This is a genomic window from Cellulomonas sp. Root137 (assembly GCF_001426725.1).
Lineage (GTDB): Bacteria > Actinomycetota > Actinomycetes > Actinomycetales > Cellulomonadaceae > Cellulomonas.
The window spans coordinates 113993-229335 of record NZ_LMFG01000001.1 but is presented as its reverse complement, the minus strand read 5'-3'; the positions used below and the strand labels follow the sequence as shown (position 1 = coordinate 229335).

Here is a 115343-nt window from a genome sequence, read left to right as displayed (position 1 = left end):
CAGGCGTTCACGTTCGACCCGACCAGCCGGCTCTTCGACCCGGCGCTGGCCGGCGGCGCCCTGCTCGACCTGGGCGTGTACCCGGTCTCGTTCGCCCACGACTTCCTCGGTGTCCCCGATGCCGTGCAGGCGGTCGGCCAGCTGACCACGACGGGCGTCGACGGCCAGATCTCGATGGTCCTGTCCTACGGCGACCGTGCGCAGGCGACCCTGTCGACGACGATGTGGGCCAAGACCCCGACGATGGCGCTCATCTCGGGCACCGAGGGCAACATCGTGGTCAAGGGCAGCTTCTACGCCCCGACCTCGTTCCACGTGCAGCGCCTCGACGGCCGGGTATGGGAGTTCAACCAGCCGGGCACCAAGGGCCTGCAGTACGAGGCCGCGGAGGTCGCCCGCCGGGTGGCCGAGGGCGCCACGGAGAGCCCGCGGATGACCTGGGACAACACCCTCGAGGTGCTGCGGACCATGGACACCATCCGCGCGCAGATCGGTGTCAGCTACCCCGGGGAGTGAGGCCCCGGGCTGTCACCGGTGGCGGCTACCCTGACGCAGTGACCTCGCCTCCTGCTGGCCTCTTCCTCTCCTTCGAGGGCGGCGACGGCGCCGGCAAGTCGACCCAGGCGCGCCTCCTGGGCGACTGGCTCACGGGTCTCGGCCGCGAGGTCGTCCTCACGCGGGAGCCCGGCGGCACCGAGCTCGGCGTCCTGCTGCGCGACGCGGTCCTGCACGGCGACCACGTCGACGCCCGCACCGAGGCGCTCCTGTACGCCACCGACCGCGCCCACCACGTCGCGTCGCTGGTCCGCCCGGCGCTGGCCCGCGGCGCGGTCGTCGTGACCGACCGGTACCTCGACTCGTCGGTGGCCTACCAGGGCAGCGGCCGGGACCTGGGGGCCGACGAGGTGGAGCGCCTCTCCCTCTGGGCCGTCGACGGGCTGCTCCCGGCACTGACCGTGCTGCTCGACCTCGACCCCGTGGCCGGCAAGGCGCGGCTGACGGGCGACCCGGACCGCCTCGAGCGCGCGGGCGACGAGTTCCACCGCCGCACGCGCGAGGCGTTCCTCGGACGGGCCGCGGCGGAGCCCGGCCGGTGGCTCGTGCTGGACGCGACGAGGCCGGTCGACGAGCTGGCTGCCGCGGTGCGCGAGCGCGTGGCGCCGCTGCTCGGGGTCGCGCCGTGACCAGCGTCTGGGACGACGTCGTCGGCCAGGAGCCCGCGGTGGAGGTGCTCCGGCACGCCGTCGAGGACCCGGCGGCGATGACCCACGCGTGGCTGCTGACCGGGCCTCCGGGCTCGGGACGGTCCAACGCGGCGCGGGCGTTCGCCGCGGCGCTGCAGTGCGCGACCGGCGGCTGCGGCGTCTGCCACGACTGCACCACCACCCTGCGCGGGCTGCACCCGGACGTCACGGTCGTCGCCACCGAGGGCGTGTTCATCCGTGCCGAGACCGCGCGCCCGCTGGTGGAGCTCGCCCAGCGGTCGCCGTCGCAGGGGCGGCACCGGGTCATCATCATCGAGGACGCCGACCGGCTCAACGACACCAGCGGCAACTCGCTGCTCAAGGCCATCGAGGAGCCGGCCGGTCGCACGGTCTGGGTGCTCTGCGCGCCGAGCCCGCAGGACGTCCTGGTCACCATCCGGTCCCGCAGCCGGTCCGTGGCGCTCCGCGTTCCGCCGGTCGACGCGGTCGCGGCCCTGCTGGTGTCGCGCGACGGGATCGACCCGCAGGTGGCCATGATCGCGGCGCGTGCGGCGCAGAGCCACGTCGGGATCGCCCGGCGACTGGCCCGGGACCCCGAGTCTCGTGCGCGCCGGTCGGCGGTGCTGGGCATCGCCGCGAAGATCCGCGGGGTCGGCGACGCGGTCATGGCGGCCGGCGAGCTCGTCGAGACCGCGCAGGCCGACGCCAAGGCCGCCACGGAACAGCGGGACGCCGAGGAGAAGGCGGAGCTGCTCCGGTCCATGGGCGCCGAGGGCGCGGCCACCCTGCCGCCCGCGCTGCGCACCCAGGTGCGCCAGCTGGAGGAGGACCAGAAGCGCCGGGCCACCCGCGCGCAGCGGGACGTGCTGGACCGCGCGATGGTCGACCTGCTGTCGCTCTACCGGGACGTGCTCGTGGTGCAGCTGGGCGCGGGCGTCGAGCTGGTGAACGTCGAGCACGAGGCGTCGGTCCGCGCCCTGGCGGAGGCGAGCACCTCCGTCCAGACGCTGCGCCGGATGGACGCCGTCGGACAGGCGCGCACTCGCCTGGCAGGGAACGTCGCCCCGCTGCTCGCCGTCGAGGCGATGGCCGTGGCACTGCGCCCCCAAGGGTGATTCCCCGCGCCGATTGTGCAGATCGAGTGACGGCTGCGTCCCCTGGGCGGACCGGGCGCCGATGGCTCAGGATCGGCGGCTACCGTGTGCGCATGCCGCTCTCCGCCCGCCTCGTCGCGCCCGCGGGCGTCGGACGCGACCGGCGGCCACGCCTCGCCGCTGCCCTTGTCAGCGCCGCGCTCGTCGTCGTCGTCCTGCTCGCCGGGTGCGTGGCACCCAAGAACCAGGCGTCGGCCCCCGCGGCGGGCACGAGCACGCCGGCGCCGTCCGACGAGGCGACAGGCGACCTCGCGCAGTTCTACGGGCAGCAGCTCGACTGGACGACGTGCGCGGAGGGTGAGTGCGCGACGGCGCAGGTGCCGACGGACTACGCGAACCCGTCCGGTCCGTCGATCGGGATCGCGCTGGCGCGGCTCCGGGCGACCGGTGGCGAGCCGCTCGGCTCCCTGCTGGTCAACCCCGGCGGCCCGGGTGTGTCGGGCGTCGACTTCCTCGCCTCGGTCGCGTCCACCGTCAGCCCGGACGTGCGGCTGCAGTACGACCTCGTCGCGTTCGACCCGCGCGGCGTCCAGCGGTCCAGCCCCGTGGACTGCGTCGACGGCCCCGCCCTGGACGAGCTCCTCGCCTACGACGCGGACTACTCCACCGACGCGGGCATCCAGACGGTCATCGACATGTACGGCGAGCTCGGGGCCGGCTGCGCGGAGCGGACGGGCGATTCGCTCGCCCACGTCGACACGGTCAGTGCAACCCGCGACCTCGACATCCTGCGCGGCGCGCTCGGTGACGAGAAGCTCTCCTACCTCGGCTACTCCTACGGGACGGTGCTCGGCTCCACGTACGCGGCACTGTTCCCCGCGAAGGTCGGCCGCCTGGTGCTGGACGGCGCGAAGCCGCCCACGCTGACCACGACCGAGGTGTCGCAGGGGCAGGCCGTCGGCTTCGAGAACGCCCTGCGCGCCTACATCGCCGACTGCCAGGCGGGGCCCGGTTGCCCGATGGACGGATCTGTCGACGACGGCCTCGAGCAGATCGCAGGACTGCTGGACCGTGCGCGCAGCAACCCGCTGTCCACGGGCACGGCTCGTGACCTGACCGCCTCGCTGGCCTTCTACGGGATCGCGATGCCGCTGTACTCGCAGTCGTACTGGCCCTACCTGACGCAGGCGCTGACGGGCGCACTCGAGAACAACGACGGCTCGATGCTCCTCCAGCTGGCCGACCAGTACTTCGACCGGGAGCCGGACGGCACCTACAGCACGAACGCGATGGTCGCGTTCTTCGCGATCAACTGCCTGGACAGCCGCGACCCGGCCGACTTCGAGGCGATGCGCGCCGAGGCCGCCCAGATCGAGGCGGCGGCGCCGACCGTCGGGGTCTACTTCGGCTACGGCGCCACGGTGTGCGCCCAGTGGCCCGTCCCCGAGGTCGGCGGGCTCCCCTCGTACACGGCGGAGGGAGCGGCACCCATCCTCGTCGTCGGCACCACGGGCGACCCCGCGACGCCGTACGCGTGGGCCGAGGAGATGGCCGACCTCCTGTCGTCGGGCGTGCTCCTGACCTACGAGGGGGAGGGCCACACCGCCTACGGCTCGTCGAACGAGTGCATCGCGGCCGCCGTCGACGGGTACCTGCTGTCCGGCACGGTCCCGGCCGACGGCACGCGCTGCTGACGATCGCGCTCACTTTGGAGCGGCGGGGGTCCGCCGGGTACAGTAAGCGGGCTCGCCGGGGACCACGGTCCACGACGACGCCGCCTTAGCTCAGTCGGCAGAGCGTCTCACTCGTAATGAGAAGGTCAAGAGTTCGATTCTCTTAGGCGGCTCCGACACGAAGGCCCCGTGACCAGCGGTAACGCTGGCGCGGGGCCTTCGTCGTTCCGACTCGGCAGCGGTGCCGGACTGCTGCAGTGAACGAGTGACGAAGCCCGCCTTCGTGATACCTAGAGCAGCTAGGGTTAGATACCTAGCACATCAAGGTAGAGGAGACGTCGTGCGCATCGACAAGGACCTGGTCGCTGCCTCGGCAACGCCGCTCGTGCTCGGGATCCTCGCGGACGGGGACCTCTACGGCTACGCGATCCTCAAACGCGTCGGCGAGCTCTCCGGCGGCAGGATGCAGTGGACGGACGGCATGCTCTACCCGCTCCTGCACCGGCTCGAACGGCTCGGCCACGTCTCGTCGTCCTGGAGCACGTCCGAGTCGGGCCGACGCCGCAAGCACTACGCGATCACCCCGACCGGCCGGGCGGCGCTCGCCGAACGGCAGGCGCAGTGGAGCGTCGTCGCGGATGCGCTCCGACAGGTCTGGGAGTCGGCGCCGCGGCCCGCCACCGTCGTGGAGGGGTGGGCGTGATGGCGCACGACGACGAGCTCGAGGCCCAGATCGACAGGTGGCGCGGCTACGTGCACCGGCGGCAGGTCATCTCGTCGGCCGACGTCGACGAGCTCGAGGACCACCTGCGGGGCCAGGTGAGCGACCTGCGCGCGACCGGGCTCGACGACGACGAGGCGTTCCTCGTCGCGATCAAGCGCCTGGGCAACCTGGATGCCGTCTCCCGCGAGTACGCCCGCGAGCACTCCGACCGGCTGTGGAAGCAGCTTGCGCTCGTCCCCGACGACTCCTCCGGGTCGCCGGCACCGCGGTGGCGTGAGCTCGCGGTCGTGCTCGCGCTCGCGGTCGGTGCGGGCGTCGCGGTCCGGGCCGGGATCGCCTGGTTCGGGGACGACGAGCTCGCGCTCGCGCGCAACATCGGGCTGCTCGTGGTGCCGTTCCTCGCCGCGTACCTCGGGTGGAAGCGCCAGGCCGGCCTGCGGACGGTGGCGGCGATCGCCGTGCCGTTCGTCGCTCTCTCCGTCGTGCTCAACGTGTACCCGTTCGTCCCCGAGGGGTCGACCGAGGTGCTGGCGATCATCCACACGCCCGTCGTCCTGTGGCTGCTGGTGGGGCTCGCGTACGTCGCCGGCTCCTGGCGCTCCGACGGCCGACGCATGGACTTCGTGCGGTTCACGGGCGAGCTCGCGATCTACTACACGCTGCTCGCGCTCGGTGGCGGGGTCCTCCTCGGCCTCACCGCCGGGGTGCTGCAGCTCGTGGGCGTCGACCCCGAGCCGGTGATCACGGGCTGGGTGATGCCGTTCGCGGTCCCGGGTGCCCTCGTCGTCGCCGCCTGGCTCGTCGAGGCCAAGCAGGACGTCGTCGAGAACATCGCGCCCGTGCTGACCCGGATCTTCACGCCGCTGACCATCGTCATGCTCGTGGCCGTCCTCGCGGCGCTGATCGCCTCCGGGGGCCTCGTCGAGGTGGACCGCGACCTGCTCATCCTGATGGACGCGATCCTCGTGCTGGTCCTGGCGCTGCTCCTCTACTCGATCTCGGCCCGCGACCCGCTCGCGCCGCCCGCGCTCGCCGACTGGCTCCAGCTCGTCATGGTGGGGGCGGCCCTCGCGGTCGACGCCGTGATGCTGACCGCGATGCTCACGCGGATCGCGGAGTTCGGCACGAGCCCCAACAAGGTCGCCGCGCTCGGTCTCAACCTGCTGCTGCTCGTGCACCTCGGGGTCTCGGCGTGGCGGACTGCCCGGTTCCTGCGCGGTCGCGGCGTGTTCTCGGAGCTCGAGCGCTGGCAGACGCGGTACCTGCCGGTCTACGCCGCGTGGGCCGCGGTCGTCGTGATCGTGTTCCCGCCGCTGTTCGACTTCGCCTGACGCGTCGTCCGCAGCTCCCCGTGCCAGCACCGACGCGAAGGTCGGTCGGGTCTTCGTCGACCCATGTCCGGCCGCCCGACGGTGCCGGCATCCGCTGAGCTCACCGAGGTTGACAAGCGTTCTGAGGCCACTCAGAATTGAGGTCACTCGGTATTGCCCCCGATGCACGAAGGAAAGCCACCATGCGAGCGTTCGTCGTCAGCACGTACAAGGGACCGCTGCACGAAGCGGATGTCCCCGAGCCCCTGGTGGGGGAGCGCGACGTGCTCGTCCAGGTGCAGGCCGCCGGGGTGAACGTGCTCGACGAGAAGGTCCGCTCGGGGGAGTTCAGGTCGTTCCTCCGGTACGAGCTGCCGCAGGTCATGGGCAACGACGTCGCCGGGACGGTGATCGGCGTCGGCGCCCAGGTCCGGGGGTTCGTGCTCGGCGACCAGGTGTATGCCCGGCCGGACCAGGACCGCATCGGAACGTTCGCGGAGCGCATCGCGGTCGCCGAGGCGGACCTGGCGCTCACGCCGGCGACGGTCACCGTCGAGGAGGCGGGCTCGCTGCCGCTGGTGGCCCTGACCGCCTGGCAGGCGCTCGTCGAGAAGGGCAACGTGCAGCCCGGCCAGCGAGTCCTGATCCATGCGGGCGCCGGTGGCGTCGGGAGCATCGCGATCCAGCTCGCCAAGAACCTCGGCGCCACCGTGGCGACCACGGCCGGCGCCGGCAACCTCGACTTCGTCCGCGAGCTCGGCGCCGACATCGTCATCGACTACCGGGACGAGGACTTCGTCGAGCTCCTGGACGGGTACGACCTGGTGCTGGACAGCCTCGGCGGCGAGAACCTCGAGAAGTCGCTGCGCGTGCTGCGGCCGGGCGGCCGGGCGATCGGCATCGCCGGACCGCCCGACCCCGCGTTCGCACGGCGGGTCGGGATGAACCCGGTGCTGAGGCTCGCGATCGCGGCGCTCAGCCGCAAGATCCGCCGGCAGGCAGAGCGGCTCGGTGTGACGTACGAGTTCCTCTTCATGCGCGCCAGCGGGGACCAGCTCCGCCAGATCACGGCGCTCGTCGACGGCGGTGTGGTCCGCCCCGTCGTCGGACGGGTCTACGACTTCGACCAGACCGCGGAAGCAGTCGAGTCGCTCGGCAAGGGCGGCATCCGCGGCAAGGCCGTCATCAGCCGGCGTGACAGGCCCTCCGCACCCGTCGAACGGAAGAACCGGTGAGCACCGTGAGCGACAACCGCACCTCGTACGCGCTGGCTCCGACCCGCACGCTCACCGTCAACGGCGTGACCTACGCCTACCGGGAGCTGGGACCGCAGGGCGGGATCCCGGTCGTCCTGTTCGTGCACCTCGGTGCGACCCTGGACAACTGGGACCCGCGGATAGTCGACCCGATCGCGGCCGGGCGCCACGTCATCGCGTTCGACAACCGCGGCGTCGGAGCCTCCACCGGCGACGTCCCGGACAACGTCGAGGCCATGGCCGACGACGCGTACACCTTCCTCAGGGCTCTCGGCTTCGACACGATCGACATCTTCGCCTTCTCGCTGGGCGGGTTCATCGCGCAGGACCTCGTGGTCAAGCACCCCGAGCTGGTGCGCAAGCTCGTCCTGACCGGCACCGGGCCCCGGGGCGGCGCAGGCATCGACAAGGTCGTCGGCGTCACCTACCGGGACATCCTGCGGGCCACGCTGACCCGGTCTGACCCCAAGGAGTTCCTCTTCTTCAACCGCAACGCCACCGGCAAGCCCGCTGCTCGCGCCTTCGTGCAGCGACTGAAGGAGCGCACCGTCGATCGGGACGCGGACATCTCCGTGCGCGCGTTCCGGACCCAGCTCAAGGCGATCCAGAAGTTCGGGCGCTCAGCCCCGGCCGACCTGTCGGCGCTCACGCAACCCACCCTGATCGCCAACGGTGACAACGACAGGATGGTGCCGTCGGGCCTGTCCGAGGACCTGCACCGCCGCATCGCGGGCTCGGAGCTGGTCATCTATCCGGACTCCGGGCACGGCGGCATCTTCCAGTTCCACCAGACGTTCGCTCCCGTCGTTGCCGAGTTCCTCGCCGGCTGACGGCCCCGACCGGATCGAGTGAAGGTAACGAGCATGGCGACGAACCCTCCCTACGTGAAGAAGCCCTTCGTCTCGTCGATCCCGCTCTGGATGCGCACCGACCAACCACGGCAGACAGGCATGGACTACTGGAAGGGTCCCCACTCCACGATCATCACCGCCACGCCCGGCTTCGAGGAGTACCGCCAGATCCATCTGGCGGAGCACAACCCCGGGCTGTGGCCGGCCACCCGTGGCGTCGAGACCGCGATCCCGGCAGACCGGCGGATCGACGGGGTCGCCGAGGTGACGTTCGGGTCCGTCCTGTCGCCGCTGCGGGGCCGCAAGCAGACCCGCCTGGCGTACAAGGACGAGGTGAACGTCTTCCGGCGCACCCTGCTCTACGCCGGACCTCCGTACTCGGCGCGCTGGTACGACGTCGGCGTGCAGGGCGAGAAGGCGGGTGCCCGAGTCCTGGTCTACCTGAGGCGAAGGGACGGAGTCCGCACGCATGCGTTCCGCAGGCACCTCGACGTGCTTGCCAGCACGGTCGCCGGCATGGGCGTGCTGAGGGAGCTGCGTACCCAGGTCTTCATGCCCTGGAACGAGAAGCTCTGGGACACCCCGAACGTCGCCCACGACAATCCGGCGGACCAGCGGTTCCACGCCTCCCTCATCCTGGGCTTCGCGGATCCGGAGGCGCGCGCGGCCTTCTTCGAGGCCCCCGAGGTCGTGAGCCTGTCGGACGCGTTGGCGCCGTTCGCCTCCGCCGTCCACGCCTACGACGTCACCGACGCGCTGACCTACGTGAAGGGCGGCCAGCGGCTCTCGCACTACCTGCCATAACCACCTCGGCCGACCCGCGGCCGGTGATCGACCGACAGAAGGAACGCAAGCATGCCCACCCTCAATGGAGCAGTCGTCCTGGTCACCGGGGCGAACGGCGGCATCGGAACCCACTTCGTGCACCGGGCGCTCGCCCGCGGCGCCGTGAAGGTGTACGCCACCGCCCGCACACCCCGCACCTGGGACGACGACCGGATCGTCCCGCTCACCCTCGACGTCACCGACGCGGCGTCCGTCGCCGCCGCCGTGGCCGCCGCACCCGACGTCACCGCGCTCATCAACAACGCGGGGGCGAACCCGCCGAGTGCGAGCCTCTTGCAGGTCACCGAGGCGGACATCCGGGCCAACATGGAGGTCAACTTCTTCGGGCCTGTCTTCCTCGCCCGGGCCTTCGCGCCGGTCCTCGCGGGCAACCGACGGTCGATCCTCGTCGACGTGCACTCCGTCGCCAGCTGGTTCGGGGGTTCGGCGGCGTCTACAGCGCCGCCAAGGCCGCCCTCTGGTCGGCCACCAACTCTCTGCGTCTGGAGCTCGCGCCCAGGGGCGTCCACGTGACGGGGGTGCACATGGGCTACGTCGAGACCCGGATGGCAGCGCACGCGGACGGGCCCAAGATGGCGCCGGCCGACCTCGTCGCCAAGGTCTACGACGCCGTCGAAGCCGATGAGTTCGAGGTCATCGGCGATGAGCTGACCGCCCAGGTCAAGGCGGCTCTGAGTGGTCCGGTCGAGGCGCTCTACCCGGAGCTCCGTGCCATGAGGGTGCCACTGGCTGCCATGGAAGAATGAGTGTCGGCAGATCCGAGCCCACTCAGCAACGAAGGGCGGCAACCATGCCCCTCGCTTCCACGTCGCCCGGTCGGCGCGAGCGGAACAAGCAGGAGAAGCTCGACCGCATCACCGCCGCCGCCAGTGAGCTCTTCACCGAGCGAGGCGTCGACGAGGTCACTACTCAGGAGATCGCCGACAAAGCCGATATCGGGGCAGGAACGCTGTTCCTCTATGCCAAGTCCAAGGCGGAGCTGCTCCTGCTCGTGCAGAACTCCACCTACGCCGACGCGCTCGCACGGGGCAGGTCAGCGGCCGAGGGCATCACGGGCACGCTCGACGCCGTGATGGCGATCGTCCGCCCGGTCGTGGAGTGCAACCGCAAGCACGTCGGCAACGGGCGGACCTACCTGCGGGAGATCGTCTTCGGCGACCCCGCCGAACCCCACCACCGCGACGCTCTCGACCTGACCGTGCAGACCGAGGACGCGATAGCCGCCGTGCTGCGGCGGGACGGGCTCGCCGGTGCGAAGGACGCCGCGGCACGCGCGCACATCGTCTCCGCCATCATGTTCATCAGCATGGCCGCGACGATCAACTCCGCCCACCCGGTCGACGACGTCGTGCAGGAGATCCGGGATCAGGTGCGGGTGCTCCTGCCGGAGTGACGCCGGCTCGGCTGTGGCGAACACCGGACGCCGCTGTGACTCGCCCGGGCCGCGGCTCAGCGGGGCGGGGGCCCGGTGCTCGCCCGGACGATGAGCTCCGTGGGCACGACGGTCAGGGCCGGCGGTGGGACAGACCGCAAGCGGAGCTGACCGACGACGAGGGTGATGAGCGCGCGGCCGATGGCGTGGAAGTCCTGCCGGACGGTCGTCAGGGGCGGTGAGGTCCAGCCGGCGACGGCGATGTCGTCGAAGCCCACCACGGACACGTCGTCAGGCACGCGGCGGCCGGCCTCGTGCAGCGCCCGCACGAGGCCGAGCGCCATCTCGTCGTTCGCGCAGAACACGGCGGTGACCTCAGGGTCGGCCGCGAGCCGCTTTCCCGCCTCGTAACCGTCGTGCGCGCTCCAGTCTCCGTACACCGGCTCGGGCGGACGGATCCCGGCTTCCAGGAGGCAGCGGCGCCACGTGCCGCTGCGCACCAGGGCGTGCTCCGAGTCCAGCGGCCCAGCGAGGTGGTGCACGGTGCGATGTCCCAGGCCGAGCAGGTGGCGCATCGCGTCCTCGCTGCCCTGGACCTGGTCGGCGGTGACGGTGGGGTAGTGGCCCGCGAACTTGGAGAAGGACACCGCCACAGGCATGCCCGCGGGGAGCGCCAGCGTCGCCGGGGACGCCTGCTCGGCCCGCATGATGACGAGGCCGTCGATGGCCTGGTGCGAGATGCGGTGCGCTGCGCTGTCCCAGCTCTCCCGGGCGGGGTTGCGCACGTGCAGGAGCGTGACCGAGTAGTCCTCGAGCGCGGCGGCCTCGACCAGGGCCTCGGCGGTGAGGGCCTCGCCCGTGCGCTGGAAGCCGGTCGAGAGCACTCCGATGGCGCCGAACGTGCCGTTCCGCAGCGCCTGGGCAGCCCGGTTCGGTGAGTAGCCGAGCTGGTCCATGGCGAGGACGACCCGTGCGCGGGTGCTCGGCCGGACCGAGTCAGCGCCGGTCGAGACGCGCGAGACCGTCTGGGGTGAGACGCCGGCAAGACGGGCGACGTCGCCGATCGAGGGACCTGAGCGGCGGCGGCCAGGTGCTGACGCGGTTGTCATGGCCAGATGGTAGTGGTGACGAGCATGATGACGTAACCATTGGGGCCCTCCAGCACGAAAACGTGGTCGCTAGCGTTACCAAAGCGTTGCAGAGCAGGCCGTCGAGCGCTGCTATGGTGACGTCACCAATCGCCAGAAAGGGTCGAGGGACACCGTTGTCGCTCGAGGTCGGTGTGGACGAGACCCCATTGGCGTGGAGCTGGAAACGCCTCATCTACGGCACGGCGCACGACCTCCAAACAGCACAGTCGACCTGTCCCGCTCACCCGCCGCGATGTCGCGGTGAGGCGCGGGAGCCGGCGGCTCGGCGCGAGCCGGCGGCGGTCCACGGACGACCAACAGCACGAAGGGATCACCCGATGAAGAAGACACGCACGCTCGGGGCGCTGGGCGCCGTCTTGTCGCTGAGCCTCGCTCTCGCCGCCTGCAGCGGCGGAGACGGGGGCTCGGGCTCGGACGAGACGACGGGCGCGGACGGCGGCTCCGGCGACAACACCTTGACGGTCTGGGCGTGGGACCCGGCCTTCAACATCTTTGCCCTCGAGGAGGCCGAGAAGGTCTTCCAGGCCGACAACCCGGACTTCAAGCTCGAGATCGTCGAGACGCCGTGGGAGGACGTGCAGACCAAGCTGACCACGCTCGCCCAGTCCGGCGAGACCGACCAGCTGCCCGACATCTTCCTCATGCAGAACAACGCGTTCCAGAAGAATGTCATCAACTACCCGGACATCTTCGCCGACTTCGCGGACTCCGACGTGGACTTCAGCGAGTTCCCCGAGTCCGTCGTGGCCTACTCCACGTACGACGACGTCAACTACGGGGTGCCGTTCGACAACGGGACCGCGATCGGCGCGTACCGGACGGACCTCCTCGAGCAGGCCGGCTACACGGTCGACGACTTCACCGACATCACGTGGGACCAGTTCCTCACCCTCGGCAAGGACGTGCTGGCCAAGACGGGCAAGCCGCTGCTCACGGGCCAGGCCGGCTCGGCCGACACGATCATGATGATGCTGCAGAGCGCCGGCGCGAGCCTGTTCGACGACGAGGGCATGCCGACCATCACCGACAACGAGGCGCTGCTGGCAGCCATCGACATGTACGGGCAGCTCGTCGACGCCGGCGTCTTCGTCGAGGTCAACTCGTGGGACGAGTACATCAACACGATCGTCAACTCGAACACGGCCGGCATCGTCAACGGCGTGTGGATCTCCGGCTCCATCCAGTCCGCCGCTGACCAGTCCGGCAAGTGGGCCGTCACCAACGTCCCGAAGCTCGACGGCGTCGACGGCGCGACCAACTACACCGCGAACGGTGGCTCGTCCTGGGCGATCACCCCGAACGGCAACGAGGCGCTCGCCAGCGACTTCCTGGACGCGACGTTCGCGGGCTCGACCGAGTTCTACGACACGATCCTCCCGGCCTCCGGCGCGCTCGCCAACTGGCTGCCGGCGGGTGAGTCGGACGTCTACAGCGAGCCGCAGGAGTTCTTCGGCGGACAGCCGATCTACGCCGACGTCCTGAAGTTCGCCGCAGAGGTGCCCAGCAACAACACGGGCGCGTACTACTACGAGGGGCGCGACGCCGTGAGCGTCGCCATCACGAACATCTTCAACGGCGCCGACCCGGAGGCCGCGCTCGAGGAGGCGCAGCAGACCGTCGAGTTCGCCATGGGGTGACCTCAGGGCGGGCGGCGGAGGCCGGTCCCCGGCTCCGCCGCCCGCCTCCCCGCCCTGTCCGTCACCGCGAAGAAGAGGTGAGCCGCTCGTGTCCGTTCCCACTGCACCGACCGAGGGCCGCGCACCGAGCGCGCCCCCGCCCGGGACGACGACGTCCCGAGAGCGTCAGCCCAAGTCGGCACCCCTGTCCGCGATAGCGCGCCGCCGCAGCCTGACCGGCTGGACGTTCATCATTCCCGCCGCAGCCCTCATCGTGCTGGTCAACTTCTGGCCGATGATCCAGGCGCTGTTCCTGTCGCTGCAGACGGGACGTGGGACCCGACTGAGCTGGGCCGAGCCGCTGTGGCTGAACTACCAGCGGCTGTTCGAGGACGAGACGTTCCGGCTGACGATGAGCACGACGTTCATCTACCTGATCATCCAGGTGCCGATCATGCTCGTGCTCGCGATGGTGCTGGCGAACCTGCTCAACGCACCGTGGCTGAAGTTCAAGGGATTCTGGCGGACGGCGATCTTCCTGCCGTGCGCCGTCGGCCTCGTGTCGTACTCGCTGGTGTTCCGGCAGATCTTCGCGACGGACGGCCTGGCCAACGACCTGCTCATCAAGTTCGGACTGCTGGACGACAACGTCAACTGGCTCGGCCAGACGGGCACCGCACGGATGGTGATCATCCTCGGCCTGCTGTGGCGTTGGACCGGCTACAACATGATCTTCTTCCTGGCCGCCCTGCAGAACATCGACCGGTCGACGCTGGAGGCTGCCCGCGTCGACGGTGCGAACGGGTTCAAGACCTTCTGGTACGTGACCATGCCGCAGCTCAAGCCGATCATCCTGCTCTGCGCGATCCTGTCGACCAACGGAACGCTGCAGATGTTCGACGAGTCGTTCAACCTGACCAACGGTGGCCCGGGAAACACGACGATGACGGTGTCGCACTACCTGTACAACGTGTCGTTCCGCAACAGCCCGAACTTCGGGTACGCGGCTGCCATCTCCTACGCGATCCTCATCATCGTGGCCATCCTGGCCGCCATTCAAATGAAGGTGGGCGACAAGCGTGACTAAGACTCAGCTCCGCCGGATCCCCGCATACGCGTTCTTGTCTCTCGCCGTCATCCTGTCGGTCTTCCCGCTCTACTTCATGGCCGTCTCGGCGACGAACACGAGCAACGAGGTCGTGGCGTCGAAGCTGCTGCCGGGTAGCCACCTCATGGAGAACTTCCAGACGCTCGTCGACTCGCAGCCCCTGGGGTCGGCCCTCTACCACTCGTCGGTCAATGCCATCGCGACGACCGTGCTCGCCCTGATCCTGTGCTCGATCGCCGGGTATGCGTTCGAGATCTACCACTCGCGGGCGAAGGACGCCGTCATGGCGTTCCTGCTCCTGGCGATCATGATCCCGTTCGCGGCGACGATGATCCCGTTGTTCCGCCTCTTCGCGCAGCTGGGAATGGTGAACTCGACGTTCGCGGTCATCGTGCCCCTGGTCGCGACGCCGTTCCTGATCCTGCTGTTCCGGCAGGCCTCCCGGTCGTTCCCGCACGAGATCATCGAGGCGGCGCGCCTGGACGGCCTGGGCGAGGTGAGCATCTTCGCGCGCATCTACCTGCCGACGATGAAGCCGACCCTTGCGGCAGCGGGTGTCATCACCTTCCTGTTCTCGTGGAACAACTTCCTGTGGCCGAAGGTGATCCTCGTCGACAACGCGTACCAGACCTTGCCGATGCTGCTCTCGAACATGCGCGCCGGGTACGTCACCGACTACGGGAGCCTCATGCTCGCTGTGTTCATCGTGTCGGTGCCGACGATGGTCGTCTTCCTGGCGCTGCAGCGGCACTTTGCCGAGGGCGTCACGGGGGCCATCAAGTGACATTCGACCTGCACCGCATCGCCGACCCCGAGTACGTCAAGGAGAACCGGCTCGACCCGCACTCCGACCACCGGTGGTTCGCCTCCGCGCAGGAGGCGGCGACCGGGACGAGCTCCTTCGAGCAGTCGCTCAACGGGCTGTGGAAGCTGCACTACGCGAAGAGCCCCGCGCTCGTCGTCCCCGGCTTCGAGCGCGTGGACGTCGACGACTCCGGCTGGGACGACGTGCCGGTGCCGGCCCACGTGCAGCTGCTCGGCTACGACCGACCGCAGTACACCAACGTGCAGTACCCGTGGGACGGGTACGAGCAGCTCGAGCCGGGGGAGGTTCCCCAGCGGTACAACCCGGTGGCGACGTACCGGCGGACGTTCACGCTCGAGCACCCGCTCGGGCCCGGTGAGCGGCTGAGCGTGAGCTTCCACGGCGCGGAGAGCGCCGTCGCCCTGTGGCTGAACGGCACCTACGTGGGCTACGGGACGGACTCGTTCACTCCGTCGGAGTTCGACCTCACCGACGCCCTGGTCGAGGGCGAGAACCTCGTCGTGGCGCAGGTGGTCCGGTGGAGCGCCGGGTCGTGGATCGAGGACCAGGACTTCTTCAGGTTCTCGGGCCTGTTCCGGGACGTGGTCCTGTACCGCCGGCCCGCCGTGCACGTCGAGGACGTCCGGGTGGTGACCGACGTCGCCGACGACCTCTCCGAGGCGACGGTGCGCGTGCGCGTGGTCCTGTCCGGCGACGGCAGGGTGGACGCCCGGATCGCCGGTGCCGGACAGCTCACCGGTGACGACGAGCTCGTGGTCCGCATCGAGAGCCCGCGGCTGTGGAGCGCCGAGGACCCTCACCTGTACGACCTCGCGCTCGACGTGGTCGACGCGTCGGGCCGCCTGACCGAGCACGTCCCTGTGCGGGTGGGTGTGCGCCGGTTCGGCATCGAGGACGGCCTGCTCAAGGTCAACGGGTCGCGCGTGGTCTTCAACGGCGTGAACCGGCACGACTTCGGCCTCCAGGGTCGCGTGATGACCCGCGAGCAGACGGAGGCCGACGTCCGGCTGATGAAGCGGCTGAACATCAACGCGGTGCGGACCAGCCACTACCCGAACAACTCGTACTTCTACGAGCTGTGCGACGAGTACGGCCTCTACGTCATCGACGAGATGAACCTCGAGTCGCACGCGATGTGGGACCGGGTGAGGCTCGGTGGGGAAGGGATCGAGGAGGCGCTGCCCGGGGACCGCCCGGAGTGGCTGCCCACCCTGCTCGACCGCGCCGCGAGCATGCTGGAGCGGGACAAGAACCACCCGAGCGTCGTCCTGTGGTCCTGCGGCAACGAGTCGTTCGGCGGGACGGGCATCCTGGAGGTCGCGGAGTACTTCCGTCGCCTCGACTCCCGGCCGGTGCACTACGAGGGCGTCCACTGGGACCCGCGGCACCCGCAGACGACCGACGTCGTCTCGCGGATGTACGCGCCGGCCGCCGAGATCGAGGAGTTCCTCACCACGCACCGCGACAAGCCCTACCTGCTGTGCGAGTACGCCCACTCGATGGGCAACTCGTTCGGGGCGGTCCACAAGTACGTCGACCTGGCCTACCGTGAGCCGCTGTTCCAAGGTGGCTTCATCTGGGACTTCGCGGACCAGGCGCTCCGGCGCACGGACGCCGGTGGCCGCGAGTACTTCGGCTACGGCGGTGACTTCGGTGACGCGCCGCACGACTCGGACTTCAGCGGCAACGGCATCGTCTTCGCCGATCGCACCCTCAAGCCGATCGCCCAGGAGGTGCACTACCTCTACCAGGGCTACCGGCTCTCGGTGGGCGACGACAAGGTCACGGTCGAGAACCGGCACCTGGCCACCCCGTCGTCGGCGCACGAGTGCGTGGTCACCCTCGCCCGGGAGGGCCGGGTGCTGCAGCAGGAGGTGCTCGAGACCGCCGTGGCCCCTGGGGGGTCGCAGGTCTACGCGCTCCCCGTCACGGTGCCGACCGCACCCGGGGAGTACACCGTCGACGTGTCCTTCCGGCTGCGTCGTACGACGCGCTGGGCGTCGGCCGGGCACGAGCTGGCGCACGAGCAGACGGTCGTGGTCGTCCGGGGCTCCACGCCGGTTCGCCGGGCCGCCGTGCCGGAGGTCGTCCACGGCATCCACAACGTGGGCGTGCGGGGGCGGCACTTCACCGCCCTGTTCTCACGTCTGCACGGGGGGCTGGTCTCGTACCGCTACGGGCTGACGCACGACGGCGGCCGCGAGCTCCTGCGCTCGGTGCCCCAGCCGAGCTTCTGGCACGCACCCACCTCCAACGAGCTGGGGTGGGGCGCCCCCGCGCACGACGGGGCGTGGCTTCTCGCCAGCCGGTATGCGACGGCCGTCCGCGGCCCCGACGAGCCCGCGGTCGAGCAGACCGACGACGGCGTGCGCGTCCGGTTCCGGTACGAGCTGCCCACCGCACCGGCGGGGGAGTGCGAGCTCTCCTACCTCGTGGATGGTGACGGTCGCGTCGAGGTGACCCTCACGGTGCGACCCGGGGCGGGGCTGCCGGACATGCCGGAGCTCGGCCTCCTCCTGGCGACCGACAGCACGTTCCACCGCCTGCGCTGGTACGGGGACGGGCCCGAGGAGTCCTACGTCGACCGCCGAGCCGGCGCTCGACTGGGTGTGTGGGAGGCCGACGTGCGTACCGCGCTCACGCCCTACCTGCGTCCGCAGGAGGCGGGCAGCCGGACCGGCGTGCGCTGGGCGACCGTGACCGACGAGCAAGGGGCGGGCCTGCGGTTGGAGTCGGAGCAGGGCATGGAGCTGTCGGCTCTGCCGTGGACGCCGTTCGAGGTGGAGAACGCGGCGCACCACACCGAGCTGCCGCCGATCTATCAGACGGTCCTGCGGCCGGCGCTCCAGCGCCGCGGGGTCGGCGGCGACGACTCGTGGGGGGCGCAGACCCATCCCGAGTACCGACTGCCGACGGATACCGAGCTGACGTTCCAGTTCGCCTTCCGCGGGCTCCTGTAGGCGGCTCCACCACGAAGGCCCCGTGACCAGCGCTCGCGCCGGCGCGGGGCCTTCGTCATGCCGTGGCGCGCGCACGCTGTGCGGTCGTCGCGACGGATGTCCGTGTTGTCCCACCGATCGAGGTCGGTGAGCCCTACATTGCAGACATGGCAGACATCCTGTTGGGCATCCTCGCCATCGTCGCCGGGGGCGCCATGCTCTTCGCGGGGCAGTTCGTGCTGCGGCTCGTTCTCCCGATCTGGGGCTTCTTCGCCGGGTTCGCCTTCGGCGCAGGACTCTTCGCCGAGCTCGCGGACGAGAGCTTTCTGGGCACGGCATTCGGCTGGGTCTCGGGGTTCGTCTTCGCCGTGATCTTCGCCGTGCTCGCCTACCTCTACTTCGCGGTGGCCGTGATCCTCGCGATGGCTGCGTTCGGCTACGCGATCGGTGCGGGCATTGTCGTCGCCCTGGGGATCGACTGGAGCTGGGTCGCGGTTCTCGTGGGCGTGGCCATCGGCGCGGTCTTCGGACTGCTGGCGGTCGTCGGGAACATGCCGATGGTCGTGCTGGCGGTGGCGAGCTCCCTCGCGGGCGCCGTCAGCGTGGTCGCCGGCCTGATGCTGCTGCTGGGCACCCTGAACTCCGCCGACTTCACGGAGGGCAGCTTCAGCAGCGCGGTCGACGCCGGCTGGGGCTGGTTCGTGCTCGTGCTCGTGCTGGCGGTGATCGGCTTCATCGTCCAGACCCGGCAGCGTGTCGAGGTGCGCCGCAGCATCAACGAGGCCTGGGACGCGCAGAGCCGCACCGCCTGACAGGGTGCGTGGCTCGCTGGGGTCGTGTCGCGTCCGGGGGTGAGTCAGCTCGGCGGACCGAACGGGTTGTGCCCGGGCGGGAGCGGCTGCTGGGCCGGGGGAGGGTAGTACGCCGGGACCGGAGGTGCGGGGAACATCCCGCGCTGGTGCCACTTCCGCGTGAAATGGAGGGCGACCAGTCCCAGTCCGAAGACCACCGGCGCGAGCACGAGGAGCAGAGCACCGGTGCCGAAGCGGAACCCGTCGGTCAAGACCCCGTCCGTGGAACTGATCGCGAAGGACTCGACACCTTCCCCGGTGCAGGTCAGAAGGTCCGGCTCCATCCACTCGGTGTTCCGGGTCGCGGCAAGGGGCACGAAGCTGCGCGGCGTCGAGTCGTAGGTGGTCAGGGTCTCGGCGACGCCGTCGGGACGGGCGATGTCCAGGCGACCTTCTCTCTGCTCGCCGGTGCTGTACACCCGGCTCTTCCAGGCGCACTCGACCGTGCCGGGGTCCACGGTGGCGGGGGTGGCCAGCACCATGAAGTTGCCGGGGCCGACGCCGTCGTCGACCGCCACCTCCTGGCCGGGGGAGAACTCCAGGCCGAGGTCGACGACCGCCTTGTCGGCGAACATGCCGGTACCCGTGACGAGCATGAGGCCGAAGGAGCCGAAGAGCAGGGCGCCGCCGAAGCCGACGACGATCCACATCGCGACGACGACCCGGAATCGGTCGGCGTTGTTGCGGACGTAGCCGGTGATGCTCATGGGGCGATTGTCCACGGTCGCGCCCAGCAGGTGGACATGCACCGCACGCGACTACGATCAAGCATGAGTAAAACGATTGCCAAGCCCGGGTTGTTGCGCCTGGGTGTGATGGCCACGTCGCGCAAGCCCGACGAGCGGCGGCTCCCGATCCACCCCGGTCACCTCGAGCGCATCGACGCGGACCTGCGGGCGCAGATGATCCTCGAACGGGGCTACGGCGCCCGTTTCGGCATCGCCGACGACCAGATCGCGCCCCTGGTCGGGCAGATGTCCGACCGCGACGAGGTCATCGCCCAGGCGGACATCGTGCTGCTGCCCAAGCCGCAGGCGTCGGACCTGGAGGATCTCCGCGACGGTCAGGTGCTGTGGGGGTGGCCGCACTGCGTGCAGGACCGCCGGATCACCCAGCTGGCGATCGACAAGCGGCTCACCCTGATCGCCTGGGAGGCCATGAACCACTGGCAGGCGGACGGCGGTTTCGGCCTGCACGTGTTCCACAAGAACAACGAGCTGGCGGGCTACTGCTCGGTGCTGCACGCGCTGCAGCTGTGCGGGTCGACCGGTGACTACGGGCGCAGGCTCACGGCGGTGGTGATCGGGTTCGGGGCGACGGCGCGCGGCGCCGTCACGGCGCTCAACGCACACGGGATCCACGACGTGCGGGTGCTGACCAACCGGGAGATCGCCGCCGTCGGCTCCCCGATCCCGTCGGTGGACATCATCCACTTCGACCACAACCCCGAGGACCCGTTCGAGAGCACGGTCACCACCGAGGGCGGTCCGGTGCGGCTCCCGGGGTACCTGGCCGAGAACGACATCGTCGTCAACTGCACGCTGCAGGACCCGAACGCGCCGCTGACGTACCTGCGCACCTCGGACCTGGGTGAGTTCCGGCCGGGCAGCCTCATCGTCGACGTGTCCGTCGACGAGGGGATGGGCTTCGGCTGGGCGCGGCCGACGTCGTTCGCGGACCCGATGTTCACGGTGGGGGACACGACGAACTACTACGCGGTGGACCACAGCCCGTCGCTGCTGTGGAACTCGACGACGTGGGAGATCAGCGAGGCGCTGATGCCGTTCCTGCGCACGGTGATGTCGGGCCCGGAGTCGTGGGCCGCGTCGGACACGATCCAGCGGGCGGTGGAGATCGAGGACGGTCGGATCCGGAACGAGGCGATCCTCACGTTCCAGGGCCGGTCCGCCGAGTACCCGCACCCGGCGGCGTAGGGCCACGGAGGTGATGCCTCCGTGCAGCGTTGCCTTCTCCGGTGACACGTGTCAATGTATGGGAGCGCACCCACGGCCGCACCGGAGCGGCCCACCCTGGGCCCACGCGCGTACGAACGAAGGACATCGGCAATGGCGTCGCAGACTTTCTCGCCCGCACCTACGGACGAACCGGGCATGATGCCGGATGTGCCTGACGCCCCCGAGTCCGGGCTCGTCGACCTCGACGGACGACGCTTCTACCGCATCACGTCCTACGACGACCTGCCGCCGTTCTTCATGACGCTCGTCGGCGCGAGCGACCTGTGGCTGTTCATCTCCAGCACCGGCGGCGTGACCGCCGGACGCGAGGAGGCCGACCGCGCCCTGTTCACCTACACCACCGAGGACAAGGTCGCCGCGGGCGCCGGCCGGACCGGCGGGCTCACGCTCCTGCGCGTCGCCACGGCCGACGGGATCCTGTTCTGGCAGCCGTTCGCGCCGCGCCGGCCGGGCGACCCGGACGCCGAGCGCCACCTGTACAAGGACCCGCTCGGCACCACCCTCGTGTTCGAGGAGACCCGCCCTGACCTCGGCCTCCGTGTGCGCGTCACGTGGCGGACCGCCGCCCGGTACGGCGTCGTGCGCGAGGTCGAGGTGGCCTCGGCGACCGACCGGCACGTCCGGGTCGAGGTCCTGGACGGCTTCGTCGACCTGCTGCCCGCGGGCGTCACCGTGCAGACGCAGGGCGAGCTCAGCAGCCTGCTCGACGCGTACAAGCGGGCCGAGGTCGACGCCGCGACGGGCCTCGGGCTCGTGTACCTGAACTCGACACTCACCGACAAGGCCGACCCGAGCGAGTCGCTCTCCACGACCGTCGCCTGGCAGGTGGGCCTCGACGACGTCGACCACCTGCTCTCCGCGCGCCAGGTCGGCGCGTTCGCGGCGGGCCGCCCCGTCGTCGCGGAGCACGAGGTCCGCGGCGAGAAGGGTGCGTACCTGGTCCGCGCACGCCTCACGATCGCCCCCGGCGAGCACCGCCGCTGGAGCGTCGTCGCCGACGTCGACCAGAGCGCGGCCGACATCGTCCGGCTCCAGACCCAGCTCGCCGACCCCGCCGCGGCCGCTGCGGCGCTCGCAGCGGACGTCGAGGGCACGCGCGCGCACCTCGACCGGCTCGTCGGCACCGCCGACGCCGCGCAGGTCACCGGCGACGAGCTCGCCACCGCCCACCACCGCGCCAACGTGCTGTTCAACGTCATGCGCGGCGGCGTCCTCGTCGACGGGTACACCGTGCGGACGGCCGACCTGCGCGCCTTCGTCGGCCAGCGCAGCCCGCGCACCGCGGACCGCAGCGGCGCGTGGTTCGACGCGCTCGCCGCGACCGAGCAGCTGGACGACCTCGTCGAACGGGCCGACGCGTCCGGCGACCCGGACCTGCTGCGGCTCGTGCGCGAGTACCTGCCGCTGACGTTCAGCCGCCGGCACGGCGACCCGAGCCGGCCCTGGAACAAGTTCAAGATCGCCCTGACGGACGCTCACGGCGAGACGCGCGTCGACTTCCAGGGCAACTGGCGGGACATCTTCCAGAACTGGGAGGCGCTGGCCTGGTCGTTCCCCGAGTACGTGGAGTCGATGGTCGCGGTGTTCCTCGACGCGACGACGGCCGACGGGTACAACCCGTACCGCATCTCGCGCTCCGGCATCGACTGGGAGGTGCCCGAGCCGTCGAACCCCTGGGCGAACATCGGCTACTGGAGCGACCACCAGGTCATCTACCTGGTCAAGCTGCTGGAGGCGTCGCACCGGTTCCACCCGGGTCGCCTGGAGGCACTCGTCGACCGGGCCGTCTTCACGCACGCCGACGTGCCGTACCGCATCGCGACCTACGACGAGACGGTCACCGAGCCGATCGCGACGATCGCGTTCGACACGGAGACCGAGGAGCGGGTCGCACGGCGCGTCGTCACCGAGGGCGCGGACGGGCGGCTCGTGCACGGACCCGACGGCGAGCTCGTGCGCGTCTCGCTCGGCGAGAAGCTGCTGCTCACGATCCTCGCGAAGGTCGTCAACCTGGTGCCCGACGGCGGCATCTGGATGAACACGCAGCGCCCCGAGTGGAACGACGCCAACAACGCACTCGTCGGCAAGGGCCTGTCGGTGGTCACCCTCGCCTACCTGCGCCGCGCCCTGACCCTCGCCCGGGACCTGCTCGCGGACGACCTCACGGTGACGAGCGAGCTCGCCAACCTGCTGACGGACGTGCACGCGGCGCTCGACGAGCACCGCGAGCAGGCGGGCACCGGGTTCGACGACCGGGGCCGGCGCGCCGTCATGGACGCGCTCGGCGCGGCCGGCACCGCGTACCGCACCCGCGTGTACGCCGGGTACGGCGGCGAGCGCACGGGGGTGTCCGCCGCGGACGTCCAGGCGTTCCTCGCGGACGCCCAGCTCTACGTCGACGCCGCGCTGCGGGCGAACCGTCGCGCGGACGGCCTGTTCCACGCGTACAACCTGCTCGACCTGCGCGACGGGGCGACCGTCGGTCATCTGCAGGAGATGCTCGAGGGTCAGGTCGCGGTGCTGTCGTCCGGGCTGCTGACCCCCGCGGAGGCGCTGGAGCTCGTCCGGTCGCTGCGGCGGAGCGCGCTCTACCGGGCGGACCAGCACTCCTACCAGCTCTACCCGGACCGCGAGCTGCCGACGTTCCTGGCGCGCAACCTGGTCACCGCCGAGCAGGCCGCGTCCGCGCCCTTGCTCGCTGCGCTGGTCGAGGCGGGCGACACGTCGATCGTGCTGCGCGACGTGCTCGGCGACCACCGGTTCGCGCCCGGCCTCCACAATGCGCGTGACCTCGACGCCGCCCTCGACGCACTGAGCCGCACGGTCCCGGGCGTGGGCGACGGCCGCCAGGCCGTGCTCGACGTGTTCGAGCAGGTGTTCCGGCACGCCCAGTTCACCGGACGGTCGGGGTCGTTCTTCGCGTACGAGGGGCTCGGCAGCATCTACTGGCACATGGTGTCCAAGCTGCTGCTCGCCGTGCAGGAGAACCACGAGCGCGCGGTCGCCGAGGGTGCCGACGCGGTCGTGGTGGCGGGCCTCGCGGACGCGTACGAGGACGTCCGGCACGGCCTCGGCTACTGCAAGACCCCGGACGTGTACGGCGCGTTCCCCGTCGACCCGTACTCGCACACCCCGGCCGGCAAGGGTGCCCGGCAGCCCGGCATGACGGGCCAGGTCAAGGAGGAGATCCTCGCGCGGCTCGGCGAGCTGGGGCTGCGGGTCGAGGGCGGGCGCGTCGTCGTGCGGCCCGTGCTGCTGCGCGCCGACGAGTGGACCACCACCCAGACGACGTTCACGTACCACGACGTCACCCAGCAGGAGCGCGGCCTCGCGCTCCCCGCGGGGTCGCTCGCGTTCACGTTCTGCCAGGTGCCGGTGGTCTACCGCCGCGTCGACGGACCCGGTGCGGTGCTGACCGTGGTCGCGCACCTCGCCGACGGCACCCGCGTGGAGGGCAGTGACGGCGCGCTCGACGCCGACGTGAGCGAGCGGGTGTTCCGACGCACTGGCGACGTGGTCCGCGTGGAGGTCGAGGTGCCGGTCCGCTGACGCGCGGACGCGCGGCCGGTTCCCCGGCCGCGCGCCCGTCGGTCAGTCGCCCTTCACGTTCACGATCTGGTGCAGCACGTGGCGGACCTCGACCAGGTCGGCGGCGTCGGCCATGACCTGGTCGATGTCCTTGTACGCCGCCGGGATCTCGTCGATGAACGCGTCCGTGTCGCGGTACTCGATGCCGGTCATCGCCTCGCGCAGCTGGTCGTGGGTGAACAGCCTGCGCGCCGCGGACCGCGAGTGGCTGCGGCCCGCACCGTGCGGCGACGAGTTCAGCGAGAGCGCGTCGCCCTTGCCGGTCACCACGTAGGACGCGGTGCCCATCGACCCCGGGATCAGCCCGGCGTCACCGACGCCGGCCTTGATCGCCCCCTTGCGGGACACCCAGACGCGCTTGCCGAAGTGCGTCTCCTGCTCCGTGAAGTTGTGGTGGCAGTTGACGCGCTCGGCCTCGACGACCGCCTCGCCCATGTGCTCGGAGATGGCGTCCACGACGCGGTCCATCATCTCCTCGCGGTTGAGCAGGGCGTAGTCCTGGGCCCACCGCAGCTCGCGGACGTACGCCCAGAACTCGTCGGTGTCCTCGACCAGGTACGCCAGGTCGCGGTCGGGCAGCGTGATCCACCACTTCTGGCAGAGCGCGGCCGCGACCTTGATATGCCGCTGCGCGATCCGGTTGCCGACGCCGCGGCTCCCCGAGTGCAGGAACAGCCACACCGTGTCGGCCTCGTCGACCGTGACCTCGATGAAGTGGTTCCCGGACCCGAGCGAGCCCAGCTGCAGGCGCCACTTCCCGGCATCGGCACCGGGGTCGAACCCGGCGGCCGCCGCCGTGTCCTCCAGCGTGACGACGCGCGCCTCCGCCGTCGTCGTGAGGCGCTGGTTCGCGCCACCCGCCGACAGCGGGACCGCCTTCTCGATGGCCTGCCGCAGCGTCGCGAGCGACCTCCGACCGCGCACCTGCTCCGACGTCCACTGCGTGCGGACGGCGATCATGCCGCAGCCGATGTCCACGCCGACCGCGGCGGGGATGATCGCGCCCAGCGTCGGGATGACGCTGCCGACCGTCGCGCCCTTGCCCAGGTGGGCGTCGGGCATGAGGGCCAGGTGCGGGTAGATGAAGGGGAGGGTCGAGGTGGCGACTGCCTGGGCCCGGGTGTTCTCCTCGAGGATCGATGCCCAGCTGATCAGTCGCGGGCTGAGGTGCTCGCGTGTCATGGGGCGGGAGCCTGGCACGATCCGGGTGCCCGCGTCGCCGTCATTCTCCGGACGCGCACCGCCCTGACCTGCCACGATCTGTGCGTGACCGACACGGTGGCGCTGTCCACGGACCTCGCGACGCCCGTCGATGCGCCTCTGGTGGCCTCCTGGTCGCGGCGTGTGGTCGCGGCCCTCCTCGATGGGGCGATCCTGTCCGGCGCGACGTGGCTCGTGCTCGGGTCGGGCGGTGTCGCGCCGTCGCTGCAGCCTACGTTCGGGGGTCCGTCGTCCGGCGCTGCCGACCCGGTCGCGTGGTACACCAGCGGCTGGCTCGTCGGGCTCGTCGTCGCGATGCTCGTGCTCCAGGGCTGGACGGGCGCGACCCCGGGCAAGCGCGTGGCGGGGGTCGCCGTGGTGCGGGTGTCCGACGGGCGGCCGGCGGGGATCGTCGCCGCCGGTCTGCGGGTGGTGGCGCACGTGCTCGACTCGATCCTCCTCATCGGCTACCTGCGTCCGCTGTGGAACGCGCGGAGGCAGACGTTCGCCGACTCGATGATCGGGACGCTCGTGATCCAGACGCGCGAGCCCGCGGCGCACCCGTGGTTCGCCCGGTTTCGGCGCGAGCAGTCGGCGGTCGGCTCGACGGTGGTGAGCGTCGCGGCGTTCGCGGTGTGCGTGGTCGGCGTCGGGTTCTCGACGTCGTCGAGCTCGTGGGGCGGGGAGTGGGAGTCCCCGGTGTCGTGCGTCGACGACGGGACGGTCGCCGCCCCGACGGCCACCGCGACGGCGTCGCGCGTCGGCGGCGCCATGCACGAGGGGCGGTTGTGGATCGACCGGGAGGTCGACGACCACGTGGAGAAGGGTCTGCGGATCACGTGGTCCATGGCCTCCCCGGACGGGCAGCTGGACGGCGCGCGGGTGGACACCGACCTCCGACGGGCGGACGGGTCGGTGATCGGGATCGAGCAGGAGGTGGCGGTCGCGAGCGGGGACGGCTATGAGGTGTACCTGGACGGGGCCGAGGTCTCGGCGGGCGACCTGGAGGAGGCCGGACCGGGGTGGACCGCGCAGACCAGGCTCGTGGTGGAGGGGCACGTCGTCGGTGCCTGCTCGATCGACGCCGCCGACTGGGAGGCCGCCGACCAGCCCGACTACTGACCTCCCTGGTCAGACGGCTGACCAGCACCACGGCAGCCCGCTAGCGTGACGCCCATGGATCGTCGCCCTCCCCTGCAGGTGTTCCTCGGCAGCCTCATCGTCGCGGTCGGGGTGATCGCCCTCCTGACCCAGCTCGACGTCATCACCGTGGACTTCGGGCAGCTCGTCGCCGACTGGTGGCCGCTGGCCGTGATCGGTGTCGGGCTCGTGGCGCTGGTGACCGTCCCGCGGGCGTGGCTCGGTCCGAGCGTGATCATCGCGGTCGGGGTGTTCTTCCTGCTCCAGACGCTCGACATCCTCGACGTGCACCTGTGGGAGATCCTCTGGCCGGTCGCGATCATCCTGGTCGGGCTGTCCCTGATCACGAGCATCGGCAGCCGCTCGATGGACGACGACACGATCAACTCGACGGTGTTCTGGTGGGGGACCCAGCGCAAGACGCGGTCGCGGCAGTTCAAGGGCGGCAGCCTGACGGCGATCATGGGCGGCATCGAGGTGGACCTGCGCGAGGCGGACATCGTCGACAGGGCGGAGATCGCGATCTTCGCGCTCTGGGGCGGCGTCGAGGTCAAGGTGCCACCCACGTGGCGCGTGCGCACCAGCGGGCTGCCGCTGCTGGGCGGCTGGGACGACAAGACGACGCTCCCGCTCGAGGACGGGGCCCCGGAGCTCGTCGTGCACGTGACCGCCATCATGGGCGGGGCCGAGATCAAGAGCTGACGTGCCGTCCTACCGCGTGACCGCCGCCATCGGTCTGCTGCAACCCGGGGTGTCCGCGCCGGACGTGCTCCCGCAGGCCGTCGCGACCGCCGAGGCGATGACCACGGTCGAGGCCCACGACGTCGCGGTCGTGCGGGGCCAGGCCCGGGTGACCGTGCGGTTCCAGGCCGACGACGACCAGACCGCCCGCCGCGTCGGTTGGGCCGTGCTCGCCCGCCTCGACGAGCTCGCGGACATCAGCGGCCGCAGCGTGACCCGGCGGTTCGGGTCGCGGTGGTACCCGGTACGCGCTCAGTCCTAGCCGACGCCCAGCTCGTCGACCGCCTTCGCGATCCGGCGCTCGCGCGTCTCCGGGGTCTTGGCCGCCTCGATCGGGTCGACGATCGCGCGCTGCCTGCTGACCGAGAGCGCGTCGAACGCGGCGCGGGCAGGCCCGCCGAGGGCCGCCGCGAGGTCGTCGGGAACCTCGACCGTGCGCGGGGCGTCGTCGTGCTCGATGTCGACGTCGATCTCCTGGCCGGCCTCGACACCGGCCCCCGAGCGGTTCTCGGAGCTGAGCGGGAGCATCGTCTTCCCGCGGTACGGCGTCACGGTGCTCCGGTACGAGAAGCCGTTGATCGTCACGACGACGGGGAACCGTGCTCCCCGGTCCATCGCCGCGACCACCTCGTCGGGCACGGGCAGGCCGGTCGCGGACTTCCCGCTGAGCTCCACCGTGGTGCGAAAACGCATGGGTTCCTCCTCGGACTGCGGTCGCTCCCGGTCAGGGGAGCGCACGTCGCAGACTAACCACGCCTCAGAGCAGGGGCGCGGCTTGCCCGAGGACGAGCGGGCCGCCGACGGCTCGTGCCCGCCCGTCGTCTCCCGCCGTGGCGGCGACGTAGCGGTGCGCGACGACGAGGCTGGGGGCACCGGCGTCGGAGGCCTCGACCAGGACCGCAGGCTCGGAGGAGCCGGCCGTCGGGAGCTGCCCGAACCAGGCGACCGCGGCCCGCGCAGCGCCCGAGCCGCGGACCCACGCGCGGGCGTCGGCCTCGCCGTCGAAGGAACGCACGGCGGGGTCCTGTGCCGGGCCTCCGTCGACGACCGCGAACGGCACGGCGGCACGCCCCGGGGTCAGGGCGGCCTCGAGCACCTGGTCGAGCACCCCGAGGGCGATGTCCTGCGCCGCGGGCGACGGGGGGAAGGGGAGGTCGGCGGGGGTGCGGAAGGCGTTCGGGGACGGCCTTCGCGGGTTCGGCACCTCGTGACCCGCGTCGGCCGCGAGGTGGGCGGCGGCCGCGGCGACGTACTCGGCGACCCACTCCGGTCCGCACCCGGTCTGCCAGCGCGCGGCGACGTCCGCCAGCGGCAGGGCCGCGTCCGTGCCCGACGCGGAGACGACCGTCGGAGTCGGGGCCGGCCCCTTGGTGCGGAGGGCCCAGCGCGCGCCCGGCACCCGGTGGACGATCAGGTCCCCGACGCCGACGCCGAGCGCCATGACCGTCGCCTGCGGGACTCCTGCTGCCGGTCCGACGGCCCACCGCGACCGCATGGTGTGCAGCAGGGCACCGACCGCCCGGGCGTCGGCCAGGTCGACCCCGCTGGCCCGCAGGTGGGTGCGCGCGCGGTCGAGGTGGCCCGTCTCCTCGGCGGTCAGGGGCCGCACGCCGGGGACGATCTCGTGGGCGTCCGACGCGGGAAGGGACAGCGTCTGGCGCACCTCGGTCATGGGTGCGGGATCGGCCCGCGGGCGGGGGTTCTTGAGGGCGCCGACGGCGGTTCCACCGGATGGCGGCGGCACTCGGACGGGCGGCTGCGGGGAGCGGGAGGCTACCCTGGCTGCCGGTCCTGACCGCCCGACGCCCAGGAGAACCCCATCCGCCGACCCTCGCGCAGCATCGTCGCCGCCGTCACCGCCGTCCTGCTGGTCGGTGGTGCGGGGAGCGCGTGGGCGTGGACGGAGCACGAGGACCGCGTGGCCGCCGAGCAGGCGTCCGCGCAGGAGCGCTCGGCCGACGCCCTCGCGGCCCAGGTGCTCGACGCCGACGCGCTGCAGGCGCGGGAGTCCGAGGCCGCGAGCACCCGGGCAGCCGCGGTCCGCACCGACGCCAGCGCCGCGCTCGCGGTCGCCGCCGAGCACGCCCGCGCCACGCTCACGACCAGCGACGGGAAGATCGGCGACGACGCGCTCCGCCAGGCGCTCGCGGGGGAGCTCGCCGCGGCCGACACGGCGCTCGCGGCCACCGGCGAGAGCGCGACGTCCCTGCGCGCGCTCGCCGCGCGGCTCGCCGCCTCCGACGCCGTGGTCGTCGCGGCGCACGACACGTGGGTGCAGGAGCAGGCCGCTGCTGCTGCTGCGGCGGCCGCCCGACCTACCGTCCCGAAGGCGACCCCGGGCAAGCCGGCCACGTCCACCCCCTCGTGCGGGACCACCTACTCCGGCCCGCCGTTCTACACGTCTCCCGCGACCGCCGGCGGCGACGGGTCCAACGGCAAGCTGCCCCCCGAGGCGCTCTCGGCGATCAGCTGGGACGTCGACCCGCACGGCACGCCGTACTACCTGAAGAACTCGGCCGCGGCCGCGCTCGAGCGGCTGAACACGGCCTTCCGGGCGGCCTTCGGGCACAACCTCGACCTCGACCTCACCTACCGCGACTACGACACCCAGGTGGCCATGCGCGCGGCGCTCGGCTCGGTCGCCGCGACCCCGGGGACCTCGACGCACGGGACCGGCCTCGCGCTGGACGTGCCGGAGCTCCCGTGCGAGTACGGCTGGGACACCCCGCAGCGCAGCTGGCTGGTCAGCAACGGGCCGTCGTACGGGTGGGTCTCCCCGTCGTGGGCCGGGCGGAACGGCTCCAACCCGGAGTACTGGCACTTCGAGTACCGGGGCTGACCTCAGACCACGTCCACCGGCCGCACCGCGTCGGCGCTCGACGGGACCGTGAGCAGCGCGATCACCCCGCCGCCGGCCAACAGGCCGGCGCACACGAGCATCGCGATCCGGTGGGCCGGTTCCAGGGTGGTCGGGTCGGTGAGCGACGAGCCGACGCCCGCCGCCAGCGGCAGGACCGCGATCGCCAGCAGGCCGGCCACCCGGGCGACCGCGTTGTTGACGCCGCTGGCCACGCCGGCCAGGTGGTCGGGTGCGGCCGCCAGCGCGGTCGTCGTCAGCGGCGCCACGGTGGCCGAGAGCCCGAGCCCGAACACGAGGATCCCGGGCAGGACGTGTGTGAGGTACGGCTCGTCAGGTCCGATACCGGAGAGCATCACCGCGCCGACCGCGCACACCAGCGGGCCGACCGTCATCGGGATCTTCGGGCCCATGATCGTGCTCAGCGCACCCGCCCGCGGGGACAGCAGGAGCATGAGCACGGTGACGGGGAGCGGTGCCAGACCGGCCGCCAGCGGCGAGTAGCCGGCCACCACCTGCAGGGTCACGACGAGGAAGAAGAACAGCCCCGAGATCGCGGCGTAGATGAGCAGCGTGGCGGCGTTGGTGCCCGAGAACGGCCGCCACCGGAACAGGGCAGGCGGCAGCAGCGGCGCGCTCGCGCGGGACTCGACGACGACGAACGCCACCATCGCGACGACGCCGAACGCCAGCGTGCCGACGACCAGCGCGTCGGGGGTCCCGCTCTCCGTCCATGCCGTGAACCCGTAGGTGAGACCGGCCAGCCCCAGGGCGCCGAGCACCGTGCCGGCGACGTCGAGCTTCTTGACCGCGCTCGCGTCCGCGCTCTCCGGCACGTGCCGCATCGTCACCGCGACGACCGCCGCGGCCAGGGGCAGGTTGATGCCGAAGATCCACCGCCAGGTGGTGACCTCGACGATCCAGCCGCCGAGGAACGGGGCGACCGCCCCCGCGATGCCGCCGAGCCCGGACCAGGCACCGATCGCGCGCCCGCGGTCCGGACCGCTGAACGTCGACTGGAGGATGGCCAGCGAGCCCGGGGTGAGCAGGGCGCCGCCGACCCCCTGCAGAGCGCGTGCCGCGTTCAAGGCCCCGATGGTCGGTGCCACCGCGCAGAGCAGGGACGCGACCGCGAACCAGACGACCCCGACGAGGAACACCCTGCGCCGGCCGAACCGGTCCCCGAGCGAGCCACCCAGCAGCAGGAACGCCGCGAGCGTCAGGGCGTACGCGTTGACCGTCCACTGCAGGTCGGCCGTGGTGGCGTCGAGGTCGTCGGCGATGGTCGGCAGGGCGATCGTGACCACGGTGGCGTCGATGAACGCGATCGCGGAGCCGAGGACGGTCGCGAACAGCACCCATCGGCCGCGCGCGGACGCATAGACGATGCCGTCCGTGGGCTCAGCGGGGGCGGTCACGGTCCTTGCTCGGCTGCACGCGCTTGGGCTCGCCCGGCATCTTCGGGTACTCCGGCGGGTAGGGCAGGTCGCCCTCGCCGTGGTCGGTCTCCTGGCGGTCGGCCAGCTCCAGGAGCGACTCGATGGTGTACCGCGGTGCCGCGTGCGCGACCAGCGGGGCGAACAGGTCCCCGACCTCGGCGAACCGGGCCGGCATCGTCGTCACGTCGAAGTCGTTCGGGTGCACGTCCGCGACCTCGTCCCAGCGCAGCGGGGCGGAGACCGTGGCGCGCGGGTTGGTGCGGATCGAGTAGGCGGACGCGATGGTGCGGTCGCGGGCCATCTGGTTGTAGTCGACGAAGATCTTGGCGCCGCGCTCCTCCTTCCACCACTTCATGGTGACCGCCTCGGGCAGGCGCCGCTCCAGCTCGCGACCGAACGCGATGGTGGCCCGGCGCGCGTCGACGAACGACCAGCGTGGCTCGATCGGCACGAAGACGTGGATGCCCCGGCCGCCCGACGTCTTGGGCGTCCCCTCCAGCCCGTGCTCGGACAGCAGCTCCCGCACGTGGGGCGCGACGCGGGCGGCGTCGGAGAAGTCGGTGCCGGGCTGCGGGTCCAGGTCGATCCGGATCTGGTCGGGGGAGTCGACGTCCTCGCCGAGCACCGGCCACGGGTGGAACGTCAGCGTGCCCAGGTTGGCGGCCCACGCGACGACGGCCAGCTCGCTCGGCGCCACCTCGTCGGCGGTCCGTCCGCTCGGGAACGTGATGCGGGCGGTCTTCACGTACTCGGGGGCGCCCTGCGGGACACGCTTCTGGTAGAACGCGTCGCCGGTCGAGTCCATCCGGGTGGCCAGCTTGGCGCCCTCGAACACGCCCTTGGGCCAGCGCTCCAGCGTGGTCGGCCGGTCCAGCAGGGCGCCGAGGATGCCGTCGCCCACGGACACGAAGTACTGGACGACGTCGAGCTTGGTGAGCCCGCGCTCCGGGAAGTAGGGCTTGTCCGGGCTGCTGACCCGCACGGTCCGACCGCGCACCTCGAGCTCGACCGCGGGGGTCTTCGACGGCGACATGGTCCTCAACCTAAGGGGAGGCGTCGGTCCGTGCCCAGGTCAGCCCGCACCGATCAGCCCTCGCTGGTGGGCGACCGACACGGCCTCGGCGCGGCCCGAGACCCCGAGCTTCGCCAGCAGGTTGGAGATGTGCACCGACACGGTCTTGCCGGAGATGAAGAGCTTCTCCCCGATCTGCCGGTTGGACAGCCCCTGCGCGACGAGCGCGAGCACCTCGGCCTCCCGTGCTGTCAGCACGTCGACGCCGCCCACCCGGACGCCGGGCAGGTCGAGCCGGCCGCGCCGCGCGAGCCCCCGGACGGCCGTCGCCAGCGGCACCGCTCCCATCGCGTCCGCCTCGGCCAGCGCGATCCCGGCCTCGTCGCGCGCGGCCTCCCGGTCGCCGTTCTCCAGCAGCGCCTCCGCCAGCCGGAACCGGCTGCGCGCCACCTCGTAGCGGTAGCCGTAGTCGAACTCGGCGACGGTCGCGCGCCACAGGTCCACGTCGTTGGTGCCCGCCAGCCGCGAGTGCTCGGCGTGCGCGCGTGCCAACCATGCCCGTCCCTCGGGGCCGAGGCGCCCCCCGCGCGGCCGGCCGCGTTCCGCCGTCGTCCGGGCGCGCTCCAGCAGGCGGTCGCCGAGGGCCAGCCGCTCCGAGACGTCCCGACCGAGCAGGCGTTCCTGCTGGGCGGCGTCGGCCAGCGCGCTCAAGGCCAGCGCCACCAGCCAGATGCCGCCCAGGAAGTAGTCCGACCACGCGCGCCACAGGTGCTCGAGCAGGCGCAGCGCCAGCGCGATCGCGTCCTCGAGCTCCCCGCGCCACGTGTGCGCGTCGATCGTGCAGCCACCGGCCACCAGGGCGATCAGCCCGTCCTTGGACCAGCTGGGCTCCAGGGCGTGCCCGCGCTCGGCGGCGTCGGCGTCCCCGCGGGCCGCCGCCGCGTACAGGTTTACGGCGATGAGCGTGTCGGCCAGCTCGTCGGGGACGGCGCCGATCGACGCGGCGCGCAGGTCACCCGACACGTACCGGATGAGCTGCGTGAACATGTGCAGCTCGACGCCGTAGACGCTCCACGTCATCCCGAGGGACCGGGCGCGTTCCACCCCGTCGGCCGTGACCTGTGTGGCGCCGGGCAGGTCCCCCGCGTAGTAGCGGTTGCTCGCGAGGTTGTACATGGTGCGCAGCTCGGTCGCGTAGTCGCACGCCTCCCGTGCCCGGGCGAGCGCGCTGGTCAGCAGCTCGGCCGCGCGGTCCTCGTCGTCGACCACCAGCACGGCCAGCGTGGTCAGCGCGTCCGACTCGGCGTCCGCCGCGCCGGCCTCCCGCGCCAGCTCCACCGCGCGGGTGGCGCTGGCCACGGCCTCGTCGTCCAGGTCCGCGTTCAGCGCGCTGCGGGCGTACGTGGCCAGGGCCCAGGCGCGTTCCGGTGTCGGGGCGTCCGGGAGGTCGGCGAGCGCGCGCGACGACTGCTCGAGGGCGTCGTGCACGCTCTCCATCCCCAGCAGGTACCGCGCGAGGCCGGTGCGCAGGTGCGCCTGCCGCGGAACGTCCGACGCCGTCTCCTCGACGGCCGCGCGGGCCAGCTGCACCGAGCGGTCCACCTGTCCGGCGCGGCTCGCGGCCGCGGCAGCAGCGACGAGCACGTCGATGTGGTCGGTGCCGAGCGAGACCGTGACCTCCGGGACGGCCTCCCAGAGCCGGAGGACCACCTCCAGGTGTCGCAGCTCCTCCGCGGGTGCGAGCACCTCGCGTGCCTGGTCGGCCGCGTCGAGGGAGGCGCGCAGGGCGGTGGGCAGGTCCGGTGCGCGCAGCGCGTGCGAGGCCAGCTGCGAGGACGGTCCGAGCGTGGGGTCGTCGCGCAGCACCCGCAGGTACGCCCGGTGCAGGGACGACTGCTCGCCGGGGAGCAGGTCGGTGTAGACGGCCTCCGCCAGCAGGGCGTGCCGGAACGCGATGAGCTCGTCCTCGCCGACCAGCACGTGGTGGGCGACGGCCTCGCGGAGCGCGGTGTCGAACGCGCCGGGCGCGGTCAGCTGCCGGTCCGCGTCCGCGGCGACCGCCGCCCGCAGGAGCGGCTCCGACACGCGACGGCCGGCGGCGGACGCGATGCGGGCCAGGCGCTGCACCGACGGGTCGAGCAGCTCCAGCCGGGCGCGCAGCACGTCGGCGAGGGACCACGGCAGCTCGTCTGCCTCCGCCCCGGCCTCCAGCAGCTCCTCGGCGAAGTACGCGTTGCCCTCCGAGCGGTCGATGACCCGGCGCAGCGTGGACTCGGTCAGCGGGGCACCGGACAGCGCGGTGGTGAACTCGCGGAGCTCGTCGTCGGTGAACGGGGACAGGTCGAGCCGCTCCACCCGGGGATGGCGACTGAGCTCCGTGGCGACCGGCCGCCACGGGTGGCGTCGGTGCAGGTCGTCCGTGCGGTAGCTGGCGACCACGAGCAGGTGCTGGTCGCGCAGCCGCGAGACGAGGAACCGCAGCACGTCGCGGCTCGAGGCGTCCGCCCAGTGCAGGTCCTCGAGGACGAGCAGGAGCGGGTGCCCCGGACTGCCGACCGCGCTGAGCGCCTCCACCAGGCCGTCGAACAGCTGGAGCCGGTTCGCCTGGTCGTCGGGGGCGGTCGCCGAGCCCGACGGGCCGGGCAGCAGCCGGGTGAGCGCCGGACGGTTGGCGACGACCGCGTCCACCGCCTCGGGGTCCAGCGCGTGCAGCTGCGACAGCGCCTCCGCGAACGGGAGGTACGGCAGGCCGATCTCGCCGAGGTCCACGCAGTGCGCCACGACGACCCGCGCTCCGGCGGCGTCGGCCAGCTCGGCGACGTGCCGCAGCAGGCGGGTCTTTCCGACGCCGGCGTCCGCCCCGATCAGGACGGTCGACGGCTCGCCGACGCCCGCGCGCTGCAGCGCCAGCGTGAGCTGGTCGACCTGCAGCGCGCGGGCGACGAAGGGTGTGCTCATCGAGCCGCGTGCCATGTCTCCGATCCTCGCAGCAGCCACCCACGCGCCGCACTCACCAACGGGTGCGTGGGCTGCACGGGCCGCAGCGAGCCGTCGGGCCGGGCGGTGGCGGCGAGCGCGTCAGCCGCGTCGGCACCGTCCTCCCGCTCCGGGATTCCGCGCAGCGCCGTGAACAGGCGCTCGTGGCGGTAGGCGAGCTCGGCGTCGAGGGCGGGTCCCCAGAAGTCAGCCATGGTGTCCTCCTCATGAACGCCGGACGATCTGCCCGGCTCTCGTTGACAACCACGACTCTGGTCGTGAGGGGTGGGTCGCCGGATCGGTCGGTCGACGGGTCCTGAGGGGGTGATCGGGCCGAGGTCCGTCTGAGGCGGGGCCCGGGGGGACTGAGGTGGGGGCGTCCTCGTCTGAGGTACCTCAGAAGGGGCAGGATGGACGCATGGGACTCGTCCAGGTGGCGCAGCACGCGGAGGACCTCGACCGCGCCGCCGCCTTCTACACGGACCTGCTCGGTGCCCCGCCGACGGCCCGGTTCGACCCTCCCGGGCTCCTCTTCTTCGACCTCGACGGGGTCCGGCTGCTGCTCGACGTGGGCGCCCCCTCCGCGCTGCTCTACCTGCGCGTGGACGACGTCGCCGGGACGATCGAGCGGCTCCGCGCCCGCGGTGTGGCGGTCGAGTCGGAGCCGCACGTGATCTTCCGGCACGACGACGACACCCTGGGCCCGGCGGGCACCGACGAGTGGCACGCGTTCGTCCGCGACTCCGAGGGCAATCTGGTGGGTCTGGTCAGCCAGAGACCCTGAGCGCGCGGCGCCGTTCACCCGGACGCGTCGGTGGTCCCCCCAGGCAGGAACGGACCGCGTCGGGCACTCTGGGCGGGTGGGTGATGTGCGAGATCTCCGGAGCGCTGCGAGCGTGCGCCGTCGAGACGCCCAGACCCTCGCGGGTGAGCTGGTCGTCCAGGCGGAGCGGTCGGCCCCCAGGGCCGTCCGGCACTGGGTCATGCGGACCATCGCCGACGCCGGCGTCGGCGGGGCCTCCAACCAGGTCGTCGAGCTGCTCACGGCCGAGCTCGTCTCCAACGCGGTCGTGCACGGTCCCGAGGCCGGCGACGTGCGCGTCGAGGTGCGGATCGACGGCGCGACCGTCCGCGTGGGGGTCCGGGACACGGGCGGAGGCACACCCACCGTGGGCCACCCGGAACCGACCGCCGCGAGCGGCCGCGGGCTGGCGCTCGTCGAGGCACTGTCGTCCGACTGGGGCATCCAGACCCACGCGGACGGCAAGACGGTGTGGTTCGAGGTCCGTACGGACGACGACTGAACGGTCGACACGCCCGGCATGTCCGGCAGTGCCGGATCTCACGCGGAGGTCCCTGACCGCTGCTCACGGGGTCTCCCGCGGGCGTTCGCAGTGCCCTGGCCTGCGCCTCGACAGTGCGCGCGGGGCCCGTGCAGCGTAGTTTCGGGGGCGGACGACCAGAAGCGAGGGGCAACCAGACCATGAGTGAGCGCACCGACGGGCAGAACTCGTCGACGACGACGACGCGACTGCCGGACATCCGCGCCGAGGTGCGCGAGGACGGCACGGGGGAGATCTCTGTCGACGGGGTCATCGAGCGGGTGCGCATGGCGACCCTCGCCGAGGCGGGCGCCGCGATCACGAGCCGCATCGCCGGGCTCGCGGAGTCCCTCGGGCAGCCCGTGCCGGTGCAGGTGCGGGACCCCGACGGCGTCTGGTCGCTGCTGATCCACCCGGACGGCCTGGTGGACGAGGCGCCGGGGGACACGGCGGATGGCGCGCCCGACTCCGCCCCGACCGAGGTGGTCGACGCGAAGCCCGCTCCGGGACGGCCGGCGACCTCGGCCACCGTCACCTCCAGCCCCGAGGCGGCGCCCGCCGGCTCCGTCCCGTCCACCCCGTCGGGCGGCCCGCCGGTCACCCCGCCCCCCGCGAGCTCCACGGTCACCCCGCCGACACCCGCCCGCGGACCTGCGGCGACGCGCGGCGCGTCCGCCCGACCGCAGGACGAGAACCCGGCGACCCCGGACAACGACCTCCCCGGCACCGCTGGACCGACCGGAGCGCGCCCGACCACGCCCTCGGCCGGCTCGTCGCTCCCGACGCTCGACGACCTCCTCGCCGCACGGCACCCCGCCGCCACCGGTGGCCCCGCGGAGCACGGCTGGCAGGCGGGCATCCGGCGGCTGACGTTCGGTGGCATCTCGCCCGGTCCCGGCCGCGTGGAGCGGCGTCGGCGGATCGCGGCGACCTCGGTGCGGCGCACGCTCGACGGACCCAAGACGATCGTCGTCATCAACCCCAAGGGCGGCGCCCACAAGACGACCGCCACGATGATGCTCGCGGCGACGTTCGGGCTGCAGCGTGGCGGGTACACGCTCGCGTGGGACAACAACGAGACCCGCGGCACCCTCGGCTGGCGCTCGTCGCACGCCGACCACACGCGCACGGCCGTGGACCTGCTCAACGCCCTGCCCGCGCTCGGCACCGAGGGCACGGTCCGGATCGGCGACCTCGACGGGTTCGTCCGCACGCAGCCGAGCGAGCAGTTCGACGTGCTGGCCTCGGACGAGAACTCGGCGTCCGCGTCGTCGGTCGACGCCGACTCCTTCAGCTCGCTGCACCAGGTGCTCTCGCGCTTCTACCGGGTGCTCGTGATCGACACCGGCAACAACATGCGGGCCTCGAACTGGCAGGCGGCCGTGGGTGCGGCCGACCAGATCGTCGTCGTCTCGACCGTCCGCGAGGACACCGCGCAGTCGGCCGCCTGGGCCCTGGACGCCCTGCGGGCCACCGGTCACGACGAGGCGGTCCGCCGCGCGGTCACGGTCCTGTCGGCGCCGGAGCCCAAGGTCGACAAGGACCTGCAGAAGCGCCTCCGGTCCCACTTCGGCGCCCTGACGCGGGCCGTCCTGGACGTGCCGCACGACAAGGCGCTCGTCGCCGGCGGACCCATCGACTACGACGCCCTGAGCACCACCACCCGCGACGCCTGGCTGCGCGTCACCGCCGTGGTGGCCGACGGCCTCTGAGAACTCGCCCGCGGGGGCGTGCAAGATCTGGTGCGCTCGCGACAGAGTGCAGGTGTAGGCCTACGTCCGACCACCACCAGGGGAGCACCGTGCCGTCGCGGACATCGAGCACGCCGGACAGCGAGACCGGCGACGTGCCGACCGACCTCGGGGACGCCGGAGACACCGCGCACGATGCCGCCTGGTTCGAGGCGCTGGTCCGCGAGCACGCGACCGCGGTCCACCGCTTCGTCGTCCGTCGCGCGGGGCGCGACGAGGCCGAGGACCTCGCCGCCGACGTGCTGACGGTCGCGTGGCGCCGGCGCGCGGACGTCCCCGACGGCGCCGAGCTGCCCTGGCTGTACCGCACCGCGGGGTTCGTCGTCGCCAACCACCGCCGCAAGGGACGCCCGATCCCGGTCGCGGACGTGCCGGACGAGATCGACTCCGACGACCCCGCCGTGCGTGCGGTCCAGGAGGAGCGCGTGCGCGAGGTGCTCGGCGCCCTCAGCGCCCGCGACCGCGAGGTCCTGCTCCTGAACGCGTGGGAGGGGCTCACCGGCGACGCACTGGCCCAGGTGCTCGGCATCGGTCGCGGCGGGGCGGACGCCGCGCTCAGCCGTGCGCGGGCCCGGTTGCGCGAGGTCTGGGCGGCTGCGGAGTCCTGAGGTGCAAGGTGCGGGCCCCTCGGCACACATGAGGGGTAGAGGAGCACCGCACCCCGGACCAGGAGGCAGCACCGTGGACGACCGAACCACCAACGAGCCCACCGACGACGTCGCGTTCGCCCGCCTCCAGGCGGCCGACCCCGCCGCGGGCAGCGAGCCGAACCTGCCGGCGCTGTACGCGGCCGTGGCGGAGGGCACGGGTGTCACCGTCGCGGCTCCGCAGGACGAGCTCGCGGCACGCCGCAACCGTCGTGCACCGCGCTGGCTCTCCATCGCCGCCGCGGTCGCCGGCGTCGCGGTCATCGGCGGGGGCAGCTACGCGTACGGCGTGAACAACGCTCCGGAGACGGTGGCGTCGGCTCCGGCGATCACGCTCGGCCAGGCGCCCGGGCCCGAGGTCGCCCGGGACGAGGCCGCGACGTCGATGGCCGCGGGGAGCCCGGACGCCGCGAAGCTGATGTACCCCTGGTACGGCGGCCGGACCGTGTTCACCGCGGACGGGCTGTCCACCGAGGGCGGCTCCGGCGGCGCCTGGGGCTTCGACGCGGCGGGCGTGTACTCGGAGGCGACGGTCGTCGCGGCGGCGGCAGCGCTCGGCGTGGCCGGCGAGCCCCGGCTCGAGTACGGCACCTGGACGGTGGGCCCGAACGACGGCTCCGGTCCGTCGGTCTCCCTGTCCCCGGACGGGCTCGCGAGCCTGTCGTACTACGACCCGACGCGGGACCCGTGGAACTGCGCGGTCTCGGCGCCGGACAGCGGCGAGTCGGTGGAGGGCGGTGCCGCCGACGGCGGGGTCGCGCTCCCGGAGCCGGTGATCGACGGGGGGCAGTCCAAGTGCCCGACCCCCGTGAACGCGCCGACGGGGGACGCCGCGGTGCAGCAGGCGAAGGACGTGCTCGCCTCGCTGGGCATCGACACCGCCGGCTACGAGTTCGCGGTCTCGACGGAACCGTCCAGCCCGCAGGTCACCTACGTCACCGCCAGCCAGTCGCTCGACGGGCAGCTGACGGGGGTCACGGCGAGCGTCACGGTCGTCGCCGACGGCGTGCAGTCCGTGTACGCGCCGCTCGCGCCGATGGTCGCGCTGGGCACCTACGACGTCGTCAGCCCGACCGAGGCCGTCGAACGCCTGGGCGACCCGCGGTTCGGCGTCACGGGCGGCGGCGTGATGCCGCTGGCCGCCGAGGGCATGCGCGTGGCCGACGACTCCGTCGTCTCCCCGGAGATGACCGAGCCGACCGTCCCCGCGACGCCGGAGGCCGGGAGCCCGCTGGCGTGGCCGGTGCAGGAGGTCACGCTGGTCTCCGCCCGACTGGGGGTCGCGCTGACGACGCTGCCGACCGGGGCGTCGGTGCTGGTGCCCACCTACGAGCTCGCGGACGCCGACGGCGTCACGTGGAGCGTCATCGCGGTCGTCGACGACCAGCTGGACTTCTCCGCGGCGGGCTGACTCCCCCCGGAAGCCCTGCGGAGAGAGCACGAAGGCCGGCCGGCGTCGGAGGGGACGCCGACCGGCCTTCGTCATGCCCCCGAGCATGTGATCAGAGTCGGTATCGGGCCTCGTCGCGCGGTCAACGACATGGTCGGCGGTTGCTGACAGACTCGCGGGCATGGGTGAGCGGACCGAGAAGCTGTTGTTGCTGGACACCGCGTCGTTGTACTTCCGGGCGTACTTCGGGGTGCCCGACTCCGTGAAGGCGCCGGACGGGACGCCGGTGAACGCGGTGCGTGGGCTGCTCGACATGATCGCGCGGCTGGTCACCGACCACCGGCCCACGCGGCTGGTCATGTGCTGGGACGACGACTGGCGGCCGCAGTTCCGGGTCGACGCGATCCCGTCGTACAAGGCCCACCGCGTGGCGGTCGAGGTGCCTGGCACCACGGGCGTCGAGGAGGTGCCGGACACGCTCTCGCCGCAGGTGCCGATCATCGTGGAGGTGCTCAAGGCGCTCGGCATCGCGCGCGTCGGGGTGCCCGGCTACGAGGCCGACGACGTGATCGGCACCCTGGTCGCGCGGGAGGTGGCCAAGAAGGACCGCGCGCCCGTGGACGTCATCACGGGGGACAGGGACCTGTTCCAGCTGGTCGACGACAGCGTGCCCGTGCGGGTGCTCTACACGATCCGGGGCATCAAGGACCTGATGGCCATCGACCAGGCGGTGCTCCAGGAGAAGTACGCGGTCTCGTCGGGACCCGGCTACGCGGACATGGCCGTGCTGCGCGGGGACCCGAGCGACGGGCTGCCGGGCGTGCCGGGGATCGGCGAGAAGACGGCCGCGCAGCTGGTGCACCGGTACGGGTCGCTTGACGGGATCCTCGCCGCGCGCGACGCGGGGGACGCCGGGCTGACGGCGACGCAGCGGAAGCGCCTCGTGGAGGCCGCGGACTACCTGGCGGTCGCGCCTGCCGTGGTCCGCGTGGCGCCGGACGCGCCCGTGGGGGAGCTCGACGACAGGCTGCCGAGCGTCGTCGCGGACGCCGCGGCGCTCGTCGCGCTGGCCGAGACGTGGGGCCTGTCGTCGAGCGTCAAGAGGGTGGTGGACGCCCTCAGCGGGTGAAAGACAGGGGCCGTTCAGGAATCGGACGTATCAGACATGGACGTCCGTCCTCCTGCTGGGACGTGCGTTACCGACCGGTAGCCACGCCCCCGCCGGAGATCCCCGGCACCCTGCGCCCCGACCCCGGGGTCTCGACCGGAAAGGCACGTCCCATGTCCTCTGCCCGCACCCTGACGTCCGCAGCGCGACCCGCGGCACGGACGTCGGCCCCCGTGCCGAGCAACACGTTCGCCCCCTCCGTCCCGCCGGCCTCGATGGTCGACCGCGCGGTCGGTGGACTGGCGACCGTGCTGACCCGCTACTCCATCACCGCGCTGCGGATCAGCCTCGGGCTGGTGTTCCTCGGCTTCGGCGTCCTGAAGTTCTTCCCCGGCATGAGCCCGGCGGCGGAGCTGGCCGAGCGGACGATCGGCACGCTGACGTTCGGCCTCGTCGGCCCCACGGCGGCGCTGCTGCTCACCGCGATCATGGAGACCGTCATCGGGCTCACGCTGGTCACGGGACTGTTCCTGCGCACCGGCCTGGTCATCCTCGCCGCGGCACTGGTCGGCATCATGTCGCCGGTGGTGCTCTTCTACGGCGAGCTGTTCCCCGCCGGCGGACCGACCCTCACGGGTCAGTACGTGCTCAAGGACATCGTGCTCGCCTGCGCGGGTGCGGTCATCGGCGCCGCGGCGCTCGGTGCGCGGCTGCGCCTGCCGCAGGAGTGAGCGGCGTCAGTCCTTCAGGAACACCTGGGGGCCCGCCTCGTGCCAGCCGTCCGCGGCGGCCGGGGCGGGTCCTCCTGCGTTCACGAGCATGAGCTCGTCGCCGATGCCGAAGCGCACGACGCCGCCGTCGGTCGACGTGCACCCGGTGGTCGGCAGCTCGCCCTCCGTGAGGGTCAGCACGCAGAGCAGCCTGCTCTGCGAGACGCCGGCGTAGTAGCGAGTGTCGGACGTCGTGGCCAGCAGGCGGGTGCTGTCGGGGTCGATCTGGCTGCCGGAGAGGTCGTCGGCACCGACGACGTCCGCGGAGCGCTGGGGCCGCTCGAAGACGGCGAGCGTGGTCGCCGGGTCCACGGGGTCCACGTCGACCGTGATCTGCCCGAGCCGGACCCAGAGCATGCCGCCCGCGACGAGCGCCGCGGCAGCGACCAGGACGAGCGCGGTGAGCAGGCTCGACCGACGCCGGGGCGCTTCGTCGGCACCGAACCCGGTGAACGCGTCGGTGAAGAAGTCCGTGTCGTCGAACGTCGTCATGCCGTCCACATCGGACGGATCGGCGCCCGACGTGAGCCCTCGTGCACTGAATGCCCCCGTTCGGGTGCAGGGACCCTCCGCCGGCAGGGCAGAATCCCTCCCGTGATCACGGTCAGCACGGACGGCTCCTGCCTGCGCAACCCCGGCGGGGCGATCGGCTGGGCGTGGGCGAACCACGACGGCAGCAGCGCCAGCGGCGGTCACGCGTCCGGCACCAACCAGGTCGCCGAGCTCATGGCGGTCCTCGAAGCCATCCGGTCGCACCCGGGCGACGAGCCGCTGGTGATCCAGGCCGACTCGCAGTACGCGATCAAGTGCTCGTCGGAGTGGGTGCACAGCTGGAAGCGCAAGGGCTGGCGCACGGCCGCCGGCGGACCGGTGCAGAACCTCGCCCTGATCCAGTCGATCGACTCCGAGATCGCGCAGCGGCCCGGTGCGGTCAGCTTCGTGTGGGTCCGCGGTCACCGCGGCGACGAGTTCAACGAGCGGGCCGACGAGCTCGCCGGGGTCGCGGCGCGGAGCGTGCGTGACGACGGTCCGGCACCGGCGAGAGCCGCGGAGCCCGACGTCCTGTTCTAGGGGCGGTCAGCGGGGCTGGCGGTCCCGCGCGAGGATCGCGAGGGCGCCCTCGGACGCCTCGGACACGTACTCGGCCACCCAGCCGGCTGGCGCGCTGCCCCAGGACTGCCCCACGGCGGCCACGGGGAAGACCACGAGGTCGTGCTCCGCGTGCGTCAGGACCAGCTCGGGGGAGCCGTCACCGCGCGCGGAACCCCACACCAGCCCGGGCACCCGCTGCGCGACGAGGTCGCCCAGGGTGACGCCGAACGCGTGCACCAGCGACTCCGGGTCCGTCCGGTCGCGCTCCTCGGACTGCAACCAGATGGCCTGGACGCGGTCGAACAGGTCGCCGAGGGTCTGCGTGTCCACCGTCCCCGAGCACAGGCCCGTGATGATCTCGCGGTGCTGCGCCGCCCACACCAGCTCGGCGGGGTTGAGCGGCTCCACCTGCACGGAGCGGGTGTCGTCGCCGGGGGTGTGCGGGTGCGGCACCGTCGACCCGTCGGTCGGCAGCTCTGCGCGTCGGAACAGTCCCATGTGCCGAGTATCGACGGCACCGGCCCCCGGCTTGACCGTGACACCCCGAGATCGCCCGGTCGGCGTGTCAGTGCGCACGGGCAACTGACCCCCGGACGCGCGAAGGCCGCGCCGACCCGGAGGTCGACGCGGCCTTCGTCACCGAGCCGGGAGGCTCAGCGCCTGACGGTCAGCGCGTGCGAGGTGGCCGTCGGCCAGTAGCCGCCGTCCCCGCTGTAGGTCGCGATGACCAGGGTCGAGCGCTGCACGGCCGGCAGGGTCACGGTGGCGACCCCGTCGGTCACGGGCACGGTGGCCACGCGGTGCAGGCCGAGCAGGACGGTGACCGAGCCGGTGGGTGCGGGTGCGCCCTTCGCGCCGGTCACCGTGATGGTCACCACGGGCTTCGCGCCCTTGGAGACCGTCCACGACTTCGTGGTCAGCGACGCCTTGACGGGCGCCTTGGTCACCGTGAACCGCTTCTCCGCCTGCGACCCGGACACGTCCGCGTTGCCGGAGTAGACGGCCACCAGGCGGTGGTTGCCGGCCGAGAGCGTGCCGGGGACCACCAGCTCGGCGACGCCCCGCAGGCCGGTCACGGTGAGCGTGCCGGTCGCGACGGTGACGCCGCCGTCCTTGATCTCGACGGTGCCGGTCGGCGGTGCGGTCGCGCCCGTGACCACGATCGTCGCCTTCGTCGTCTGCCCGTACTGGGCCGACGACTTCGACAGGGTGAACGTGGTGGACGAGGTGGACTTGGCGATCTCGACCGGGACGGCCGCCGACGTCGACGGGGCGAACCCGCTGCCGGCGGTGGGTGCGAAGCTCGCGGTCAGCGAGTGCGACCCGGCGCCGAGCTTCACCTTCACGGTCGCCTTGCCGGCCGTGACGGCCGACGAACCGATCGGGGTCTGCCCGTCGAGGAACGTCACGGTGCCGGTGGCCTCGGCGGGGACGACGGTGGCCGTGAGCGTGAGCTCCTGGCCGGCCTTCTTCCCGCCGGTGACCGCGAGCGTCGTGGTCGTCGGTGTCGCCGGCTCGCCGGTGGCCACCTGCACGACCGTGAACTCACCGGTGTCGCCGTAGCTCACGAGACCGAGGTAGGTGGTCCGCGGCGTGAGGTCGGCCCACGACGCGGTGTACGTCACCGGGACGCCCTGCACGCCGGGGAGGACCGGCGGGTCGAGCGTCAGCGGCGCCCCACCCTCGACCACCGACGTGACCGTGGCGTCCCAGGTGACGCCGTTCGGCGCGCTGTAGACGTCGACGAGGACCGCGTAGGTCCCGGCGTCGGGGGCGAGCAGGTTGACCCGCTCGTCGGCCGAGCCGGTCGCCGACTGCCAGCCCGCGACCGGGTTCCCGGCCGCGTCGAGCAGGTAGACGATCAGGTCGAGGTCGGCGGTGTCGTCGAGCGCGTCGAGGTCGAACCGCGCGTACTGCGCACCCTCGGGGACGTCGACGAGGTACTCCGCGGTGTCGCCCGTCGTCCCGGACCCGCTGTGCTCGGTCTCGGTACCCGTCGGGTCGGCGAGCAGCTCACCGGCCGACAGGCCGGTGGTCGCCAGCGGGATGTCGCCGTCGCCACCGGGGGTCACCTCGACGGCGACCGATCCGGTCACGCCCTCACCCTCGACCGACGCCGGGGCGACGATCGTGACGGGCTGCACGGCGATCGGGCTGCGCACGGCCGTGTCGCCCGAGGTCCAGGTGAGCGAGCCGGTCGCGTACTCGTCGAGAGGCGCGTCCGTCCGGCTGAACGTCACCGTGTACGACTTCGTCTCGCCCGCGGCGCCGAACTCCAGCGTCGCCGGCTCCACGACCGTGTCGATGCCTGCGAGCCCCAGCACCGAGGAGGTGAAGGTGCCGGCCTGCGTCGAGGTGACCGTGCGGGTGATGGTCTCCGGTGCCGTGAGGCTGCCGATGCCGATCGACGCGATGTTGAGGTCGCTCGGGTCGATCGGGTCGACCGGGACGTTGTAGCCGACACCGCCCAGGTACGCGTACCAGTCCTCCAGGCCGTTGAGGTAGAGCAGGCCCGGCTCGAAGAACTTGGTCGGGTCCACGTGACCGGCACCCTGCGCGAACGGGTCGGTCGCCGGGGCGCCCACCGTGTCGACGGTGTCGTAGGCGGTCGTCATCATCGCGGACTTGATCTCGGCGGGCGTCGCGTTCGGACGCTCGCCGAGATACAAGGCCGCGAGGCCGGCGATGTGCGGCGACGCCATCGAGGTGCCGCTGAGGAACTGGAACGTCGGGTCCCCGCCCTCGGCGTTGGCTCCGGCCGCCAGGATGGAGACGCCGGGTGCCGCGATGTCCGGCTTGATGATGTCGCTGCCGCCGGCGAGCACCGGGCCGCGCGAGGAGAAGCCCGCCACCTGCGGGGTCGGCGGGGTGGTGCCCAGCGAGTTGCCCGTGGTGAAGGTCGCCGTGGCACCCGGGGTGGCCGCGTAGGCGACGACCGCGCTGCGGTAGACGTGGCTGAGGTGGACGGTCGGGACCGAGTGGAAGTCGGTGTCGATCGAGCCCGGCGTCACGTTGACCAGCACCATGCCGATGCCGCCGACGCGGGCCACCTCGGCGGACTTGGCGACGCGGTCGTAGACCCCGCGGTCGCAGACGATGATCGTGCCCGGCTGGACGAGCGCGGGATCGAGCGACCCGGGTGCGCACAGTCGCGCATCGGTCCCGCCCGCGAGGGCGACTGCGGTCGAGTTCACCAGCGCACCGGTGAGCGGCTCCGCGGCCGGGTCCATGTCCACCGTGATCGACGCACCGGCGAAGGCCTGGCCGTCACCGAACGTGACCGTGGCCTCGTAGCTGGGGATCGTCGAGGCGGCCACCGAGGTGTACCAGGGGGACGCGTGGTCCGTCGTCGAGGCACCCGGGCCGTCGTTGCCCGCGGAGACCGCGACGAAGATGCCGGCCGCGGCCGCACCGAGGAACGCCTGGTCCTCGGGCGCGGCGACGCTCGTGGCGGCACCGCCGCCGATGGAGAAGTTGATGACGTCGACGCCGTCGGCGACCGCCTGGTCGATGGCGGACAGGATGTCGGTCGTGGTGCAGCCGTCGTCGGTGGTCACGGCCGGGTCGGGGCCGGTCCAGCAGACCTTGTACGCCGCGATGCGTGCCGCGGGGGCCACGCCGGTGAAGGTGCCGAAGTCGATGCCGCCGATCGCGGTCGGGGTCGCGACGTTGCCCGCCGCGGTGCTCGCGGTGTGCGACCCGTGCCCGTCGCCGTCCCGCGGGGAGATGTACTCACCCACGGAGGCGTCGCCGAGGTTGTCCACGCCGAAGCCCTCGACGTAGTAGCGCGCGCCGACCACCTTGGTGGAGCAGTCGTCGGCGGTGAACTGCTCGCCCGTCTGGCACACGCCCCGGAAGACGCTCCCGTCACCCTTCTGGAAGGTGATGGCGGCGCCGTCGAGGTAGGGCTCGGCGCCCGCGGTGGTGCCGAGGGGGTCCCCGGCGAACGCCGGGTTCTCCGGGGCGATGCCGGTGTCCAGCACGCCGACGACCACGCCGGCTCCGGCCTCGTCGACCCCGCCGACGGCCTCCCAGACGCCGCCCGGGCCCTCGAGCCCGAGGAACGACGTCGACGGCTCCGCGGTGATGTGGCGGAGCTCGTCCGGCACCACGGAGACCACCTCGCGGTCGGCCAGGAGCTCCGCCGCCTGACCGGCGGTGAGGTCCGCCGAGAACCCGTTGAGGGCCAGCGTGTAGGACGCGTCGATGGAGACGCCGGCCGCCTCGGCCACCGCCTCCTGCTTCTCGGTCAGGTGCTCGCGGTAGCTCTTCACCGGTGCCTTGCGGGCGTTGAGCTGGTCGCCCTCCTCGGGCGCGGTGGCCGCGAAGCCGCTCACGCCGCCGTCGTAGGTGGCGACCGCGTCGTCGGCGAGCGTGACGATGTACCTGCCCGCCTTGAGCTCCGTCTGACCGCCCGGCTTGGTGATGTCGAAGCCGGTTCCTGTCGGCGGGGGCGCCGCCGACGCACCGGTGGCGCCGAGTAACGCGGTGCTGACCGCGACGGACAGCGCGGTGAGGGCGGCGAGGACGGGTCGACGTGGCATGTGCGCATCCCTGGCTTCGAGGAGTATCGACGTGCGTGCGCCGCAACGTGACGGTAGTCACACGCAGGCGCACGCCCGGTGCACGTTACTGGCAGGTACGGCATTCGTCACCTTCTGGCGAAATGATCGTTTCCTGTTCGTGACCTGCGTCCTCAGCGCAGCGGGACGAACACGAACGACCCGTGCGTGGTGATCTCGGTCCGGCCGTCCTGCCGCTCGACCAGGTGCATCGTCGAGCGCACCGGGATCACCATGCGCCCGTCGTCGCCGAGCTGGTCCACCAGGGTGGTCGGCAGCCGGCGTGGGGACGCCGAGACGAGGATCCGGTCCCACCCGCCGTCGACGGGCCGGCCGAGCGCACCGGGGGTCGCCCGCTCGATGCGGGCCCAGGGCAGGTCGCACGCGTCGAGGTTGGCCGCACCCCACTCGGCCAGCTCGGGGTCCAGCTCCAGTCCCAGCACCCCGCCGCGGGGGCCGACGAGCCACGCGAGCAGCGCGGTGGTCCAGCCGGAACCGGACCCGACGTCCAGCACCCGTGCCCCGACGGGCACCTGCAGGAGCCGGAGCATGAACGACACGGTGCTCGGCTGCGAGCTGGTCTGGCCGTGCCACAGCGGCAGCGGGTGGTCCTCGGCCGCGCGGGCGCGCTGCTCCGGGGGCAGGAACCGCGCACGGGCGAGCTCGCGCATCGCGTCGGCCACGTCGGCGGCGCGTGTCGGGTCGGCGCCCTCGCGCATGGGACGAGCCTACGATCGGGCTCCCGATCCCGAGGAGCTGCACATGGCCGAGTACGACGTCGTGGTCGTCGGCTCCGGGTTCGGCGGGTCGGTGGCCGCCCTGCGGCTCGTCGAGAAGGGGTATCGCGTCCTCGTGCTCGAGGCCGGCCGGCGGTTCACCGACGAGACGCTGCCGCGCACCTCGTGGGACGTCAGCCGGTTCCTCTGGGCGCCGCGGCTCGGCTGGCTCGGCATCCAGCGGATCCACGTGCTGCCCGACGTGGTGGTGCTCGCCGGGGCGGGCGTCGGCGGCGGCTCGCTCGTGTACGCGAACACCCTCTACCGGCCCACGTCCGACGCGTTCTACGCGGACCCCCAGTGGGCGGGCATCACCGACTGGCGCGCCGAGCTGGCGCCGCACTACGACCAGGCGAGCCGCATGCTCGGCGTCGTCGACAACCCCACCTGCACGCCGTCGGACGAGATCGTGCGCAAGGCCGCGGTCGACCTCGGCGTCGGCGACTCGTTCCGCCTGGCGCCCGTCGGCGTGGTGTTCGGGACGCCGGGCGCCCGGGTGCCCGACCCGTTCTTCGGCGGAGCCGGTCCGGAGCGGCGCGGCTGCCTCGAGTGCGGCGAGTGCATGACGGGCTGCCGCCACGGCGCCAAGAACACGCTGCCCACCAACTACCTGTACCTGGCGGAGCGCGCGGGCGCCCGGGTGGTCGCCGAGACGACCGTGACCTCGGTGCGCCCTCGCGGTCACGAGTGGGAGGTCCGCACCAGGCGCACCGGCCGGCGGGGCGGAGCCAGGACCGTGACCACCGACCAGGTCGTCGTCGCCGCCGGCACGTGGGGCACCCAGGAGCTCCTGCACCGGATGAAGGCGGACGGCACGCTGCCGGGGCTGTCCGACCGGCTCGGCGCGCTGACCCGAACCAACAGCGAGCAGCTCGGTGGGGCGGCGACGCGGTGGCGCGGCTGGCGACGCCGGCCGGACCTCTCGCGCGGAGTGGCCATCACGTCCTCGGTGCACCTCGACGACCACACCCACCTCGAGCCGGTCCGGTACGGCCGCGGGTCCAACCTCATGGGCCTGCTGAGCACCGTCCTCACCGACGGCGGCGGGCGCGTCCCCCGACCGGTGCGCTGGCTCGGCAACGTCCTGCGGCACCCCGGTCAGGTGGCGTCGCTGCTGCTCGGCCTGGGCAGCTGGTCGCAGCGCACGGTCATCGGGCTGGTCATGCAGACCGGCGGCGCGTCGATCACCGTGCGACCGCGACGGACCTGGCGCGGCACCACGCGGCTGACGTCGAGCCCGGGGGAGGGCGAGCCCAACCCGACCTGGATCCCGGCCGCGAACGCCGCCTACCGCCGGATGGCCGCGCACCTCGGCGGCTTTGCCGCGAGCAGCCTCGGCGAGGTGGTCGACGTGCCCATGACCGCGCACTTCCTGGGCGGCTGCACGATCGGGCGGTCCCCGGACGAGGGTGTGGTCGACGCGTACCACCGGGTGTTCGGCCACCCCGGCCTGCACGTGGTGGACGGGTCGACCATCTCCGCGAACCTCGGGGTGAACCCGTCCCTCACCATCACCGCGCAGGCGGAGCGGGCGTTCTCGCTGTGGCCCAACGCGGGGGACCCTGATCCACGGCCCGCGCTCGGAGAGCCCTATGCGCGGGTGAGTCCGGTCCGACCGGCACGGCCGGCGGTGCCGGCGTCGGCCCCGGGCGCGCTGCGCCTGACCGTGCTCTAGACGGTCTCCTTCACGGGGACGATCGGGATCATCCCCGTGCGCGGGACGTCGGCCGCCGACGGGGGCGGGACGAACTTCGGCTTGCGGCCCGGGCGACCCCGCTCGCGGCGCATCTCGATGCCCTCGAGCGTCGTGGCGCGCCAGACCGCACCGCCGTTCAGGCGGCCGTCGGGCTGCGGCAGCCACGGCACCTTGCGGGACAGCCAGACCCGGATGGTGGCGTGCTCGACCCCGAGCCGGTCGGCCAGCCGGGCGATGTCGTAGAGGTCGTCGAGACCCTGCACCGGGGTGGCCGATGGGGGCGGGGTGGCGGGTGGTTCGGGGGGCACGGCGAAAGCGTAGCGGCCCGTCCCTGTGAATTGTGTGACGGAGACGTGACGAGATCCACACGAGATCTCCCCCGCCCTGAGGCCTCAAGTGTCAAGGGCGACCGGCCGAAGAACTTAACGTGTTACGCGTGAGTAACAAGATTCCGTTCCGAGGTCGGCCAGCGAGTGGCCGGCACGCTGCGGCGCGCCCTGCGCCTGCGCGTGCTGTCGCCCACCCTGCCCGCCTCGCCCAGGGTGCCGTGGTCACGGCGCTCGCCCTCAGCATGTGCGCGATGGTGGCCGTGTCGGCCAATGCCCGTGACGGTGGGAGCGCGCTCATCGGCGCACTCCCGGCCCCCAGCTCGAGCGCCCAGGTCGAGCAGGCGCGGGCCGGTGCGGTCGAGGTCGCCACCGACGCGATGCAGGTCGCGCAGTCGGTCCAGGCGGAGGCGGCGCAGGTCGCGATCGACGCTTCGCAGCTCCAGGCCCTCGAGGCCGCGACCGCGCACCTCGACGAGCTGCTCGCCGTCGCGACCGCCGAGGTCGACCGCGGGGCCGCGACGTCCCGCTCGGCCGACCGCGACGAGGTCACGGGCATGGAGGGCACCTCCGTCGCCGCGGAGGAGCCCGCCGCCGCCGCGACGAGCACCCCGACCCCGGCCGCCGATCCCGACCCCGCGTCCGTGTTCGAGCAGACGCCGGCCGCCGTGCCGACGATCCCGCCGACCACCGGCGAGGAGGACGCGACGACCGCGGAGCTGCGGGAGGCCGTCGCCGCCGTCGCCACCGCCACCGCCACCGCGAAGGAGAGCGCCGAGGCGAAGAAGGCTGCCGACGTCGCCGCTGCGGCTGCCGCCGCCCAGGCTGCTGCCGACGCCGCCGCCGCCGCGCAGGCCGCCGCCGAGGCAGAGGCGGCCACCCGTGCCGCGTGGAAGCAGTCGCTCCTCGGCTACTCCAACGGCAAGATCCCGGACTCCGCCCTCTGCGGCGTGAGCTTCGACTCCTCCGTGCGGCTCCGCTGCGACGCCGCCGAGCAGCTCGACATCCTCAATGCCGCCTTCCGTGCCAAGTTCGGCACGAACCTCACGATCAGCGACTCCTACCGCTCCTACGCCGGCCAGGTCCTGTGCAAGCGCACCAAGGGCTACCTGTGCGCGACGCCCGGGACGTCCAACCACGGCACGGGTGTGGCGGTGGACCTCGGCGGCGGTATCGAGACCTTCGGCACCAAGCAGTACCGGTGGATGACGGCCAACGCTCCGGCCCTGAACTGGACGCACCCGTCGTGGGCGGAGAGCGGCGGCAGCAAGCCCGAGGCGTGGCACTGGGAGTACACGGACTGATCGTCCGGCCCGGATCGGGTACCGCGGCCCTACGATCGGGCGCATGAGCACCGCGGCCGAGCCGGGGCGGACGTGGCCCCTGGTCGGCCGGGCCGCCGAGCTCGACGACCTCGACGACCTGTTGTCGACGGCCGCCGACGGGGTCGGCATGACGGTGCTGCTCGAGGGTGAGGCGGGCGTCGGCAAGACGAGCCTGGTCGATGCCCTGCGCGGTTCGGCCCGGCTCCTGGACGTCGAGCTGCTCACCGCCCGCGCGAGCGAGCTGCGCAACTGGCCGTTCGCCCTGCTCTCCGACGCCCTGCTGGTGCGCTCGGGCCGAGCCGGCCGCGGTCCCGTCGAGGCGGAGCTGACCGACCTGCTCGACGCGATCTACGCCGACCCCGTCCGGTCCGTCGCCCGCCACGACCGCGCGGCCGAGCTGTTCGCCGCCCTGCTGCGCCGCCACGGCGACAGCCGCCCGTGGGCCCTGGTGCTCGAGGACGTGCACGAGGCGGACGCCCCCTCGCTCGAGGTGCTCCTGCAGCTGGCGCACGAGGGCGCGGTGCCCCGGGCGCTCGTCGTGCTCACGATGCGTCCGGTGCCCTACCGCCCCGAGCTCGCGGCGGCGGTCGCCGCCTGGACGCGAGCGGGGGCCCGCTACCTCGAGCTGCGGCCGCTGAACGCGCGCGCCACGGTGGAGCTCGCCGAGAACCTGGTCGGCAGCCCGGTGGGGCCGTCGCTGCGCGGCACGCTCGCGACGACGGGCGGCAATCCCCGGCTCGTGGCGGACGTGGTGCGGACCGCTCGCGCCGCGGGTGCCCTGGTCGTCACCGACGGGGTCCTCGACTCGACGGGCGTCGCCTGGCTGACGCCCCTGGACGAGGTGGTCCGGCGGCGCATCGAGTACCTCGGGCCTGAGGTTCTCGCGCTGCTCGGGCAGGCGTCCGTGCTCGGCACGTCGTTCGTGATCGCCGACCTGGCGTCCCTCGTCGGAGACCCGGTCGGCGACTGCTGGCGCACCCTGCGGCACGGCCTGGCCGCGGGCGTCGTCCGCGCGCGCGGCGACCGGCTGGTGTTCGGGCACGACCTCGTGCGCGGCGCCCTGTACAACGGGCTCGAGCCCGACCAGCGTCGCGCCCTGCACGCACGCGCGGCGTGGGCGCTGCGGCAGGCCGGCGCTCCGCCGCAGATCGTCACCGCCCACCTCGAGCGCGCGCGCTGAGCCGCCCGGCTGTCTAGCGTGGAGGTCCCGGGCATCCGCCCGGCCGATCGAGCACGAAGGAGCACCATGTCCACGCGCACCGCTCGCACCGCCTGGAACGGGACCCTGATGGAGGGCGCCGGGCAGGTCGAGCTCACGAGCTCCGGGGCCGGCACGTTCGACGTCTCGTTCCCCAAGCGGACGTCCGAGGAGGCCGGGGGCACCACGAGCCCGGAGGAGCTCATCGCAGCAGCGCACACGTCCTGCTACGCCATGCAGCTGTCCGGAGTCATCGCCGCGGCCGGGGGCACCCCGGTCGCCCTCGAGGTCAGCGCCGACGTCACGCTGCGCCCGGACCCGGCCGGGGGGCTGCACATCACCACGATCGCGCTGACGGTCCGCGGTGAGGTCGAGGGCCTGGACGCCGCGGGCTTCCAGGCCGCCGCCGAGAACGCCAAGGCGACGTGCCCGGTGAGCAAGGCCCTGACCGGCACGGAGATCACCCTGGACGCCTCGCTCGCCTGACCCGACCCATTCCGTAGCGTCCGAGGAACTGGTCGCCCTGGCGCTCACTTCCTCGGACGCTGCACCGCGTGGACCCAGGACGTCCGAGCACGTGGTCGCCCTGGCGCTCACTTCCTCGGACGTCCCTGTCTCGTGACCATCCCTCGGTGACGTGTGCGGGGGAGCGGGTCCCCGGTGCGAGACTGCCCCCGTGGTGGCCGTGACCGAGACCGTGGCAGGGGATCCGAGCCGATCCGACAGCGCCGACGTGGTGCAGGCGCTGCGGGCCGCCCTGCGCGGGGCGGTCGACGACAGCACGCGCCGCCGCGCCGAGTACTCCACCGACGCGTCGAACTACCGCGTGGTCCCGCAGGTCGTCGCGTTCCCGCGGGACACCGACGATGTGCTCGCGGCCCTCGCGGTGACCAGGGAGCTCGGCGTCCCCCTGACGGCGCGCGGCGGCGGGACCTCGGTGGCCGGGAACGCGGTGGGCACCGGGGTGGTGCTCGACTTCTCGACGCACGTCAACCGGATCCTCGAGATCGACCCGGAGGCGCAGACCGCCCGCGTCGAGCCGGGCGTCATCATGGCCAGCCTGCAGAAGGCGGCGGCCCCGCACGGGCTGCGGTTCGGGCCGGACCCGTCCACGCAGGCGCGCGCGACGCTCGGCGGGATGATCGGCAACAACGCCTGCGGCCCCCGCGCGGTGGCGTACGGGCGCACGGCGGACAACGTGCTCGCGCTCGACGTGGTGGACGGGACCGGACGACGGTTCGAGGCGCGGTCGGGTGCGGGTGCGCTCGACGTCGTGCCGGGTCTCGACGCCCTCGTCCGCGGGAACCTCGACGTCATCCGGACCGAGCTGGGCCGCTTCGGCCGGCAGGTATCCGGCTACTCCCTCGAGCACCTGCTGCCCGAGAAGGGCACCGACCTGGCCAAGGCGCTGGTCGGCACGGAGGGCACGGTGGCGACGCTCCTGGGCGCGACGGTCCGCCTGGTGCCGATCGCCGCGGCGCCCGTGCTGGTGGTGCTCGGCTACCCGGACATGCCGACGGCCGCCGACGCCGTGCCCGCGCTGCTCGCGCACGCACCGCTGGCCATCGAGGGCATGGACTCCCGGCTGGTCGACGTGGTCCGCCGCGTGCGCGGTGCCGCCGCGGTGCCGCCCCTGCCCGAGGGCGGCGGGTGGCTGATGGTCGAGGTCGGCGGCTCGGACCTGACCGAGGCGCTGGACCGGGCCCACGCGCTCGCGGCCTCCGCCGGGACGAGCGCGGTGGGCCTCTTCCCGCCCGGACCCGAGGCGGCCGCGATGTGGCGGATCCGGGAGGACGGCGCCGGCCTGGGTGGTCGGACCCCGTCCGGCGAGCAGGCCTGGCCCGGGTTCGAGGACTCGGCCGTGCCGCCCGAACGGCTCGGCGCGTACCTGCGAGAGCTCGAGGCGCTCATGGCGTCGCACGCCGTGGACGGCCTGGCGTACGGGCACTTCGGCGACGGCTGCGTGCACCTGCGGCTCGACATCCCGCTCGAGCGGTCGGGCAACCCGCTGCGCGCGTTCATGACGGAGGCCGCGGCCCTCGTCGCGAGCCACGGCGGATCGCTCTCCGGGGAGCACGGGGACGGCCGCGCCCGCTCGGAGCTGCTGCCGGTCATGTACTCCGCGCAGACGATCGACCTGTTCGGCGCCTTCAAGGACCTCCTCGACCCGCGCGACCTGCTCAACCCCGGCGTGCTGGTCCGGCCGCGCCCGCTCGACGCCGACCTGCGCCGGCCGCACGCCCGACCGCTGCTGGCCGACCACGGGTTCTCGTTCGCGCACGACGCGGGCGACCTGACCACCGCGCTGCACCGCTGCGTCGGCGTCGGCAAGTGCCGCGCGGACAGCACCGCGACCGGCGGCTTCATGTGCCCCTCCTACCTGGCGACGAAGGACGAGAAGGACTCGACCCGCGGCCGCGCGCGCGTGCTGCAGGAGATGGCGAACGGCACGCTCGTCAGCGGCGGCTGGTCGTCGCCCGAGGTGCACGAGTCGCTCGACCTCTGCCTGTCCTGCAAGGCGTGCTCGTCGGACTGCCCGGCCGGCGTCGACATGGCGCAGTACAAGTCGGAGGTCCTGCACCGGACGTACCGCGGCAAGCTGCGTCCGGCGTCGCACTACGCCCTCGGCTGGCTGCCCCGCTGGGCGCGGCTGATCACCGGCGTCCCAGGGCTGTCCTCGCTGGTCAACGCGGTGCTCGGCGCCCGGCCGGTCGCCAAGGTGATCCTGGCCGGCGGCGGCATGGACACCCGGCGGCAGATGGTCACGTTCGCGCGCCGGCCGTTCCGTTCCTGGGTGCGCGGCACGGGGAGCGAGAGCGTGACGCTGGTCCGCTCCGGCGGCGGGAGCGAGCGCCGGCACCACCCCGAGCGCAAGGTCCGCGCAGGTGCGCGTCCCGGCGACCGGTTCCTCGGGCGTCCCGGCAAGGGCACCCAGCACGGCGGGACGACCGGTCCGCGCAAGCCGCAGGTGGTGCTCTGGACCGACTCGTTCTCCGACACCCTCGCGCCGTCCGTGGCGCAGGCCGCCGTCGCGGTGCTCGTCGACGCCGGGTACGAGGTGCTGGTCCCCGAGGACAACGCCTGCTGCGGTCTCACCTGGATCAGCACGGGGCAGCTGGACGGAGCGAAGAAGCAGCTGACCCACCTGCTCGGCGTGCTCGGTCCGTTCGCCGTCAACGGCATCCCGATCGTCGGCCTCGAGCCGTCCTGCACGGCGGTCCTGCGCTCCGACCTGCGCGACCTGCTCCCGGACGACCCGCGCGCGGTCGCGGTGGCCCGCGAGACCCGCACGCTGGCGGAGCTGCTCACCGCGCCCGCCCCCATCGGCCCCGGCGACCGCTGGCGGGTGCCGGACCTGTCGGACGTCACAGCCGTCGTGCAGCCGCACTGCCACCACCACTCGGTGATGACGTGGACGCCCGACCGCCGGCTGCTCACCGACGCCGGAGCGCAGTTCTCGGCGCTCGCGGGCTGCTGCGGGCTGGCCGGGAACTTCGGCATGGAGAAGGGGCACTACGACGTGTCGGTCGCGGTGGCGGAGAACGCGCTCCTGCCCGCACTGCGCGACGCCGCCGCGGGGGACGTCTTCCTGGCCGACGGCTTCTCGTGCCGCACGCAGGCGGACCAGCTGGCCGGGGTGCAGGGCGTGCACCTCGCGGAGCTCCTGGCCGCGCACCTGCCGGCCCGCCGCGCGGTGGACAACCTCGCCTGAGCGCACCACGCTGGGCCGCATGCTCGTCGCCTTCTCCGTCGCCCCGCTCGGTGCGGGCGAGTCCGTGACCGCCGCCGTCGCCGATGCCGTCCGCATCGTCCGCGAGTCCGGGCTGCCGAACCGCACCGACGCCATGTTCACCACGCTCGAGGGCGAGTGGGACGAGGTGATGGACGTGGTCAAGCGCGCCACGGAGGCGGTCGGCCGGCACGGTCACCGGGTCAGCCTGGTGCTCAAGGCGGACATCCGGCCGGGGCACGTGGGGGAGCTCACGGGCAAGGTCGACCGGGTCGAGGCCGCGCTCACCAACGGGTGACGAACGCGACCGATCGGACGATCCGGACGGTGGAAACCGGGCGCATCCGGGTGATGTGACCGATCTCCGACGACGACGTCGGACGGACGGGCTGACGTGCAAAGCGCGCTGTGGGACAGTGTGGTCGCGAGCGCGCCGGCCGGGGTGCGCGGGCGCACGACGGGACGCGGAAGGCCAGACAGATGCCGATCTTCGAGCTCGACGAGGGCCGACCGCGCCTTGTCCAGCCGATGCAGCCCCTGACCGGTTCCTTCGCGCAGGAGTGTGCCTCGCTCCTCACGCACCACCTCGCCGCCATCGCCGGTGAACCCCTCTTCGCGGTCCGTTCCCGCACGGGTGCCCCCGACCACGCGGACCTCCCGGAGCTGCTCGCCCTGGACGCCACCGGCCGTCCCGTGGTGGTCGACGTGGTGCAGGTCGTCGACGACGACGCCGTCATCTCCGCCCTGCGGCACGCCGGTGCGGCCTCCCGCATGACCACCACCGACCTCGCGCGGGCCTACCACCCCGACCCGAGCCGGTTCGCCGTCGACTTCGCCGCGTTCCGTGAGCAGGCGGCGTTCGGCGTCCAGACGAACCGTCGCGAGGGCGTCCGGCTGGTGCTGCTGTGCTCCGAGGTGGCCGCCGAGGCCGGTGACACCCTCGGCTTCCTGCGCGGTCCGGGCCGGCACGTCGACGTGCTCCAGGTGGGCGTGGTGCGCGGCGTCGACGACCGCCGTCTGCTGGACGTCTCCCCGCTGGCCACGCACGAGGGCGCCCGGCGCTCCGTCGAGCCCACGGCGCTGCGCCTGGTGCGGTCGAGCGAGGGCTTCACGTCGGGCACGCCGTACGAGCCCTACGTCCCCCAGGTGGGGCCGGTCCGCACGCCGGCGACGGGGGAGCTGCGCGCGGTCACCCCGCCCCCGGCCACCCCGGCGCCGCCGGCTCCGACCCCGCTGCGGGTGCCGCCCCCCGAGCCGGCGCGGCCCACCGCGGACCAGAAGCCGCGGCCGACCGTGCACGAGGCGCCGACCACGCTGACCCCGGTGGTGGGCCTGCGCTCCGCCGCCGACCAGGTGGTGCCGCGGACGCCGCCGCGCGACCGCACGGACGAGGTGGCCGGCCCCCGCCCGTTCGTCCCGGTGTCCGCCCCGCTGCCGATCTCGTCCAGCTTCCCGTCGACCCCGGCCACGCCGGCGGTCCCGATGATCCCGATGCCCGCGCCGCCCACGTCCCCGACGCCGCCCGCTCCACCGGCCCCGACCGAGGAGATCGCCCCCGTCCGGGACGCGGTCCCCGACGACGACCTGAACGCGATGCCGGAGCTCGCCACGCTCGCGAAGAGCCGCCGCGCGATCACCACCCTCGTCTGGGTCCGGGCGCGCCGCGGTCAGCGGCTCGTCGCCATGCTCCGCACAGACGGCCTCATCGAGCTGCCGACCGGCGAGCTGTTCGCGGACCCGGACAAGGCGGCGTCCGCGGCCGTGGCTGCGGAGAACCTGGTCGACGGCTGGCGCGCGTGGCGCCTGGGCGAGGGCGGCCCGACGCTCGCCGAGGCCACCGGCATCCTGCGTCCCTGACTCCCGGTCAGCTCCACCCGTAGGCAGCGGACCAGCGGTCGATCTCGGCGTAGAGGCGCCTGCGCACGGGCGACGGCGACAGGGTCAGGTCGTGCAGCCCGTCCCGGATCCGGACGACGGTCACGTGCGTGCCCAGCTGCACCGCCCGGCGGACCACCAGCTCCACGTCGAGCACCACGTCGGCGTGGCGCATCTCCTCGCTCCAGCGCGGGTTGATCACGGTCCGGCTGGACGCGAGGACGAGGATCGGCTGCTCGACGGCCAGGCCCCGGGCCACCCGCGCGTGGCCGGCCATGATCGCCTGGAGCCAGCCGGCGCGGACGGGGAACGAGGGCGTCGGCCGCCAGACCGTGTCGTACGTCCACTCGCCGCCGCTCGCGCTGCTGAGCGTCCGGGCGTAGTAGCCGGGGTCGATGTTCGGCAGGGGAGCCTTCGGCTGGAACCGGGCGATGCGCGCGATCGCCGGGGTGCTGACGTGCCGGAGCACCGACGACCCCTGCAGCTCCAGCCAGGGGCTGTTGAGCACGAGCCCGCTGAGCTCGCCGGGGTGGCGGTGCGCCCAGAGCGCCGCGACCAGTCCGCCCGTGGAGTGGCCCATGACCATCACGCGGGCGCGCGCGCCGAGATCGGTGGTGATCACGCCGAGCGCCGCCTCGAGCTCCTCGTCGTAGGTCTCCAGGTCGTCGACGTACCCCGGTGTCTGGCCGGGACGCAGGCTGCGGCCGTACTTGCGCAGGTCGAGGGCGTAGAACGCGGCGCCGCGCGCGTGCCAGTACTCGGCGAGCCCGGTCTGGAAGAAGTAGTCGGACCAGCCGTGCACGTAGAGGATCGCCCTCGACGGGCGCAGCGGTTCGGTGGTCGGCGGCGCGTAGCGGACCAGGCTGGCCACCACGTCCCCCTCGTCGTCAGGGCGCAGGGCGAGCGTGCGGACGTGGTAGTCGGGACCGAGGACGTCCTCGACCCACTCGCCGCCCGGTGCGCTCATGGCTCGAGGACGATCTTCCCGAACTGGTCGCCGTCCGACAGGCGCCGGACGGCGTCCCGCGCGTCGGCGAGCGCGAACGTCGAGTCGACCAGCGGGCGGACGCCGGTGCGCGCCAGGAACGCGAGCAGGTGCTGGAGGTCGTCGCGGGATCCCATCGTCGTGCCCACCACGCTGATCTCCTGGAAGAAGATCCGGGTCAGCTCGGCGGGCTCGGCGTCGCCGCTGGTGGCACCCGCGACGACGATCGTCCCGCCCGGCCGCACCGAGCGGACCGAGTGCGACCAGGTGGCCTTGCCGACGCTCTCCAGCACGATGTCGACGCGGGGCACCCGGGCACCGGGTTCGACGGCCGCGGCCGCGCCGAGCGACAGTGCCCGCTCGCGGCGGTCCTCGGACCGGCTCGTCACGATCATCTCGAGCCCCGCGGCGGCGCCGAGCAGGATCGCCGCCGAGGCCAGCCCGCCGCCGGCACCCTGCACGAGCACCCGCTGCCCGGGCGTCGCGCCGCCCGCCCGGAAGAGCATCCGGTACGCGGTGAGCCAGGCGGTCGGCAGGCACGCGGCCTCGACGAACGACAGCGCGGCCGGCTTGTCGACGAGGTTCCACGTGGGCACGGCGACCTGCTCGGCGAGGGTGCCGGGGTAGCGCTCGGACAGCAGGCTGCGCGGCTCGTCGGCCCCCACGCCGTGCCCGCTGGCCCCTCCGATCACGCCGTGCACCACGACCTCGCGCCCGTCGGCGGTGACCCCGGCGGCGTCGGTGCCCAGGATCATCGGGAGCTGCTCGGCGCGGATGCCGACGCCCCGGAGCGTCCAGACGTCGTGGTGGTTGAGCGCGGCGGCGCGGACGTCGACCACCGACCAGTTCTCGCGGGGCTCCGGGGCGGGCCGGTCGCCCACCTCGAGGCCACTGACGGGGTCGTCGGACGAGAAGCGGGCGGCGTAGGCGGCGATCACGGGCCCAACGTATCCGGCGTCGTCAGAGGATCGGCAGCATCCGCCCGAGATCGGGGACCCCGTCCGACGTGTAGCGCGGGTGCAGGGCGTCGGCCAGCGCGTCGACGTCGTACGGCTCACGGCCGGCGGCGAGGCGGACCCATCTCCGGGCGTCGGCGACCTCCAGGCTCCACCCCCCGCGCGCGACGACGATCTCCAGGAGCGCGTCGGCGACGAGCCGCAGGGCGCCGGGGTCCACGGGGTCCGACCCCCTCGGGACCGACCGCGCGAGGTCGTCCGCGTGCACGACCAGCTCGATCACGCGCGACATCGCCATCGTGCTGAGCAGCACCGGTCCCCGCCGTGCCTGCACCACGCAGTCGTCCGGACCGAGCGCGTCCAGCTGCGCGAAGGCCGCCCGCGCCCGAACGTCCACCTCGGTCAGCGGGTCGTGCGAGATCTCGGCGGCGAGCTTGCGGGTGGTCTCCGCGATGTCGGCGGCCCGGTCGGCGTACGTGCCGAGGTACTCGCCGAGCGTCAGGGGGACGGTGCCCTCCGGCAGCGGGGCGCACACCGCGAGGGCCTCCATGGCGCGTCCGAGGTGCGCGACCAGCTCGGCGACCGTCCAGCCGGCCAGGACCGAGGGGGCGTCGGCGACGTCGTCGTCGACCACGTCCGTGACCCACGACCGCAGGCGGTCCCACTGGTCGTGCAGGGCGGTGCGGACGTCGGTGAGCTCTCCGGAGGGCATGGTGCCCATCGTGCCGCCCACGGGTCCGGCGCACATCCCCGTCCTGGAACTCACCCGTTCCGCCCCGCCGCCGGTGAGCGTTCCGGCAGGATGGGCCGATGCCCGAGCCGGTCGACTTCGCTCCGTGGGACTCCGTAGGTCATCCCCCGGCTCCACCCTGTCGACGACGCCCGCGACCTCCCGCCGGAGCTCCGTCGAGGTCGTCGGGCCGCAGGGACTGGTGGCGCGGATCGCCCCCGGCCCGCCGAAGCGCACGGACGAGGTGCGCAGTGCCGGGGCGCCGTGGACCCTCACTCGTGACCGGCGAGGAGCGATGGAGGCGCGCGACGGGGTGACCGGTCACACCGTGGCCGAGGTCGGCCGGGCGGGGTGGACCGGTCGGCGGTCCGGTGTCGTGGACGGGCGCGCGGTCCGCTGGGAGTCCGCCGGGCTGCTGAGCAGGTCGTTCCGGTGGGTCGACGCGGACGGCGCGGTCCTGCTCGAGGTCCACCCGCGCGGCTTCCTGCGCCGGCACCTGGAGATGACCGTCGGTGCCGAGCGGCTGCCGGGCCCGACCGTGATCCTCCTCGCGGTGCTCTCGCGGCACCTCGTGGCGGACAGCGACGAAGCGGCCGCCTCGAGCGGGGCCTGACGCCGGCTACCGCCGTTCGGCGCCCTGCTCCAGGAACTCGCGCACGTACGCGCCCACCAGGTCCTCCTCGATGAGGAAGCCGTCGTGGCCGTAGTCGGAGTGGATCGTCTCCAGCGAGGCGCCGGGGATGCCCGCCGCGATCCGCTCGGACTGCGCGGGCGGGAACAGGCGGTCGGAGTCGACGGCGATGACCAGCGCCCGCGCGGTGACCGAGCCGAGCGCGGCGCTGACCCCGCCCCGGTCGCGACCGAGGTCGTGCGTGATCATCGTGCGCGTGAGCACCACGTAGGTGTTGGCGTCGAACCGCCGGCTGAGCTTGTCGCCGTGGTGGTCCAGGTAGGACTGGACGGCGAACCGGCCGCCCTCCAAGGGCTCCTCGCCGCCCTGCGGGATGCGGCCGAACCGGGTGTCCAGCTCGAGCGGGCTGCGGTACGTCTGGTGCGCGATCTGCCGGGCCAGCCCGAGGCCCACGTGCGGCCCCTCGCCGTCGGCGGCGTCGTAGTAGTCGCCGTCGCGGTAGTGCGGGTCCGCGCGGATGGCGGCGAGCTGGGTGTGGAAGCCGGCGATCTGGTCTCCGGACGTCTGCGCCGCCGTCGCGATCGCGGCGATCGACTCGACGCGCTCGGGCGCGCTCGCCGCCCACTCGAGCACCCGCAGGCCGCCGAGCGACGCGCCGATGACCAGCGCCCACGAGTCGATGCCGAGCAGGTCGGCGAGCCGGATCTCGGCGGCCACCTGGTCGCGCACGGTCAGCAGGGGGAACCGGCTGCCCCACGGCAGGCCGTCCGGCCCCGGGGAGGCCGGGCCCGTCGAGCCCTGGCAGCCGCCCAGGACGTTGGGCGCGACGACGAACCAGCGGTCCGTGTCGATCGGCGCACCCGGTCCCACCATCGACGACCACCAGCCGGGCGTCGGGTGCCCGTCGCCCGCCTCGCCGGTGACGTGCGAGTCGCCGGTCAGCGCGTGCAGCACCAGCACCGCGTTGCTGCCGTCCTCGTTCAGCTCGCCCCACGTCTCGTACGCCAGCCGCACGGCCGGCAGGCGCCCGCCGGACTCGAGCTTGAGCGGGCCGAGGTCGGCGAACTGCCGACGCCCGACGGGGTCGCCGTCGCGCCAGGCCGCGCTCACGGGCACCGGGGGTCGCCCCGTCTCGGGCGCGCGTGTCCCGAGGGTGCGCGGTCGGGCGGGGGACAGGGTCAGGTCGGGCACGTGCTTCCCTTCGGGGTGCGCCGCCGGACCGCCGGTGCGCGTGCTGCGCTCCGGCGGTCCCGGCGGCGTCGTGCTCATGCGCGGTCAGGCACCCTTCGCGGCGCGGAAGCCGGCGTCCAGGTCCGCCAGGATGTCATCGATGTGCTCGATGCCGACCGCGAGTCGGACGAGTCCGGGCGTGACACCGGAGAGGGCCTGCTCCTCCGGGGTCAGCTGGCTGTGGGTGGTCGACGCCGGGTGGATGACCAGCGAGCGCACGTCCCCGATGTTCGCCACGTTGGAGTGCAGCTCCAGCGCGGAGACGAACGCCTGGCCGGCGTCGGTCCCGCCCTCGAGCTCGAACGCGAGCACCGCGCCCGCGCCGCGCGGCGAGTACTTCAGCTGCGCGGCGTGCCACGGGCTCGACTCGAGACCCGCGTAGTGGACCGAGAGGACGTCGTCGCGCGCCTCCAGCCAGGCGGCCACCTTCTCGGCGTTCTGCACGTGCCGCTCGATCCGCAGCGACAGCGTCTCGATGCCCTGCGCGATGAGGAACGCGTTGAACGGCGAGATCGCCGGGCCGAGGTCACGCAGCAGCTGCACGCGCGCCTTGAGGATGAACGCCAGGTTGACGCCGAACGCCCCGCCGACGCCGAGGTCCCGCGCGAACACCAGGCCGTTGTACGACGGGTCGGGGGTGTTGTAGTTGGGGAACCGCTCCGGGTGCTGCGCGAAGTCGAACGAGCCGCCGTCGACGATCACGCCGCCGATCGCCGAGCCGTGGCCGCCCAGGTACTTGGTCGCGGAGTGCACGACGATGTCCGCGCCCCACTGCAGCGGGTTGATCAGGTAGGGCGTCGCGACCGTGTTGTCGACGATCAGCGGGACACCCGACTCGTGCGCGACCCCGGCGACGAGCTCGATGTCGAGGATGTCGGCCTTCGGGTTGGGGATCGTCTCCGCGAAGAACAGCTTGGTGTTCGGGCGGACCGCGTCCTTCCACGCCTGCGCGTCATGCGGGTCCGTGACGAACGTCGTCTCGATGCCGAGCTTGGGCAGCGTGTAGTGCAGCAGGTTGTACGTGCCGCCGTACAGGGACGGGCTGGCGACGATGTGGTCGCCGGCCTCGGCGATGTTGAGGATCGCGAGCGTCTCGGCCGCCTGGCCCGAGGAGACGAGCAGCGCGCCGACGCCGCCCTCGAGCGACGCGATCCGGTTCTCGACGACCTCCTGCGTGGGGTTGTTGATGCGCGTGTAGATGGGGCCGAGCTCGGCGAGCGCGAACCGCTTGGCGGCCGTCTGAGCGTCCGGGAAGACGAACGACGTCGTCTGGTAGATCGGCAGCGCGCGGGCGCCCGTCGTCGGGTCGGGCTCCTGGCCGGCGTGGATCTGGCGGGTCTCGAAGTTCCAGTTCTCGTTGCTCATGGTGCTGCGCTCCGTTGTCGATGGACTGTCGATGGATCTGCTGTGGTGCACGGATCCGCGGAGGGCCTCGGGCAGCCGACATCCGTCCCGCGGAGGGGGGAGTGGCGCACGGATCGAGCCATGGCTCGGGCGGGGTCAGGGCCGTCGTCTGGTGACGGTGACCTGCCCGCGGGCACAGCCGAGCGTGCGCTGGGTCAGCGACACATTCGGCGGGACATGGGCCGAGGGTAGGCGGATCCGTCCGGTCGTTGGAACAGCCGTCTCAGGATGTGGATCTTTGGGTGTCCGTTGCTGCGAACGGGTGATGTCGCACGGATCGCGTCCGGTTCGTCCCAAAGCACATGGATGTGACTCGTGGGACTGGTGTGACAGGTGTTCTCTCCTGAGGTTTTCGCAGGTAGCGTCCTTCGAGGAACGGCTGCCAGAGCCGTTCGTCCACGTCGGGGAGTGCACACGGTGAGCCACAGCAGGAGCACACGCAGGGCCCTCGTCGCGGGAGCCCTCGTCGCCGCTCTGCTCGCGGCCGGCGCGTCCAGCGCCCTGGCCGACCCGACGCCGCCGTCCGCGCAGGACGTCCAGCAGGCACTGGGCGCGGTGAAGTCCGCGGAACGCTCGGTCGCCTCGATGGAGGTCCGGCTCGCGCAGCTGAGCGCCGAGACCGACGCCGCCGAGCTCAAGGTCCAGCAGGCCGGCGAGGCCTACAACCGGGCCGTCGTCGACGCCGACGCCGCACAGCAGGCGTCGCTGGACGCCGTCGCGCAGGCCGAGGACGCGTCCAGCAAGGCCGAGGACGCCCGCCGCCAGCTCGTCGCGATCGCCCGCGAGCTCGCCCGCTCCGGCGGCTCCACCGACCTGCTCCAGGCGCTCCTGTCGTCCGACGGGTTCCAGGACGTCGCGCGCCGGACCACCGCGCTCGACCGCATCAGCGGCAAGGCCGACGAGGCCGTCCAGCAGTACAAGGCGACGCAGCTGGTCGCCACCACCCTCGCCGCCCGCGCCACCGAGGCCGCCGACGAGGCCAAGGCCGCGAAGTCCGCCGCCGCCGACGCCCTGGCCGGCGCCGAGCAGGCCAAGGACGACGCCGCGGCGGCCCTGACCGCCGCAGCCACCGAGCGCGACAGCCTCATCACCGCCCTCGCCGCCGCCCGCCAGACCAGCGCCGAGGTCGAGCGCGCCCGCCAGGACTTCGTCGACCAGCAGCGCCGCGACCGCGAGGACGCCGCCGCCCGCGCCGCCGCGATGCGTCCCGTGGCCACGGCTCCGGCCGCGACGGCACCCACCACCACGACCCCGGTCGCGACGAGGCCGGGCACCACGACACCGCCTGCCACCACGACGCCGCCCGCCACGACGACCCCTCCGGCGACGACGACCCCGCCCGCGGCGAACAACCCCGCTCCGGCGCCAGCGCCGGCTCCCGCCCCGGCCCCGGCGCCCGCGCCCGCCCCGACGCCCGCCAAGTACGGCCTCGGCACGGGCACGTCGCGCGGCTCGGCGGCCGGCGGTGCCGCAGCGCTGGCCTGGGCGCAGACGAAGACCGGCCTCCCCTACATCTGGGGCGGCGTCGGCCCCGACGGCTACGACTGCTCCGGCCTGTCGATGAGCGCCTGGCGCACCGCGGGGGTCAATCTCGCCCGCACCACGCGCGACCAGTACAAGCAGGTCCTCAAGATCAGCTACAACGACCTGCGCCCCGGCGACCTGGTCTTCTGGTCCACCGACGCCAACAACCCGGACGCGATCTACCACGTGGCCATCTGGGCCGGCGGCGGCCAGATCATGGAGGCCTCGAAGCCGGGCGACCCCCTGCGCACCACCAAGATGCGCTGGGGCAACACGATGCCCTTCGCGGGCCGCCCGTAACCCGCCCTCCTCTTCCGCAACGTCCGCACTCGATAGGGCTGGAGCCCTCCCGAGTGCGGACGTTCTGCTTCCCCCCAGGGGATGTCCTCACTCGTGCCTGCTCGGGGGCGTTCGAGTGCGGACGTTGTCACACCCTGGGCCGCGCCGGGGACGGAACCCATCCCGCTTGGCGGAGTGCGCGCTCCACGGCATCCAGGTGGCGATGAGGATCGAGGCGGAGGCCGAGGCTGGGGATCCGCAGCACGGTGTCGCCCCCGAGTGCGATCTCGTTGTGCCGGAGGCTGTCGTCGATCCACCGGTCTGGCTGGAGGTGACCGACGCCGTCCACCTCGACGACCACTCGCCACCGCCGCCAGCGCACGTCGAGGTAGGAGTCGCCGCGCGCTGAGGAGACCACGACCTGGCGGTCAGGTTCCGGCAGGCCACGTGCTCGGCAGTGCGCGGCGAAGTCGAGCTCGTTGAGCGAGTGGGCTCCGCCTGCGACGTCGACCAGCACGCTCCGGAGCAGTGAGCGTCTCCGATCCCGCTTCACCCGCTCGAGCACCGAGACAAGAGGGTCGATCGCCGTCAGTCGTTGCTGCACGGTCGCGACGAGCAGGAGGGTCGCCTCCCGATCCGTCCTCGCCCACAGCGCCGCCTGGATGGTCGCGACCTCGGGCCTCGCTCGCGGGACTCCCACGGTCACGATGTCCTCGTCGCGCCAGCGTCGCGTCTCGTGGACGCGGAAGCCCGGTGACGGTGGGACCGGGTGCGACGACTTCGGGGCGGCGATGTGCACGAGGCCGTCGTCGGCGATTCCCGAGAGCCCGGCCGCGATCAATGCCGTGAGCCCGGCGACGGCGGCTCGGGGGCGCGAACCCGTGGCAGCCCGTGGAGCGCACTCGAGAATGCCGAGCCACCAGTCGACCCGGTCGCTCGGCTGCGGCGACGCGACCACGACGGTGTTCCTGCCGACGCATCGCCATCTGCCGGCGGCGAGCTCCGCCTCGAGCTGGGCGGCAGTGACTCCGAGGCTGCGGATCTGCGGGCGAGTGAGCAGTCCGGCTTGCTCAGCAGCGTGAGCCGCGATGCGCTCACGGCGTTCCACCCGCGGCTGACGACCCGTTGCCATCCGCCCAGGTTCCCGGCGCGCGCCAGCCAGGTCGTGGAGCGCGACGAAAGCTGTGGACGAAGGAGCCCTGAGCAGCGTCCGGAGGGCGGCTCGACAACGTCCGCACTCGCGCGGGTTGGAGCCCACACGAGTGCGGACGTGACGAGGGGGAGAACAACAACGTCCGCACTCCCGCGGGTTGGAACCTGCAGGAGTGCGGACGTTGCGGGTGGGGCGGTGGCAGCCCTCAGTGGCTGTAGTAGTTGGTGTCGATGGCGCGCTGGCGGCTGCGCTCGATCTCCGCCTCTGCCTCCGAGCGGCCTACCCAGTGGGCCCCCTCGACCGACTTGCCCGGCTCCAGGTCCTTGTAGACCTCGAAGAAGTGCTGGATCTCCAGGCGGTGGAAGTCGGACACGTCGTCGATGTCTTGCCTCCACGCGGCGCGCTGGTCGCCCGTCGGCACGCACAGGACCTTGTCGTCGCCGCCGGCCTCGTCGCGCATGCGGAACATCCCGAGCGCGCGGGCGCGGATCAGGCAGCCGGGGAACGTCGGCTCCTCGAGCAGCACCAGGGCGTCGAGCGGGTCGCCGTCCTCGCCGAGGGTGCCCTCGATGAAGCCGTAGTCGTCGGGGTACCGGGTCGAGGTGAACAGCATCCGGTCGAGGCGGATGCGCCCTGTGGCGTGGTCCACCTCGTACTTGTTGCGCTGACCCTTGGGGATCTCGATCGTGACGTCGAACTCCACAGTGCTCCTCCGCCCCACGTCCGCGGCCGGCGGTCGCGACACTTGTCGTCATGCGGCGCGCCGGAGTGTCAGGGGCGCCCTTGTCTCGGACAGTAGTCTGACGCACCGCGGGACGGGGCGTCCCACCGGGGAGCGAGCGGGGCGGGGTGACGATGACCACAGCGGCGAGAGTCGTCGGCACGGGCTTCCTCGTCCTGGTGCTGGCCGGCGGGGCGTACGCGACGGCGGACGCGTACGACGTGGTCCCGGGCATGGTCACGCTGGAGGACCCGCCGCCGGACCCCCTTCCGTTCCCCACCGCCCCGGGCGCGGTCGAGCCGGTCGACACCGGCTCCGCGCTCGCGGACCTGGACCCGCAGGCGCCGGTACCCGTGGCGGCGAACGTGCAGGCGCTGGTCGACGGGCTGGTCAAGGACCCGCGCATGGGCACGAGCGTCGGGGTGGTCGTCGCGGACCAGCTGACCGGGGACGTCCTCGGCGCGCACCTGCCGGACGCCGGCCGCACGCCGGCATCGACGGCCAAGCTGGTGACGGCCATCGCGGCGCTGAGCACCCTCGGGCCGGACGTGACCTTGCCGACGAGGGTCGTGCGGGGCGCGGGCAGCAGCATCGTGCTCGTCGGCGGCGGGGACATGATGCTCGCCGCCGGTGCAGGCGACCCGGCGGCGGTCGAGGGGCACGCCGGGCTGGCCGACCTGGCCGCCCAGGTGGCCAAGGCGCTGCAGCTCGAGGGCGTCACCACGGTGAGCCTCGGGTTCGACGACTTCCTGTTCTCCGGTCCGACGCTGAGCCCCACGTGGAACCCGGCGGACATCGCCGCGGGCTTCGTCGCGCCGGTCACCCCGCTGGCCGTCGACACCGCCAAGATCACGCCCGGTGAGTACCCCCCGCGCTACGCGGACCCGTCGCTCGCCGCGGCCAAGACGTTCGCGCAGCGACTGGCCGAGGTGGGGATCACGGTCGACGGGACGCCGCGGCGGTCGGAGATGCCGGAGAACGCCCGCGAGCTCGGCATCGTGCAGTCGGCCCCGCTGGACGGGATCGTGCACCACTTCCTCGACACGTCCGACAACGCGATCACCGAGGTCGTCTCGCGGCTGGTCGCCATCGACGCGGGCCTGCCCGCCACGTTCGAGGGCGGCACCACCGCCGTCCTGCACGCGGTCGCCGTGGCCGGGGTCGACACCACGGGCGCCAGCCTCTCCGACGCCTCGGGCCTCGGCGCGGGGTCGGTGCTCCCGCCCGACCTGCTCGTCGGCCTGCTGCGGCTGGCCACCGACCCCGCGCACGGGGTGCTGCGAGACGTCGCGACGGGCATGCCGATCGCCGGGCTCACCGGCACCCTGAGCGACCGCTACACCCAGTCGACGGCCCGCGGGCTGGTCCGCGCGAAGACCGGGAGCCTCCCGCACGTCACGTCGCTGGCGGGCACGGTGCTCGACGCCGACGGGCGCCAGCTGGTGTTCGTCGTCATGGCGGACGCGACGCCCGACGGCGGCCAGTGGGGCCCGCGCGCGGCCATCGACTCGTTCGTCACCACGTTGTCCGGGTGCGGCTGCGGTTAGTTTGACCCGGTGGACAACGCCGAAGGACCGGTCGACTGGGAGCTCGCCGCCCGCATCGCCGGGCGGCTGGCCGCGCCGGGGCCTGTGGCGGACCGCGCGGAGCTGATCGCGCTCGTGGACGACCTGCGCGACGCCGCCGGCCGCGCGGCCGCGCACGCGAGCGCGATCACGGGACTGACGGCGGCGGACGGGACCCCGCCGGAGCTGGTGTCGACGGTGCTCGTCGTCGACCGTCCGCGCTGGGCCCTGGCCAACGCCGAGGTGTTCGCCGCGATGACCGGCCCGCTCGCCGCCACGACGCCGTCGTCGGCCACCCGCTCGGCGGCCGCGCTGCAGGTCGGCGGCGTGCTGGCGCTCCTGTCCGGGAAGGTGCTCGGCCAGTTCGACCCCTTCACGTCCCACGACGGCCGCGGCCGGCTGCTCCTCGTCGCGCCGAACGTGCTGCACCACGAGCGCCGGCTCAAGGTGGACCCGTCCGACTTCCGGCTCTGGGTGGCCCTGCACGAGCAGACCCACGCGCTGCAGTTCGCCGCGGCACCGTGGCTCGCGGACCACCTGCGCAGCCGCGCGGCCGAGCTGATGACCGACCTGGCGGGCGACAAGTCCCTGGTCCCGCGCGTCGGCGAGCTGCTCCAGGCCGTCGGGCGGGCGGTGACCGGCGGTGCCGACGACGGCGCCGGGGTCCTCGACCTGCTGTCCGCGCGCCAGCGGGAGGTGTTCGAGGAGGTCGGCGCGGTGATGGCCCTGCTCGAGGGGCACGCGGACGTCGCGATGGACGAGGTCGGCCCGCGGGTGGTGCCCAGCGTGCGCAAGATCCGCAAGGCGTTCGAGGCCCGGCGCGACGAGGCGGCGAAGGCCCGCGGCGTCGACCGCGTGCTGCGCCGGCTGCTCGGCCTGGACACCAAGCTGGCGCAGTACCGCGACGGTGCCGCGTTCGTCCGGGCGGTGCGCAAGGACGTCGGGATCGAGGGGCTGAACGCGGTCTGGACGTCGCCGGAGCGCCTGCCGCTGCCGCAGGAGATCTCCGACCCGCGCGCGTGGGTGAGGCGGGTGCACGGGTGAGCGGTCCCGCCCGGGAGGTGGCCGCGGTGCGGTCGGCGGTCGTCGCCTCGCTGGCCGACCTGCCCCCGGACGCGCTGGTCCTTGTCGCGTGCTCCGGCGGACCGGACTCACTCGCGCTCGCGGCGGGGGTCGCGTTCCTCGCCGGGCGCACCACCACGACGTGGCGCGCGCAGGCCGTCGTCGTCGACCACGGGCTCCAGGACGGCTCGGCGCAGGTGGCCGACGAGGCGGCGCAGGCGTGCCGCGGGCTCGGGCTCGACGCCGTCGTGGTCCGAGTCGCGGTGGACGGCCACGGAGAGGCGCCCGCGCGGGCCGCCCGGTACGCGGCGCTCGAGCGTGCCGCCGACGACCTCGGTGCCGCGGCCGTCCTGCTCGGGCACACGCTCGACGACCAGGCCGAGACCGTGCTGCTGGGACTGGCCCGCGGGTCCGGAGCACGGACGCTCGCGGGGATGCCGCCGACGCGCGGACGGTTCCGCCGCCCGCTGCTGGGACTGCGCCGCACCGACACCCTGGCCGCCTGCGCCGCGCAGCACCTGGCGCCCTGGCACGACCCCACCAACGACGGCACCCACGCCGACGCCTCGCTGCGCAGCCGCGTCCGCAGCGATGCGCTCCCGACGCTCGAGCGGGTGCTCGGCCCGGGCGTGGCGGAGGCGCTCGCCCGCACCGCGGCCCAGCTGCGCGACGACGCGGACCTGCTGGACGCGCTGGCCGCCGACCTGCTGAACGCGGCGTCGGTGGACGGGGGTCTCGACGTCGACGTGCTCGCGGCCGCGGCGCCGGCCCTGCGCACCCGCGCGCTGCGGACCGCCGTGATCGCCGCCGGGAGCCCCGCCGGCGCGCTCCTGCGGGTGCACGTGCTGGCGGTCGACGCGCTGGTCACGGACTGGCACGGGCAGGGCGCGGTGGCCCTCCCGGGCGGGGTCGCGGCCCGTCGGTCGTGTGGCAGGCTTGCCCTGGGTCCGGCCCCCGCCCCGCGGGAAGCGCCGGTACGGGCGGTGGATCAAGAGGAGTGACTTCGGTGGACCCTGCGGACATGGGCGACGACCTCGAGCGGGTTCTCCTCTCGGAGGAGCAGCTGCATCAGAGGCTCGACGAGATCGCGGCGCAGATCGACGCCGACTACGCGGGCAAGGACCTGCTCCTCGTGGGCGTCCTCAAGGGTGCGGTCATGGTGATGGCGGACCTCGCCCGCCGGTTGCACTCGACCGTGCAGATGGACTGGATGGCGGTCTCGTCGTACGGCTCCGGCACCAAGTCGTCGGGCGTCGTGCGGATCCTCAAGGACCTCGACGCCGACCTCACCGGCCGGCACGTGCTCATCGTCGAGGACATCATCGACTCGGGCCTGACGCTCTCCTGGCTGCTGTCCAACCTGCGCTCGCGCGGGCCGGCCACCGTCGAGATCGCGACGATGCTGCGCAAGCCCGAGGCGTCCAAGGTCGACGTCGACGTGCGCTACGTCGGCTTCGACATCCCGAACGAGTTCGTCGTCGGCTACGGCCTGGACTACGCGGAGAAGTACCGGAACCTGCCGTTCGTCGGCACGCTCGCTCCGCACGTCTACGGCGCCTGAGGTCGAGTGCGCCCTCGGTGAACACGGTCGGTCCCGCCCAGGTTCCCCGTGTAACTTCGAGGCCACCTGTCCCGCGAGCGGAGGTTGAGGGGCTCTGCCCCGATCGCCCATGAACGTCAAGCGACTAGCCCGTGGCCCCATCCTGTGGGTCGTCATCGCCGTGATCCTGCTGTACATCGGCGCGTCCACGCTCGCGGCCCCGAAGATCAGCAAGATCGACACGTCGGACGGCCTCACGCTCATCGCGGACGGCAAGGTCGAGCAGGCGAAGATCACCGAGGGCGTCCAGCGCGTCGACCTGACCCTCACGGAGGACTTCACCAAGGGCGACGACAACCTGGGCAAGCTGGTCCAGTTCAACTACGTGGTCCCGCAGGGCGAGTCCGTCGTCACCGCCATCGCGGAGGCGGACATGGAGAAGGGCTACACCTCGGTCGTCCCGCAGACGTCGTGGTGGGCCAGCATCCTCAGCTTCATCCTGCCGCTGATCATCATCCTGGGGATCTTCTGGTTCCTGATGTCGAACATGCAGGGCGGCGGCTCGCGCGTCATGAGCTTCGGCAAGTCGAAGGCCAAGCTGGTCAACAAGGAGTCCCCGCAGGTCACGTTCTCGGACGTCGCGGGTGTCGACGAGGCGGTCGAGGAGCTCCAGGAGATCAAGGAGTTCCTCGCGGAGCCGGCCAAGTTCCAGGCCGTCGGCGCCAAGATCCCCAAGGGCGTGCTGCTGTACGGCCCGCCCGGGACCGGCAAGACCCTGCTCGCCCGCGCGGTCGCCGGCGAGGCCGGTGTGCCGTTCTACTCGATCTCCGGCTCGGACTTCGTCGAGATGTTCGTCGGCGTCGGCGCCAGCCGTGTCCGTGACCTGTTCAACCAGGCCAAGGAGAACGCCCCGGCGATCATCTTCATCGACGAGATCGACGCCGTCGGCCGTCACCGTGGCGCCGGCATGGGTGGCGGGCACGACGAGCGCGAGCAGACGCTCAACCAGATGCTCGTCGAGATGGACGGGTTCGACGTCAACGCGAACGTCATCCTCATCGCGGCCACCAACCGGCCCGACATCCTCGACCCCGCCCTGCTGCGTCCCGGCCGCTTCGACCGTCAGGTCGCCGTGGACCCGCCGGACCTCAAGGGCCGCGAGCGGATCCTCGCGGTGCACTCCCAGGGCAAGCCGATGGCGCCGCACGTCGACCTGAACGTCGTCGCGCGCCGGACCCCCGGGTTCACGGGCGCCGACCTGGCCAACGTGCTCAACGAGGCCGCGCTGCTCACCGCTCGCACGGGCCAGCAGACGATCACCGACCACACGCTGGACGAGGCGATCGACCGCGTCATCGCGGGGCCGCAGAAGCGCACGCGGATCATGAACTCCAAGGAGATCAAGATCACCGCGTACCACGAGGGTGGCCACGCCATCGTCGCGGCGGCGCTGCGGTACACCGACCCGGTCACCAAGGTGACGATCCTGCCGCGCGGTCGCGCGCTCGGGTACACGATGGTCATGCCCACCGAGGACAAGTACTCGACCACCCGCAACGAGCTGCTGGACACCCTGGCCTATGCCATGGGTGGTCGCGTCGCCGAGGAGCTGGTGTTCCACGACCCGACCACCGGGGCCAGCAACGACATCGAGAAGGCGTCGGCGACGGCCCGCAAGATGGTCACGCAGTTCGGGATGAGCGCCAGGCTCGGCGCGATCCAGCTCGGCCAGGCCTCCGGCGAGGTGTTCATGGGTCGCGACATGGGTCACGGGCGGGACTACTCGGAGGACATCGCGGCGTCGATCGACATCGAGGTGCGTTCCCTGATCGAGCGGGCGCACGACGAGGCCTGGGAGATCCTGGTCGAGTACCGCGACGTGCTCGACGCCCTGGTGCTGGAGCTCCTCGAGAAGGAGACGCTCAACCAGGAGCAGCTGGCGACGGTCTTCGCGCCGATCACCAAGCGCCCGCCGCGCCAGGTCTGGTTGTCCAGCGAGCAGCGCGCGGTGTCCGACCGGCCCCCGGTCATGACCGCCTCCGAGAAGGCCGCCCAGAACGGGCACCCGGTCATCCCCGAGGACGAGGCCGCCGCGGCCTTCGGTCACCCGACGGAGCAGGTCATCGAGGTCCCGCCGTCGCAGACGCCGGACGCGTAGGTCGCGACGATGGCCCAGGAGCAGGTGTCCGACATCGGCCCGGTGACGTTCACGGGCGCGGCAGTGGGCGAGTACGACCAGGACCGCGTCGAGGCCGCCATCCGCGAGCTGCTCGTGGCGGTGGGGGAGAACCCCGACCGCGAGGGGCTGCGGGAGACCCCGGCGCGGGTCGCGCGGGCGTACCGGGAGATCTTCGCGGGCCTCTACCAGGAGCCCGGTGACGTCCTGACCACCACCTTCGACATCGGTCACGAGGAGATGGTGCTGGTCAAGGACATCGAGGTGTACTCCACCTGCGAGCACCACCTCGTGCCGTTCCACGGCGTCGCGCACGTCGGCTACATCCCGGGCACCGACGGCCGCATCACCGGGCTGAGCAAGCTCGCGCGCCTGGTCGACGTGTACGCGCGGCGCCCCCAGGTGCAGGAGCGGCTCACCTCGCAGATCGCCGACGCGCTCGTCGCCGAGCTGCAGCCGCGCGGCGTGCTCGTCGTGGTCGAGTGCGAGCACCTGTGCATGTCGATGCGCGGCGTCCGCAAGCCCGGGTCGCGCACGGTCACGTCGGCGGTGCGCGGGCAGATGCGTGACGTCGCCACTCGCGCGGAGGCCATGAGCCTCGTGCTCGGCCGCTGACGCCCGGCAGACCCTAGGCTCGCACCGTGACAGGCCCAGGCTCCTCCCGTCCGGCACCGCTGCCGGCACGGTTGCACGACCTCGGACGGACGCTCGTGATGGGTGTCGTCAACGTCACCCCGGACTCCTTCTCCGACGGCGGCCGGTGGTTCACCCCGGGTGCCGCGGTGGCCCACGGTCTCGAGCTGCTGGAGCAGGGCGCGGACCTGCTGGACGTCGGCGGCGAGTCGACCCGGCCGGGGTCGCGCCGCGTCGCGGTCGAGGACGAGCTGGCCCGGGTGCTGCCGGTGGTCGAGGAGCTGGTGGACCGCGGTGCGACGGTGAGCGTGGACACCACCCGCGCGGTGGTCGCCCGCGCGGCCGTCGGTCGCGGTGCCGCGATCGTCAACGACGTCTCGGGCGGCCTGGCCGACGACGCGATGTACTCCGCGGTCGCCGACACCGGCGTGGTCTACGTGGCGATGCACTGGCGCGGCCACGCCGACGTGATGGACGACCTCGACGACTACGACGACGTGGTGACCGACGTGCGCCGCGAGCTCGCCGCCCGCGTGGACGCGCTGCGCGCCGCGGGGGTGCACGACGACCAGGTGGTGCTCGACCCCGGCCTCGGGTTCGCGAAGGCGGGGAGCAGCAACTGGCCCCTGCTGGCGCGGCTGCCCGAGCTGGTGGCCGACGGCTTCCCTGTGCTGGTCGGCGCGAGCCGCAAGCGCTTCCTCGGCCACCTGCTGGCGGGTAGGGACGAGGAGCCGGCGCCGCCGCTCGCGCGGGACCGTGCGACGGCGGCGGTGACCGCGCTGGCCGCGGCCGCGGGGGCCTGGTGCGTGCGGGTGCACGAGGTGGCAGGCTCGGCCGACGCGGTGCGGGTGGCGGCGGCGTGGCAGGGTGCGACCGGCACGGGTGCCGGTGCGGGACCCGGCGACGACGACGAGCTGGCCGTCGACGAGGACGCGAGAACCGGAGGGAGCACGCGGTGACCACGAACGACGAGAGCCGACCGGACGCGCTGGACGCCAGCGGGCGTCGGCTCGACCAGATCAGGCTCACGGGCATCACCGCCCTCGGGTACCACGGCGTGTTCGAGCACGAGCGGCGCGAGGGGCAGACGTTCGTCGCGGACGTCGTCGTGCACCTCGACACCCGGCGTGCCGCGGCGCGCGACGACCTCGCGCACACGCTCGACTACGGCGCGCTGGCCGAGCAGGTGGCGGCCGTGCTGTCCGGGGAGCCGGTCGACCTCATCGAGACCGTGGCCGAGCGGATCGCCGCGACCGTCCTCGCCTCCGGGGTGGTGCACGCCGTCGACGTCGCCGTGCACAAGCCCCACGCGCCCATCCAGGTGCCGTTCGGGGACGTGGTCGTCGCCATCCACCGCGACCGCACCAAGCTCCCGGCCGCCGAGCCCTACGTCCCGCGCCCGACGGCGGCGGAGCCGGTCTCCCGGCCCGTCCCCACGTCCACCGCCGCCTTCCCGGTCACCCCGGCGCCCGGTGCCCCCGCGGTCGCGGCGGCACTCCCCGCCGGCGCGTGGGCCGACGCCGTCGTCGCCCCTGCTCCCGGGGAGCTCTCGGTGGGCGGGCCCGACACGAGGTCGACGGAGCTGGAGACGATCCCCGACGCCGTCGTGGACGGCGAGCTCGTCACGGACGCTCTGGACCAGGCGCCCGACGGGCCGGTGGAGATCGTGCTGGCGCTCGGCGCGAACCTCGGTCCGGCGCAGGAGACCCTGCGCGAGGCCGTGAGCGACCTGGCCGGCACCCCCGGCGTGGAGGTCGTCGAGGTCTCGGCCCTCGCGCGCACCTCGGCCGTGGGCGGACCCGAGCAGGCCGACTACCTCAACGCCGTCGTGCTGGCCACGACCACCCTCGCGCCGCGCGAGCTGCTGCGGGCGACCCAGGCGATCGAGCACGCGCACGGACGCGAGCGGCACGAGCGCTGGGGGCCGCGCACCCTGGACATCGACATCGTGGTGTACGGCTCGGTGCTCGCCGTGACCGACGACCTCGAGCTCCCGCACCCGCGCGCGCACGAGCGTGCTTTCGTGCTGCAGCCGTGGGCGCAGGTGGCCCCGCACGCGGTGCTGCCGGGTCTGGGCGGCGGACCGGTCGGCGCGCTGGCCGCGACCGCACCGGACCGCGACGGCGTCCGCTGGCTGGCGCTGGACTGGCTGACCGCCCCGATCCCCGCGGTGGGCAACGACACCGCCGCCGTCCCGTCCGGCCCCCGACCGGGCCCGGAGGTCCTGGACGCGTGATGCACCGCACCCGCTGGCAGACCCTCCTGCTCATCGCCGTCGCCGGGGCCGCCGTCACGTGGATCGTGCTGCGCGCGGTCGCCGGGCGCGGCGGCATGCTCCCGTCCGTGCCGGGTCTGGTGGTGGCCGTCGAGCTGCTCATCGCCGCGGTCGTGTTCTCCATGGGCTGGGCCGTGCGGCAGTTCCTGCGCGGCAAGCGGCCGACGCTGGACCCCATCCGGGCCGCCCGCACGGCCGTGCTCGCCAAGGCGTCCTGCTACACGGGCGCGCTGCTCGCCGGCTGGTACGGCGGCCAGGTCCTCACGCTGGTCAGCGACCTGGGCGTGCCCGGCAACGGCGGCCGGGCCGTCGCGGCCGGGATCGCGGCGGGCGGTGCCGTGGTGCTCGCGGTGGTCGGCCTCGTCGTCGAGTGGTTCTGCCGGGTGCCGCCGCCCGAGGAGGGGACCGAGGCCGCGCGCGAGCGCCCCGCACCGGACCCGACCGCCACCTGACCAGGTGGAATGATGACCCCATGACCTCCGACGCCGTCCCGGCTGACCCGCGCAGCACCCGCGAGCCGTTCGACCCCGCCGACGTCACGTGGACGCCGGTGTCGCGGCGGCTCATCGGCGCGCGGCTGACCGTCACGGCGATCGTGCTGACCCCGATCCTCGCCCTGCTCGTCCTCATGGCGGTGCTCGTCGGCGAGGCCTGGTTGTGGGTGTTCCCCGCGGTGGTCGCGCTGCTGGCGCTGTGGATCGTGTGGTTGGTGCCGCGCCAGGTGAACGCGATGGCCTACGCGGAGCGCGCGGACGACCTGCTGGTGCGCCGCGGCATCATGTTCCGCTCGCTCGTCGTGGTGCCGTACGGGCGCATGCAGTACGTGGACGTCAACGCGGGCCCGCTCGCGCGCAAGTTCGGGATCGCCTCCGTCCAGCTGCACACGGCGTCCCCGGCCACGAGCGCGTCGATCGAGGGGCTGCCGCCGCACGAGGCCGCGCGCCTGCGCGACCGGATGGCCTCCCGCGGCGAGGCGCGGCTGGCGGGGCTGTGACCAGCGCACCCGGCACGCCCAACGCACCCGGCACGCCCAACGCACCCGGCACGCCCAACGCACCCGGCACGCCGGACGTCGAGAGCGTCGAGGACGTCGCCGGCTGGCGCCGGATGCACCCCGTCACCCCGGCGCTCAAGGGCTGGAAGGTCCTGGTCGCGGTGCTGGCCATCGGCTGGTTCCAGGTGGGCGAGAACATCGAGCAGGCGATCGACCTCCTGCACGGCAGGGCGTTCCTGCTGCTGCTCGGCGGCATCCTGCTGATCGGTCTGATCGGCTTCGGCTACTCCGCGGTCGCGTGGCGCGTGACCCGGTTCGCGGTCACCGACGAGGCCGTCCACCTGCGCACCGGCATCCTGTTCCGGCAGCAGCGCCAGGCGCGGCTCGACCGGCTGCAGGCGGTCGACGTGGTGCAGCCGCTGCTCGCCCGGCTGGTCGGGCTGGCCGAGCTGAAGCTCGAGGTGGCCGGCGGCAGCGGGTCCGCGGTGTCGCTCGCGTTCCTGCGGGAGGCCGAGGCGGAGGCCCTGCGTGCCGAGCTGCTCGCGCTCGCCGCGGGGCTGCAGCGTCCAGGGGCGGTGCAGGTGGCCGACGCCGAGCAGCCGACCGCGGGCGCGGCGGCGCCGCAGCCGTTCGACGTGGCCCCAGAGCGCCAGGTGTACGAGCTGCCGATGGGCCGGCTGGTCAAGGCCACGCTGCGGTCCGGCACGGTGCCGACGCTGCTGCTGATCGTCGCCGGCGCGATCGCGCTGAGCATCGCGTCGCGGGACATCAGCGCCGCGTTCGTGCTCGTCGCGCCCCTGTTCGGCGCGGTCACGTACGTGTGGAGCCGCATCAACCAGGGCGCCAACTTCCGCGCCGCGATCTCGCCCGACGGCATCCGCCTGCGGCACGGGCTGACCGAGGCACGCGCGCAGACGGTGCCGCCCGGTCGCGTGCAGGCCATCCGCCTGCGGCAGGGGCCGCTGTGGCGCGGACCCGACTGGTGGCGCGTCGAGATCAACGTGGCGGGCTACGGCCAGAGCGACCAGCAGCAGCGGGACACCGTGCTGCACCCGGTGGCCACGCGCGGCGAGGCGATGACCGCGCTCTGGCTCGTCCTGCCGGACCTGGGGGTCGACGACCCGACGGCGCTCGTCGAGGCCGCGATGACGGGCAAGGACACCGACGGCGGGTTCACGGCCGCGCCGCGCCGCGCGCGCTGGGTGGACCCCGTCGGCTGGCGGCGGCACGGTGTGCGCGTCACCGACCGCGCGCTGGTGACGCGGTCCGGCCGCATCTGGCGCAGCGTCGACGTGGTGCCGCACGAGCGCACGCAGTCGCTCGGGCTCGCGCAGGGTCCGCTCCAGCGGCGGCTCGGGCTCGCGTCGTTCGTCCTGCACTCCACGCCGGGACCGGTGGCCCCGAGCGTCCAGCACCTCGACGCGGGAGTCGCGGCAGCGCTGCTCGACGAGCAGGCCGAGCGCGCGCGGACCGCTCGCGCGTCCGCCACGCCGGAGCAGTGGATGCGCGCCGTCGGTGCGCCGACACCGGCGGACCCGGACCCGGAGCCGACGACGACGCCCCCGATCGAGGCGCAGACCGATGCACCCTCGACGGCCGGTCCGGCAGGAGCGGGCGCGTGACCCCACCGGACCCGGCGGACCGCCCGGGCCGGCTCGGCGTCGGGGTCGTCGGGACCGGCCGTGTCGGCGCGGTGCTGGGCAGCGCGCTGCGTGCTGCCGGTCATCCGGTGGTGGCGGTCTCCGCGATCTCGGAGGCGTCCCGCGAGCGCGCGTCGACCCTCCTGCCGGGCATCCCGGTGCTCGACATCCCCGAGGTCGTCCGCCGCTCCGAGCTGGTGCTCCTCACGGTCCCCGACGACGCGCTCCCGGACCTGGTGCGCGGGCTGGCGGACCTGGGTGCGTGGCAGGTGGGCCAGATCGTCGTGCACACGTCGGGGCGGTTCGGCGTCGACGTGCTCGCCCCGGCGCGCGCGGCGGGGGTCATCCCGCTCGCGCTGCACCCGGCGATGACGTTCACGGGCACCTCCCTCGACCTGTCCCGGCTGGTCGGGTGCTCGTTCGCCGTGACCGCACCGGGCCCGGTCCTGCCGATCGGCCAGGCGCTCGTCGTGGAGATCGGCGGCGAGCCCGTCGTGCTCGCCGAGGAGGCCCGCGGGCTCTACCACGCGGCCCTCGCGCACGGGGCGAACCACCTCGTCGTGCTCGTCGCGCAGGCCGCCCAGGCGCTGGCGGCGGCAGGCGTCGCGGACCCGGGACGCATGCTCACACCGCTGCTCGAGGCCGCGCTGGACGGCGCCCTGCGCGCGGAGTCGACCGACGGGCCCGGCGCCATCACCGCGCTCACCGGTCCGGTGCGGCGCGGGGACGCGGGGACGGTCCGCGAGCACGGTGTGGCCCTGACCACGTTCGCCGCCTCCACGGGAGCGGTCGACGTCGTCGCGGGATACCGTGCCCTGGCGCGCTCGGCGACCGGTCGCGCGCTGGCGGCCGGCCTGATCTCGTCGGCCGCGGCACAGGAGCTGCTGGACGGCATCAACGAGGACGCCGGGACGTTGCAGGTGGACGACGGGCCGGACCCGCAGGAGGACGTATGACCACGCAGACCACGACGCCCACCCTCGTGCACACGCGCGAGGAGCTGGCGGCGGCGCTCGCCGTGCAGGACGTGCAGGCCGTGCCCCGCACCGAGGGGCACGCGGGCACCGCGCACACCGCCCGGCCCTACCGCCGGGCGGTCGTCATGACCATGGGCGCCCTGCACGCCGGCCACCTCTCGCTGGTGTCCCGCGCACGCGAGCTCGCGGACGCCGTCGTCGTGACGATCTTCGTCAACCCGCTGCAGTTCTCGCCGTCGGAGGACCTCTCCCGGTACCCGCGTGACCTGCACCGCGACCTCGCGCTGCTGTCCGGGCCCGGCCTGCTCGGCCCCGACGACATCGTCTTCGCGCCCGGCCCCTCCGTCGTGTACCCGGACGGCGACCCGATCGTGCGCGTGAGCGCCGGGTCGATCGGGGACGTGCTGGAGGGCGTGAGCCGGCCCGGCCACCTCGACGGCGTGCTCACGGTGGTGCTCAAGCTCCTGCACCTGACGCGCCCGGAGGTCGCGCTGTTCGGTGCCAAGGACGCGCAGCAGCTGGCCGCGGTGCGCCGGATGGTCCGGGACCTCGACGTGCCGGTCACGGTGGTCGGGGCGCCGATCGTGCGCGACGAGGACGGCATCGCCCTGTCCAGCCGCAACGCCTACCTGAGCGACGACGAGCGCCGTCGCGCCCTCGGCCTGTCCCGAGCGCTGCGCGCCCGGGGGTCCGCCGACGAGATCCGCGCGGGTGCCCGGCTGGCCCTGAAGCAGACCGACGTCGACTACGTCGCCCTCGTCGATCCGGTGACCTTCGCCGAGGTGCCCACGGACTTCGCCGGCGAGGCCCTGCTGCTCGTCGCGGCGACGGTCGGGACGACGCGGCTCATCGACAACGCGGTCGTGCAGGTGGGCGCGTGACCTCCCTGGTGCGCACGATGATGACCGGCAAGATCCACCGCGCCACCGTCACGCAGGCCGACCTGCACTACGTCGGGTCGATCACGGTCGACGCGGACCTGCTCGCGGCGGCGGACGTGCTGCCCGGCCAGCAGGTGGACGTCGTGGACGTCACCAGCGGCGCGCGGCTGACCACCTACGCCATCGCGGGGGAGCCGGGCTCCGGGCAGGTCTGCATCAACGGCGCGGCCGCCCACCTGGTGCACCCGGGGGACGTCGTCATCCTCATCGCGTACGGGCAGCTGTCCGACGCCGAGGCCCGCACCTACGAGCCGCACGTGGTGCTCGTGGACGCCCAGAACCGGGTCGTCGAGGTCGGGGACGACCCCGGCCAGGTCCCGGACGGCTGGTCCGGGCTGGCACCGAGCGGTGTGCCGTTCGCGCAGGGACGTGCGATGGTCGGGCGGTGACCCGCCTCGCCACCCGCCTCGCCGCGCCCGAACCCGGCTGGACGGTGGAGGCCGACGCTGTCGTCGTCGGCTCCGGCATCGCCGGCCTGACCGCCGCGCTCGAGCTGCGCACCCGCGTGCCCCGCGTCCTGCTGGTCACCAAGGACATTCTCGCGTCGGGGTCCACCGTGTGGGCGCAGGGCGGCATCGCCGCCGCTCTGGACCCCTCGGACTCGCCGTCGGCGCACCTGCAGGACACGCTCGTCGCCGGTGCGGGCCTGTGCGACCCGCGCGCGGTCGAGGTGCTGGTCACCGAGGGCCCTGCGCGGGTCCGCGAGCTCGTCGCGCGCGGCGCGGTGTTCGACACCACCTCCGACGGCAGCATCTCGCTCACGCGCGAGGGCGGGCACCACGCCGACCGGATCGCGCACGCGGGCGGCGACGCCACGGGGGCGGAGATCTCCCGCGCGCTGGTCGCGCAGATCGAGGCTGTGCGCGAGGACCCGGGCATCGAGGTCATCGAGCACGCGCTCGTGCTCGACGTGCTCACGGGTCCGCCGGGACCGGACGGCACCCCCGGGCGCGCGTGCGGCGTGACCCTGCACGTGATCGGGGAGGGGCAGCGCGACGGCGTCGGCGCCGCCCTGGGCCGCGCGGTCGTGCTGGCGACCGGCGGCATCGGCCAGGTCTACCGCTCCTCGACCAACCCCGCGCAGGCGACCGGCGACGGGATCGCCGCGGCGCTGCGCGCGGGTGCCGTGCTGGGCGACGTCGAGTTCGTGCAGTTCCACCCCACGGTGCTCTGGCTCGGCTCGGGCGTGAAGGGTCAGCTGACGCTCGTCTCCGAGGCCGTGCGCGGCGAGGGCGCGCTGCTCCTGGACACCGACGGCGTGCGGTTCATGCCCGACGTGCACCCGATGGCCGAGCTCGCCCCTCGGGACGTCGTCGCGCACGCGATCGTGCGACGGATGACGGAGACCGGGTCCGACCACGTCTGGCTCGACGCCCGGCACCTCGGCGACGCCTTCCTGCGTTCGCGGTTCCCGACGATCAACGAGCGCCTGCTCGAGCACGGCATCGACATGACCACCGACCTGGTCCCCGTCGCCCCCGCCCAGCACTATCACTCGGGGGGCGTCGTCACGGACCTGGTGGGGCGGACCAGCCTGCCCGGCCTGTACGCGGTCGGCGAGGTGGCCTGCACCGGGGTGCACGGCGCCAACCGGCTCGCGTCGAACTCGCTGCTCGAGGGCCTGGTGTTCGCCACGCGCGCCGCCCGGCACATCGCCGCCCAGGTGCACCAGGGCGCGCTCCCGCCGCTCACCCCGGTTCCCCGCCCTGGTGCGGAGGCGCTCGTCGCCGCGGCGTCCCGCGCGCGGGTGCAGCGGATCGCGTCGGACGGGCCGGGCCCGCTCCGCTCGGGCGACGGGCTGCGGCGCGCGGTCGCCCAGCTCGCGGCGGTGCCCACGGACGCGCACCTCCGGACCGACGAGGGCCGGCGGCTGGCGGCGCCGCAGGTGGCCGAGTGGGAGACGACCAACGTGCACCAGGTGGCCACCGTGCTGACCGCGGCCGCGCTCGAGCGCGAGGAGAGCCGCGGCGGCCACGCGCGCAGCGACTTCCCCGACACGGCGCAGGCCTGGCAGGTCCGGCTGGAGCTGTCGCTCGACGCCGACGGCGACCTGGTCTCCCGACGCGCACAGATCGGCTGACGCCATGACCGCACTCGACCCCGCCTGGCTCGCCCGGACCGTGGCGATCGCCCTCGACGAGGACCTCGGCCCGGAACCCGGCCGGGACGTCACCACGCAGTCGACGATCCCGCCGGACCTGGTGGGCGCCGCGGACCTCGTGGCCCGGCAGGACGGCGTCGTCGCCGGGCTGGTGGTGGTGCCCGAGGTGGTCGGTCAGGTCGCCGCCCGGCTCGGCCTGGCGGTGCCGTCGGTGGACCAGCGCGTGCCGGACGGCACCCGGGTGGCACGCGGTGACGTGCTCGCCGTCCTGCGCGGCCCCGTGCAGGTGCTCCTCGTCGCCGAGCGCACCCTGCTGAACCTCGCCTCGCGCGCGTCCGGCGTCGCCACCCACACCCGTCGCTGGGCCGACGCCCTCGACGGCACGGGAGCCCAGGTGCTCGACACCCGCAAGACGACCCCCGGCCTGCGCGCGCTGGAGAAGTACGCGGTGCGCTGCGGCGGCGGCACCAACAAGCGCATGGGTCTGTACGACGTCGCGATGGTCAAGGACAACCACGTGGTCGCCGCCGGCTCCGTCGCAGCGGCGGTCGCGGCCGTCCGGGAACGCTTCCCCGACGTGACCATCCAGGTGGAGGCGGACACCCTCGCGCAGGCCCTGGAGGCGGTCGACGCCGGCGCGCGGTTCCTGCTGCTCGACAACATGCCCACGCAGCTGCTGGCGGAGGTCGTGTCGGCGGTGCGCGGGGGCGAGCTGGCGACCGGCCGCGTGGAGCTCGAGGCCACCGGCAACCTTACGCTCGACCGCGCGCGGGAGGTGGCGGCGACGGGGGTCGACTACCTGTCGGTGGGCGGGCTCACGCACTCGTCGCCGATCCTCGACCTGGCGCTGGACCTGGAGCCGCTCCGGACGGCGTGATGCGCGCGGGGCGGTCGGACGTGCGCCGGTAAGATCGCCCGGTGAGCGCGACGCCCCAGAGCACCCCTGCACCCGACGACGCCCCCGAGCAGCTCCGGGTGCGGCGCGAGAAGCGGGACCGGCTGCTCGCCGCCGGCGACGAGGCGTACCCGGTCGGCGTGCCGCGCACGCACACGATCGCGCAGGTCCGCGCGGAGCACCCGGACCTCGAGCCGGGCCAGGAGACGGACGACGAGGTCGGCGTCGCCGGTCGCGTCGTGTTCATCCGGATCGGCGGGAAGCTCTGCTTCGCCACGCTGCAGGACGGCGAGGGCAACCGGCTGCAGGCCATGTTCAGCCTGGCGGCCGTCGGGGAGGAGCGGCTCGCGGCGTTCAAGACCGACGTCGACCTGGGCGACCACCTGTTCGTGCACGGTCGCGTGATCGCGTCCCGCCGCGGCGAGCTGTCGGTGTTCGCCGACGAATGGCAGATGGCGGCCAAGTCGCTGCGCCCGCTGCCCAACCTCTACGAGGGTGTGGAGCTGTCCGAGGAGGCGCGGGTCCGGCAGCGGTACGTCGACCTCATCGTGCGACCGGCGGCGCGCGTGACCGCCCGCCAGCGCCCGGCGCTCATGCGCTCGCTGCGCGACAACTTCCACCGCCGCGACTTCATCGAGATCGAGACGCCGATGCTGCAGACGCAGCCCGGCGGCGCGTCCGCCCGGCCGTTCATCACGCACATGAACGCGTTCGACATGGACCTGTACATGCGGATCGCACCCGAGCTCTTCCTCAAGCGGGCGCTCGTGGGCGGCATCGAGCGGGTCTTCGAGATCAACCGGAACTTCCGCAACGAGGGTGCCGACTCCACGCACTCCCCGGAGTTCGCCATGCTCGAGGCGTACGAGTCCTACGGCGACTACGACACGATGGCCGCCCTGACGCGCGACCTCGTGCAGACCGCGGCGCAGGACGTGCTCGGCACCACGGTGGTCGTCCTGCCGGACGGCGAGGAGTACGAGCTCGGCGGCGAGTGGGCCGAGCTGACCATGTACGGGTCGCTGTCGGAGTCGCTGGGCGAACAGATCACGCCGCAGACCGGGCTGGACGCGCTGCAGGTGTACGCCGACAAGCTCGGCATCGAGACCGACCCGAAGCGGCTCAGCCACGGCAAGCTGGTGGAACAGCTGTGGGAGCACCAGGTGGGCGACCACCTCTTTGCGCCCACATTCGTGCGTGATTTCCCGGTGGAGACCAGCCCGCTGGTGCGTGATCACCGCAGCATCACCGGTGTCGTCGAGAAGTGGGACCTCTATGTGCGCGGGTTCGAGCTGGCGACCGGCTATTCCGAGCTCGTCGACCCGGTGATCCAGCGCAACCGGTTCGAGGCGCAGGCGTTGCTGGCGGCGGCGGGCGACGACGAGGCGATGCGCGTGGATGAGGACTTTCTCATGGCCGTGGAGTACGCCTTGCCGCCGGCGGGGGGTATCGGGCTCGGGATCGACCGGTTGCTCATGGCGCTCACCGGCCTGGGTATTCGCGAGACCATCCTGTTCCCGCTGGTGAAGCCGTTGCAGTCATGAACCCGCTGCTCACCGCCCTGGCGGCGCTCCTGCCGTCGATCGGCGTCGGTCTGTTGTTCTGGTTCGCCATCCGCGCGCTCGTCAATGCGGACCGAACGGAACGGCAGGCAATGGCCAGAATGGATGCCGCGGAGCGTGACGCAGAATTGGCCGCGATGAAGAAGGAATCCCCGCCGACCGTTTGACGCCATAATGCGCCGATGCGATAGTGAACGCGACAGCATTCCCCGCATCTGTCAGATGGAGCACGCAATGGCGCAGAAGGTTCAGGTCCTGCTGGTCGATGACATCGACGGCGGAACTGCAGACGAGACCGTGACGTTCGGGCTCGACGGCGTCACCTATGAGATCGACCTGACCTCCGGTCACGCGAGCGAGCTGCGTGACGCATTCGCCCAGTGGGTCGGGCACGCACGCAAGGTCGGCGGTCGTTCCGCCACGAGATCGACGCCTGCACGCGGGCGGCGTTCCTCGTCGGGCGACGCGCAGGCGATCCGCGAGTGGGCCAAGGAGCACGGGCACCACGTGTCCGAGCGCGGCCGCATCTCGGCGGAGGTCAAGGCCGCGTACGACGCGGCCCACTGACACCACGCACGTACGACGAGAGCCCGGTACCCCCGTACCGGGCTCTCGTCATGTCCGGGTCAGACCGGTCGCGTCCCCGTGAGCTCGCGCACCGCGGCGTACTGCTCGCGGATCCGCGGGACCGGGTCGCCGCGGTACGCCGTCGCCTCGGAGGCCGAGGTCCACGCCGGCGGGGTCGCGCCGCCGGAGAGCACCCAGGCGGCCTGGCGGGCCGCGCCGTCCGCCACGTACTCGCCGGGCGTCGGGACCAGCACGTCGAGGCCGAGCACCGACGGGGCGATCTCACGCACGGCGGCCGACTGCGCGCCGCCGCCGATGAGGAACAGCCGCTCGACGGCCACCCCCTGGGCGCGCAGCGCGTCGATGCCGTCGGCGAGCGCGCAGAGCATGCCCTCGACGGCCGCGCGAGCCAGGTGCGCGGGCGTGGTGTTGGCCAGCCGCAGGCCGTGCAGGGCGCCCGTGGCGTCGGGCTTGTTCGGGGTGCGCTCGCCCTCCAGGTAGGGCACGAGGACGAGTCCGTCGGCGCCCGCCGGTGCGGAGAGGGCCAGGGCGGACAGCCCGGCGTGGTCGACGCCGAGCATCCGGGCGGCCGCGTCGAGCACGCGCGACGCGTTCAGGGTGCACGCGAGCGGCAGGAAGGCGCCCGTGGCGTCGGCGAAGCCGGTGACCAGGCCGGAGCCGTCGGCGGTGGCCGTCGAGGCGATCGCTGAGACCACCCCGGAGGTGCCGATGGACACGGCGACGTCGCCGGGCAGGAGCCCGAGCGCCAGCGCCGCGGCCGCGTTGTCACCGGCGCCGGGGCCGAGGATCGCGCCGCCCGTGGAGCGGGGGCCGGCCTGCGACGGACCGAGCACGCGCGGCACGAGGGCGTCGTGGCCCAGCGCCAGCTCGAGCAGGTCGTGGCGGTAGTCCTCGGTGGCGGGCGACCAGTAGCCGGTGCCGGAGGCGTCGGACCGGTCGGTGACCAGGGCGTCGAGCCCGGTCGCGCCGGCCAGGCGCCAGGTCAACCAGTCGTGGGGGAGGGCGACCGCGGCGACGCGTGCGGCGTTCTCCGGCTCGGCGTCTCGCAGCCAGCGCAGCTTGGTCACGGTCAGCGAGGCGACGGGCACCGAGCCGATGGCGTCGGCCCACGCCTGCGGTCCGCCGAGCTCCTCGATGAGGTCCAGCGCGGCGGGCGCGGAGCGGGTGTCGTTCCACAGGAGCGCGTCGCGGACCACCTCGCCGTCCGCGTCGAGCGCGACCATCCCGTGCTGCTGACCGCCGACGGAGATCGCGTCGACGTCGTCGAGACCCCCCGCGCCGACGATCGCGGACTGGAGGGCGTCCCACCAGTACCAGGGCGCGACCTCCGTGCCGTCCGGGTGCGACGCGCGTCCCGTGCGCACCAGCGCGCCGGTGTCGGCGTCGCGCACGACGACCTTGCAGGACTGCGTCGACGAGTCGATGCCGGCGACGAGTGCCATGAGCTACCTCCAGGTGAACCCGCGACGTCCGAGCAGAGGGATGCTCTGCCCGGACGCGGGAAGGAATGGGGGCGCCGCCCGCGCGGGGCGGGCGGCGCCGGTGAGCTGGGGTCAGCGGGCGCCGAGGGCGTGCTCGAGGGCCAGCTGGTTGAGGCGCACGAAGCCGAAGCCCCGCTCGGCGACGGCATCGACGTCGAGGTCCTCGTAGGCGGAGGTGTCGTTCAGCAGGTCGGCCAGGGTCTCGCCCTCGGCCAGCGTCGGCTGCGACAGCTCGAGCACACCGGACTCCTCGAGTGCGGCCTGCACCTCGGGGTCGGCCCGGAACGCCTGCGCGCGCTCCTTGAGCAGCAGGTAGGTGGACATGTTCGCGGCGGCCGAGTCCCAGACGCCCTTCATGTCCTCCGTGCGCGACGGCTTGTAGTCGAAGTGACGCGGGCCGTCGTAGCGGGGGCCGCCGGACGGGAAGCCGTTCTCGACGAGGTCCACGGTGGCGAACGCGGAGAACAGGTCGCCGTGGCCGAACACCAGGTCCTGGTCGTACTTGATGGACCGCTGGCCGTTGAGGTCGATGTGGAAGAGCTTCTCCGCCCACAGCGCCTGCGCGATGCCCGAGGTGTAGTTCAGGCCGGCCATCTGCTCGTGACCGGTCTCCGGGTTGAGGCCGACGATGTCGCCGTGCTCGAGCTTGGCGATGAGCGCCAGCGCGTGGCCGACCGTGGGGAGCAGGATGTCGCCGCGGGGCTCGTTCGGCTTGGGCTCGATGGCGATCCGCAGGCCGTAGCCCTTCTCCTTGATGTACGCGGCGACGGTGTCGATGCCCTCGGCGTACCGGTCGTGCGCGGCGTTGAGGTCCTTGGCCGAGTCGTACTCGGCGCCCTCGCGGCCGCCCCACATGACGAACGTGTCGGCGCCCAGCTCGGCGGCGAGGTCGACGTTGCGGACCACCTTGCGCAGGCCGTAGCGGCGGACGCGGCGGTCGTTCGAGGTGAACGCGCCGTCCTTGAAGATCGGGTGGCTGAACGTGTTGGTGGTGACCATCTCGACCGTGATGCCGGTCTCGTCCAGGGCGCCCTTGAAGCGGGCCAGGATGCGGTCGCGCTCGGCGCCGTCGGAGCCGAAGGGCACCACGTCGTCGTCGTGGAACGTCACGTGCGCGGCGCCCAGCTCGGCCAGCTTGTGGACCGACTCCACGGGGTCCAGCCACGGGCGGCTGGCGGATCCGAACTGGTCCTGGGCGTTCCAGCCGACCGTCCAGAGGCCGAACGAGAACTTGTCTGCACGGGTGGGCTGCGGTGCCATCACACGTCTCCTCATCGAGATGGATCAATTTAGTTTGCCGGATGAATTTATCCCTTCCAGCCGGTAGGGTCAAGCCATGCCGACGCCCGAGCCCCGCGACCCGTCGCGCGTGGCCCGCCAGGCGCAGATGCGGGACCAGAACCTCGGGGTCGTCCTGCGGGGGATCGTCGACGCCGCCGAGCCGCTGTCCCGGGCCCAGCTCGCCGCGTCGGAGGACCTCGCGCGCGCCACCGTCTCGGGGCTGGTCGACCACCTCATCGAGGCGCGTCTGGTCCGCGAGCTCGATCCGACGCAGACCCAGCGCGCCGGCCGCCCCGCCGTCCCGCTCGCCCCCGCGCGGGCAACCGTCGCCGGCGTCGGCATGGAGGTCAACGTCGACTACCTGGGCGTCCGCGCCCTCGACCTGGCGGGCGACGTGCTGGCCGAGCACGTCGAGCTCGACGACCTGCGGGGGGCCGATGCCGCCGACGTGCTGGACCGGCTCGCCGCGCTCGCGGAACCCGTGATCGAGGGGTTGCGGTCGGCGGGTGTGCGCGTCGCCGGCACCGCCCTCGCCCTCCCCGGCCTGGTCGACCGCGTCACCGGCCCGCTGCGGGTCGCCCCCAACCTCGGCTGGCGGGACGTCGACGTCGTCGGGGTGGTGTCCGCGCACCCCGCGCTGCACGCGTTCCCGCCGCGGGTGGCCAACGAGGCCAACCTCGCGGCCCGCGCCGAGGCCCACGCCCGCCGCGGGTCGCCCAGCTTCGCGTACGTCTCCGGTGAGGTCGGCATCGGTGGCGCGATCGTGCTGGACGGCGAGATCTTCCCCGGCCGGCACGGCTGGAGCGGCGAGATCGGGCACATCGTCGTCGACGCGTTCCGCGGTCCGCGAGCCTCCGACGGCAGCCTCGAGGCGCTCGCCGGCCAGGACGCCATGCTGCGCGCCGCGGGCCTGCCGTCGACCGCCGGGCTGGACGTGCTGCTCGACGCGCTGGCGACCGGGGACCCCCGTGCGACGGCCGCGGTGGCGCAGGCCGCCCGTGCGCTCGGCGTCGCGCTCGCGTCGGTGGCCAACGTGGTCGACGTCGGCGAGGTGGTGCTCGGCGGCACCTTCGGCCAGCTGTTCGACCACGTGCACGACGAGGTGTCCGCGCGCCTCGACGAGCTCGTGATCTTCGCGCCCTGGTCCCCGCTGACCGTCTCGCCCGCCCGCGCCGGCCAGTACCCGGCCATGACCGGCGGCGCCCTCGCAGCCCTGGCCCGGGTGCTGGCCGACCCGGCGGAGTGGCTCCGCTCCCAGTCCTGATCCGCAACGTCCGCACTCGTGCGCCCTGGAACGCGACGGACTGCGGACGTACGGCGAGTGCCACCCGCTACGTCCGCACTCGTGCGCCTTGGTGCCCGACGGAGTGCGGACCTCCTGCACCGACTGTAGATCCGCAGCGTCCGAGCGTCTGGTCGTTCTGGCGCTCGCTTCCTCGGACGTCCCGCGACGTAGGCTCCCTGACCGTGAGCGCGCAGCAGACACCCCTGTGGATCGGCACCTATCCCGTCGCCGGTGCGGGTACACCCGTCGGGCAGGGGGAGGGGATCTGGCGCGTCGACCTCGACCCCGCCACGGGTGCGCTGAGCGATGCGCGTCAGGTCGTCGAGACGCCCTCGCCCAGCTTCCTCGCCCTGCGCGGCACCGTCCTGTACGCCGCGAACGAGCAGGCGGACGGCACGGTCAGCGCGTTCGACGTCGTCGGCGACGCCCTCGTGCACCGGGCCACGGTCCCGTCGGGCGGCGCGGACCCGTGCCACCTGCTCCTCGACGCGGACGGCCGCACCCTGTTCGTCGCCAACTACACGTCCGGCACGCTCGGCGTCCTGCCGCTCGACGCGGACGGGGGCTTCAGCGCGCTCGGCCCGGACCAGGTGTTCGGGCACGCCGGCGCGGGTCCCGACGAGGACCGGCAGGAGTCGCCGCACGCCCACTTCGTCGCGCTCGACCCCGGCGGCGCGTTCGTGCTGGTGTCCGACCTGGGTACCGACGAGATCCGCCGGTACCGCCGCGTCGACGGCCACCTGGTCGAGGACGGGATCGCGGCCGCGCTCCCCGCCGGCACCGGCCCGAGACACCTGACGTTCAGCGCGGACGGGCGGTTCGCGTACGTGGTCGGTGAGCTCGACGTGACCGTCCGGGTGCTCGCGTGGGAGTCGGGCAGGGGCACGCTCGTGCAGTCGCTGCCGGCCACGACGGTCCAGGCAGCGGAGCGCCGGCTGCCCTCGCACGTGGTCCGCGACGGCGACAGGCTGCTGGTCGGTGTGCGGACGGCCGACGTGCTGACGCGCTTCGCGATCCGCGCGGACGGGCTGCTCGAGCCCGCGGCCGGCGACCCGGTCCCGGGGGCGTGGCCGCGGCACTTCGAGGTCGTCGACGGCTGGACGGTCGTCGCGCAGCAGGTGTCCGACGGTCTGGCCACGCTCGCTCCCGACGGCTCCGTCGTCGCGACGGCGGCCCTGCCGGCCCCGTCCTGCGTTCTGCCGGGAACCTCCGAAAAGCCCGTTATCGAATCGTGATCTTCTCGACTTACCGCCCTGTAAGTGACTGTGGTTGTCTGGCGGCAGCCGACCGTGACGGAAGGGCAACGACGCCCTGACCGGACGCGGCCGGAAGTGGCTGCGCAACGGAGCCCGGCCACGTCACGAGGGAGTGACCGTGCGCCGTGCCGACCGTCTGAACCCCGTCCCCGCGAGCCTTGCCGCCCTGGCGCTCGTCGTCCCGCTGACCCTCGTCGCGCTCGCCTCGCCGGCGGCCGCGGCACCGGGTGACCTGGCGCGCACCGGCACGGCCACGGCGTCGCAGTTCCAGTCGGACCAGGACGGCACGTTCCCGCCGGACGCGGCGATCGACGGCGACCCGGCCACCCGCTGGGCCAGCGGCAACGGCCCGGACGAGGACGTGCCGTTCACCCAGTGGGTCCAGGTGGACCTGGGCGCGGAGGCGTCCGTCGACCATGTCGTCCTGGCGTGGGAGGCCGCGTTCGCCGCGGGGTACGAGGTCCAGGTGGCGACGACCGCACCCGAGGACCCGGCGTCGTGGGCGGCCGTGCACACCGAGGCGGCGGGCGACGGCGGCACCGATGACCTGACCTTCACGGCCACCGCCGCGCGGTACGTGCGCGTGCACATGACCCAGCGGACCAGCTTCGACTGGGATCCCGCCCGCCCGCACTGGTACGGCTACTCGCTGTTCTCGCTCGAGGTGTACGGCACGCCGACGCAGGTCGCCGCGGCCTTCGCCCGGTCCGGCACCACCGTCCCGGCGGGCACCGACGCGGTCGTCCCGGTCATCCTCGCGGTCGCCGCCGCCACCGACACCACGGTCCGCGTGCAGTCCACCGGCGGCACCGGCGTGGCCGGCACCGACTACACCGCGGTCGACCAGACCCTGACCTTCCCGGCCGGCACCACCGAGGCGAGCGTCACCGTGCCGACGGTGGACCACGGCCCGCTCGGGCAGGTGCGCACGGTCGAGCTGACGCTGTCCGAGCCGTCCGCGGGCCTGGTCCTGGGCGGTCGCACGACGAGCACCGTCACCATCACCCCGCACGGCGAGCTGCCGGACGTCGGCGGCGTCACCGTGCTCGACGACTACGAGTCCGGCGTCCCCGCCGGGTACACCACGTGGGGCATCAGCGCGCCGGTGACCCCGGTCCTGAGCACCGGCCCGGTCGACCGCGGCGGCAACGGCCTGATCGCCACCGTGGGCGGCACCCCCGCCGCGGGCGACTGGTTCGGGTTCACGCACGACATCGCCGCCACCGACTGGTCCGCGCACGACGGCTTCACGTTCTGGTTCCTGGGCACCGGCGGCGGCGGCCAGCTCCGGTACGAGCTGAAGAGCAACGGCCAGCTGTTCGAGCGCTCGGTCACCGACGACACCGCGGGCTGGCGCCAGGTCAGCGTGGCGTTCTCGCAGCTGCGGCTCAAGGGCAACCCGGCCTCCGACGCCCGCTTCGACCCGACGGCGAGCACCGGCTTCGCGGTGACCCTGACCGATCTGGGTGCGGGCGCGTGGACGTTCGACGACCTCGGCCTGTACGACCGGGTGAGCATGATCGAGGACGCCGAGGGCGAGGTCCCGCTGGCGGCGCCCGGCACCACGGTCGGCATCTTCACCTGGGGCTCCGCCCCCGACCTGGTGAGCCTGGGCGTCACCGAGCAGGAGCGCGACGGTGCCCCGGCCGGCAACCACGTGCTGTCCGGCGACTACCTGATCCCGTCGGGCGGCTGGGGCGGCTTCAGCCAGAACCTCGCCGCCGGCCAGGACTGGAGCTCGTTCCGCGGGATCCGGCTGGCCTGGTACGCCTCGCAGCCGACGCGCCCCGCCAGCCCGACCGCCGGCGACGACATCAAGGTCGAGCTCAAGGACGGCGGCCCGGACGGCGAGCACTCGGAGCTCTGGGCGGCCACGTTCAAGGACAACTGGTCCAGCGACGGCAGCCGCTGGAAGATCGTCGACCTGCCGTTCTCGGCGTTCACCCTGGGTGGCTACCAGCCCGGCGACGCGGCCACCCGCAACGGCACGCTCGACCTGACGTCTGCGTGGGGCTACGCGCTGACCATGGTGCCGGGCACGGCCACGGCGGTCTCCTGGGCGGTCGACGACGTCCAGCTCTACGGCTCGGCGGTCCCCGCGCCGACGGCGACGATCACCAGCCAGGACGTCGTCCTCGTCGACCCCGGCGCGACCGCGCAGGTCCCGGTGACCCTGACGACGACCGACGGCCAGCCGCTCGCCGCGGACGTCACCGTCGAGTACGCGAACGGCGCCGGCACCGCGGTGGCCGGCACGCACTACGACGCCTTCAGCGGCACCCTCACGTTCCCCGCGGGCACCGCCACGGGCGCGACGCAGACGATCGACGTGGTCACCCACGCGACCGCCGCCACCGACGACGCGCGCACCCTGGCGGTCGACCTGACGGCCACGGGAGCGGTCGTCGGCACCAGCCCGAGGATCGTCCTCAACGCGGTCGGCGCCACCTATCTCGACCCGAGCGCGAGCACGGCTGACCGGGTCGAGGACCTGCTGGGCCGGATGACGCTCGCGGAGAAGATCGGCCAGATGACCCAGGCCGAGCGGCTGGGCCTGCAGTCGCCCGCGCAGATCGCCGACCTCGGCCTGGGCTCGGTCCTGTCCGGCGGCGGGTCCGTCCCGACGCAGAACACGCCGGCCGGCTGGGCGGACATGGTGGACGGGTTCCAGCGCCAGGCGCTGTCCACGCGGTTGCAGATCCCGCTGATCTACGGCGTCGACGCCGTGCACGGGCACAACAACGTGGTGGGCGCGACGATCTTCCCGCACAACTCCGGGCTGGGAGCCGCGCGCGACGCGGACCTGGTCGAGCAGGTCGAGCGGACCACCGCCCAGGAGGTGCGGGCCACCGGCGTGCCGTGGACGTTCGCGTCGTGCCTGTGCGTGACGCGCGACGAGCGCTGGGGCCGCAGCTACGAGTCGTTCGGTGAGGACCCGGCGCTCGTCGCGGCGATGGCAGGTCCGGCGGTCGTCGGGCTCCAGGGCGCCGACCCGAGCGACCTGTCGGGTCCCGACAAGGTGCTGGCGACCGCCAAGCACTGGGTCGGTGACGGCGGCACCACCTACGACCCAGCGCTTGCGGGCACCGGCTACCCGATCGACCAGGGCATCACGCACGTCGACAGCCTCGACGCCCTGCGGCGACTGCACGTCGACCCGTACGTGCCGGCCATCGAGGCGGGGGTCGGCTCGATCATGCCCTCGTACTCGGCGGTCTCGGTCGCGGGCGCGGACCCGATCCGGATGCACGAGTACGGGGCGCTGAACACCGACCTCCTCAAGGACGAGCTCGACTTCGACGGCTTCCTCATCAGCGACTGGGAGGGCATCGACAAGCTGCCCGGCGGCACCTACGCCGACAAGGCCGCACGTTCGGTGAACTCCGGCCTCGACATGGCGATGGCGCCGTACAACTTCGGCGCGTTCATCACCGCGATCACCGCCAAGGTGGGCTCCGGGGACGTGTCGCAGGAGCGGGTCGACGACGCCGTCCGGCGGATCCTCACCCAGAAGTTCGCGCTCGGGCTGTTCGACGCCCCGTTCGCCGACCGGTCGCTGGCCGGCGAGGTCGGGTCCGCTGCGCACCGGGCGGTGGCCCGCGAGGCGGCTGCGAAGTCGCAGGTGCTGCTCAAGAACGCGGACGACCTGCTGCCCCTGGCCGCCGACACCGCGGTGTACGTGGCCGGCTCCAACGCCGACGACCTGGGCAACCAGTCGGGCGGCTGGACCATCTCCTGGCAGGGCGGCTCGGGCGACATCACGCCGGGCACGTCGGTCCTCGAGGGCATCCAGGCGGCAGACCCGGCCGTGACGTACTCGAAGGACGCCTCGGCGCCGGTCGGGGACGCGCAGGTGGGTGTCGTCGTCGTCGGCGAGACGCCCTACGCCGAGGGGCAGGGCGACGTCGGCAACAACGGCAAGTCCCTGACCCTGAGCGCGGCGGACCGCACCGCGATCGACACGGTCTGCGGGGCGCTGCCGTGCGTGGTGCTCGTCGTGTCGGGCCGCCCGCAGCTGGTCACGGACCAGCTCGGCGCCATCGACGCCCTGGTGGCCTCGTGGCTTCCGGGCACCGAGGGCGCGGGCGTCGCGGACGTCCTGTTCGGCACCCGGCCGTTCACCGGCCGCCTCCCCGTCAGCTGGCCCGCCACTGCCGACCAGGTGCCCGTCAACGTCGGCGACGACGTCTACGCGCCGCTGTACCCGTACGGCTGGGGCCTGCGCACGGACGCGCAGCGCGACCGGCTGACCGCGCTCGTGGCCACCCTGCCCGCGGGCGACGCGCAGGACGCCGTCCAGGCCGTGCTCGACGCGCCGATCTGGGACGGGTCGGCACTCGACCCGGCTCGCACGGGGCAGGCGGTCCGGCTGCTGTTCGCCGCGGCGGAGGAGCTGAACGGCACCGACCGTGACACCGCCACCGCGGCAGGGATCGTGGTCTCGCTCGTGCGCGACCTCGCCCAGGAGGCCTCCGGTCCGGACGACGCCGCCACGACCGCCGACGCCGAGCACGCCCTGATGTCCGGCCAGGCGAGCGGCGCGGTCGACCTCCTGGCCGACGTCCTCGGCGTCTCGACCGCCCCGCCCGTCGCGTCGACCACGAGCCTGTCGCTCTCGTCGTCCGTGAAGGTCTTCGGCAACCCGGTGACCGCCCGGGTGACGGTGCGTGCTCCCGGCGGCTCGCCGACCGGGTCCGTGCAGGTGCTCGTGGACGGCACCTCGGTGGCCACCATGCCGCTGGCGGCGGACGGCACCGCGACGGTCCGGCTCCCCGCGGACCTCAGCACCGGTCGGCACGCGATCACGGCCGTGTACGGGGGCGCCCCGGCGGCCGACCCGCCGGTGACCGGTTCGACGTCGGCGGCCGCGACGCTGCGGGTGACCCGGGCCCTGCCCACGGTCCGCACGGACGGCACCGACTGGACCGTGCGCCGGTCCGACCCCAAGCAGGTGCATGTCCAGGTGGCCGGTGTCGCGGGGGTCACCCCGACCGGGTCGGTCGACGTCTGGGTCAACGGCTCCCGCAAGGGCACCGCCACCCTGGACGCACGCGGCACCGCGGTGGTGACGCTGCCCATCGGGACCCGGACCTCGCTCGTCCTGGTCACCTACGGCGGCGACCCGACCTACCTGCCGTGGATCGGCTCCCCGCACCTTCTGGTGGTGAGGTGACGCCCTAAAGGGTGACAACGGACCAAAGTCCTTCAGCACCTGCCGGTACCTGTCGATCCCTCCTCGTCGACGACGAACGAGGAGGTCCCGCGATGCGCAACGGCTTTGACATCTACCGGGTCGGTCCGGACCGGAACCACCAGGAGCCCCAGAGCCCGTGGGGCTGGACCCCGCGTCGGGGCGAGGTGCCGACCGGTGAGACCGTCGTGCAGGACCACGACTTCACGCTGACCTACACGGGCAACGACCCGCAGCTGGCCGCCGCGTTCGCCCGCGGTGCCCGGCTCAAGGAGATCGTCACCCTGTGGCCCGAGCTCGCGTTCTACCCCTCGACGGCGGGCGGCTTCCTCCCGGACGGGAACATCTTCCCGATCCGCGGCGACTACAAGCCGCCGAGCGGGTTCAGCAACCTGCGCTCGAAGCTCAACTCGCGTCGCTCGTCGGGCGCGCATGCGGCAGAGGTCACCGCCCAGCCGTGAGGTGAGGTCGGGCTCCGTGCGTGAGAATGGGTGCAGACCCGTCCCCCGACAGGAGCGCCCGTGACCCTCGAGCACGCCCCGCGCGTCGCCATGCTCTCGGTGCACACGTCTCCGCTCGAGCAGCCCGGGACCGGTGACGCCGGCGGGATGAACGTCTACGTGCTCGAGCTGTCCCGTGCGCTGGCCGCCCGGGGTGCCCGCGTCGAGATCTTCACGCGCGCCACGTCCTCGGACCAGGCCGAGACCGTGCTCCTGCCCGGCGCCGACGCGCTCGGTCGCCCCCTCGTCGGCGACGCCGCCCGTACCGTCCTGCTCGCCGACGAGGTCGGCCCCGGCGTGACGCCGCCGATCCTGGTGCACCACGTGCCCGCGGGCCCGTTCGAGCGGCTCGACAAGAACGACCTGCCGGGCGTCCTGTGCGGGATGGCCGCCGGGGTCCTGCGCTGGGAGGCCGCCCGCCGGCCCGGCTGGTACGACGTCGTGCACTCCCACTACTGGCTGTCCGGGCAGGTCGGCCAGGTCGCCGCGGACCGCTGGGAGGTGCCGCTGGTGCACACCGCGCACACCCTCGCGCGCGTGAAGAACGCGTCCCTGGCTCCCGGCGACACCCCGGAGCCGACCGCGCGGGTGGTCGGGGAGGAGCAGCTCGCCGCCGAGGCGGACGCGCTGGTGGCCAGCACGCCGGTCGAGGCGGAGGAGCTGGTCGAGCTGTACGGCGCCGACCCCGACCGCGTGCACGTGGTGGAGCCGGGCGTGGACCTGGACCGGTTCGTGCCGGGCGACCAGGCGACGGCCCGCCGCGAGCTCGGCCTGCCGGCGGACCGCCAGATCGTCCTGTTCGCGGGGCGGGTGCAGGCGCTCAAGGCCCCCGACGTGCTGGTCAGTGCGCTCGGCGTCCTGCGCGAGACCGGCCGGCCCGTCCCGCTCCTCGTCGTGCTCGGGGGACCGTCCGGTCGCTCCAGCGCGGTGCGGGAGCTCCAGGCGCTCGCGGCCATGACGGGGGTGGCCGACGACGTCGTCGTGCACCCGCCCGCCGACCGCGACACGCTCGCGCGCTGGTACCACGCGGCCGACGTGGTCGCGATGCCGTCGCGCAGCGAGTCGTTCGGTCTCGTCGCCGCCGAGGCGCAGGCCAGCGGCGTGCCGGTCATCGCCGCGTGCGTCGGCGGGCTGCGCACGATCGTCGACCACGACGTGTCCGGCCGGCTGGTCCGCGGGCACGACCCGGCGGTCTGGGCCGATGTGATCTCGGACGTGCTGCACTCCACCGAGGACCGCGCGCGGTACGCCGTCGGTGCCCGTCAGGTGGCCGAGCGGTTCGGCTGGGAGACCACCGCGGACCAGATGCTCAAGGTCTACTCGGTGGCCGGCGAGGTCCGGGCGTCCCGCGTCTGAGGGTCGGACGTCCCAGGCCGCCTCGGGGCGCCTGCGGCAGGATGGGCCCATGACCTACACCCTCGTGCTGCTCCGCCACGGCGAGAGCGAGTGGAATGCGAAGAACCTGTTCACCGGCTGGGTCGACGTGCCGCTGTCGGAGAAGGGCACCGCGGAGGCCGTCCGCGGCGGGACGCTGCTCACCGACGCGGGCGTGCTGCCCGACGTCGTGCACACGTCGCTGCTGCGCCGGGCCATCACCACGGCCAACCTGGCCCTCGACGCCGCCGACCGCCACTGGATCCCCGTCAAGCGCTCCTGGCGCCTGAACGAGCGGCACTACGGCGCCCTGCAGGGCAAGGACAAGAAGCAGACGCTCGAGGAGTACGGCGAGGAGCAGTTCATGCTCTGGCGCCGGTCCTACGACTTCCCGCCGCCGGACATCGAGCTGGGCTCGGAGTTCTCGCAGGACGCCGACCCGCGCTACGCCGGCGAGCCGATCCCGCGCGCCGAGGCGCTCGAGCAGGTCCTCGTTCGCGCGCTGCCGTACTGGGAGTCGGACATCGTCCCCGACCTGCAGGCCCGCAAGGTCGTGCTGGTCGCGGCCCACGGCAACTCGATCCGCGCCCTGGTCAAGCACCTGGACGACGTGGACAGCAGCACGATCGCCGGGATCAACATCCCGACCGGCATCCCGCTGCTCTACACGCTCGACGAGGAGACGCTGAAGCCCACCAACCCGGGCGGCACGTACCTCGACCCGGAGGCCGCCGCGGAGGCCATCAAGGCCGTGGCCAACCAGGGTCGCTGACCCTCGGCACACCCATCGACGTCCGCACTCGACAGGGTTCCACCCCGTTCGAGTGCGGACGTTGCTGCGTTCGCCCGGAAGTCAGCGCGCGTCGAAGCTCGCGATCGCCGCCTTCGTCGCCGAGGACCGCCACGCCTGCTCGACCAGCTCGGCGAGGGTGTCCCAGTCGGGGTCGTGCGCCGCGTCGAGGTGCGCGCCGACCCACCCGAACCGACCCATGTAGGGGGCGACGAAGTACCGGGCGGGATCGCGCGCCACGATCGCCTGCTGCTCGTGCCGGTCCGCCTTGCACCAGAGGGCGAGCCGGCCGTCGGCGTGGTGGTCGGGCAGGATCCAGGCGAACCTGCGGCCGCGCGTGAAGAACCCGGTGTTGCCGTACACGTCGACCTCGGTGACCGTCTCGGGCAGCTGGGCGACCACGTCGCCGAGCCGCTCGCGGGCGACGGCGACGTCGTCGTCGCCCCACCCGAGCTCCCGCTCCGCCATGGCGCCACGCTACCGACGGCGCGCGGAACGTGAGAACGGCAGCTCCCGCGGGGGAGCTGCCGTTCTCGGCGTCGACCTGAGCCGCAGTCAGCCGGCGGTGCGGTCCAGCTCCGGGCGGCCGACGCCCGTCACCAGGTAGGTCACCCGGCGGGCGACCGAGACGCCGTGGTCGCCGAACCGCTCGTAGTACCGGCCCAGCAGCGTGACGTCGACGGTCTCCTGCGTGGTGCCGACCCAGGAGCCGCCGAGCAGCGCTGCGAACGTGTCCTCGTGCAGCTCGTCGAGGAGGTCGTCGTCCTGCTCGATGCTCTCGGCCAGCTGGATCTCGCGGCTGTTCAGCAGCGTGGTGGTGCGCCGGGCCACGCGCACCGCGGCGTCGTGCATCTCCGCGAACGTGCCGGACAGCGCCTGCGGCACGGCGTGCCGGGGGTACCGGCCGCGGGCCACCTGCGCGACGTGCCGGGCCAGGTCGCCCATGCGCTCCAGCGACGCGCTCATGCGCAGTGCGGAGACGACGATCCGCAGGTCGGTGGCGACCGGCTGCTGCTGCGCGAGGAGCAGGACGCAGCGCTCGTCGAGGTCGCGCTCGATGGCGTCGATGGCCAGGTCGTCGGCGATCACGGACTCCGCGAGCGCCAGGTCGGCCGTGAGCAGCGCGATGCCGGCGTTGGTGATGGCCTGCTCGACCCGGCCGCTCATCGCCGCCAGGTCCTCGCCCAGCTGGTGCAGCTCGGCGTCGAAGATGTCCCGCATGTGCTCCCTCTCGTGCCGCCACGGCAGGTGCCGCGCGCAGCGACAGGCTGACATCGGCAGGTGAACGGACGGGCGCCTCCAGGTGAACGGACGACGGCCGTTGTGCACACGCCCCCGGCACCTCATGCGAATCGGGTGAGGCAGCGACACCCCCACCTGGGCCAGCATGGCGGAAGGGGCTCCGACGCGCCGGCCACCAGGGACGGCGACGGGGTCGACGGAGGGACGACAGATGGCGCAGCGGGTGACGGCATGGGTCGGCTGGGTGTGGTTCGCGGCGTTCGCGATCCTCGTCTCGGGGCTCTTCAACATCATCGCGGGGGCCGTCGCGGCGTTCTCCCCGAAGACGGTCGTCTCCTGGACGCCGGACGGGATCGCCGTCGTGGACGTCTCGACGTGGGGCTGGGTGCACCTGGTCCTGGGCGCCCTGCTGCTGCTCGTCGGGTTCGCGCTCTTCTCCGGCACCGGCTGGGCGCGCGTCACGGCGATCGTGCTGGTGATCCTCAACCTGCTCGCGCAGTTCGTGTCGCTGCCGATCACCCCGTGGTGGTCGCTCATCGCCATCGCCCTGGACTTCTTCATCCTCTGGGCGCTGACGGTGCACGGCGACGAGGTCGCGCGCGCCAACCGCTAGAAGCCCGCACGACAGGAGAGGTACGACGATGACGACGTTCACGGCCTGGAAGTTTGACACCGCCGACGGAGCCGCCAAGGCCGTCGACGCACTGAAGGCAGCGCAGACCGACGGTCTGGTGCGGATCGTCGACCACGCGGTGATCAGCTGGCCCCAGGGTGACGCGAAGCCCTCGATGCACCACTCCCACGACGACAAGCTCCGCGGCACGGGGTGGGGGGCGTTCTGGGGGCTGCTGTTCGGCGGACTGTTCTTCGTGCCGCTCCTCGGCGCCGCGGTGGGTGCCGCCGTCGGGGGGATCAGCAAGGCGGTCGCCGCGGTGGGCATCGACGACGCCCAGCTGGAGAGCATCCGTGCGCAGATCACGGAGGGCACGTCGCTGCTGTGCGCGGTGACGGAGAACGCGGACATGGACCGTCTGGGTGAGCGGCTGCACGGCCTGCACAGCACGCTCGTGGCCACCAACCTCACGGAGGCCGAGCGGTCGCTGCTGCTGGAGACCTTCGGCTGAGTGAACGGCCGGTGAACGCTCCACGGCGGGCGGGCTCCGGGTGGCGGCATCGGCGTGTTGCACGCTCCGGCGCGTCCTAGGGTGAGTGCCGTGGACGGGATCGACGGGCTGCTGCTCCTCCTCGCCGGCGGGCTCGGCCTGCTGACGGGGGTCTGGGCGACCCTGGCGTTCCGCTGGAGCGAGCGGACACAGCGTGCACTGCCGCCGCGGCCGGAGCCCACGCTCGACGACGGGCTCGTGCGCATGCTCGCCGTGCTGCGGTCGGCGGCCGTGGTGCTCGACGACGCCGACCAGGTGGTGCGTGCCAGCGCGCCGGCCCACGCCCTGGGCATCGTGCGCGACGGGCGCGTCGCCCCGGCGGCGATCCGCGACCTCATCGCCCTGGTGCGCCGCGACGGCGTGATCCGCGACGAGGTGCTCGAGGTGCCCCGCGGGCCGGTCGGACCCGGAGTCCTGCTGGTCCAGGTGCGCGTGGCGCAGGTGAGTTCCGAGCACCTGGTGGTGCTGGCGGAGGACCTGACGCAGGCGCGGCGGCTCGAGGCGATCCGGCGCGACTTCGTCGTCAACGTGTCCCACGAGCTGAAGACGCCCGTCGGCGCGCTGGCGCTCCTCGCCGAGACGGTGCAGGACGCCGCCGACGACCCCGAGGCCGTGCGCCGGTTCGCCGGTCGCATGCAGGCCGAGGCCACCCGGCTGTCCGCGCTGGTGCACGAGATCATCGAGCTGTCCCGGCTGCAGGTGGCCGGCGCGCTCGGCCAGGTGGGGCTTGTCGACGTGGACGGGGTCCTCTCGGAGGCCGTCGACCGCGCCCGCACCACCGCGGAGGCCAAGAAGGTGCGGCTCGACATCGGCGGGGAGCGCGGCACGCGGGTGCTGGGCCAGCGCGACCTGCTGGTCACCGCGGTGCGCAACCTGCTGGACAACGCGGTGGCGTACTCCGGCGAGGCGTCGCACGTCGGCGTCGGTGTCCGCACCCACGGCGAGCTCGTGGAGATCGCGGTGGTCGACGAGGGCATCGGCATCAACCCGGCCGAGCAGGAGCGGGTGTTCGAGCGGTTCTACCGCGTGGACCCCGCCCGCTCGCGGGACACCGGCGGCACCGGGCTGGGCCTGTCGATCGTCAAACACGTCGCCGCGGACCACGGGGGAGAGGTGACCGTGTGGTCGCAGCCCGGCCGCGGGTCCACGTTCACTCTGCGGCTGCCGCGCGCGGAGGAGCCCACCGCGCCCGTCGCCGAGCTGCCCGGTCTGCCCGTCACCATCGAAGGAGCGCACGTGCGCCGGACCGCGTCATGACCCGGATCCTGCTCGTCGAGGACGAGGAGTCCTACCGGGACCCGTTGACGTACCAGCTGGAGCGCGAGGGCTTCGACGTCGTCACCGCCGCGACCGGACCCGAGGCGCTGGCCCGGTTCGACGAGTTCGGTGCCGACCTGGTGCTCCTCGACCTCATGCTCCCCGGGCTGCCCGGCACGGAGGTCTGCCGCCGGTTGCGGCTGGTCAGCGACGTGCCGGTCATCATGCTCACGGCCAAGGACGACGAGATCGACAAGGTGGTCGGCCTGGAGCTGGGCGCCGACGACTACGTCACCAAGCCGTACTCGTCGCGCGAGCTGCTGGCCCGCGTCCGCGCGGTGCTGCGCCGCCGGGAGGCGGTCGTCACCGCCGGCGCCCCGGCTGCACCGGAGGTGGACGACGACGACCTGCTGGTGGCGGGACCGGTGCGGATGGACGTCGAGCGGCACACCGTCCGCGTGCGCGACGAGGCGGTCGCCTTCCCGCTCAAGGAGTTCGAGCTGCTGGAGCTGCTGCTCCGCAACGCCGGGCGCGTGCTCACCCGCGGGCAGCTGATCGACCGGATCTGGGGCTCGGACTACGTCGGCGACACCAAGACGCTCGACGTCCACGTGAAGCGCGTCCGCGCCAAGATCGAGGTCGACCCGGCCAACCCGACGCTGCTGCTCACGGTCCGCGGCCTGGGCTACAAGCTCACCGACGACGAGTAGCAGCCCCTGCGCCGACCGACGCCCCGCCCACCGACCCGGTGCGCGGGGCGTCGTGCTGTACCGCCATCGTTCACCTGGGGTTCACCCGCAGCCGCCCACCTGGTCACGTGGGCTTCCTACCGTCAGCCTCGCCGCGCACACATCGGTGCGCACCTGATCGACAGGACGGAACACAGTGAAGCTCTCCCTCCACGGCCGGATCGGCGCGATCGCCCTCACAGGCGCCCTCGCCCTCTCCCTCGCGGCCTGCGGATCGGACGACCCGACCGGGTCCGGCGACACCACGGACGCCCCCGCGCAGACCTCTGAGCTCAGCGGTGACCTGAACGGCGCCGGCGCCACGTCGCAGGAGAAGGCGATGGACGCCTGGCGCGCCGGCTTCCAGAGCGCGAACCCTGACGTCAACATCAACTACGACCCCGTCGGCTCCGGCGGCGGTCGCACGCAGTTCCTCGACGGGTCCGTCGACTTCGCCGGCTCGGACTCGGCGCTGAGCGCCGAGGAGCTGGAGTCGGCGAAGGCGATCTGCACCACCGAGGCCATCGACCTGCCGCAGTACATCAGCCCGATCGCGGTCGTCTTCAACCTCGAGGGCGTCACCGAGCTCAACCTGTCGGCCGCCACCATCGCGGGGATCTTCGACAACAAGATCACCACGTGGGACGCGCCCGAGATCGCGGCGGAGAACCCCGACGCCACGCTCCCGGCCACGGCGATCACGCCCGTGCACCGCTCCGACGAGTCGGGCACCACGAAGAACTTCACCGACTACCTGGCCAAGGCCTCCGGTGGCGCGTGGACGTACGAGGCCGACGGCAACTGGCCGTTCCAGACCGGTGAGTCGGCGCAGGGCACCTCGGGCGTCATCCAGGCGGTCCAGGGCGCGGACGGCACCATCGCGTACGCGGACAACTCGGCGGTCGGCACGCTCGGCGTGGCCAGCATCAAGGTCGGCGAGGAGTGGGTGGCCCCGTCCGAGGAGGGTGCGGCCGCCGCGGTCGACGCCTCCCCGCGCGACGACGAGCGTGCCGAGCACGACATCGTCATCAAGATCGACCGCGAGACGACGCAGGCGGGCGCCTACCCGCTGATCCTCATCTCGTACGGCGTGGCGTGCCTCCAGTACGACACCGCTGAGAAGGCCGACCTGGTCAAGGGCTTCCTCAGCTACGTCGTGAGCGCCGAGGGCCAGGCCGCCGCCGAGGAGGCCGCGGGTTCCGCGCCGCTGTCCGACGCGCTCCGCACGGACGTCCAGGCCGCGATCGACGCGATCACCGCGGCGGCCTGACGCCTGACGCACGACCCCGCCGGTGGCGGGCCCGTCCCGGGGGGAGACGGGCCCGCCACCGGCGGACGCACGACCCACGACGAGACGCAGGAGAGAAGTGACCAGCACCCAGAGCCCGCCGACGCCGACGCAGAGCCCGACGCTCGCGCCGGCGCCCGTGCGGCGTCGTCGTACCCGCGTGGTCGACCGGGGCGCCAGCCGGCTGTTCCGGTGGACCGCGACGGCAGCGGGAGCGCTCATCCTCCTGGTCCTCGTGGCGGTCGCCGCGTTCCTGGTGCTGCGCGCCTGGCCCGCGCTGGCCACGCCGGCCGCGGAGCTGACCGAGAAGGTCTCCTGGATGGGCGACGCCACGTCGCTCCTCGACTTCGTCGGCCCGCTGATCTTCGGCACGATCCTCGCCGCGGCGCTCGCCCTGGTGATCGCGACCCCGATCGCGCTGGGCATCGCGCTGTTCACCTCGCACTACGCACCGCGCCGGCTGGCGTCGGGCCTGGGCTACCTGGTCGACCTGCTCGCCGCCATCCCGTCGGTCGTCTACGGCCTGTGGGGCGGCCTGGTGCTGGCCCCGATGGTCAAGCCGATCTGGGCGTGGCTCAACGAGTACCTCGGCTTCATCCCGATCTTCGGGGGCACGGTCTCGCCGACCGCCCGTGTGCTCATGACCGTCGGCATCGTGCTCGCCGTGATGATCCTGCCGATCATCACCGCGGTCAGCCGCGAGGTGTTCCTGCAGACCCCGCGCCTGCACGAGGAGGCCGCGCTCGCACTCGGCGCCACCCGGTGGGAGATGATCCGGGTCGCCGTCCTGCCCTTCGCCCGCTCGGGCATCGTGTCCGCCGCCATGCTCGGTCTGGGCCGTGCGCTCGGCGAGACCATGGCCGTGCTCATGATCCTGTCTCCCGGGTTCCTCTACTCGTTCCACCTGCTCGAGGCGGGTCAGCAGCAGACGATCGCGGCCAACATCGCCGCCCAGTTCCCCGAGGCCAACCCGCTGGGCGTCTCGGCCCTGATCGCCACGGGTCTCGCGCTGTTCGTCATCACCCTGATCGTCAACATGGCCGCCCGCGCGATCGTCGCGCGCCGCAAGGACTTCTCGGGAGCGAACTGATGACCGCCCCTACCGTGGACAACAGCGAGCTGAGGACCCTGCTCCGGCAGGTCGACCCGCGCCGCCACCGCACCGACCGCATCATGCGCGTGCTGATCATCGGGGCGTTCGTGATCGCGATGCTCCCGCTGGTCTCGGTCTCCTGGACCGTGCTGGTCAACGGCATCGAGCGCTTCAACATGTACTTCCTCACGCACTCGATGCGCGGGGTGTTCGGCGGCATGGACGCCGGTGGCATCTACCACGCGATCATCGGCACCCTGGAGATCACGCTCTTCGCGACGCTCATCTCCGTGCCGATCGGACTGCTCGCCGCCATCTACCTCGTCGAGTACGGGCGCGGACAGCTGGCGCGGTGGGTGACGTTCTTCGTCGACGTGATGACCGGCATCCCGTCGATCGTCGCGGGCCTGTTCGCCTACGCGCTGTTCGCGGTGATCCTCGGCCCCGGCATCCGGATGGGTGCCGTCGGCTCGGTGGCCCTGAGCGTGCTGATGATCCCGGTGGTGGTGCGCTCCTGCGAGGAGATGCTGCGCCTGGTGCCCAACGAGCTGCGCGAGGCGGCCCTGGCCCTCGGCGTGCCCCGCTGGCTCGTCGTCATCAAGGTGGTCCTGCGCACCTCGATCGCGGGGATCGGCACCGGGATCACGCTCGCTATCGCGCGCATCATCGGCGAGACCGCACCGCTGCTCATCACCGTCGGCGTCATCGACTCGATCAACTTCAACCTGTTCGAGGGCCGGATGATGACGCTCCCGGTCTACGTGTACCGGCAGTACTCGCAGGGTCTGGTGCCCTGCACGCCCGGCGCCACCGACTGCATCGCGACCATCAACTACGACCGGGCCTGGGCCGCGGCGCTGACGCTGATCCTCATCGTCATGCTGCTGAACCTGGTCGGCCGCCTGATCACCCGCTTCTTCGCCCCCAAGAACCTCGGCTGAAAGACACTTCCATGGCACAGCGCATCGACGTCAAGGACCTGAACATCTTCTACGGCGAGTTCAAGGCCGTGGCCGACGTGGAGATGTCGGTCGAGCCTCGCTCGGTCACCGCCTTCATCGGCCCGTCCGGCTGCGGGAAGTCGACCTTCCTGCGGACGCTGAACCGCATGCACGAGGTCATCCCCGGCGCGCACGTGCAGGGCAGCGTCGCGATGGACGGCGTGGACCTGTACGGCTCCGACATCGACCCCGTCGCGGTCCGCCGCCAGGTGGGCATGGTGTTCCAGCGCCCCAACCCGTTCCCGACGATGTCGATCGCCGAGAACGTGCTGGCCGGCATCAAGCTCAACAACAAGCGCATCTCCAAGAGCGACGCGGACGACGTGGTGGAGCAGTCCCTGCGCCACGCGAACCTCTGGAACGAGGTGAAGGACCGGCTGAACCGCCCCGGGTCCGGCCTGTCGGGCGGCCAGCAGCAGCGCCTGTGCATCGCGCGCGCGATCGCCGTGAAGCCGCAGGTGCTCCTCATGGACGAGCCGTGCTCGGCCCTCGACCCGATCTCCACGCTGGCGATCGAGGACCTCATCGCCGAGCTCAAGTCGGACTACACGATCGTGATCGTCACGCACAACATGCAGCAGGCCGCCCGCGTCTCGGACCGGACGGCGTTCTTCAACCTCGCGGCGACCGGGGAGCCGGGCCGGCTGGTGGAGATCGACGAGACGTCGACGATCTTCTCCTCGCCGCGCGTGCAGGCCACGGAGGACTACATCTCGGGCCGCTTCGGCTGAGCACCCCGCAGGCATGCAGAAGGGGCCGTCGGTTCGCCGACGGCCCCTCCTGTCGTCCGGTCAGCTCGAGGCGGTGGGCACCGCGGAGGCGTACTCGGGGAGGGTGCCGTCGAGCACGGGGACCTCGACGACGATCGAGCCGGCCTCGGGCGTGGACACGGTCACCTCCACCAGGCCGCCCGGCGGGACGTCCACGGCGGGGAACGTCACCTCGGCGAACCCGTCCTCGGACTCGCGCCCGGTACCGAGCAGCACGGTCTCGTTGGGACCGAGCTCGACGGTCGTCTCCTCGTCGCCGACGGCGAGCGTGACCGAGCGGTCCTCGTTGCTCTCGTTGATCAGCCCGCCCTGCGCGGAGCCGACGTCGCCCTCGGCCGCGGAGAGCACCAGGAGGTTCGACACGCGCACGTCGCCGAGCGTCACGCGGACGCCGTCGGAGGCGGAGTACTGGTCCTCGGTGGTCATCGGGTTGGTCGCGGAGCAGCCGGCGAGCACGAGCCCTGCGACGGCGAGGCCGGTGGTGAGGGCGGCAACCCGGAGGGTGCGGGGGCGGGGCGAGGTCACGATGACTCCTCGGGGCGTCGGGCACTGCGGGCGATCGACGGGTTGTCCGTCCGGGGGCAAGCCTAGCCGCCGCACGGGGGTCCGCCCGGCTGCGGGGCACCGGGACGGCGGTCGTCGTCGGTCTCCGGCGATGGGCGCTTGACCTGCGCGGATGGCCGTAATCACGCGGCAAAAGGCGAAAAACGGCGTGATAAGATACCCCTCTGCGAAAGGGGACACCTGCAGATGACTTTCACTGTTGGGGAGACCGTTGTCTACCCGCACCACGGTGCGGCATTGATCGAAGAGATCAAGACCAGGACCATCCGCGGAGAGGACAAGCTCTACCTCAAGCTCAAGGTCGCTCAGGGAGATCTCACCATCGAGGTCCCGGCTGAGAACGTCGATCTGGTGGGCGTGCGTGACGTAGTGGGTCAGGAAGGTCTCGACAAGGTGTTCGAGGTCCTCCGGGCGCCGTACACCGAGGAGCCGACCAACTGGTCGCGTCGTTACAAGGCGAACCTCGAGAAGCTCGCGTCGGGCGACGTCATCAAGGTGGCGGAGGTCGTGCGCGACCTCTCGCGCCGGGACGCCGACCGCGGCCTGTCTGCGGGCGAGAAGCGCATGCTCGCCAAGGCCCGCCAGATCCTCGTGTCGGAGCTCGCACTCGCCGAGCACACCGAAGAGGAGAAGGCCGAAGCGATCCTCGACGAGGTCCTCGCGTCCTGACGCCGCCACACAGGTGAGCGTCGCTGCAGTCCTGACTGCCGCCGGGAGCGGCAGCAGGCTCGGTCATCCCCTCCCGAAGGCACTGGTGCCTCTGGAGGGTCAGTCGCTCGTCGCGCACGCTGCCCGCAACCTGCTGGCAGCGCGCGCGGCGGGCGACGATCGCGTCCGGGTGCTGGTGGTCACCGCGCCCGCCTTCCACCTCGCCGCCATCGAGCGGGAGCTGAGCGCGCTGGGCGACGAGGTCACGCTGCTGGTCGTCGCCGGCGGCGCCACCCGGCAGGCGTCCGTCGCCGCCGGACTCGCGGCTCTCGTCGCGGACCCCCGCGGGGCCGACGTGGACGTGGTGCTCGTGCACGACGCCGCGCGACCGCTCGCGCCCGCGTCCCTGGTCGAGCGGGTGATCGAGGCCGTGCGCGACGGTCATCCTGCGGTGGTTCCCGGGCTGCTGGTCACGGACACCATCAAGCGCGTCGCCCCGCACCGCGGCGTCCTCGTCGAGCCGGTGCTCGAGACCGTCCCGCGCGCCGAGCTGCGCGCCATCCAGACGCCGCAGGGGTTCACCCGGGAGCTGCTGCTGCGGGCCCACGCGTCGGGTGCCGCGCACGCGCACGACGAGGCCCTGGCCGCCTCCGACGACGCCGGCCTGGTCGAGCAGCTGGGCGAGCCCGTCTGGGTCGTCGCCGGCGACGAGCGCGCGGCCAAGATCACCACCGCGCGGGATCTCGCGATCGCCGCCCTGCCGACGGAGAGCGCCGAGTGAGCACCCTGCCCCGCACCGGGATCGGCGTCGACGTGCACGCTTACGACCCCGATCCGGCTCCGGACGCCGTCCTGCACCTCGCGGGGCTGTCCTGGCCCGGGGAGCGGCCCCTGGCGGGGCACTCCGACGCCGACGTCGCCGCGCACGCCGCCGCGGACGCCCTGCTGTCCGCCGCCGGCCTGGGGGACCTCGGGTCGAACTTCGGCACGTCGGAGCCCGAGTGGGCGGGTGCTGCCGGCGCGGTCCTGTTGGCCGAGGCCGCACGGCGCGTGCGCGAGGCGGGGTTCACCATCGGCAACGTCACGGTCCAGGTGATCGGGAACCGGCCCAAGGTCGGTCAGCGGCGGGCGGAGGCCGAGGCGGCGTTGTCGGCGGCCGCGGGGGCGCCCGTGAGCGTCTCGGCCACCACGACCGACGGGCTGGGGCTCACCGGCCGCGGCGAGGGTGTCGCCGCGATCGCCACGGCGCTGGTGGTCTGACGCCGTCGGGTGCTGCCCAGCAGCACCCCGGCGATCACGAGGGCGCCCCAGGCCAGCTCGGCGACCGACGTGCGCTCGCGCAGGAGGAGCCAGGACGCGCCGATGCCCACGACGGGCACCAGCATCGAGAACGGCGCCACCGTGCTGGACGGGTGCCGGCCCATGAGCGTGGTCCACAGCCCGGAGCCGACCAGTGTCGCCACCACGACCGTGAAGAGCAGCCCGGCGAGCGCGAGCAGCCCCTGGGTGCTCCCCAGGCCCTGGAACGAGTCGGCGATCCGCTCCGGTCCCTCGACGACCAGGGAGAGCGCGAGCAGGGGCAGCGGCGGCACGACGGACATCCAGAGCATGAGCCGGAACGGCTCGCCCGGCTGCGCCTGCACGGCGCGGCGGTTGCCCAGGTTGCCGACCGCCCAGCCCAGGCCGCCGCACAGGGTGAGCAGCACGGGGACCAGCGTCGCGCCACCGTCGAGCCCGGCCCGGTGCGCGGCGATCCCGCCCAGGCCGGCCACCGCGAGCAGGATGCCGACGCCCTGCCGCGCGGTGATCCGCTCGCGCAGGAACACCCCCGCGAGCACCACGGTGAACGGCGCCGACGACTGCAGCACCAGCGACGCCAGCCCGGTCGGCATGCCGCTCGACATGGCCAGGTAGAGGAACACGAACTGCAGGACCCCGAACCCGAGGCCGTACAGGCCGATCCACCGCCAGGGCGCGGTCGGCCGGGGGACCAGCAGGAGGGTCGGCACGGCGATGAGGGCGAACCGGAGCGCGACCAGGAAGAACGGGGGGAACTGCTCCAGCGAGAGGTGGATCGCGGGGAAGTTCAGGCCCCAGCACACCGCGACGAGGGCGGCGAGGAGGCGGTCGCGGGCGGGCATGGACCGAGCATGCGGGCAGAACACCGTGCAGCACCAGCGAAAAGAACTGACGTCACGATGTAGCGTCGCTACATGGATCCACGAGGGCTCGAGACGCTCCGGGCGGTGGGCACCCAGGGCGGGGTCACGGCCGCCGCGGCCGTCCTGCACGTGACCCCGTCGGCGGTCTCGCAGCAGGTGGCGCTCCTGCAGCGCGAGGTCGGCGTGCCGCTCACCGAGCGCGTGGGGCGTGGGGTGCGGCTCACGTCCGCGGGGGAGGCGCTCGCGGCGGCCGCGGTCGACGTCGCGGTCGCCCTGGAACGGGCTCGGGCCGCGTGCGACGAGTTCGTGGCGCGACCGCAGGGCGTGGTGCGGGTGTCGGCGTTCCAGAGCGGCGCGCAGCTGTTGCTGCCGGCACTGCTGACGCGGGTGGCGTCGATCGACGGGATCACCCTCGAGTGCACCGACGAGGACGTGGCGCAGGACGACTTCGTGGCGCTCACCGACCGGATGGACGTGGTGGTGGCGCACCGGCCCGACGACGGCGCCGGGTGGGCTGCTCAGGGCGTCCTGGTCGTGCCGCTGCTGCGCGAGCCGCTCGACCTCGCCGTCCCGCTCGACCACCCGCTGGCCGACCGCGCGGAGGTCCGCCCGGAGGACCTGCGGGGCCTGTCCTGGATCGCCGTGCGCGAGGGCTTCCCGGTCGCGGGCGTGCTCGGTGCGCTCGGCGCACAGTCCGGTGCGGCACCGCGCATCCTGCACCGGGTGAACGACTTCCACGTGGTCGAGGCCCTGGTCGCGGCGGGGCACGGGGTGTCGCTGCTGCCCCGGTACACGTTCGGCGGCGGGGCGCACGTGCGGCTCGTGCCGCTCGCCGGCGTCCGGGCGGGGCGGCGGATCGACGCGCTGCTGCGCCGGGACCGCGCCGAGCGCCTGGTGGTCCGGAGGGTGCTGGACGAGCTCCGCGCGCTGGCCGCGGAGATCGATGTCGCCTGACCACCGGCGCGCTCGAGGCCAGGTCAGCGGGGTGTCCGAAATCGGGGGTGGCGTCCGGTCTGATGTCCGGGTACCGTCCCCGGCGTGACACAGTCGTCGGACGCCCAGACCGAGCTGCTCCCGGTGGTGGGAGCGCTCCACCAGAACCCCCTGCCCGCACGGGACAACGGGGTCCAGGCGATCCGGATCCGGGTCCGTGTCCCGCTCGACGTGCTCGAGGCCACCAGCGCCGGTCTGCGCGAGCTCGACGACCACCACCGCCGCGAGATCACGGACGCGCCGCCGCCGCTGCCGTTCTGAACCGTGCTGAGCCTGGTCTAGGGCACCAGCACGAGCTTGCCCGCCGAGTGGCCCGCCATGCCGTCCCGGTGGGCCTGCGCGACCTCCGAGAGCGGGTAGGTCTTCGCCACCCGGACGTCGAGCGTGCCGTCGGCGGCCAGCTCCGCCAGCTGCGCACGGGCGGCCTCGCGCACCGCGGTGCCCGGGTCCGCGCCGGCACCGCCGCCGAGCGCCTTGATGCCCAGGTCGGCCGCGCGGCCGAAGCCCGCGATCGTCGCCACCCGCTGCCGGTCAGCGACCACCGCGACCGACGTGTCCAGGGCCTCGTCGGTCCCCACGCAGTCGATCGCCACCGTCACGGGCCCGACGTGTCGCGCGACCTCGTGCACCCGGTCGAGCAGGCCCTCGCCGTACGCGACGGGCGTCGCACCCAGCGCCTTGAGGTCGTCGTGGTGCCACGGGGACGCGGTCGCGATCACCTGGGCGCCGCGCAGGATCGCCAGCTGGACGACCATGCGGCCGACACCGCCGGACCCGCCGTGCACGAGCACCACGTCGCCGTCGCGGGTGCCGGTCGCGCTGAGGGTGTGCACGGCCGTCGCTCCCGCCAGCAGCAGCCCGGACGCGGCGGGCCAGTCGAGGGCCGGCGGCCGGCGGACCGTGACCTGCTCGGACACGATGATCCGGTCCGCGTAGCCGCCGCGCACGCGCCACGCGATGACCTCGTCGCCCGGGGACAGCCAGCGGACCGACGGCCCGACGGCGCTGACCACGCCGGACACCTCGTAGCCCAGCCGCATGGGGAGCTTGGAGGGGTCGGTGCCGTAGGCGCCCGCGTAGCCCTTCCAGTCCGTCGGGTTGACCCCGGCGGCCTTGACCTCGACGAGCACGTTGCCGGGACCGGGGTCGCCGGGGGAGACGTCGATGAGTCGGAGGACGTCCGGCCCGCCGTACGCGATCGCGACGACGGCCCTGCTGGTGTGTGCCACCGGCACACTCTGCACCTGTCGCGCGTCCCAGGGCCAGAGCAGCGCCGTCCCGAGGGATGGGATCACCCCCTCGGGTGATCTGGACGGTCACGCCAGAGGCAGCCACACCCGCATGGTCGACGGACCCCGGTTCGCCCAGTCGTGGTACGGGATGAGCGGCACCTCG

106 protein-coding genes, 1 tRNA gene and 1 pseudogene (2 of these 108 running past the window's edge) are annotated in these 115343 nt (G+C 73.1%); 79 read left to right on the top strand and 29 right to left on the bottom strand.

Annotated elements, in window-relative coordinates; translation table 11 throughout:
- From ASD18_RS01065 to ASD18_RS01010, 13 genes are all read left to right on the top strand, one after another.
- Positions 1-516: the 3' portion of a Gfo/Idh/MocA family protein gene (locus ASD18_RS01065; RefSeq protein WP_056085804.1), read on the top strand. The gene continues 492 nt to the left of window position 1, outside the view; only the last 516 of its 1008 coding nucleotides appear in the window; its start codon lies beyond the left edge, outside the window; the stop codon is at positions 514-516.
- Between the two features lie 38 nt (positions 517-554).
- The gene (gene tmk / locus ASD18_RS01060) at positions 555-1184 is read left to right on the top strand and encodes a dTMP kinase (protein WP_056085803.1); all 630 of its coding nucleotides are present in this window, start codon (positions 555-557) and stop codon (positions 1182-1184) included.
- Complete coding sequence (locus ASD18_RS01055) at positions 1181-2320, top strand: DNA polymerase III subunit delta' (RefSeq protein WP_056085802.1); 1140 nt, start codon at positions 1181-1183, stop codon at positions 2318-2320. Before tmk ends, ASD18_RS01055 begins: the two co-directional genes overlap by 4 nt.
- A gap of 92 nt (positions 2321-2412) precedes the next feature.
- Positions 2413-3993, top strand: a complete 1581-nt coding sequence (locus tag ASD18_RS01050; RefSeq protein ID WP_056085801.1) for an alpha/beta hydrolase — start codon at positions 2413-2415, stop codon at positions 3991-3993.
- Positions 3994-4072: 79 nt separating this feature from the next.
- Positions 4073-4145 (top strand) — tRNA-Thr (locus ASD18_RS01045).
- A gap of 167 nt (positions 4146-4312) precedes the next feature.
- Positions 4313-4675, top strand: coding sequence for a PadR family transcriptional regulator (locus tag ASD18_RS01040; protein ID WP_056085800.1), 363 nt, complete (start codon positions 4313-4315; stop codon positions 4673-4675).
- Complete coding sequence (locus ASD18_RS01035) at positions 4675-6027, top strand: permease prefix domain 1-containing protein (protein ID WP_056091296.1); 1353 nt, start codon at positions 4675-4677, stop codon at positions 6025-6027. The genes ASD18_RS01040 and ASD18_RS01035 overlap by 1 nt, the downstream gene beginning before the upstream one ends.
- A gap of 182 nt (positions 6028-6209) precedes the next feature.
- A complete protein-coding gene (locus ASD18_RS01030) occupies positions 6210-7241 on the top strand; it encodes an NADP-dependent oxidoreductase (RefSeq protein WP_056085799.1) in 1032 nt (343 codons plus the stop codon).
- Positions 7238-8092: an alpha/beta fold hydrolase gene (locus ASD18_RS01025; protein ID WP_056085798.1), complete on the top strand. Its 855-nt coding sequence runs from the start codon at positions 7238-7240 to the stop codon at positions 8090-8092. Before ASD18_RS01030 ends, ASD18_RS01025 begins: the two co-directional genes overlap by 4 nt.
- Positions 8093-8125: 33 nt before the next feature.
- Complete coding sequence (locus tag ASD18_RS01020) at positions 8126-8917, top strand: strictosidine synthase (protein WP_082573413.1); 792 nt, start codon at positions 8126-8128, stop codon at positions 8915-8917.
- 51 nt (positions 8918-8968) lie between these two features.
- Positions 8969-9472 (top strand): SDR family NAD(P)-dependent oxidoreductase, encoded by a 504-nt coding sequence (locus tag ASD18_RS01015; RefSeq protein WP_369817241.1) that lies wholly within the window; start codon positions 8969-8971, stop codon positions 9470-9472.
- Positions 9370-9705, top strand: coding sequence for an SDR family NAD(P)-dependent oxidoreductase (locus ASD18_RS21805; RefSeq protein ID WP_369817273.1), 336 nt, complete (start codon positions 9370-9372; stop codon positions 9703-9705). Before ASD18_RS01015 ends, ASD18_RS21805 begins: the two co-directional genes overlap by 103 nt.
- A 44-nt stretch (positions 9706-9749) precedes the next feature.
- The gene (locus ASD18_RS01010) at positions 9750-10352 is read left to right on the top strand and encodes a TetR/AcrR family transcriptional regulator (protein ID WP_056085797.1); all 603 of its coding nucleotides are present in this window, start codon (positions 9750-9752) and stop codon (positions 10350-10352) included.
- Between the two features lie 56 nt (positions 10353-10408).
- Here ASD18_RS01010 and ASD18_RS01005 read toward each other — a convergent pair whose 3' ends face one another.
- Complete coding sequence (locus ASD18_RS01005; RefSeq protein WP_082573411.1) at positions 10409-11440, bottom strand: LacI family DNA-binding transcriptional regulator; 1032 nt, start codon at positions 11438-11440, stop codon at positions 10409-10411.
- A 359-nt stretch (positions 11441-11799) separates the two neighbouring features.
- Here ASD18_RS01005 and ASD18_RS01000 point away from each other — a divergent pair, with 359 nt between their 5' ends.
- From ASD18_RS01000 to ASD18_RS00980, 5 genes are all read left to right on the top strand, one after another.
- Entirely contained in the window at positions 11800-13119 is a 1320-nt protein-coding gene (locus tag ASD18_RS01000; protein ID WP_056085796.1) for an ABC transporter substrate-binding protein, read from the top strand.
- A gap of 88 nt (positions 13120-13207) precedes the next feature.
- Positions 13208-14185 (top strand): carbohydrate ABC transporter permease, encoded by a 978-nt coding sequence (locus ASD18_RS00995; protein WP_235522210.1) that lies wholly within the window; start codon positions 13208-13210, stop codon positions 14183-14185.
- Positions 14178-14990, top strand: a complete 813-nt coding sequence (locus ASD18_RS00990) for a carbohydrate ABC transporter permease (RefSeq protein ID WP_056085795.1) — start codon at positions 14178-14180, stop codon at positions 14988-14990. The genes ASD18_RS00995 and ASD18_RS00990 overlap by 8 nt, the downstream gene beginning before the upstream one ends.
- Entirely contained in the window at positions 14987-17992 is a 3006-nt protein-coding gene (locus tag ASD18_RS00985; protein ID WP_056085794.1) for a glycoside hydrolase family 2 TIM barrel-domain containing protein, read from the top strand. The genes ASD18_RS00990 and ASD18_RS00985 overlap by 4 nt, the downstream gene beginning before the upstream one ends.
- Positions 17993-18138: 146 nt before the next feature.
- A complete protein-coding gene (locus ASD18_RS00980; RefSeq protein ID WP_056085793.1) occupies positions 18139-18783 on the top strand; it encodes a hypothetical protein in 645 nt (214 codons plus the stop codon).
- Between the two features lie 44 nt (positions 18784-18827).
- On the opposite strand, the gene ASD18_RS00975 is transcribed toward ASD18_RS00980, so the two are convergent.
- Positions 18828-19529, bottom strand: coding sequence for a hypothetical protein (locus ASD18_RS00975; protein ID WP_056085792.1), 702 nt, complete (start codon positions 19527-19529; stop codon positions 18828-18830).
- 63 nt (positions 19530-19592) lie between these two features.
- Between ASD18_RS00975 and ASD18_RS00970 the strand changes: the two genes are divergently transcribed.
- A complete protein-coding gene (locus ASD18_RS00970) occupies positions 19593-20756 on the top strand; it encodes a N(5)-(carboxyethyl)ornithine synthase (protein ID WP_056085791.1) in 1164 nt (387 codons plus the stop codon).
- 180 nt (positions 20757-20936) lie between these two features.
- On the top strand, positions 20937-24347 hold the full coding sequence (locus tag ASD18_RS00965) for a hypothetical protein (RefSeq protein ID WP_235522351.1): 3411 nt from the start codon (positions 20937-20939) through the stop codon (positions 24345-24347).
- 42 nt (positions 24348-24389) lie between these two features.
- Here ASD18_RS00965 and ASD18_RS00960 read toward each other — a convergent pair whose 3' ends face one another.
- Positions 24390-25568: an RtcB family protein gene (locus ASD18_RS00960; RefSeq protein ID WP_056085789.1), complete on the bottom strand. Its 1179-nt coding sequence runs from the start codon at positions 25566-25568 to the stop codon at positions 24390-24392.
- A gap of 84 nt (positions 25569-25652) precedes the next feature.
- Here ASD18_RS00960 and ASD18_RS20925 point away from each other — a divergent pair, with 84 nt between their 5' ends.
- Genes ASD18_RS20925 through ASD18_RS00945 form a run of 3 tightly spaced genes read left to right on the top strand, consistent with a single transcriptional unit; the run spans position 25653 to position 27729 of the window.
- The gene (locus tag ASD18_RS20925) at positions 25653-26708 is read left to right on the top strand and encodes an RDD family protein (RefSeq protein WP_056085788.1); all 1056 of its coding nucleotides are present in this window, start codon (positions 25653-25655) and stop codon (positions 26706-26708) included.
- 54 nt (positions 26709-26762) lie between these two features.
- Positions 26763-27428: a LiaI-LiaF-like domain-containing protein gene (locus ASD18_RS00950; protein ID WP_056085787.1), complete on the top strand. Its 666-nt coding sequence runs from the start codon at positions 26763-26765 to the stop codon at positions 27426-27428.
- 1 nt (position 27429) lies between these two features.
- Complete coding sequence (locus ASD18_RS00945) at positions 27430-27729, top strand: hypothetical protein (RefSeq protein ID WP_056085786.1); 300 nt, start codon at positions 27430-27432, stop codon at positions 27727-27729.
- Here the strand turns inward: ASD18_RS00945 and ASD18_RS00940 are convergent.
- Together ASD18_RS00940 and ASD18_RS00935 are read right to left on the bottom strand one after the other, a co-directional pair.
- Positions 27726-28160 (bottom strand): YdeI/OmpD-associated family protein, encoded by a 435-nt coding sequence (locus ASD18_RS00940; RefSeq protein WP_056085785.1) that lies wholly within the window; start codon positions 28158-28160, stop codon positions 27726-27728. The genes ASD18_RS00945 and ASD18_RS00940 overlap by 4 nt on opposite strands.
- Positions 28161-28224: 64 nt before the next feature.
- The gene (locus ASD18_RS00935) at positions 28225-29139 is read right to left on the bottom strand and encodes a hypothetical protein (protein WP_056085784.1); all 915 of its coding nucleotides are present in this window, start codon (positions 29137-29139) and stop codon (positions 28225-28227) included.
- Between the two features lie 246 nt (positions 29140-29385).
- On the opposite strand from ASD18_RS00935, the gene ASD18_RS00930 reads away from it, so the two are divergent.
- Positions 29386-30306 carry a D-alanyl-D-alanine carboxypeptidase family protein gene (locus ASD18_RS00930; protein ID WP_235522209.1) on the top strand — a complete coding sequence of 307 codons (921 nt, stop codon included), beginning with the start codon at positions 29386-29388 and terminating at the stop codon, positions 30304-30306.
- A gap of 2 nt (positions 30307-30308) precedes the next feature.
- On the opposite strand, the gene ASD18_RS00925 is transcribed toward ASD18_RS00930, so the two are convergent.
- The 4 genes from ASD18_RS00925 to ASD18_RS00910 are packed head-to-tail and all read right to left on the bottom strand — an operon-like array spanning position 30309 to position 35966.
- On the bottom strand, positions 30309-31742 hold the full coding sequence (locus tag ASD18_RS00925; RefSeq protein ID WP_056085782.1) for an MFS transporter: 1434 nt from the start codon (positions 31740-31742) through the stop codon (positions 30309-30311).
- Complete coding sequence (locus ASD18_RS00920) at positions 31726-32796, bottom strand: DNA polymerase domain-containing protein (RefSeq protein WP_056085781.1); 1071 nt, start codon at positions 32794-32796, stop codon at positions 31726-31728. The genes ASD18_RS00925 and ASD18_RS00920 overlap by 17 nt, the downstream gene beginning before the upstream one ends.
- 39 nt (positions 32797-32835) lie before the next feature.
- Complete coding sequence (locus ASD18_RS21720) at positions 32836-35748, bottom strand: helix-turn-helix transcriptional regulator (protein WP_304438210.1); 2913 nt, start codon at positions 35746-35748, stop codon at positions 32836-32838.
- Positions 35730-35966, bottom strand: coding sequence for a hypothetical protein (locus ASD18_RS00910; protein WP_056085780.1), 237 nt, complete (start codon positions 35964-35966; stop codon positions 35730-35732). Before ASD18_RS00910 ends, ASD18_RS21720 begins: the two co-directional genes overlap by 19 nt.
- 203 nt (positions 35967-36169) lie before the next feature.
- On the opposite strand from ASD18_RS00910, the gene ASD18_RS00905 reads away from it, so the two are divergent.
- The 7 genes from ASD18_RS00905 to ASD18_RS00875 all read left to right on the top strand — a co-directional run bounded on the left by ASD18_RS00905 (position 36170) and on the right by ASD18_RS00875 (position 42700).
- Positions 36170-36535, top strand: coding sequence for a VOC family protein (locus ASD18_RS00905; RefSeq protein ID WP_056085779.1), 366 nt, complete (start codon positions 36170-36172; stop codon positions 36533-36535).
- A 112-nt stretch (positions 36536-36647) separates the two neighbouring features.
- Entirely contained in the window at positions 36648-37055 is a 408-nt protein-coding gene (locus ASD18_RS00900; RefSeq protein ID WP_235522208.1) for an ATP-binding protein, read from the top strand.
- Between the two features lie 179 nt (positions 37056-37234).
- On the top strand, positions 37235-38785 hold the full coding sequence (locus tag ASD18_RS00895; RefSeq protein ID WP_056085777.1) for a chromosome partitioning protein: 1551 nt from the start codon (positions 37235-37237) through the stop codon (positions 38783-38785).
- An 89-nt stretch (positions 38786-38874) separates the two neighbouring features.
- Positions 38875-39432: an RNA polymerase sigma factor gene (locus tag ASD18_RS00890; RefSeq protein ID WP_369817240.1), complete on the top strand. Its 558-nt coding sequence runs from the start codon at positions 38875-38877 to the stop codon at positions 39430-39432.
- A 73-nt stretch (positions 39433-39505) separates the two neighbouring features.
- Positions 39506-40882, top strand: a complete 1377-nt coding sequence (locus ASD18_RS00885; RefSeq protein WP_056085776.1) for a hypothetical protein — start codon at positions 39506-39508, stop codon at positions 40880-40882.
- Between the two features lie 160 nt (positions 40883-41042).
- Complete coding sequence (locus ASD18_RS00880; RefSeq protein ID WP_056085775.1) at positions 41043-41990, top strand: 5'-3' exonuclease; 948 nt, start codon at positions 41043-41045, stop codon at positions 41988-41990.
- 152 nt (positions 41991-42142) lie between these two features.
- Positions 42143-42700 carry a DoxX family protein gene (locus tag ASD18_RS00875; RefSeq protein WP_235522207.1) on the top strand — a complete coding sequence of 186 codons (558 nt, stop codon included), beginning with the start codon at positions 42143-42145 and terminating at the stop codon, positions 42698-42700.
- 6 nt (positions 42701-42706) lie between these two features.
- On the opposite strand, the gene ASD18_RS00870 is transcribed toward ASD18_RS00875, so the two are convergent.
- Positions 42707-43231, bottom strand: a complete 525-nt coding sequence (locus ASD18_RS00870) for a hypothetical protein (RefSeq protein WP_156387831.1) — start codon at positions 43229-43231, stop codon at positions 42707-42709.
- A 102-nt stretch (positions 43232-43333) separates the two neighbouring features.
- Here ASD18_RS00870 and ASD18_RS00865 point away from each other — a divergent pair, with 102 nt between their 5' ends.
- Positions 43334-43810 (top strand): ribonuclease H, encoded by a 477-nt coding sequence (locus ASD18_RS00865; RefSeq protein WP_056085773.1) that lies wholly within the window; start codon positions 43334-43336, stop codon positions 43808-43810.
- Positions 43811-43816: 6 nt separating this feature from the next.
- Here ASD18_RS00865 and ASD18_RS00860 read toward each other — a convergent pair whose 3' ends face one another.
- The 3 genes from ASD18_RS00860 to ASD18_RS00850 form a co-directional block, all read right to left on the bottom strand.
- A complete protein-coding gene (locus ASD18_RS00860; protein WP_056085772.1) occupies positions 43817-44329 on the bottom strand; it encodes a DUF3806 domain-containing protein in 513 nt (170 codons plus the stop codon).
- Positions 44330-44484: 155 nt separating this feature from the next.
- The gene (locus tag ASD18_RS00855) at positions 44485-48375 is read right to left on the bottom strand and encodes a S8 family serine peptidase (protein WP_082573407.1); all 3891 of its coding nucleotides are present in this window, start codon (positions 48373-48375) and stop codon (positions 44485-44487) included.
- A 152-nt stretch (positions 48376-48527) separates the two neighbouring features.
- Positions 48528-49112 carry a protein-L-isoaspartate O-methyltransferase gene (locus ASD18_RS00850; protein ID WP_056085771.1) on the bottom strand — a complete coding sequence of 195 codons (585 nt, stop codon included), beginning with the start codon at positions 49110-49112 and terminating at the stop codon, positions 48528-48530.
- Positions 49113-49155: 43 nt separating this feature from the next.
- Here ASD18_RS00850 and ASD18_RS00845 point away from each other — a divergent pair, with 43 nt between their 5' ends.
- Positions 49156-50844, top strand: coding sequence for a GMC family oxidoreductase (locus ASD18_RS00845; protein WP_056085770.1), 1689 nt, complete (start codon positions 49156-49158; stop codon positions 50842-50844).
- Here ASD18_RS00845 and ASD18_RS00840 read toward each other — a convergent pair.
- Positions 50841-51173: a hypothetical protein gene (locus ASD18_RS00840; RefSeq protein ID WP_156387829.1), complete on the bottom strand. Its 333-nt coding sequence runs from the start codon at positions 51171-51173 to the stop codon at positions 50841-50843. The two genes, ASD18_RS00845 and ASD18_RS00840, sit on opposite strands and share 4 nt — an antisense overlap.
- Before the next feature lie 272 nt (positions 51174-51445).
- On the opposite strand from ASD18_RS00840, the gene ASD18_RS00835 reads away from it, so the two are divergent.
- From ASD18_RS00835 to ASD18_RS00810, 6 genes are all read left to right on the top strand, one after another.
- The gene (locus ASD18_RS00835; protein WP_156387827.1) at positions 51446-52495 is read left to right on the top strand and encodes a M15 family metallopeptidase; all 1050 of its coding nucleotides are present in this window, start codon (positions 51446-51448) and stop codon (positions 52493-52495) included.
- Between the two features lie 43 nt (positions 52496-52538).
- Entirely contained in the window at positions 52539-53696 is a 1158-nt protein-coding gene (locus ASD18_RS00830) for an AAA family ATPase (RefSeq protein ID WP_056085767.1), read from the top strand.
- Between the two features lie 66 nt (positions 53697-53762).
- Positions 53763-54200, top strand: a complete 438-nt coding sequence (locus ASD18_RS00825) for an OsmC family peroxiredoxin (protein WP_056085766.1) — start codon at positions 53763-53765, stop codon at positions 54198-54200.
- 190 nt (positions 54201-54390) lie between these two features.
- On the top strand, positions 54391-57426 hold the full coding sequence (locus tag ASD18_RS00820; RefSeq protein ID WP_369817239.1) for an FAD-binding and (Fe-S)-binding domain-containing protein: 3036 nt from the start codon (positions 54391-54393) through the stop codon (positions 57424-57426).
- Positions 57427-57445: 19 nt separating this feature from the next.
- Positions 57446-57742 carry an MTH1187 family thiamine-binding protein gene (locus ASD18_RS00815; protein WP_056085765.1) on the top strand — a complete coding sequence of 99 codons (297 nt, stop codon included), beginning with the start codon at positions 57446-57448 and terminating at the stop codon, positions 57740-57742.
- Between the two features lie 182 nt (positions 57743-57924).
- Entirely contained in the window at positions 57925-59301 is a 1377-nt protein-coding gene (locus ASD18_RS00810; RefSeq protein ID WP_056085764.1) for a hypothetical protein, read from the top strand.
- 7 nt (positions 59302-59308) lie between these two features.
- Here the strand turns inward: ASD18_RS00810 and ASD18_RS00805 are convergent, their stop codons facing one another.
- From ASD18_RS00805 to ASD18_RS00795, 3 genes are read right to left on the bottom strand one after another with little or no spacing between them, the layout of a single operon-like run.
- The gene (locus ASD18_RS00805) at positions 59309-60286 is read right to left on the bottom strand and encodes an alpha/beta hydrolase (RefSeq protein ID WP_056085763.1); all 978 of its coding nucleotides are present in this window, start codon (positions 60284-60286) and stop codon (positions 59309-59311) included.
- Positions 60283-61242: a zinc-binding dehydrogenase gene (locus ASD18_RS00800; protein WP_056085762.1), complete on the bottom strand. Its 960-nt coding sequence runs from the start codon at positions 61240-61242 to the stop codon at positions 60283-60285. The genes ASD18_RS00805 and ASD18_RS00800 overlap by 4 nt, the downstream gene beginning before the upstream one ends.
- Positions 61243-61264: 22 nt before the next feature.
- Positions 61265-61972 carry a maleylpyruvate isomerase N-terminal domain-containing protein gene (locus ASD18_RS00795; protein WP_056091275.1) on the bottom strand — a complete coding sequence of 236 codons (708 nt, stop codon included), beginning with the start codon at positions 61970-61972 and terminating at the stop codon, positions 61265-61267.
- Between the two features lie 124 nt (positions 61973-62096).
- Between ASD18_RS00795 and ASD18_RS20920 the strand changes: the two genes are divergently transcribed.
- Complete coding sequence (locus ASD18_RS20920) at positions 62097-62603, top strand: hypothetical protein (RefSeq protein ID WP_156387825.1); 507 nt, start codon at positions 62097-62099, stop codon at positions 62601-62603.
- A 6-nt stretch (positions 62604-62609) separates the two neighbouring features.
- Here the strand turns inward: ASD18_RS20920 and ASD18_RS00785 are convergent, their stop codons facing one another.
- Both ASD18_RS00785 and ASD18_RS00780 read right to left on the bottom strand, forming a co-directional pair.
- The gene (locus ASD18_RS00785) at positions 62610-63890 is read right to left on the bottom strand and encodes a homoserine O-acetyltransferase (protein WP_056085760.1); all 1281 of its coding nucleotides are present in this window, start codon (positions 63888-63890) and stop codon (positions 62610-62612) included.
- A gap of 6 nt (positions 63891-63896) precedes the next feature.
- Positions 63897-65249 (bottom strand): bifunctional o-acetylhomoserine/o-acetylserine sulfhydrylase, encoded by a 1353-nt coding sequence (locus ASD18_RS00780; protein WP_255355442.1) that lies wholly within the window; start codon positions 65247-65249, stop codon positions 63897-63899.
- 423 nt (positions 65250-65672) lie between these two features.
- Here ASD18_RS00780 and ASD18_RS00775 point away from each other — a divergent pair, with 423 nt between their 5' ends.
- A complete protein-coding gene (locus tag ASD18_RS00775) occupies positions 65673-67079 on the top strand; it encodes an NlpC/P60 family protein (RefSeq protein WP_235522206.1) in 1407 nt (468 codons plus the stop codon).
- Between the two features lie 127 nt (positions 67080-67206).
- Here the strand turns inward: ASD18_RS00775 and ASD18_RS00770 are convergent, their stop codons facing one another.
- Together ASD18_RS00770 and ASD18_RS00765 are read right to left on the bottom strand one after the other, a co-directional pair.
- Entirely contained in the window at positions 67207-68016 is an 810-nt protein-coding gene (locus ASD18_RS00770; RefSeq protein ID WP_056085757.1) for a hypothetical protein, read from the bottom strand.
- A gap of 400 nt (positions 68017-68416) precedes the next feature.
- Complete coding sequence (locus tag ASD18_RS00765; protein ID WP_056085756.1) at positions 68417-68914, bottom strand: inorganic diphosphatase; 498 nt, start codon at positions 68912-68914, stop codon at positions 68417-68419.
- Between the two features lie 152 nt (positions 68915-69066).
- Here ASD18_RS00765 and dacB point away from each other — a divergent pair, with 152 nt between their 5' ends.
- The 19 genes from dacB (at position 69067) to ASD18_RS00670 (ending at position 87860) form a co-directional block, all read left to right on the top strand.
- Positions 69067-70479 (top strand): D-alanyl-D-alanine carboxypeptidase/D-alanyl-D-alanine-endopeptidase, encoded by a 1413-nt coding sequence (dacB, locus tag ASD18_RS00760; protein WP_056091273.1) that lies wholly within the window; start codon positions 69067-69069, stop codon positions 70477-70479.
- A 9-nt stretch (positions 70480-70488) separates the two neighbouring features.
- Positions 70489-71541, top strand: coding sequence for a zinc-dependent metalloprotease (locus tag ASD18_RS00755; protein WP_056085755.1), 1053 nt, complete (start codon positions 70489-70491; stop codon positions 71539-71541).
- Positions 71538-72560 (top strand): tRNA lysidine(34) synthetase TilS, encoded by a 1023-nt coding sequence (tilS, locus tag ASD18_RS00750; RefSeq protein ID WP_056091270.1) that lies wholly within the window; start codon positions 71538-71540, stop codon positions 72558-72560. The genes ASD18_RS00755 and tilS overlap by 4 nt, the downstream gene beginning before the upstream one ends.
- A gap of 5 nt (positions 72561-72565) precedes the next feature.
- On the top strand, positions 72566-73120 hold the full coding sequence (gene hpt, locus ASD18_RS00745) for a hypoxanthine phosphoribosyltransferase (protein WP_056085754.1): 555 nt from the start codon (positions 72566-72568) through the stop codon (positions 73118-73120).
- A 109-nt stretch (positions 73121-73229) separates the two neighbouring features.
- The gene (gene ftsH, locus ASD18_RS00740) at positions 73230-75257 is read left to right on the top strand and encodes an ATP-dependent zinc metalloprotease FtsH (RefSeq protein WP_056085753.1); all 2028 of its coding nucleotides are present in this window, start codon (positions 73230-73232) and stop codon (positions 75255-75257) included.
- Between the two features lie 9 nt (positions 75258-75266).
- On the top strand, positions 75267-75890 hold the full coding sequence (folE, locus tag ASD18_RS00735) for a GTP cyclohydrolase I FolE (protein WP_156387823.1): 624 nt from the start codon (positions 75267-75269) through the stop codon (positions 75888-75890).
- A gap of 98 nt (positions 75891-75988) precedes the next feature.
- Entirely contained in the window at positions 75989-76867 is an 879-nt protein-coding gene (gene folP / locus ASD18_RS00730; RefSeq protein WP_082573405.1) for a dihydropteroate synthase, read from the top strand.
- A complete protein-coding gene (gene folK / locus ASD18_RS00725; RefSeq protein WP_082573403.1) occupies positions 76864-78144 on the top strand; it encodes a 2-amino-4-hydroxy-6-hydroxymethyldihydropteridine diphosphokinase in 1281 nt (426 codons plus the stop codon). Before folP ends, folK begins: the two co-directional genes overlap by 4 nt.
- A complete protein-coding gene (locus ASD18_RS00720) occupies positions 78144-78635 on the top strand; it encodes a DUF3180 domain-containing protein (protein WP_056085751.1) in 492 nt (163 codons plus the stop codon). The genes folK and ASD18_RS00720 overlap by 1 nt, the downstream gene beginning before the upstream one ends.
- A gap of 20 nt (positions 78636-78655) precedes the next feature.
- Positions 78656-79177: a PH domain-containing protein gene (locus ASD18_RS00715; RefSeq protein ID WP_056085750.1), complete on the top strand. Its 522-nt coding sequence runs from the start codon at positions 78656-78658 to the stop codon at positions 79175-79177.
- Positions 79174-80799, top strand: a complete 1626-nt coding sequence (locus tag ASD18_RS00710; protein ID WP_235522205.1) for a PH domain-containing protein — start codon at positions 79174-79176, stop codon at positions 80797-80799. The genes ASD18_RS00715 and ASD18_RS00710 overlap by 4 nt, the downstream gene beginning before the upstream one ends.
- Positions 80796-81773 (top strand): Rossmann-like and DUF2520 domain-containing protein, encoded by a 978-nt coding sequence (locus ASD18_RS00705; protein WP_056085749.1) that lies wholly within the window; start codon positions 80796-80798, stop codon positions 81771-81773. The genes ASD18_RS00710 and ASD18_RS00705 overlap by 4 nt, the downstream gene beginning before the upstream one ends.
- Entirely contained in the window at positions 81770-82675 is a 906-nt protein-coding gene (gene panC / locus ASD18_RS00700) for a pantoate--beta-alanine ligase (protein WP_056085748.1), read from the top strand. The genes ASD18_RS00705 and panC overlap by 4 nt, the downstream gene beginning before the upstream one ends.
- Positions 82672-83124 carry an aspartate 1-decarboxylase gene (gene panD, locus ASD18_RS00695; protein WP_056085747.1) on the top strand — a complete coding sequence of 151 codons (453 nt, stop codon included), beginning with the start codon at positions 82672-82674 and terminating at the stop codon, positions 83122-83124. Before panC ends, panD begins: the two co-directional genes overlap by 4 nt.
- Positions 83121-84815 carry an L-aspartate oxidase gene (locus tag ASD18_RS00690; protein ID WP_056085746.1) on the top strand — a complete coding sequence of 565 codons (1695 nt, stop codon included), beginning with the start codon at positions 83121-83123 and terminating at the stop codon, positions 84813-84815. Before panD ends, ASD18_RS00690 begins: the two co-directional genes overlap by 4 nt.
- Before the next feature lie 4 nt (positions 84816-84819).
- A complete protein-coding gene (nadC, locus tag ASD18_RS00685; protein WP_056085745.1) occupies positions 84820-85713 on the top strand; it encodes a carboxylating nicotinate-nucleotide diphosphorylase in 894 nt (297 codons plus the stop codon).
- A 41-nt stretch (positions 85714-85754) separates the two neighbouring features.
- Entirely contained in the window at positions 85755-87275 is a 1521-nt protein-coding gene (gene lysS / locus ASD18_RS00680) for a lysine--tRNA ligase (RefSeq protein WP_056085744.1), read from the top strand.
- The gene (locus ASD18_RS00675) at positions 87272-87460 is read left to right on the top strand and encodes a hypothetical protein (RefSeq protein ID WP_056085743.1); all 189 of its coding nucleotides are present in this window, start codon (positions 87272-87274) and stop codon (positions 87458-87460) included. The genes lysS and ASD18_RS00675 overlap by 4 nt, the downstream gene beginning before the upstream one ends.
- Positions 87461-87527: 67 nt before the next feature.
- A complete protein-coding gene (locus ASD18_RS00670) occupies positions 87528-87860 on the top strand; it encodes an Lsr2 family protein (RefSeq protein ID WP_056085742.1) in 333 nt (110 codons plus the stop codon).
- Positions 87861-87919: 59 nt separating this feature from the next.
- Here ASD18_RS00670 and xylB read toward each other — a convergent pair whose 3' ends face one another.
- Both xylB and xylA read right to left on the bottom strand, forming a co-directional pair.
- The gene (gene xylB, locus ASD18_RS00665; protein ID WP_056085741.1) at positions 87920-89323 is read right to left on the bottom strand and encodes a xylulokinase; all 1404 of its coding nucleotides are present in this window, start codon (positions 89321-89323) and stop codon (positions 87920-87922) included.
- A 111-nt stretch (positions 89324-89434) separates the two neighbouring features.
- A complete protein-coding gene (xylA, locus tag ASD18_RS00660; protein ID WP_056085740.1) occupies positions 89435-90622 on the bottom strand; it encodes a xylose isomerase in 1188 nt (395 codons plus the stop codon).
- 76 nt (positions 90623-90698) lie between these two features.
- Here xylA and ASD18_RS00655 point away from each other — a divergent pair, with 76 nt between their 5' ends.
- The 6 genes from ASD18_RS00655 (at position 90699) to ASD18_RS00630 (ending at position 101021) form a co-directional block, all read left to right on the top strand.
- Positions 90699-91907 carry an ROK family protein gene (locus ASD18_RS00655; RefSeq protein ID WP_056085739.1) on the top strand — a complete coding sequence of 403 codons (1209 nt, stop codon included), beginning with the start codon at positions 90699-90701 and terminating at the stop codon, positions 91905-91907.
- Positions 91908-92110: 203 nt separating this feature from the next.
- Positions 92111-93163, top strand: a complete 1053-nt coding sequence (locus tag ASD18_RS00650) for a lactonase family protein (RefSeq protein WP_056085738.1) — start codon at positions 92111-92113, stop codon at positions 93161-93163.
- 139 nt (positions 93164-93302) lie between these two features.
- Positions 93303-98357, top strand: a complete 5055-nt coding sequence (locus ASD18_RS00645; RefSeq protein WP_156387821.1) for a glycoside hydrolase family 3 N-terminal domain-containing protein — start codon at positions 93303-93305, stop codon at positions 98355-98357.
- A 92-nt stretch (positions 98358-98449) separates the two neighbouring features.
- Complete coding sequence (locus ASD18_RS00640; RefSeq protein ID WP_056085736.1) at positions 98450-98836, top strand: hypothetical protein; 387 nt, start codon at positions 98450-98452, stop codon at positions 98834-98836.
- A gap of 60 nt (positions 98837-98896) precedes the next feature.
- Entirely contained in the window at positions 98897-100231 is a 1335-nt protein-coding gene (locus ASD18_RS00635) for a glycosyltransferase (RefSeq protein WP_056085735.1), read from the top strand.
- A gap of 49 nt (positions 100232-100280) precedes the next feature.
- Complete coding sequence (locus ASD18_RS00630; RefSeq protein ID WP_056085734.1) at positions 100281-101021, top strand: phosphoglyceromutase; 741 nt, start codon at positions 100281-100283, stop codon at positions 101019-101021.
- Positions 101022-101102: 81 nt separating this feature from the next.
- Here ASD18_RS00630 and ASD18_RS00625 read toward each other — a convergent pair whose 3' ends face one another.
- Both ASD18_RS00625 and phoU read right to left on the bottom strand, forming a co-directional pair.
- The gene (locus ASD18_RS00625; protein ID WP_056085733.1) at positions 101103-101507 is read right to left on the bottom strand and encodes an MmcQ/YjbR family DNA-binding protein; all 405 of its coding nucleotides are present in this window, start codon (positions 101505-101507) and stop codon (positions 101103-101105) included.
- Positions 101508-101594: 87 nt separating this feature from the next.
- Positions 101595-102260 carry a phosphate signaling complex protein PhoU gene (phoU, locus tag ASD18_RS00620; protein ID WP_056085732.1) on the bottom strand — a complete coding sequence of 222 codons (666 nt, stop codon included), beginning with the start codon at positions 102258-102260 and terminating at the stop codon, positions 101595-101597.
- 232 nt (positions 102261-102492) lie between these two features.
- Here phoU and ASD18_RS00615 point away from each other — a divergent pair, with 232 nt between their 5' ends.
- The 8 genes from ASD18_RS00615 to pstB all read left to right on the top strand — a co-directional run bounded on the left by ASD18_RS00615 (position 102493) and on the right by pstB (position 109542).
- Entirely contained in the window at positions 102493-102894 is a 402-nt protein-coding gene (locus ASD18_RS00615) for a hypothetical protein (RefSeq protein WP_056085731.1), read from the top strand.
- Between the two features lie 28 nt (positions 102895-102922).
- Complete coding sequence (locus tag ASD18_RS00610) at positions 102923-103405, top strand: DUF1269 domain-containing protein (protein ID WP_056085730.1); 483 nt, start codon at positions 102923-102925, stop codon at positions 103403-103405.
- Positions 103406-103495: 90 nt separating this feature from the next.
- The gene (locus ASD18_RS00605; protein ID WP_056085729.1) at positions 103496-104701 is read left to right on the top strand and encodes a cell wall metabolism sensor histidine kinase WalK; all 1206 of its coding nucleotides are present in this window, start codon (positions 103496-103498) and stop codon (positions 104699-104701) included.
- Complete coding sequence (locus ASD18_RS00600) at positions 104698-105411, top strand: response regulator transcription factor (RefSeq protein WP_056085728.1); 714 nt, start codon at positions 104698-104700, stop codon at positions 105409-105411. Before ASD18_RS00605 ends, ASD18_RS00600 begins: the two co-directional genes overlap by 4 nt.
- Positions 105412-105586: 175 nt before the next feature.
- A complete protein-coding gene (pstS, locus tag ASD18_RS00595) occupies positions 105587-106699 on the top strand; it encodes a phosphate ABC transporter substrate-binding protein PstS (protein WP_056085727.1) in 1113 nt (370 codons plus the stop codon).
- Between the two features lie 97 nt (positions 106700-106796).
- On the top strand, positions 106797-107807 hold the full coding sequence (gene pstC / locus ASD18_RS00590; protein ID WP_056085726.1) for a phosphate ABC transporter permease subunit PstC: 1011 nt from the start codon (positions 106797-106799) through the stop codon (positions 107805-107807).
- Complete coding sequence (pstA, locus tag ASD18_RS00585) at positions 107807-108751, top strand: phosphate ABC transporter permease PstA (RefSeq protein WP_056085725.1); 945 nt, start codon at positions 107807-107809, stop codon at positions 108749-108751. Before pstC ends, pstA begins: the two co-directional genes overlap by 1 nt.
- An 11-nt stretch (positions 108752-108762) precedes the next feature.
- Positions 108763-109542, top strand: coding sequence for a phosphate ABC transporter ATP-binding protein PstB (gene pstB, locus ASD18_RS00580; protein ID WP_056085724.1), 780 nt, complete (start codon positions 108763-108765; stop codon positions 109540-109542).
- A gap of 60 nt (positions 109543-109602) precedes the next feature.
- Here pstB and ASD18_RS00575 read toward each other — a convergent pair whose 3' ends face one another.
- Entirely contained in the window at positions 109603-110106 is a 504-nt protein-coding gene (locus ASD18_RS00575; RefSeq protein ID WP_056085723.1) for a hypothetical protein, read from the bottom strand.
- 225 nt (positions 110107-110331) lie between these two features.
- Here ASD18_RS00575 and ASD18_RS00570 point away from each other — a divergent pair, with 225 nt between their 5' ends.
- Genes ASD18_RS00570 through ispF form a run of 3 tightly spaced genes read left to right on the top strand, consistent with a single transcriptional unit; the run spans position 110332 to position 112053 of the window.
- Positions 110332-110814, top strand: coding sequence for a CarD family transcriptional regulator (locus tag ASD18_RS00570; protein WP_055916922.1), 483 nt, complete (start codon positions 110332-110334; stop codon positions 110812-110814).
- A 13-nt stretch (positions 110815-110827) separates the two neighbouring features.
- Positions 110828-111574 (top strand): 2-C-methyl-D-erythritol 4-phosphate cytidylyltransferase, encoded by a 747-nt coding sequence (gene ispD, locus ASD18_RS00565; RefSeq protein ID WP_056085722.1) that lies wholly within the window; start codon positions 110828-110830, stop codon positions 111572-111574.
- Entirely contained in the window at positions 111571-112053 is a 483-nt protein-coding gene (gene ispF / locus ASD18_RS20605; RefSeq protein WP_082573401.1) for a 2-C-methyl-D-erythritol 2,4-cyclodiphosphate synthase, read from the top strand. The genes ispD and ispF overlap by 4 nt, the downstream gene beginning before the upstream one ends.
- A gap of 29 nt (positions 112054-112082) precedes the next feature.
- Here ispF and ASD18_RS00560 read toward each other — a convergent pair.
- Positions 112083-112934 (bottom strand): annotated as a pseudogene (locus tag ASD18_RS00560) (EamA family transporter); the annotation flags it as partial.
- Positions 112935-113006: 72 nt separating this feature from the next.
- Between ASD18_RS00560 and ASD18_RS00555 the strand changes: the two are divergent.
- Complete coding sequence (locus ASD18_RS00555; RefSeq protein WP_056085720.1) at positions 113007-113909, top strand: LysR family transcriptional regulator; 903 nt, start codon at positions 113007-113009, stop codon at positions 113907-113909.
- Between the two features lie 84 nt (positions 113910-113993).
- Entirely contained in the window at positions 113994-114209 is a 216-nt protein-coding gene (locus ASD18_RS00550; RefSeq protein WP_056085719.1) for a hypothetical protein, read from the top strand.
- Between the two features lie 17 nt (positions 114210-114226).
- Here ASD18_RS00550 and ASD18_RS00545 read toward each other — a convergent pair whose 3' ends face one another.
- Both ASD18_RS00545 and ASD18_RS00540 read right to left on the bottom strand, forming a co-directional pair.
- Entirely contained in the window at positions 114227-115177 is a 951-nt protein-coding gene (locus tag ASD18_RS00545) for an NADP-dependent oxidoreductase (RefSeq protein WP_056091262.1), read from the bottom strand.
- Positions 115178-115264: 87 nt separating this feature from the next.
- Positions 115265-115343: the end of a glycoside hydrolase family 127 protein gene (locus ASD18_RS00540; protein ID WP_056085718.1), read on the bottom strand. The gene runs 1823 nt beyond the window's last position; only the last 79 of its 1902 coding nucleotides appear in the window; the start codon falls outside the window, past its right edge — the gene reads right to left on this strand; its stop codon occupies positions 115265-115267.

What these genes read in the sequence shown, in the direction of transcription:
- panC (WP_056085748.1), top strand. Translation starts at nt 81,770, where the DNA reads ATGACCACGCAGACCACGACGCCCACCCTCGTGCACACGCGCGAGGAG.
- ASD18_RS00715 (WP_056085750.1), top strand. Translation starts at nt 78,656, where the DNA reads ATGACCTCCGACGCCGTCCCGGCTGACCCGCGCAGCACCCGCGAGCCG.
- ASD18_RS00795 (WP_056091275.1), bottom strand. Translation starts at nt 61,972, where the DNA reads ATGCCCTCCGGAGAGCTCACCGACGTCCGCACCGCCCTGCACGACCAG.
- ASD18_RS00610 (WP_056085730.1), top strand. Translation starts at nt 102,923, where the DNA reads ATGACGACGTTCACGGCCTGGAAGTTTGACACCGCCGACGGAGCCGCC.
- xylA (WP_056085740.1), bottom strand. Translation starts at nt 90,622, where the DNA reads ATGGCACCGCAGCCCACCCGTGCAGACAAGTTCTCGTTCGGCCTCTGG.
- ASD18_RS00675 (WP_056085743.1), top strand. Translation starts at nt 87,272, where the DNA reads ATGAACCCGCTGCTCACCGCCCTGGCGGCGCTCCTGCCGTCGATCGGC.
- dacB (WP_056091273.1), top strand. Translation starts at nt 69,067, where the DNA reads ATGACCACAGCGGCGAGAGTCGTCGGCACGGGCTTCCTCGTCCTGGTG.
- ASD18_RS00950 (WP_056085787.1), top strand. Translation starts at nt 26,763, where the DNA reads ATGGATCGTCGCCCTCCCCTGCAGGTGTTCCTCGGCAGCCTCATCGTC.
- pstB (WP_056085724.1), top strand. Translation starts at nt 108,763, where the DNA reads ATGGCACAGCGCATCGACGTCAAGGACCTGAACATCTTCTACGGCGAG.
- ASD18_RS00835 (WP_156387827.1), top strand. Translation starts at nt 51,446, where the DNA reads ATGGTGGCCGTGTCGGCCAATGCCCGTGACGGTGGGAGCGCGCTCATC.
- ASD18_RS01010 (WP_056085797.1), top strand. Translation starts at nt 9,750, where the DNA reads ATGCCCCTCGCTTCCACGTCGCCCGGTCGGCGCGAGCGGAACAAGCAG.
- ASD18_RS00810 (WP_056085764.1), top strand. Translation starts at nt 57,925, where the DNA reads ATGCCGATCTTCGAGCTCGACGAGGGCCGACCGCGCCTTGTCCAGCCG.
- ASD18_RS00895 (WP_056085777.1), top strand. Translation starts at nt 37,235, where the DNA reads ATGAGTGAGCGCACCGACGGGCAGAACTCGTCGACGACGACGACGCGA.
- ASD18_RS00940 (WP_056085785.1), bottom strand. Translation starts at nt 28,160, where the DNA reads ATGCGTTTTCGCACCACGGTGGAGCTCAGCGGGAAGTCCGCGACCGGC.
- ASD18_RS00630 (WP_056085734.1), top strand. Translation starts at nt 100,281, where the DNA reads ATGACCTACACCCTCGTGCTGCTCCGCCACGGCGAGAGCGAGTGGAAT.
- folE (WP_156387823.1), top strand. Translation starts at nt 75,267, where the DNA reads ATGGCCCAGGAGCAGGTGTCCGACATCGGCCCGGTGACGTTCACGGGC.
- ASD18_RS01005 (WP_082573411.1), bottom strand. Translation starts at nt 11,440, where the DNA reads ATGACAACCGCGTCAGCACCTGGCCGCCGCCGCTCAGGTCCCTCGATC.
- ASD18_RS00960 (WP_056085789.1), bottom strand. Translation starts at nt 25,568, where the DNA reads ATGACACGCGAGCACCTCAGCCCGCGACTGATCAGCTGGGCATCGATC.
- pstA (WP_056085725.1), top strand. Translation starts at nt 107,807, where the DNA reads ATGACCGCCCCTACCGTGGACAACAGCGAGCTGAGGACCCTGCTCCGG.
- ASD18_RS00860 (WP_056085772.1), bottom strand. Translation starts at nt 44,329, where the DNA reads ATGGGACTGTTCCGACGCGCAGAGCTGCCGACCGACGGGTCGACGGTG.
- ASD18_RS00870 (WP_156387831.1), bottom strand. Translation starts at nt 43,231, where the DNA reads ATGACGACGTTCGACGACACGGACTTCTTCACCGACGCGTTCACCGGG.
- nadC (WP_056085745.1), top strand. Translation starts at nt 84,820, where the DNA reads ATGACCGCACTCGACCCCGCCTGGCTCGCCCGGACCGTGGCGATCGCC.
- ASD18_RS00910 (WP_056085780.1), bottom strand. Translation starts at nt 35,966, where the DNA reads ATGGCTGACTTCTGGGGACCCGCCCTCGACGCCGAGCTCGCCTACCGC.
- ASD18_RS01050 (WP_056085801.1), top strand. Translation starts at nt 2,413, where the DNA reads ATGCCGCTCTCCGCCCGCCTCGTCGCGCCCGCGGGCGTCGGACGCGAC.
- ASD18_RS00785 (WP_056085760.1), bottom strand. Translation starts at nt 63,890, where the DNA reads ATGAGCACGACGCCGCCGGGACCGCCGGAGCGCAGCACGCGCACCGGC.
- ASD18_RS21720 (WP_304438210.1), bottom strand. Translation starts at nt 35,748, where the DNA reads ATGGCACGCGGCTCGATGAGCACACCCTTCGTCGCCCGCGCGCTGCAG.
- ASD18_RS01015 (WP_369817241.1), top strand. Translation starts at nt 8,969, where the DNA reads ATGCCCACCCTCAATGGAGCAGTCGTCCTGGTCACCGGGGCGAACGGC.
- ASD18_RS00720 (WP_056085751.1), top strand. Translation starts at nt 78,144, where the DNA reads ATGCACCGCACCCGCTGGCAGACCCTCCTGCTCATCGCCGTCGCCGGG.
- phoU (WP_056085732.1), bottom strand. Translation starts at nt 102,260, where the DNA reads ATGCGGGACATCTTCGACGCCGAGCTGCACCAGCTGGGCGAGGACCTG.
- ASD18_RS01000 (WP_056085796.1), top strand. Translation starts at nt 11,800, where the DNA reads ATGAAGAAGACACGCACGCTCGGGGCGCTGGGCGCCGTCTTGTCGCTG.
- ASD18_RS00980 (WP_056085793.1), top strand. Translation starts at nt 18,139, where the DNA reads ATGGCAGACATCCTGTTGGGCATCCTCGCCATCGTCGCCGGGGGCGCC.
- ASD18_RS00655 (WP_056085739.1), top strand. Translation starts at nt 90,699, where the DNA reads ATGCCGACGCCCGAGCCCCGCGACCCGTCGCGCGTGGCCCGCCAGGCG.
- ASD18_RS00850 (WP_056085771.1), bottom strand. Translation starts at nt 49,112, where the DNA reads ATGCGCGAGGGCGCCGACCCGACACGCGCCGCCGACGTGGCCGACGCG.
- folP (WP_082573405.1), top strand. Translation starts at nt 75,989, where the DNA reads ATGGGTGTCGTCAACGTCACCCCGGACTCCTTCTCCGACGGCGGCCGG.
- ASD18_RS00965 (WP_235522351.1), top strand. Translation starts at nt 20,937, where the DNA reads ATGCCGGATGTGCCTGACGCCCCCGAGTCCGGGCTCGTCGACCTCGAC.
- ASD18_RS00640 (WP_056085736.1), top strand. Translation starts at nt 98,450, where the DNA reads ATGCGCAACGGCTTTGACATCTACCGGGTCGGTCCGGACCGGAACCAC.
- ASD18_RS00570 (WP_055916922.1), top strand. Translation starts at nt 110,332, where the DNA reads ATGACTTTCACTGTTGGGGAGACCGTTGTCTACCCGCACCACGGTGCG.
- ASD18_RS00970 (WP_056085791.1), top strand. Translation starts at nt 19,593, where the DNA reads ATGAGTAAAACGATTGCCAAGCCCGGGTTGTTGCGCCTGGGTGTGATG.
- ASD18_RS00670 (WP_056085742.1), top strand. Translation starts at nt 87,528, where the DNA reads ATGGCGCAGAAGGTTCAGGTCCTGCTGGTCGATGACATCGACGGCGGA.
- ASD18_RS00555 (WP_056085720.1), top strand. Translation starts at nt 113,007, where the DNA reads ATGGATCCACGAGGGCTCGAGACGCTCCGGGCGGTGGGCACCCAGGGC.
- ASD18_RS00600 (WP_056085728.1), top strand. Translation starts at nt 104,698, where the DNA reads ATGACCCGGATCCTGCTCGTCGAGGACGAGGAGTCCTACCGGGACCCG.
- xylB (WP_056085741.1), bottom strand. Translation starts at nt 89,323, where the DNA reads ATGGCACTCGTCGCCGGCATCGACTCGTCGACGCAGTCCTGCAAGGTC.
- ASD18_RS00920 (WP_056085781.1), bottom strand. Translation starts at nt 32,796, where the DNA reads ATGTCGCCGTCGAAGACCCCCGCGGTCGAGCTCGAGGTGCGCGGTCGG.
- ASD18_RS00815 (WP_056085765.1), top strand. Translation starts at nt 57,446, where the DNA reads ATGCTCGTCGCCTTCTCCGTCGCCCCGCTCGGTGCGGGCGAGTCCGTG.
- ASD18_RS00615 (WP_056085731.1), top strand. Translation starts at nt 102,493, where the DNA reads ATGGCGCAGCGGGTGACGGCATGGGTCGGCTGGGTGTGGTTCGCGGCG.
- ASD18_RS00855 (WP_082573407.1), bottom strand. Translation starts at nt 48,375, where the DNA reads ATGCCACGTCGACCCGTCCTCGCCGCCCTCACCGCGCTGTCCGTCGCG.
- ASD18_RS00975 (WP_056085792.1), bottom strand. Translation starts at nt 19,529, where the DNA reads ATGAGCATCACCGGCTACGTCCGCAACAACGCCGACCGATTCCGGGTC.
- ASD18_RS01030 (WP_056085799.1), top strand. Translation starts at nt 6,210, where the DNA reads ATGCGAGCGTTCGTCGTCAGCACGTACAAGGGACCGCTGCACGAAGCG.
- ASD18_RS00875 (WP_235522207.1), top strand. Translation starts at nt 42,143, where the DNA reads ATGTCCTCTGCCCGCACCCTGACGTCCGCAGCGCGACCCGCGGCACGG.
- ASD18_RS01035 (WP_056091296.1), top strand. Translation starts at nt 4,675, where the DNA reads ATGGCGCACGACGACGAGCTCGAGGCCCAGATCGACAGGTGGCGCGGC.
- ASD18_RS00845 (WP_056085770.1), top strand. Translation starts at nt 49,156, where the DNA reads ATGGCCGAGTACGACGTCGTGGTCGTCGGCTCCGGGTTCGGCGGGTCG.
- ASD18_RS00935 (WP_056085784.1), bottom strand. Translation starts at nt 29,139, where the DNA reads ATGACCGAGGTGCGCCAGACGCTGTCCCTTCCCGCGTCGGACGCCCAC.
- ASD18_RS01020 (WP_082573413.1), top strand. Translation starts at nt 8,126, where the DNA reads ATGGCGACGAACCCTCCCTACGTGAAGAAGCCCTTCGTCTCGTCGATC.
- ASD18_RS00905 (WP_056085779.1), top strand. Translation starts at nt 36,170, where the DNA reads ATGGGACTCGTCCAGGTGGCGCAGCACGCGGAGGACCTCGACCGCGCC.
- ASD18_RS00625 (WP_056085733.1), bottom strand. Translation starts at nt 101,507, where the DNA reads ATGGCGGAGCGGGAGCTCGGGTGGGGCGACGACGACGTCGCCGTCGCC.
- ASD18_RS00880 (WP_056085775.1), top strand. Translation starts at nt 41,043, where the DNA reads ATGGGTGAGCGGACCGAGAAGCTGTTGTTGCTGGACACCGCGTCGTTG.
- ASD18_RS00825 (WP_056085766.1), top strand. Translation starts at nt 53,763, where the DNA reads ATGTCCACGCGCACCGCTCGCACCGCCTGGAACGGGACCCTGATGGAG.
- ftsH (WP_056085753.1), top strand. Translation starts at nt 73,230, where the DNA reads ATGAACGTCAAGCGACTAGCCCGTGGCCCCATCCTGTGGGTCGTCATC.
- ASD18_RS00830 (WP_056085767.1), top strand. Translation starts at nt 52,539, where the DNA reads ATGAGCACCGCGGCCGAGCCGGGGCGGACGTGGCCCCTGGTCGGCCGG.
- ASD18_RS00805 (WP_056085763.1), bottom strand. Translation starts at nt 60,286, where the DNA reads ATGAGCGCACCGGGCGGCGAGTGGGTCGAGGACGTCCTCGGTCCCGAC.